Origin of the sequence: Holdemania sp. 1001302B_160321_E10 (assembly GCF_015552275.1) — a bacterium.
GTDB lineage: Bacteria > Bacillota_I > Bacilli_A > Erysipelotrichales > Erysipelotrichaceae > Holdemania.
The window spans coordinates 1-112,363 of the sequence record NZ_JADNEM010000010.1 but is presented as its reverse complement, the minus strand read 5'-3'; the positions used below and the strand labels follow the sequence as shown (position 1 = coordinate 112,363).

The following is a 112,363-nucleotide window of genomic DNA, read 5'->3' as shown; positions in this document are numbered from 1 at the left end:
TTATTATTGATTCAAAGTCATCGTTTTCTTTTCAGTTTCCTCTCCCCGTTCTGGTAACGAAGAAGGAAACGGCTTAAAATTCGAGCAGCACCTGTTTCATGAGAACCTCCTGTGAGATCGTTGGATCTTTGTATTGATCCTCATCTCTTTCTTTATCTATATAATACAAGATATCCAAGAAGGAAACAGTCTGTTTTTTCAAAAATTTTTAGAGTATAATTAAAATGTTGGGAGTGAAAAACGGCATCTATCACTCCGCCTTGTGATTTCAATGAAATACACACTTCGAAGATAATATAATAAGACTAATTTTAATCTTCCTGAAGCAATTTTGAAATTCTTTGCATAGAAAGTTCTTTGAGATGATCAATGGCTTCTTCAGGCAGCTGATTTCCATCAAGATCTCCACTGTAAGGATAAGCAAAATGCAAGGAATAATAGAGATTGCCAATTTGAAACTCATTTTTATAACGCAAATAATAATCTTTTGAGTCTGAACTACTAGAGTCATAGAGTTCAATCACAAACTTTATTCTAATGTCTTGAATTTCATATTCCTCTTGTTCTTGCCACAACAGGACGTGGCCAATGTCCCTTAAAACATAAGAAATAAACTTTGGCTTCTTTGATATTTCAATGATGAACATGTCGTCAAAAGACTCTATCGGATCACTCTTTTGATAGATATATTGAATTCCATGAATTATACTTAAATCATTCAGTTTTAAAAGAATATTTGACTCTTTAGAATAACCTTTAAAATCTAATTGTAATACCTGGAACTGATTTACAAAATGTGAATAATCAAAATAAATAACAATGCCTAAGAAGGTAGGAATAATTAAACACAAAGCAACACGGGTTAGAACTTTTTTTGTTAATTTATCAGCCACATTGCCCATCCCTTCAACTATTTGAGTTTATGTGAAAATTGATCGAAAAAACGGCGAGATGGTCTGCTGCATCTTGCCGTTTTAAGACTTATTTTAAATGAAAATCTTGGGATACATCCCTGAAATTGGGTTATCCTATTTTTTAGAAATGAAAACCGGCGGCGACAAGAATTAAATAAATGAGTATTCCTGTAATGAAGCCGTAAAGGAATATTTTCTTATTTACTTTCATCGGTAGATACAAAAGTAATATTCCTGAGAATATGGAGGATAATAATCGCAAGTTATTGTAGTTGAACCGGTATAAGGTTTATTTAAAACATTTTCGATTGCTTGTGCAACCCAGAATGCTCCCGATTCACCTGTTACCGCAATCACTATCCCATCAATGACGGTGCTTGTTAAATAACCCACTATGGCTCCTCCCAAAAATACTGCAATTGTCGAAACTGATCTCGGCTCAGCGGTTAACTGATTTCCATCCGGGATTTCCATTCGGACAATATTGTTATTTTTATCAACAATATAAGTCAGATATTGCCCTTTATAGGGTGAATCAATTCCAGTTTCATAAGCTAACATTTCCAAGCTGACTTCAGAAAACTCTCCTTTTTCAATCGGCTGTCTTACATTGACGGAATTAGCACTTATATTCGTAATAGAAATTGAGAATAGTAAAAGTAATGTTAGAATTTTCTTCATATTTACCTCTCTTTCTAAATCATCGATTATTCTTTGTGTTTACCCGTGCCCTGTATGAACTTCTGATTATGGATATCCTTGTCCATTGGTATGCCCTCTCCAGACTCACTTTCTATTATTGATTCAAAGTCATCGTTTTCTTTTCAGTTTCCTCTCCCCGTTCTGGTAACGAAGAAGGAAACGGCTTAAAATTCGAGCAGCACCTGTTTCATGAGAACCTCCTGTGAGATCGTTGGATCTTTGTATTGATCCTCATCTCTTTCTTTATCTATATAATACAAGATATCCAAGAAGGAAACAGTCTGTTTTTTCACACTTTTTTCCTGTATAATTAAATTGTTGAGGGCAGCGATGAACGCTGCCCTTTATTGTTGGTTTTTCCGCAGCATTCTTCCCGCCGCGGCTTAGTTTTGACGCTTGTGCTCGATCGCCGTAACTATGAATCTGTGGTGGGCTTATCGCGATATTGTCTATCATTTTTTCAAACACACAGAAGTGTCAATCTATCCCTTTCTCGTCTTTGAACTACTGTACTTTATCCACATTGATTCTAAGAATCAGTCGTTCAATCAGAGCCTGGCTTATTCTCTGCTGAAGTCCGTTTTGCACTACTCTTTTTCAAACTCATAATTAAGTATCCGGTGAACGGCCTTAATTGTTTCTTCATCTGGTTGTGTAAATATAGTCGATGGATCTGAAAATAATCTCACGAGTTTATTATTCTGTCTTATATATATAGTATCAAATAGATTATAAACTTCCTCACATTGCCATAAATCCATATTGTCTAAAGGAAAATAGGATCTAATTTCTGATTCAGTCATCTCATGAGGCAAATAAATACAATCAACACAATTTGATTTTCTTTTAAACTCTGCTGTCTTTTCTAATAAATCAAGCATATTTTGGACGGCCGCCTCTTTAGAATCATAACTATATAAAGTTATAGAAACTGTTTTTTGAATAGTCTCTGTCTTTTGTGAAATAACATAAACATATCGATTCTCTTTCAAGCTGCATTCTTCCACTTTATAATCTTCCAGACCAAATACATCGCCATTAACAATCATAGGACCATCGACATCATATTTATTCAAACTACATGACACTAAGAAAAACAGTGTTAATATAAAAAATATCTTTCTGATAGTCTGCATAAAATCAGCGATGATCGCTGCCCTTTATTGTTGGTTTTTCCGCAGCATTCTTCCCGCGGCGGATTGGGTATGACGCTTGTGATCGATCGTCACAACGCCGTTGACCAGAACATAATCAATCCCTTCCGGATACTGGGACATGTTGGCATCACGGTCATAGCTGTGCAGGGCCTCCCGGTCGAAGACGACGATATCCGCGTAATTTCCAATCTGCAGCGAACCGCGTTTCTCGATGCCGAAGCGAACAGCCGGCTTCATCGTGACGTTATGAATCAATTCCTCCATTGCGATCTGGTTCTGATAGCGCGTCAGATAGCGGATGATAAAACTGTAATTCATCGGATTCGGCGTCATCTGAATATCCTCATTCAAGCCGAAATTCATTGATTTATCGCCGGTGAATCCGTCAGAGCATGGCATGGCCATGCGGTGAGTGCAGAGGATATCATTGGATTCGACCGCGCTGGGCATCGCCATATCCGCGCCCATGTCGCAATCCTCAGCAAACAGATCCATGACCAGATCAAGCGGATCTTTTTTCAGCTCCGTCGCGTAAGCATACAGATTTTTCCCAAGATGCGCCGGATTTTGATGGCGTGAAATGGTCAGGATCGGATACATGCTCATCATCAGATTCTTTTCATCGAGCAGCGGATACAGTCCCGCGTCGATCACCGCATGCACCATCTTGCGGAAATCCGGTACCTTGAAGCTCTCGGCAAGATGCTGACGGCTGCCGCACATCAAGACAAAGGGCCGCAGGAAGGTCGCAAAATACGGCACTGTCATATCCATGCTGTAAGGCGAAGGAATCACGTCGTAGCTCAGGTCGCAGCCCTGTTTTTCCATTTCTTCAAAATACGCCAGCGTCTTGCGTGCCGCTTCGGCGTTGGATTGTTCATCGACGCCCATTCCCAGCGTATGAACATGCGATACATTGGCCCGCACGCCCGCGGCCATCGCCTGTTTCAGCATATCCTGATAACCGCCCATCCGGTCCGGTTTGCCTTCCGCGTCATAATTCCGCGTATGCGAAGCAAATATCCCATCGTACTCCTTCACGATTTTCAACATCCGCACCGTTTCGTCAAAACTGGCAAACGGTCCCGGCACATATTGCGGATCGGTGCCTGTCGATAAGCCGAACGCGCCGTCTTCCAAACACTGCCGCGTCAGCTCTTCCATCTTCACGATTTCTTCTTCCGTGGCCGCCCGGCAGCAATCCATGCCCATGACCGTCCCGCGGATCGCGCTGTAGCCCGCCAATGAGGCGATATTGCCGTCTAACGGCTGTTGATCGCACTTGTCCAGATACTCTTTAAATGAATGCCAGTCCATATCAATTCCATACTGTTCCTTCAACGCTTTGACAGCTTTCTCTTTTGGCAAAAGCAACGATGTCATCGTAAAATAGGACGGATCGGCCTGAAACGCAACCTTCGGATCAATGATCGCGCTGCGGTACAATTCGTCGCCGACCGGACCGTAAGAATGACCACAGTTACCGCCGACCACCGTCGTCACGCCCTGCATCAGATAATTGGTCATCGACGGCTCGAACAAAACAGACAAATCTGAATGCGAATGCGGGTCGATGAATCCCGGAGTTACCACTTTCCCCCTGGCGTCGATCTCCTGCTTCGCGGATTCTCCGCTTAAATCGCCGATCGCGGCAATCTGATCGCCGACAATGCCCAGATCGGCCACCTTTCCCGGCGCAGCGGTCCCATCCAGAATCAAGCCCTGACGAATGATCATGTCAAACATAAATAAATCCTCCCTTTTGCCTTCATTATAGCCTCCATCCGGGGAAACAAGAATACCTTTCAGTCAAAAAAAGAGAACAGCCTGACCGCCATTCTCTTTGTTCCTACCTTATGTTTCTATAAACTCTAAGCTCTTTCCTTGGACATCGGACATGATCTTAAAGTGAAATCACGTTTACTTTCAGAATCTACAATTCTTTTTCATAGAAACAGCTTTGAATTTTTTTCATCTCTTTATTTTTCAAAATTCAGCTCATCACTTCTTTCCGAAATTCAAGTTATGAAATATTACTTTTCTCTGCCCATTGGTCTGTCCTCTCCAGACTCACTTTCTATTTTTGATTCTTTGTTTTCTGATATTTCAGATTCAGTTCCCTCTCCCTGTTCTGGTAACAAAGAAGGGAACGGCTTAATATTCGAGAAGTACCTTCTTCATGAGAACCTCCTTTAGAGATCATGGGATCTTTCTGCTTGATCCTCATCTCTTTCTACACCTATATAATACAAGATATAAAAGCAGGAAACAGTCTGTTTTTTTAATTTTTTTCGGAGTATAATTAAATTGTTGAGGGTTGGCATTTTGAGCCGCCCTTTTTCTGTGTTTTCACCACATTTTCCGCATAACAGGCATGGACAAGCAAAGCCTGTTCGTAAAGTGCTGAGGGCAAAAAAGCATTCCCAACAAAAAAGAGAACTGCCTGTTGTTTGCAGACAGTTCCCATTTCATTAAGCAGCTTAATCCAGATCAGCACCGTTGCTTCGGTAGATCTTTGCGATCCAGTCAAAGCTTTGTTTTTTCCAGCGCTGTAAGGTCCCCGATCCATCCTGATTGCGGTCGACATAGACGAAGCCATACCGCTTCGTCATTTCTGCCGATGCCGCGCTGACACAATCGATCGGCCCCCATGAAGTGTATCCGAACACCTCGACCCCATCGTCAATCGCCCGGGCCATCGCCTGAATATGTCCGCGGTGAAAGTCGATCCGGGCCTGATCCTTAACCGTAAATCCGCCGTTTCCGTCAGGCGTCAGTTCTTCCTTCGACCCCAATCCATTCTCTGCGACAAACAACGGCTTGTGGAAATGATCGTATAAATAATTAAGAATGTAGCGCAGCCCTTCCGGATCGATCGGATAATCATAATCCGAGACCGGAACATAAGGATTTTTTAATCCCCGCATGATGTTACCGTTGGCCATCGCGTAGCGGCTTTCATCCGCCGCCACGACTTTGCTTGAATAATAGCTGAACGATATGAAATCCACGGTATGCTTCAACGCCTGCCGGTCTTCCTCCGTGATTTCCAGACACACGTTGTTTTCCCACCACAGCCGTTTTGCGTAATACGGATATTCGCCGGTGCAATGCACATGGATAAAATAATCCAGCTCCTGCTGACTGGTCATCATCGCGATCATATCCTGCGGATCGCAGGTCATCGGATACCGCGGTGCGGAAGCCGCCATGCAGCCGATCTGAATCGCAGGACAGAGCTGCTTCGCCAAGGCGGTCACTCTGGCGCTGGCGACCAGCTGGTGATGTGCCGTCTGGAAGCGGTCCTGCGCGCTCAGCTGGTCCTTGGGCGTCATCACCCCCGCGCCCAATAACGGTGAAATCAGTGTGACATTGATCTCGTTAAAGGTCAGCCAGTATTTTACCCGGTCATGATAACGGCGAAGCACGGTTTCCGCATAACGGAGGAAAAAGCCGATCATCTCCCGGCTGCGGAAGCCGTCGTAAGTCCGGCACAAATGCAGCGGTATCTCATAGTGCGACAGCGTGATCAGCGGCTCGATGCCATATTTCAGACATTCGTCAATCACCCGGTCATAGAACGCCAGTCCTGCTTCATTGGGTTCCACTTCATCCCCACGCGGATAAATCCGGCTCCATGCGATCGAGAAACGAAATACCTTGAAGCCCATTTCCGCCATCAGCGCGATATCTTCCCGATAGCGGTGATAAAAATCCGTGCCGATCAGTTTCAAATTATCAGGAGTTGGCTGGTTGGTGACCGGTCCGCGCACGCCCTGCGGCATAACGTCCTGCTGGGACAGACCCTTACCATCCTCAAGATAAGCACCCTCGCACTGGTTGGCCGCCAGCGCGCCGCCCCATAAAAATCCTTTCGGAAAGGCCATCAGCGAATCACCGTTAAAATTTCATCGCCGGCTTCGACGTGTTCCCGGCTGTTTTCCACGACGTCCAGCACCTCTGCGGAATTTGTGATCAGCACTGGCGTTACCAGATCATAACCGGCATCCCGCACAGCTTTTAAATCCACCTGCACTAACGGCGTGCCGACTTCGACCGCATCACCGGTTTTGACCAGCGCCGTAAAATGTTCGCCGTTGAGCTTGACGGTATCCAGACCGATATGAATCAGCACTTCCGTGCCATCCTCGGCGACCAGTCCGATCGCATGCTTGGTTTCAAACAACATCGCAACCTTGCCTTTGACCGGCGAACCAAACTCGCCGCTTTCCGGAATCAAGGCGCAGCCCTGACCCAATGCGCCGCTGGCGAACGTATCATCCTTAACCTGTTCCAGCGGAATCAGCTGACCCGCGGCCGGAGAATGAATTACCAGCTTTTTATTCAGCACCGCCGGCTTGACTGCCGCTTCCGCCTTGCTGGAAGCCGGCGCCGGATCCTTATGCGTCAGATAGCTGAACACGAACGCCAATACCATCGAAATCGCGACGGCGATGCAGATATTGAGAAACGAGTTGTCGCTGCCCAAATAAACCGGGAGCGCAAAGATCGTCGACGTTCCGTAAGCCCACTGCTTAACCCCCGTCAGACCGGCATACAGACCGCCGATTGCACCAGCTGCCATCGCACTGTATAACGGCCGTTTCAATTTCATGCCAATGCCGTACAAGGTCGGTTCCGTAATGCCGCACAGCGCTGTGACGCCAACGGTGGACGCCAGTGATTTCAATTCCTTATCTTTCGTTTTCAGCGCCACGCCGAAGGTTGCCGCCGACTGCGCCATGTTGCTGCAAACCATTCCCGGCGCCAGAATTGTCGCATAGCCGACCGTCGCCCGCTGGATCGACTGCGCGCTGCCCAGCGCATAGTGCATCCCCGTCATGACTAACAGCGGACATAAGCCGCCCACCAGCATCGGAACCAGCCAGCCGACCTGAGTGTCCAGGAAGGTGAAGAACGATGCCAGATAATTACCGAAGATCGCGCCTAACGGCCCCAAAACGATAAATCCGACCGGAACGGTGACCAGGATCACAATCATCGGAACAAAGAAGGTTTTAATCGCTTTCGGCGTCCATTTCGTCACCCACTTTTCCACAATCGACTGGAAGTAGACGATCAGGATGATCGGAACGACGCTGGAGGTGTAGGTTGCCAGCGTGACCGGCAGGCCCAGCAGCGTCACCGGATCACCCGCGGTTTTTAAGCCCAGATAGGTCGGATGCACCAGCATCGCCGCAAAGATCAGCGATAAATAAGGGTTGCATTTGAATTTCTTTCCCGCTGAGAAGGCCAGGAAGAACGGCATATAATAGAAGACGCAGTCGGCGACCATATAGAAAATCTGATAAGTCTGCGTCGTGTTGTCGATCAGGCTGAACTGCACAAGAATGGACAGGATCGCTTTGACCATTCCAGCGCCGGCCAGCGGACCGATCATCGGCATGACGATGCTGGCCATCGTGTCAAATAAGGCGGAGATCAGGTTTTTCTTTTCCTTCTTCTCCTCCCCATCCGTCTGAATATGCGCAATCTGAATTAATTCATTGTAGACGTCGGCGACCTGCGTGCCGATGACGATCTGGAACTGACCGCCTTTGTTGACGCAGCCGACAACACCGGTAATGTTTTTCACATTTTCAATATTCGCTTTGGACTCATCCTTCAACGTAAACCGCAGCCGCGTCATGCAGTGGGTTACGGACGCGATGTTGTGTTCGCCGCCGATCTCATTGAGAATCGCGCGGACTAAGCTTTCGTATTTCATCTTCTCCTCCTTGGCCACAGGAAGCGGCCCTGTTTCTTCACTTTCTGAATCTGGTGAATTGTCCGGCATCGGGGTACAAAAAAGCCTGTCGCCGCTTCCTCCTTTTCGCTCCACGTTTAAAAACGGGATAGAAAGGGGAAAACGAACGGCAGGCTTTGCCCTTGCGGTTACAATCCTACGCTTGGCTCTTTTCTCTTTCTGTCAGTCTCCGGATGTGAAGCATGAAGTAGAGCATTTCCTCATGGGTCAGCTCCACGCCCAGCTTCGCATCCAGATACGTTTTAATCCGGCTTGCGCAGGCATACGCATCCGGGTATTTTTCTTTTACCTTCTCAAACAGATAATCGTCCTCGCTGACGTTCAGCGAGCCGCGGATTCGCTGCAGGAAGAACCGGATATGCGTGATAAACCGGCTGTAATTGATCGAATTCTCATTCAAATCGATCTTGTAATGAAACTTGATAATATTCAGGATGTCTTGAATAATCTGCGTGGCTTCTACCGTTTCGCGGATCGCTTCGCCGCTTTGCTGGCCATTGACAAAATGCATGGCGAAGAAACTGGCCTCATCCTCCGTCAGCTGCAGTCCTTCGGAATACTCGATCAGCTCCAGCGCTTTCATCGAAGCGGCGAATTCGCGCGGATAGAATTTCTTGATTTCCCACAACAGCGCGTTTTTGAGCTGTTCATTTTGTTTTGCGCGCTTGATCACAAAATGAATGTGGTCGGTCAGGCCGATGTAAATTACGTCGTCAAATTGAACGTTCAACTCCTTCTGCGCCATTTCGACGATCTTTTTAGTCAGTTCCAGATGGTTGATCGGAATTTCCTTCATCAGCCTGACAAAATCCTCCTGCTGCTGATGCGCGGTAATTTTGAAAACCTTATCGATTTTGGATTCATCAGCCGGATCGCCCGGCTTCATGGCATAACCGATGCCGCGTCCCATCAGAATCACTTCCAGCAAGTTCTCGTCTTCGGCTAACAGAATATTGTTGTTGAACACTTTCTTTACTCGCAATTTCATCCCTCCTTTCCAAAATAAAAGCCTAAACTACACCCATAATATCAGATAAACTGATACAATGAAATCCAGTTTAGGCTTTGCCTTTTTCAAGTTACAACCCTAAATACATTTGTTATTCTAGCCAAATCCTCGAACTTTGTCAACGCTTTCTTTTTTTAAGAATGCCATTTTTTGACATTTTCCAAGTTCCAGTTCAATTCCAAAATCAGGATTTACCAGCCGAATTCCTTATAATGCGGATAAACTTCGGTATTGTTGTATTCCGGGCCGCCTGGGAAATTCGCGCTCTTTAACAACAGCGGCGTTTTTCCGCTCTTCATCATTTCTTCCAATGCAACCGCGGTCACTGACCAGAGAATGTAGGAGCTGGCGATGCCGCTGGCTGCCGCGAAGTTCGCTTCGATGCCGTCGATTTTCAGCATGGCTTCGGCTGCCGGAGCGCAGTTGTCGAGCGTCAGATCGACAAATTCATACAGTTTCTTGCCGGATGAATGCACGGCGTCCACGGTCTGCGCATAGCTCATCGAACTCATGGCAATGACCTTGATTCCCATTTTCTTGGCTTCCCAAGCCAGGTCGACGACACCTTTAGTCCGTCCGGAAACCGAACCGACAAACAGAATATCGCCCGGCCGGATCGTCGATGCCTTTAAGATATATTCGCCTAAGCCTTCCATATCCGTATCCAAATCGCTGCGGTCGCGCTCGCGGGCATCCGACTGCACGTCTAATTTATAATGAAATGTCCGGTAAAATGCCGGTCCGCCGCCGCGGTTGAACAGGTCCATTTCGATGGAATGGCAGATGCCGCTGAGATAAATATTCCCTCCCGCATCGATCGTTTCCGCAATCATTTTGCCTGCTGTGATGATGTTTTCCCGCTGTGTCGTTTTGATTTGTTCAAACAGTTGATCTACTCGTTTCTGATAATCGTCCAGTATCATTTTTCGTTCTCCTTTGTTCAGTCTTATCATAGCAAACACCCCGGTAAATTACCACAGGATTTGGTTAAAAAATTCAATTAAAACAAATTGTATTCGGGTTATAATTGCAGTTTTGATTTAACTTAATTATATTTCATACTTGATTATAAAAGTAATCTTCGATTTTCTATACTTAGTAAAGCATGACCAGCAGCAACAGAACAGACTGACCGGCTGTCAAAAAATCATAAGAAAAATTGTTCGCTAAGACGATTGCCTTGTAAAACAAGCTGCGATATTCAGTTCGAAACTGAATTTCGATAAGGAATAATAAAATCCTGATTTGCCTGCTGCTTAAATGACAATCCTCGACTTCGTAAATCGAATCAAAACAAACAGAATTGAAGCTTATTTCCGAAAAGTATCTTCAGCGCTCTTTTTTTACTTTGTGAACATGTTTTTCATCATTTTCTTAGGGGGTTATTTTTACTTTTCCGCAATATTAATAGTGTAGGGTTTTGTTGGACCGCGGATGCCCGTCCGGATAGAATCGCTTTTGGCCTTTTCAATTCGATTCAAGCAGACAGATTTTTGTCGTCTGTCATTAAAGGAGGGCAATTCTATGGAACATTTCCTGGAACTTTTTGTCAATGTAGTTTTGAAAGTTGGTTTGCCCCTGATCGAATGTTCGATCAAGGTGATTGAATGCCACTTAAAAATTATAGAAGCCAAAAAGAAAGGCGCTGTGTCAACTCCCAAGAAAACCCAGCGCTCATCTGTCCGCCGCCATTCTCGTAAGAGATAGCGCATGACGGGTGCCGCCTTTCAGCAACACCTTACACCTTTAGTATAGACATTCCGGATGGAATTTCAACCTTTTTCTTTCATTCCTGAGTTAATTTTACTCAATTCGTCCTCGCTCGTTCTGGAACCTGATGCTTCTATTTTAAAAGAATCTTAAATCCTGAAATCCGCAAAAACATCTCTTCGCAATCAACCGGGCTTGCCGTTCACCAGCTGTATCCTTCGACCATCCCGGGCGTCACCGGCCCAGAATCGTCCGGTCGGACAAAACCGCGTGTTCGCTTTCATACAACGCCATGACGTCTTTGACGCTCAGCCGGCGGCGTTCTTCCCCGCTATAAATATGCAGGATCCGCCCCTCGTTCATAACGATTGTTTTATTGCCATACGCCAGCGCGTTTTCGATATTGTGCGTGATCATCAGCGTCGTGATCTGATCCCGTTCGATAATCCGCTGCGTCAGGTCCATGATCGCCCGGGCTGTGCGCGGATCCAGCGCCGCCGTGTGTTCGTCCAAAAGCAGCAGTTTCGGCGTGACGACCGTCGCCATCAACAGCGTCAGCGCCTGCCGCTGGCCGCCCGATAAATGGCCGGCCGGGGTTTTCATCCGTTCCTCCAGCCCGAGATTCAGCGATTTCAACAAATCATAAAAGAACCGCTCGTCCTTCCGGCTGACGCCCAGCTGCAGCGACCGCCGCTTTCCCCGGCTGTACGCCAGTCCCAGGTTTTCTTCAATCGTCATTGACGGCGCTGTGCCTTTCAGGGGATCCTGAAACAGCCTGCCGATCGCATGGCTGCGGCGGTGTTCCTTCATCCGCGTCATGTCCTGCCCCTGCAGCGTGATCTGTCCCGAAGTTAAAGGCAGACTTCCGGCAATCGCGCTCAGCAGCGTGCTTTTCCCCGCGCCGTTGGAACCGATCACCGTGGCAAAGTCGCCCGCTTCCAGCGTCAGACTGACATGATCCAGCGCCGTTTTCTCATTGACCGTTCCACCGTTAAAGACGACGGTCGCCTCCCGTACCTCAAGCATGACGTTTCCGCCTCCTTTTCAGCCGCCCCTGCATCTGCGGCACAGCCAGCGCCAGGACGACCAGCGCCGAAGAAAACAATTTCAGATCGCTCGCCGCCAGTCCCAGCGACAGCGCGAAGGTCAGCACGAAGCGATAGACGATCGTACCTGCGCAGACAGAACTCAGATGATGCGCCAGTCCGCCTTTGCCAAATAAGGTTTCGCCGATGATGATCGACGCCAAACCCAGCACCAGCATCCCCAAGCCGCCGTTATTGTCTGCGAATTGCTGCTGCTGCGCCAACAGACCGCCGGATAAGGCGACGAAGCCGTTAGCCAGCGCCAGCCCCAGAATCTTCATCGAATCGGTGTTGATTGACGATGCCCGGACCATCTCCTCATTGTCGCCTGTCGCTCGTAACGACAAGCCCAGCTGTGTCTTTAAGAACAACGTCAGCAGTGCGGCCAACAAAACAACGATCAGAAACAAAAGCAGAGTAGGGGTCTGCACCGCTTTCCCTTGAAACAGGGAAAACAGCGTTTCCTTTTTATATAACGACAGGTTCGGCTTGCCGCCCATGATCCTCAGATTCACGGAATACAGCGCCGTCATCGTCAGAATACCCGCCAGAATCGGCTGGATTTTCAATCGGGTATGAAGCAGACCGGTGACGCTCCCCGCGCCCAAACCGCCCGCAAAGGCCGCCGCCAGTCCCAGAATCGGATGTCCTGCCAGCGTCAGCACCGCGCTGATCGCCATTCCGGTCACAAAGCTGCCGTCGACGGTTAAGTCCGGCGTGTTCAGAATCCTGAACGAAAGAAACAACCCCAGCCCCAGCACGGAATACACCAAGCCCAGCTGCAGGGTCGATAAAACGGTATCCAGCGACATTATCAGCGCCTCCTTTCTTTATTGCGGATCTTGAATCATAACCAGCTGCTCATCTTGCGCCAGACTTTCCGGCAGCGTCAGATGCAGCGCTTCCAACGCGTCGGTATTGACGTAGACGCTCAGATTTTCATTAAAGACCTTGACCGGAATCGCACTGACGTCGGTCCCCTGGAGCACCTGATCGACCATCCGGGCGGTTTCCTTGCCCAGATCAACATAATTGATGCCGATCGTCGCCGTGCCGCCGTCCATGACCATTGAATCCGCCCCGACGTAGACCGGAATCCCGGCAGACCGCGTGATCTGCGTAACGGTGCTCATTGCGGTTGCGACAGTATTGTCGTTGGGCGAGAACAGCGCGTCGCATTTTTCACTTAGAACCTGCGCCGCCTGGGCGACTTCCGAGGTATTGGCCACCGGCGCCTCGATTACCGTTAAGCCCAGCGCTTTGGCCGCTTCTCTGGCCTTGGCGATGTTGGTTTGGGAATTCACTTCCCCAACGTTGTAAATCATCCCCAGTGTTTTCAGTTCCGGCTGCAGCTGCAGCGCCAGATCCAGAATCTGCGCGACCGCGATTTCGTCGCTGGTGCCGGTGATGTTCTGATCCGGATGTTCCAGGCTGGACGTCAGCCCGGACGCGATCGGATCCGTGACGGCCGAGAAGATAACCGGCGTCGTTTCCGCCAGCTGCGCCGCGGACTGGGCGGTCGGCGTCGCAATCGCCACCACGACGTCCAGCTTCTCCGACTGGAACGAGGAAACGATGGAGCCAATGTTGCTTTGCTCCCCCTGCGCGTTTTTGAAGAGGATCGTACAGTTTACTCCATCCTGATAACCAAGCTCGGCCAGCTCTTCTTCAAAGCTGTCGTAAATCATGTTTAACGAAGTATGCTCCATCAGCTGAATCACGCCGATCCGCGGACCATCCGCCGCTTTTCCAGAACAACCGGAGAGCACGAAGCTCAGCCCCAGCACTATGATACTCAATAATCTTTTAAACTTTTTCATTTTTCTTTTCTCCTCATAATTTTCACCCTGACTTGTTGAAAATCGGCTGTCCCCATCGTTCTTTCCCACGCCGCGGACTTCCGATTTTTCTGTTCTTGAGCGCAGCGGCTTACGGCCGCCGCGCCTCAAACCACATGCGGATGTTTTTTCCCATCCTCATCGCCTCCTGTTCTTTCTGGCTTTATAGCGAGAGGACGCCGGAGAATGTAAAAAGCCCGCCCTCATGGAAAGTTTAAAACTCTCCTTCAAGGGCAGGCTGAATTTCCTGCGGTACCACCTTGTTTGAAAAAAGACTGCGTCTCTTATCTTTTCTCCACTCACCAAAAATGCCAACACATTTTCTGCCTTTTAACGTCGGCTCACGTCCTCAGCTACTCGGCTTCCCTTTCGCCTGGCCCTCCGGGGTCCATTTACACAGCGGCTTCTCTGTCTGGCTTCCACCTTGCCCAAACTCTCTTTAAGCGCCTGTCCGTGCTTGATCTCCCCATCACCGGTTTAATTTCATTCTACTCGCATGAAGGGAAATGTCAATGGGAATTTCACCCGGCAATTCCCGGAATTCTTCTGTTTTTCGTTTTTTTCCTTCGGAATTCTGCGCTTTTTGCCACTTTTTATCCTCTCTTTTTTGCCAATCGAATAGATTGTGGTAAAATAAAGAATGATTCATCAAAATGGATTTCCGCGGAAATCCCCCACAGAGTAAGGAGAATCAAAACGCATGTCAGAACAAAACAAATCCATGGATCCCCAAGAATCCCAAAATAAACCCGGGAAGAAAAAACGCAAGGTATCGCTGGGTAAGAAAATCGCGATCTTCTTCGTCTATTTTCTTCTGATCGTCGGATTGATCGTCGGATGCGGAGGTTTGTATATCGCTTCAGATATGATCAAGGACGCACCTGCGATCAGCCTGTCGGACTTTGAAGGTCTGGAATCTTCTCAGGTTTATGATCAAGACGGCAACCTGATCACCGAACTGGGCGCTTACCTGCGCGAAAACATCACCTACGACGAGATGCCGGCCTCGCTGGTCGACGCCTTTGTCGCCATTGAAGACTCGCGTTTCTTCGAACATCCCGGCTTCGACGTTCCCCGTTTCGCCAAAGCGGCGCTGGAGAATCTGAAGTCCAAGAGCTTCGGTCAGGGTGGTTCGACGTTTACGATGCAGTTAGTGAAAAACACCTACTTCCAGGTCGACGATCTGGAGAATTCGACGATTGCGGAAAAATCGGTCGACCGCAAGGTTCAGGAAATCTGGACGGCATTGAAGCTGGAAAAGCTGATTGATAAGAAACAGATCTTCCAGCTGTATTTAAACAAGCTGAACTTCGGCGGCAACATCCGCGGCGTGCAGAAAGCGGCGCAGTATTACTTTGGTAAGGACGCCAAAGACTTGAGCCTGAGCGAGAGCGCGCTGCTGGCGGGTATCATCAACCGGCCGAACGCCTACAATCCTTACGAAAATCTTGATTATGCCACCAACCGGCGCAACACTGTGCTGGATATGATGGTTTATCATGGCTATATCAGCGAACAGGAAGCCGATCTGGCCAAGTCGATCCGCGTGGAGGATCTGTTAGTCGGCGAGGATTACACGATCTCCGAAAGCGGCGGGCCATATCAGGCTTATGTCGACGCGGTGATCGAAGAAGTCAAGCAGATCACAGGCAAGGATCCGGCCCTGACGCCGATGAAGGTCTACACCAACATGGACCGGACGGTTCAGGAACAGATCGACGCCATTCAGAAAGGCGAAAATATCGAGTATCCGGACGAGCTGATGCAGATCGCGATCGTGTCGATGAACAACCAGACCGGCGAGATCCGCGGCTTAGGCGGCGGACGGAATTATTCCGGAGCGCGCTTGTTGAACCGGGCGACCAGCCAGTTTAAACAGCCAGGCTCGGCGGTCAAGCCGTTCTTGTCCTATGCCCTGGCGTTTGAACATCTGGGCTGGGCGACCGATCACGTCATCACCGACCGGCCGATCGTTTACCGCGGCACCAAGAAAGTCATCAACAACTTCGACGGCCAGTACCGCGGCGACGTCACGCTGCAGCAGGCTGTCGGACAGTCGCTGAATACCCCGGCGATTCAGACACTGCAGGAAGTCATCGACACGATCGGACGTTCCAAGGTCATCGACTATCTGCAAAGTCTGGGCTTCTCGCGTGTCGATAACGATCATTTCGACACCGGCTACGCAATCGGCGGTTCTTCCTTCGAAGCCAGCGCCACGGAAATGGCGAGCGCGCATGCCGCGATGGTCAACGGCGGCCGGTATGTGAAGCCGCATACCGTCGCACGGATTGAGTTTGGCGACGGCAGCGCGGATTATGTCGCGGATCACGAAGGCAGGCAGGTTATCAGCGAGGAAGCGGCCTACATGGCCAGCACCTTGATGCAGTATTGCGTTGAAGGTCCGTATTTCAACTACATGCAGGTCTTAAAGCGCAGCTATCCAGTCTATGCCAAGACCGGCACGACCGACTGGGGCAAGGATGGCCTGCGGTTTGGTATTCCGGAAGGCGCGGCCAAGGATAAATGGATGATCGCCTCCACGAGCCAGACGACCAACGTCGTGTGGGTCGGCTACGACAAGGGCGTTAAAGATGAAAAAACTTACTTTGACAACAGGAAAAGCCAGAAAAATATCCCGGGCCAGATCTGCGAGCTTCTGCTGGACGCCAACTATGATGAAAAGAATCCGCCGAAGGCGCTGGTTCAGCCGGACGGCGTGGAAAGCATCACCCACATTATCGGTACCTTCCCATATGCCGCAGTGGACGGCGTGGATCCGAATCTGTCCACAACCGGTTTGATCAAGAAGGAATACAACACGCTGGTTTCGCCATGGGGCAATTCCGAACAGAAGCTGGAAAGCACGGTCAGCGGTTATATCGACGAATGGGGCGGCCTGACGATCAACTGGGGCGGCTACCGCGGCGATCTGCCGGAAAACCAGAAAGAAATCAGCCTGTCTCAAGGCGATATCTACGTTTATGCCGTCGGTCAGAAGCTGTTCGACTGGAACTGGATCCTCGGCAATCCTTACTATTACGCCAAAGTTTATCTCAATGGCAATCTGTACCACGAAGTTACCTCAGATCAGCCGACCTATTACGATTGGGTGGAAGGCGGCGGCAGCGTCAAGGTCTGCGGTTATTACGTTTACAGTACAGGATTGCACAGCGAGGAACAGTGCGTTACCGTCCGATAAGCATGGCCAGCCGCATCCTCTTCAGGGATGCGGTTTTCTTTATCATGCGCTCAAGGAAGGCTTCAATGCGGTTTCATTTTACCTGTGATTCCCTTCGCCTGCACACTTTCACAGATTTTCTTTTCTTTACTTTGCGATCTCATTCATACAAAAAGAACGTCGGTCAATTCCGGCGTTCCTTTCCAATTTACCCCATTTCAAAGTTTGTGATCCGCAATCATTTTCTGCTTCAATTCAGTTCATCATCAGAAAATACGTTATTCCGGCGCAGACTGCCTCTGGCGGACAAGTTCTTTCCCTGCGCCTTTCAGCGCCCGGCCTGGCTGTCAGAGAGTTCAGGCATGCAGTGCGCGGCCGACGGCGGCGTTGACCGATTTTCCATCCGTTTTTCCTTTGTAGCGCGCCATCATTTCCTTGATCAACATCCCTTTGTTTTTCATTACCGGTTCCAGCTGAAGCTCCGTAATTACAGCCTGAACCGCTTCATCCAGCTCTGCTTCGCTCATCTGCGCGGGCAGATAGGCTTCGATAATTTCAATTTTACGCTGCGTTTCCGCGATCAGATCCGCGCGGCTGGCCGGCGTCTGCGCCAGCGCGTCCTTTGTCTGCTTCAGTTCTTTCTGAACATAGGCCAGCTCTTCTTCTTCGCTTAACGGCTGGCCGGCCTCCTTTTCCGCCAGCGCGATCGCCGAGATCAACAAGCTGCATACGCCGTTTTTCACGTGATCCTTCGCTTTTAAAGCTTCCATTTTATCTTTTCTTAACGTTGTTAATAATGCCATTCTTCATCCTTCTTTCTAATGTTTATTATACCTTTTTTCACCGCAGCATTTCAATCCGCGGTCTTTATTTATCATGCTGCAGAGCAGCCTGCGGATTATTCTGTTCAATTTTCTGAACATGGTAATAAACCCGAACCTGCGCCGCCGGATACTTGCGGTTTAAGCGCTGGCTGAGCCGGCTGACAACTTTATGCACGTCATTTTCGGCTTTCATCATCAACATCACAGCCAGCTGACAGTTTGCCGTGCGGGTGAATATGTCGCAGGAGCGCAGCTGCGTCTTGACAATCTGAATCAGCGCGTCGGTTGCCCGCGTTCCCAGTTCCATGGCCTCGCTTTGTACGTCCAGCACCAGTAAGTAGGAGTTGATATCCAGTCGTTTGCTTTCCCGCATTCGGGCCTGATACAATTTGCGGAAAACCGGCTGTTCACAATAAAAAGCGCTGCCGTCTTCCTTAGTGTTCATTTCCTCAATCAATTCCTGAATTGAATGCGAAGGCTCGCGGTCTGAACTTAAAAAGTAGATCAGCGATTTTGAACGGCCCTCAAACTCAACGCCGAACTCATGATAAAACTGTTCGGAAATTTGATCGAAATGTTTCAATGCCCGATTGTATTCCCTGGCTTTTACCAGCTCGGATAAATAACAATAATTCAGATCATCTGAATATGGATCCAGCGTCAGCGCCCAGTGCGTCAGCCGCAGCGCCGCTTCCGCCTGTCCTTTCTGATCCAGCATGGCGGCAGCTTCCTGTGTCAGTGTTTTGACTTTTTCCTTCCAGAATTCCCGAATCGGCAGGATCCACATCGAAGAATACCCTTCCATCAGTTCGCCGCGGACCAGCGCTTCAATCTGCCGCGGTTGTTCCGCAAGAAGCGCAGGCGTCAGTCCGGAAAGCTGATCCAGATCGGTATCCACAGGCGCCTGCGGCGAGAATAGATAGCCCCGTTTTCCAGTCACAATCCATTCCTGATCCTTGGTTTGAGCATACGGCTGCGTCAATTTCCGCAGCCGGTGAATCGCAAATTTTAAAGCATTTTGCGGATTGACAGATTCCGGCCAGAACAATTCGATCAACCGTTCATGACTGACCAGCTCGCCGCGGTGAATGAGAAAATAGCACAGCAATTCCGTCAGCTGCTTCCCCAGGCTTTCGTTCAGCGCCTGAGATCGCTCTTCTTCCTGCAGCGTTGGAGCGCCCCAAAGTCTTATAAAATATTTTTTCACTTTGAACTCCTCCCTTCTGGTTCAAAAATCTCATCCGGCCATTTTAGATTAATTCAATTTTATCAGATCGGCTGCCGAACCACAAGCCCGCCTTGCCTTGATCGCTTCAGCGTTGTATGCCTGTCAAACAGGATGGGAAATCAGACGAAAAGCGACGCGTCCCCGCTGCGCTTGCCCGGTTCAGCCGGACGGCGTTAAAGGCAGGTGGAAACCTGCCTGACGATTTTTCTGCAGCGCTTTTCGGCTCGCTTTCACCCATTCCTTTTCAGCGTGCCCCTCCATGGTTTTCTGAAGTGTTGAAGATTGCCTTTCGATCAGTGAAATTCATTCGGATGGCGTTGTAAAAAACGCTGTTCCAGCAGATCTTCCATCGAAAACAGGCCGGGCTTTAAACCGGGAATCGCCTCGACCGCTTCCAGAATTCCGCGTATGAAGATCTCCCGACTGTCGGCGGTGTGCGTGATTGTAATCTGTTCGTGATCTCCGCACAGAATCACGGTGTGCTCGCCGGCAATCTGACGGTGCCGCAGGGAAGTAACGGAAATCGGTTTCTGATAGCCATACCGGTCCTTCGCCGGCCCCTGCAATGTTTTTTTCAACATCAGCGCGCTGCCGCTGGGTTTGTCTTTTTTCTGTTCATGATGAATTTCCAGGATATCGCAGTCAAAATACTGCCCGATCTCCCGCTGACAACATTTCAGCATTTTGTTAACGATCGTCATCCCGATCGAAAAATTGCTTGTCATGACGATGGGGACGCGCCGGGCCCAACTCTCAATGATCTTTTTCTGATCATCGCTGTATCCTGTCGTCGCCAGCACCAGCGGAATGGGCTGGCGTTCCATCGCCCGCTGGATCCGGACGAAATTGTCCGGGTGACTGACGTCGACGATCACCTCGGGATGCTGCGGCAGCTCGGAAATCTCCTGATAATAGGAGGAAGCGATCAAACCGACGCACTGCAGGTCTTCCTTTTCTTCAATCCGGCTTAATAACAAATGTCCCATCGTTCCATATCCGACAATTACGATTTTCATGGCCATCCTCCCTTGACCAGTGTATGCCGCCCGGAAATTTTCATAACTCAGGGGCATTGGCCCGGGTTCTTTCGCCCGGGTCGAATAGGATGTCAGTGTAAGGAGGAATTAACTTATGGGAATGCCTGAAATCAGAAGCAGCAACGTCACCCGTTCACAAGCCATTACCGATATTCTGCAGTCGATCGCTTTGGAGGAAGCCGCGCTCGCGCATATCCTCAACGCTGAGGGAGAAAAGTTACAATGCGCCATTTCGATGGACTGCATTACAATCGACAAATTGATCGAGGTCAACGAAACGGTTCAGTGCACGATGGAAGCCGCAGCGAAATTTGAACAGGCGCTGCAGGCGAAGCTGGCCAGTTTGTTCCAGGATTGCTACAAATAACGGAATTCGACTAAGGATAGTGAAAAGCGGCTCCGGGCCTTGAACCGGAGTCGTTTTTCGACTGTCCGCCATCATGGCTTTCCCTGCCTTGCCCTGATGTCTTAGCCCTGCAGCGAAACCTGGAATATACCGCCTTGTCTGCCGTGCGGCTTAATATGAGCCGCAGCACAGGCACCATGGTCCTGCAAGTTATCCGTTTCTGACATCACCATCGAGGAATTCTACCAAAATGATCAGCGGGGACAGCCTTTTACGGAACTGCGAACCTCAGGAAGCAAAGCCAGTCCCTTTACGCCGCCGCTGATTCCAAAAAAGTATCGGAAAAGGTTGGAATGATTGAAGTTTCCATCAATTTGGGCTACACTTATGTCTAACTAAAAGGGGGAATTGTGTTGCTTAACGCCAGAGGTAAAAAGTTTCTTTCGTATTACCGGCCTTATTTAAAGCTGTTTATCGCAGATATGATCTGTGCTTTCATCGTCGCGGCGATCTCGCTGATCTTTCCGCTGTTAACGCGCTACATCACCAATACCGTGCTCGTCTCGTCGCAATCCGTCCAGCTGGACCTGATTTTCAAGATCGGCCTGGTCATGGTCGGCTTGATCATCATCGAGCTGCTCTGCAACTTCTTCATCACCTATAAGGGACATTATATGGGCGTCATGATGGAACATGATATGCGCAACGAGCTGTTCAGTCATTATCAGAAATTGTCGTTCAGCTTCTATGACGAACAGAAAACCGGGCAGCTGATGTCACGGCTGACTAACGATCTGTTTTCCTTAACCGAGCTGTACCACCACGGCCCGGAGGATGTCGTCATTTCGATCATCAAGTTTTTCGGCGCGTTCTTCATCTTACTTTCCATCAACGTGCCGCTGACATTGATCATCTTCTCAATCCTGCCGATCATGCTTGTCTTCGCCTTGTATTTTAATAAGAAAATGGGCAAAGCTTTTAAGCAGAATAAAGAACGGGTCGGCGATATCAATGCCCGGATCGAGGACAATCTCTCCGGTATCCGCGTCGTTAAATCGTTTACCAGCGAAGGCAGCGAACTGGAAAAATTCGGGGTGGAAAACAATCGCTATGTCAAGTCGCGTAAAAACAGCTATCGGATCATGGCTTATTATCATTCCGGTCTTAACGCATTCACCACGATGATCACCGTTGTCGTCATTCTTGCCGGTTCAACGTTTATCTCCCTGAAATGGATTCTGTTAGGCGATTTGTTAACCTATCTGCTTTATATCAACAACCTGACCGAGCCGGTCAAGAAGCTGATCAACTTTACCGAACAATTTCAGGAAGGCATTACCGGCTTCCAGCGGTTTATGGAAATCATGGAAGTCGAGCCGGACATCAAGGATCAGCCGCACGCGGCAGTGCTGGCGAACGTTAAAGGCGCGGTGGATTTCGAAAATGTCGGATTTCAATACGCCTCTTCCAAGGATTATGTCCTCAAGCACATTGATCTGCATGTCGAACCGGGCGAGTATCTGGCGCTGGTCGGCTCCTCCGGCGCGGGCAAAACAACGTTGTGTTCCCTGATTCCGCGATTTTACGAGGTCAGCGAAGGCCGGATTCTGGTCGATGGTCAGGATATCCGCAGCGTGACAATGAAATCGCTGCGTTCCTGCATCGGCATCGTCCAGCAGGATGTCTATCTGTTCGCCGGCAACGTCATGGACAACATCCGCTACGGCCGGCCGGAGGCAAGCGAGGAAGAAGTGATCGCCGCCGCCAAGGCCGCCAATGCCCATGATTTCATCATGGAGCTGCCAAATGGGTATAATACAGATATTGGACAGCGCGGCGTGAAATTGTCCGGCGGTCAGAAACAGCGCTTATCCATTGCGCGCGTCTTCCTGAAGAATCCGCCGATTCTGATTTTTGACGAAGCGACCAGCGCGCTGGACAACGAAAGTGAAAAGGTCGTTCAGGATTCGCTGGAACGGCTGGCCCGCAACCGCACGACATTTGTCATCGCACACCGCCTGTCCACCATCCGCAACGCCAGACGCATCGTCGTGCTGGGTGAGGAAGGTATTCTGGAACAAGGCAATCATGCCGAGCTGATGGCTGCGGACGGTGCTTACGCGCATCTGTACCGCATGCAATTTGAACATTGACCTGAAGGGGGTTTTACTATCTCGCAATTCTTCTGCTTCTGGGATGAGGTACTTCCCGGCACGGCTTATGGTTTTCTAAGTCCGCTGCACATTCTGGAAATTCTAATGATTCCGCTGAGCTGCTTCTGGCTGATTCGCTGGACGCGCACCCATTCCCGCCAGTCCGGCCGGCGGCTGCTTCATGGATTTGCGATTGCGATTCCTCTGCTGGAACTGACGCGCATTCTATGGCTGTACCGCTTGGGCGAGGGATATTGGGTAAAACTGCTGCCGCTGCATTTATGCGGCCTGCAGATCTTCTTTATCCCGCTGGCGGTCTTTACGCGCCATCCGGCGCTACGCAGTTATGTCTGGGCGACGTCCATTTTGGGCGGAATCACGGCGATTGTCTATCCGGCGGGGATTGTCGGCACTTATCCGTTTTTCCACTTTCAAACCCTCCAAAGCTTCGCCCTGCATCTGCTTCTGATCCTGACGCCCCTTCTGATATTTCTGACTGACGATGACTCGCCGCGCTTAAAACAACTGCCTTCCGTCGTCCTGATTCTGAGCGGCAGCGCACTGTGTGCCTTTGCCGTGGACTGGATCTGGGGGCAGAATTACATGTTCTTACGGGAAGTCCCCCAGATCGCCTTCCTGCAGGCGATCAAGAACTGGGGCGGCTATCCTGCTTACTGGCTGACGCTGGCAGCAGCGGTCATCGCCGGATGCGCTCTTCTGCTTGTTCTGGGCGAACAATGGCATAGAAAAAAACTGGAATCTTCTGCGGATTGAGAAAATTCCAGCTTTTTTCTGCTCTGTAACAACGATTTCCAATTCTCAGTTCTGGATTGAACTGTCAAATTTCCCGTGATTTTTCCCAGGCTTCGTCCAGCAGCGTTTTCTGATAGCGGCGGGATAATTCCATCTGTTTCACTAATAACTCCTCATAATACGGTTTTAACACGGGATCCTGAATCCGGGCGCACCCCTTTTCAATAACGGCCTGTTCCCGGGCGGCATCCAGAATCGGCAGGTTGTGTTCCTTCTTATACGCGAGCACCTGACGAACAGCTTCCATTCGTTTTTCAAACAATTCCGCCATCTGTGCATCGACTTCATTAATCGTTTTTCGTGCCCGTTGTAAACAATCTTGCATAACTTCCTCCTTATAAGATCTTGACAATTCGAAAAATGGTGGTAAACTTAATATCGTGTCTGGGGCCGTAGCTCAGCTGGGAGAGCGTTGCGTTCGCAATGCAAAGGTCGCGAGTTCGATCCTCGTCGGCTCCACCAGATTTCCAATTCGACAGGAACAATCGTTCCTGTCTTTTATTTTGTATTATACACGAGTTGGCGGATAAAAAAAAGATTTTCTGTCCTTCCCGTTCTATAAAACAAAGCTCGGCGCTGAAATCAGCCTGACGCGCATCATTCCCCCTCGCCATCATCCTGAAACTGCCTGTATCCAAACTGAATCCCACTTGATTTTCAAAGCTTCAATTAAAAGAAGCCCAGAGAATCAGCATGATCTCTGGACTTGATTTGAAACCTGTCTGGCCAGCAGCCGGAAATTAAGCAACCTCCACGCCGGCTTTTTCCGCCATGAAGTTCAGCCATTTATCCCGCTTCATCAAGGATATCCGGTCGGTAGTCATATTCCCGGTTTCCGGATCCTCATGCGTAATCGTAATTCCAATCGGCATCAAACTCTGAGAACATTTTCCCAGCTCTCGAATGGTTTTGTAGGGAATAACGATATTCTCTTCCAGCAACCCGGTAATGACGATCACCCGGTTTTCTGTGAAATACGCCCAGCCTTGCTTCCATTTGCCCATTTTCCCGATCAGCCGTTCAACATAACTGGCCTGCAGGAAATCAACGAGCGTATCCTCCGGTTCCATGACGCCCAATTCAATCAGTTTCTGTTTTTGCTTTTCCATTTTTGATAATCCCATATTAGCCTCCCTGCTTATTCAGATTTAATTATAAACCTTTCCTCCGCCTTTTTCTTGTAAGATATTCCACAAAAGCTGATGTTTTAATTTTTTCTGCAGCGAAAATTGCCAACTCCCGCCGTTCAGCGGATGTTCGCCATCCCGACATCACCTCGTTTATGAGCCCGTCGCAAAGGGACGTCTGCCTGATTCGGCAGGACGTCCCTTTCTGTTTGATTTTTGACTCAAGTCTAAGACTCGTCGTTTTTCTTTTTCACCGCATTCCGCAGAGCTTCCATCGCTTCCGGACTTGGATCTGGCGGAATCAGTTCGCCTTTCCGGAAATAGAATCCCTGCATGTAATCCGTGCCGCAATCGACCAGCGCTTCCATTTCCTCGCGGGTTTCCACGCCTTCTGCCAGAATTTTTATCTTCCGGCTGCGGAAATAAACGACCAGTCCTTCATAGAATTCACGGCGGTTAAGATCGCGGTCAAGACCCCGAATGATGCTCATATCGACTTTCACGTAGTTGGGCATCAGATCCAGCAGCGTCGCTTCGCCATTATAGCCGGTTCCGTAATCATCCAGCGCGATTTCCTGATGTTGATCAAGACAGCGCTGTCGCTTGTGGATCGTTGCCATTTCGCCCATTTTTTCGCTTTCCGTCAGCTCAATGACGACCTGCGAATTGTAGCGGCCGAACCGGCGATCCAGTTCTTCCAGATCCTGCGGCGTCAGGCGCAGGCTGGAAATCGAGTTGATGAACAATTTTTTCCCTTGCAGCCGCTGATGATACCGATCAATGGCCTCCATCGCTTTAAACCAGGTCAATCGTTCAATCTGATACAGCCGCGACTGGGCGCGGGCAATCCGCAGCACTTCGGACGGCGTCTTCAGCTTTTCCATCTTTGGCCGCATCAGCATTTCATAACCATAGACGGTCTGCGACTGGACGTCGATAATCGGCTGGAATACAAAATCGATCAGTTCGTTTTCAATCAGCCGGTTGAGATCTTCGCTGCTGTGCAGCATAAACGAATCCTTACGGTAGCTTTCAATCTCAAAATCCTTTATTCCGCCCTTGACGGAATTTTTAATCTCATACATCGCGAAATCAGCGTATTTGATCAACTCTTCCAGATTGCGGCTGTCCTTCGGATACCACGAAACTCCGAAGGAAGCGCGGATCCGGATACTCTTGCCATCCGGCAGCTCCATTTCATAAGCAGCCATGGCCTTCCGGATCTGTTCAATCTTCTGACGAATCTGGAAGTCTGTCTCATAGCCATAAAACAGAACATAGAACTCATCGCCCGACATCCGCGCCGCAATTTCATGCGGACCGGCGTTATTGCGCAGCACATCCGCAGCGCTTCGGATATAACCATCGCCGCAATCGTGACCATAGGTATCATTGATATATTTCAGATTATCCAGATCCATCATCATAAACGCCGTAATCTTCAGCCGTTCCGGATGCTCGAAGCGTTCCTGAGCAAAGCGCTGGAATGCCCGCCGGTTCAGCAGGTTGGTCAGCACGTCGTAATCGCGTTCATATTCTATGCGGTGCCGCTCGACCATTTCCGCCGTTATATCCTGCACCACGCCCAGAATCGTGTGCGCCCGCGCCGCGGTTTTCAACCGCATCCAGCGAGCTCCGCCGCCGTCCTGTTCCAATTTGACGGTCTTTTCCCGCAGCCGGCCCAGTTCATCCAGATCCAGATCCAATAAGCGCAGCTGTCTGGAAAATTCATCCAGCGTCAGCATCTGATCTTCATGGTCAGCCTGCGGGTCCAGCACATCGAAGAAACCGGAAGTACAGAAGACGGAATTCTTTTCAAGCTCAATCTCAAACGCACCGATCTGAATTGAAAGCATGCCGATGATCTGCGAAAGCCGCGAACTGTTCTCCGCCACGCTCTTGCTTAATTCCTCAATCGCCTGGCTTAACTGATCGATTTCCGTAATCCGGATCGGATCCAGATGGATCGGTTTGTTCGGATTGGAATTACGCACCTTGCGGGCCAGCGCGCCGATCTGCCGGGATGGGCGGTAGCTGGCATACATCGTCGCCGCCAGTCCCACCAGCATGGATAAAATCATAAAGGTCAGAATGCTGTTCTGCATTTTACCCGAGAACCCGTACAACGCTTCCTGCGATTCCAGACCGACCAGAACCCAGCGCTGATGGGAAAACGGCGCATTGGAATTGTAGAGATCCAGCGGCTGCAGACTGCCGTAAATTTTCTGCTTCAGTTTTAAAGCGGATGTATGGATTAAAGCGCCGTCGCCGGAGACGTCGGCATCCTTTTGAAAGATGAGCTCTTCCGCTTCTCCGAACATCGCGATGAACACGCCGCCGCTGTGCGTCACCTTCTGCAAGGTCAATCCATCCGTCTGCGGCTGCGTCTCGTCAAGAATCGCAAGCATGTAGGAACCGGATTGATCCGCCAGCAACTCCTTCGACGGCAAGATGGTTTTCAGATAATCCTCCGCCAGCGAAACGCCCAGCACGCCTAACACCGTTCCCTCGCTGTCTGCCAGCGGCTGCGTATAGGTAATCGTTTTGATCAGGTCTTCGTTCAACATCGAACCATAGCCCCAATACCCGGCGTCTTCACTGGACAGATCCGGATTGGAGCGAATCGCCTGCACCGGGTTGTTATAAAAATAACTCTCGCCGCCGATCTTAAAACGCGGACTCCAACTGACGTCCATCGCAATGTCCAGACTCTGCGCCACATCGGTCGGCGAACGTTCCATCAACAAGTCCGAATTGTCATAAGGGTTATTGATCGGATCCAGATCCCGCAGATAAATACCACTTTTCTCCTTTTCCTCAGCCCTGTCGTTCAGAGGACCTTCAAAAACGAGAAAAACGCCGGTTACCGTATTCCTGCGCATCAGCGCAATCAGATCCGGACCGATTTTTTTCAAAATTTCGCTGGTCACAGCCGCACCCGGCACCAGGTCGGCGACGGTCATGCCCGCTTCGCTCAGCTGCTGCTCAATTTCTTCTTCGATCTTCGTCTGATAGATGGAGAAATTACTCCAGCGCTGAATCATTTCATTCTCTAAATAATTCTTCCGATTGATGACCCGTTCGTTCAGGATTTCCTCAGCGTTGCGGTCAAGCTTGGTAATGACGCCGCCGCTGAAAACCAACATCCCAAACAGACTGATCTGAAAAATTTGAACGACGATCAAAGGGATCAGAATACGATTGAAAACACTTCTTTTTTTCAGCATATTCCGGTTACTCCTTTTCTTAAAAACGTTATTCCTGGACGATTTTTTGCATCTGTTGACTCAACGCCGCGAACCAGGCGTCGAAATAGGCTTCCGTTTCAAATTCAGCGGTTGCTTCATCAAGGCTCTGCCCCTGCGCCAGACGTTCAACGACCTGCTCGCGATCCGCCTTCGCCAGATCCTGCATCGAAGTATCCAGCAGAGACCGCGCGTCGCTGCCGCCTTCAAAAGCCTTCGTCGTATACAGCTGAACTTCACTCAGCTGTTTCTCGGCCACTTCAACAACGTCAATCATTTCTGCCGAGTCCAGCTCCGCATTGTTTTCAATAACTTTTTTGATCGTCTCAAAATCATTCGCGGCTTTCTTTACCGGCAGATATCCGGAAGCCAGTGAGAACTGAATATTCCGACGTTCCTCTGTGAACCATTTTAAGAAAAGAACTGATGCGTATTCATGCTGGGTATCCGAAGCGGTCACAACCATGCCCGCCCCCTGCTGAACGGCAATTTTCTCACCCTGTTCAAACATCGGAGCCGGCGCCACGATCGATTCAATCGGATAACTTTCAACGTCGCTGACCGCCACTTCCTTCGGAAAATAAGCCGCCCCGCTGCTGGATCCGACCAGCGCGATCAAATCGCCGGTCTTCGCGTCGTCGGAACGGAAACGGCCCTGCGCCGTGAAGTAACCCCGGATATATGGCACATAATAATTATCCCACAGTTTTTTAAAGACATCGCGGTCCAGATTCAGCGTCACCTGATTTCCTTCCACCGCAAAGATTTCCTGCCCCAGCTGACGGCTGCCGATGATCATGTAATTCGCCATCGCATCCCGGCCGAAGAACGCCTTGCCATCATTCGGCTGCGGCGTCAGGCTGTCGGTCCATTCATAGTACGTCCGCGCGGTCTTCGTCACGCCTTCAAGCGTCTTCAGATCGTCCAGCGTGACGCCGCAGGCTTCCGCGAACCGATCCCAGTCTGTTTTGTTCAACATCATCAATTCCGTCGACTTGGCGATCGGAAAAATTTTCAGGCTGCCGTCCTCTCCGATCTGACCTTCGTTTAAATATTCGTCGCGATAGGACGCCAGTTCCTCCTTGCTCATATACTTGTCAATCGAAGCGACCAGTCCCAATTTATCGACTTTGTACGCGGTATCGGCATAAGCCGCGAAAATATCGGGAATTTCACCGGCGCCGACTTTCTTCTCCGCCGCTTCCTCAACCTTGGTGATCAGATCGTTGACATTGCCCTGACTGTACGCTTCAACAACAATGCCTTTCTCCGCGCCCACCGTGTCGTTGAATTCTGTAACCAGTTCGTCAAACGCCGCTTTCTGCGTACCGTTGTAATAAGTCCAAATCTCCAGCGTAACCGGTTTATTCGGATCGAGCAGTTTGTCATAATTCTCCTTTTCAGCGGCGCAGCCCTGCATCATAAGCATGGCGGCAGCAGCTAAAACCCCAAGTTTTGTTATTTTTTTCATCTTCCTGCACCTTTTCTTTATTAGTTTTATTATAGTAGCTTTCCGTTTAAATTACCACGTTTTTACAGGTATGAAGATCGTTCTTACCTAACCCAAAATTGTTCTGAATATCACGTTTTCCCCTTCCTGCCCCGGTTCGCAAATCACATTCAGGTTCCGTGCGTTTCCCCGCGAAAAACTTTCCGGCTTATTTCGATTCGATGTAGCGGCGGGAAAATCCCGCCGGTTTCGCTTTTGATCAGCGGTCAAAAGCTGGATTGTAACGATAGAAGTTGCGGCAGTCCAGATCCTTGCGGACGAATTCCAGAGCTTCACCGAAACGCTGGAAGTGAACGATCTCGCGCTGGCGTAAAAATACCAGCGGTCCGTAGACTTCCGGATCCTTCGCTAAACGCATCAGGTTCTCATACGTTGTGCGGGCTTTCTGTTCCGCCGCCATATCCTCGGACAGATCGGTAATCGGATCGCCCTTGGACTGGATATACGCCGTCGTGTACGGCATGCCGCTGGCGCCTTGCGGATAAACGCCGGCAGTATGATCGACGTAATAGTCCGCTGCATTGGCAGCCTTGATCTGCTGTGCTGAACAGCCCTTGAGCAGCTGGTAAACCATCGTGGCGATCATTTCCTCATGCGCCATTTCTTCCGTTCCGATGTCCGTCAATAACGCGCGGATTTCCGGATACGGCATCGCGTAGCGTTGGTTCAGATACCGATCAGACGCACCCTTTTCGCCATCCGGGCCGCCCAGCTGCGTGATGATCAGCTTGGCCATCGCCGGGTCCGGCTTCCGGATATTCACAGGATACTGCAATTTTTTCTCATAGATCCACATGGTTTATCCCTCCCTTTCCCACGGCCATGGACTATTGATCCAATCCCAGCGGCGTCCGCGGCTGTCGCGGTTGGTCAGCGGACCGCAGACGCGGTTGTATTCCTCCGCCGCTTTGCGGCGCAGGCCGGTAACATAACGGTAATAGCTCAGCGCGACTTCGTTTTGTGGATGGGTGTCCAGAAATAAGACCGCTTCCTGAATCGCGAAATCCAGTTCCTGCAGCTCCCGCAGCATTTCATTTCTATTCATCCTGACAGCCTCCCTTTCCCGTAAACGGCAAGTCCAGCTCAACAAACAGCGTTCCTCTTAACAAGGCGCGCGGGCGGCTGTAGATTTCCCGTTTTCCAGTCCAGCGCTGGCGGGCGACATACGCCATTGCCAGGCTCATATCCGGGCAGCGGTGATGATTACCGCAGCCTGGACGGCCATCGTCATCCTGATCATCGGTATCGTTGCCGCAGCCACAGCCGCAGCCGTTGCCCGGACGGTTGCCATGGTCATGATCGCCGCAGCCGCAGCCCGGACGGCCATCGTCATCCTGATCGTCGGTATCGTTGCCGCAGCCACAGCCGCAGCCGTTGCCCGGACGGTTGCCATGGTCATGATCGCCGCAGCCGCAGCCCGGACGGCCATCGTCATCCTGATCGTCGGTATCGTTGCCGCAGCCGCAGCCGCAGCCGTTGCCCGGACGGTTGCCATGGTCATGATCGCCGCAGCCGCAGTCTGGCGGACATACCGGAGGCTTCGGACGGCAGCCGCAGCCCGCAGACAGGTTCACGGCCTCCTCCACAAACATTTCATCCTCCATAAAATCGGCTTCGTCAAAACGCGTGCGGAAATCATCGCTCCACCCTGCGCAATGTGGTCTGCGCGGCGGGGTCGGACGGTGCGGACGGCCGCATTCCATAGCGAAATCTTCGTCCGTTTCCATCCAGCTGCGAGGAATCCGCGGTTCTCTTCCTACGTTTTCCATCGACATTCTCCTTTCCGGTCAAAATCTCGTTGACCCACTGTATACTATTGTTCCTGTATGCCGGGATCTGGGAGATCGCCAAGAAAGAAACAATAAAAAAGCACAGAGTTTTCCTCCATGCTTGTTAAAAACCACGCTACAACGCAAACAGATGCGTCGCAATCGCAAAATAAATCATGATCGAGCAGGTGTCGACAATCGTCGTGATTAACGGAGCGGCCATGATCGCCGGATCCAGATGCACCTTTTTTGCCAATAACGGAAGCAGACAGCCGATCAATTCCGCCAGAAAAACCGTACACATTAACGAAACACCCAGCAGGATCGCCAGCCGCGGATCCTGATACATAACAACGATCCGCAGACCGTTGACCGCCGCCAGCGCCGCGCCGACAAGCAGCGCGATCCGGCTTTCCTTAAACGCAACTTTGAACAGATCGCCAAAGCGGATCTCGTCGGTGGCGATGCCGCGGATGACCAGCGTCGAGCTTTGGGTGCCGCAGTTGCCGCCGGTATCCATCAACATGGGAATAAACGAAACCAGCAGCGGAATCGCGGAAATTGTTTCTTCATAGCGGGAGATGATCGTACCGGTGATCGTTGCCGAAAGCATTAAAAACAACAGCCACAGAATCCGGTGTTTGGCGTGATTGAATACCGAAGTTCCAAAATAGGAATCATCGCCGGGCTGCACCGCCGCCATCAATGCGATATCCTCCGCCATTTCTTCCTGATAAACTTCCATCGCATCGTCAAAGGTAACGATCCCGACCATGCAGTTTTCCGTGTCCACGACCGGAATGGAAATCAGCCGGTACTTCTGGAACAGCTTGGAGACTTCTTCCTGATCGTCATGGGTGCGCACGGCAATGACGTGTGTTTCCATCAAATCGCCGATCAAGACGTTTTCGTCGTTGAGAAGCAGACTTTTCGCCGTGACGATGCCCAGCAGTTTTTTGTTTTCAATGACATAACACGTGTAAATCGTTTCCTGATCAATACCGACCCGTTTGATCTTTGCGATCGCCTCACGCACGCTCATGGTCTTTTTCAGGTCGACATATTCCGTCGTCATGATGCTGCCGGCGCTGTCTTGCGGATATTGAAGCAGTTCGTTGATGCGCGAGCGGGTTTCCTTATCGGTAACGTCGAGAATCCGTTCAACCACATTGGCCGGCATTTCTTCCAGAATATCGACGGTGTCGTCCAGAAACATATCCTCGAAGATATCTTTCAGTTCTTTCTCGGTAAATGTGCTGATCAAAGCCTGCTGCATCTCCGTATTCATGTTGGTGAAGACTTCCGCGGCCGTCTCTTTGGCGATCAGGCGGAAAAGGACGACCATGTTTTCCTGCGGGAATTGTTCCAGCAATTCCGCCAGGTCCACGCTGTTCATCTCGTTGAGTTCTTTTTTGATCTGAGCGTATTTTTTCGCATGCAAAAGCTCAGTGATGTTTTTAACCGTCATACTTTGCCCTCCTTCAAGTTTGTTCTTCAAGTTCGCAAAGCATGAATAAAACGTCCTGGAGCTTTAATTTCGGGCAGACTCGCCCTCCAGGAGAGGAAAGAATGAACTTCCCGTTTTATTGATGCCTTGCCTGCAACTACCGCCCGGGTTATCCATGCTTTCCACCTCCCTCTTTCGCCGGTTTATCATCCGGCTGCCGTTTTTAGTGTATTTCCAATTTGTTAGGTTGTCAATGTTTTTAACAAAGAATTTTATCCCGGGACGACTGTCGTTTTACCGCTTCCTCCTCCCGTTCAACGTTTATGCATGGGTCAGAGGCAGGTGAGCGCTCAGCGCGGTCCAACCTGATCGTTCTTCTGGAATAAGAAGCGGTAAAAAAACATCGCCGCCTCTGTCTTTTTTCATCTGTTGCTTTATAATAAAAGAAAGAGGATACAAAAGATGAAAAGACTTCATTGGAAAGCGCTGTTACGGGTCGAAGAAATTCCCGCCGTGTTTTTATTGATTCAGCTGGGTCTTGGAATTTGGGAAAAACGAGGCTGGCCGATCCCGGTCCCCCTGTGTTCCATTACAGCCGCAGGTACGTGCCCGGATATCGACCTGATCACGCCTTATTGTACTGACATCACGGTCTATGATTACGCTTTTCTATTCACCGTCTTCTTTCTCATCATGCTTATTCTGTTCTGAAAAACCCGGAAGAAGTCCCTGCTTCCGGATATTGTCTACTGGCTGGGAGTCAGTCTTTATGCTTGGAGCGCCTGGGTTAGTGAATTTTATCTTACAGCCCAAACTTCGCTGCTTTACCTGGCGTTTCTGCGTTGGATCACGCTGACGTTTTTTCTTGATCCGATCAATTTCAGCGGCTTTCTGCTGCTGGTTGGAGTCAGCTTAAAATCGTTGTTCACATCGCTTCGCACGGTGGCAGGAGGGTAAATTTATGCGTCAGGAAGTTGTTTGTTCCCATTGTCAGAAAAGTTTTCATATCCGTCCCGGATCGCTTTTGTCGATGCGGCTGGAATGTCCGCATTGTCATGCCCGTTACAAATTATCGCTTTCCTGGATTGGCTGTGTTCTAGTGGCAATTCTCGCTGTTCTGTTTTCTGACAAGTCGCTTTGGGAAGGAATGATTTGTTTTCTGATTGCGCTTTTCGCCGTCTTCTATCTGTTTTTGCCATTTTGGCTGCAAAACGATCTGATTCGGATCAAACCGGTGAAGAATAAAACCGATCCCACCATAAAACAAGAATCTTAAAAAAGCCGCTGGCATGTCAGCGGTTTTTTTTATTTATTCAATTCGCACCGGTCAATCAACTCCCGGCTGTCAACGGCATAGGTTTCCAGGACCAGCTGATTCCCGGAAATGGTAATCAGCGAAACTGTCGCTTCCTGTTTAAGAATGCGGTAAGCGAGATACGCGGCCAGATTATCCTTAAGCTCATAGAACTTGCTTCCAGATGGGGTGCCGCCGGAAACATAGAGCGTTTCGCCGCTGCGTTTGTCCCCATCCGCCCGGCCGGTGGCCATTTCGCCCTGCATCAGCAAAGAGCGGCAGTACACATGATCGTGTCCTGAAAGCACGACGTCGACGTTCAGGTCAGAAAAAGCCTGCGCATAGGCCTCGCGGGCAGCCATGACCTTTTCATCCGCAGAGCGATCCTTGCCGCCAAAGAGCGAATAGTGCATCGTGACGATGACCCAACGCGGTTTGTGCCGCGTGATCGTCTGGCTGAGTTTATCCAGATGTGCCTGCGTATCCGTGTTCATACAGTTCAAGGAGTAGAACAAGATATCGCCGTAATCATAATAGAAATCTGATCCGTTCTTCAGCCGGTCAAACTGGCTGTCGAGCAGGTCGGTATTGCTCTCGTGGTTGCCGATGTTGATCGTAACCGGAATTTGTCTCAACGCGGCCGGACTGCGGAAGGCGTTATATTCCTCCAGCGCTTTCTCGTTGTCGCTGCTGTTGACCTGATCGCCGGCAGTCAAAATAAAGCTGAGGTCCGGCTGCAGCTGCAAAAGTGTATTGACCGCTTTCTCCCATCCAGCCTGATTCTCCTTAAGATGCTCCGTCCGGATCTGAACGTCGCCGACAAACCCGAAAGTAAGCGGCGCGGCCGGCCGGACTTCAAACGAGAAGACTTCCGAGCTGAGATTGTGCTGCAAATCGACGATTTGATACACCAGCGGCTGGCCCGGAGGCAGGTTGCTCAGCTTGCCATGATAGCTGAACGCGCCGCCGACGCCGGTTTTCCGGCCACCCATCAGCTTCCGGCCATCCGGGGTGCGCAGCGCGCTTTTATCCGTGCCCTGCGCCCAGATCAGCTCGTAGGTTCCTTTTTTATCCGTCAGCCAGTTGACGATGACCTCGTCGTTCTTTGAACCCTGTTCCAGAATCAGTCCGGACAGATCGAGCGTCTGACTGAGCGAGGTTTCGCTGGAGGTTTCCAGACTTTTCAGATCGAAATAAATATCCGAACTGGTCTGGTCGCGCTGATGCAGCTCAACCGCCAGAACGTTGCGTCCCGGCTTCAGCGAATTCAGATTGCTGATAACAAAAATATCGTTTTCTACTTCACCGACGCGGGCGGAAGAACCATACGGATTTTCCGCGGTATACCCGCCGTCCGGAATATTCGAGGCATAGATCAGCTCGCCGTTAAGATACATCATCACGGCGTCGTCATAACGAAGCTTACCGGTCAGGCACCGGACATTCCCCAGATCTCCGACTTCAAATTCCGTGCGGAAATAATAAACCGGAATCGCCCGCTGATCCGCTAAAGCATAGTTCAGCAGATTGCGCGGCGCTTTTCGGTCAACCATTTTTTTCAACTGACCATAATAGGAACCGAATGTACCGGTCCCGCTCTTCCAGGCGGAATCGTCGTAATCCGGCTCAGTCCACCGCAGACTTGCCGAAGGATCGGGATTTTCTCCCTCATCCCAATAGCGCCAGGATGTTCGGCCGCTTTCCACCAGCGTGACCGTGCGTTCCTGCGCGATCGTTTTCAGCGTGCCGTTGCGTTCCTTGTCCGTATAGCTCTGCCGCGTCAAAACGCCATAGACCAGAACAAAACCGATCAGAAACAAAGCGAGCAGCGTACCGAAAATCAGCTTGCGCTCTTCCCGGCGCGAATTGTTGTTCATCCTTCACTCCCTCCTTCCTGCGTTTCCCGGCGGTTATGTGTATACCGCTTCAGATCGCCCCAGACGTTCTTCTTGCGGCGATAGCCGATCAGCGCGTTCATCCGCACCAGCATCAGAATAAACCGGAGGCCGACCAGCTCAAAGCCGCTTAAGAGAATTGTGCGGACAACGTCGAGAAAGGTCAGCCGGATATGCCGGGTATGGATCTGCGTAAAGAACGCGATGACCGTCAGTAGACAGCCGAAACCGGCATACACCGCGAAGAATAAAAGCATAAACGGAACGTTGATGAGATTGACGAAATACGATAAAACAATCGTAAACAAACCGAAGACTTCAATATACGGCGACATCAGCTCATACAGCCAGAAATACAGAAACGAAATCGTTCCCATCAGACCGTATTCCTTCTTGCCGATCGCATACCGGTAACGCGTCAGACTTTCAAACAAGCCGATATGCCAGCGCCGCCGCTGCTTCATCAGATCGAGCAGATTCCCCGGTCCCTGCGTCCAGCAGATCGCATCCGGGGCATAGCGGATGCTGTAATCAAGATGATTCGCACGGCAGAAAACATGCAGCTTGACGACCAGCTCCATATCCTCGCCCATCGTCGAAGGATCGTAGCCGCCAGCCAGAATCACCATCTTTTTCTGAAACAGACCGAATGCGCCGGAAATGATCAGATTACCGTTGAAGTGATCCATAAAAATCCGCGAAGCCAGAAACGAACGATCGTATTCCAGCACCTGCATCGCGACGATGATCCGCTTCGGCAGGGTATATTTTGTGACCTCGCCGTCGACCATTTCAATGCCGTTGGAGATTCGCACCTGGCCGCCGCAGGCTACGACCTTATCGTTTTCCAGCACCGGCTTGGCGATCTCAAACAACGAATCCTTTTGAAGCATCGAATCGGCGTCCATGCAGATAAAGTACGGAAAGCGGGATACGTTGATGCCCATGTTCAGCGTATCCCCCTTGCCGCCGTTTTCTTTCAGGATCAGCGTCAGCTGAATCTTGTTGGATTTCGCTTCGTAAATCGCGGTTTCCGGCTTGCAGCGAAGCTGACGGCGGATCGGCCGCTCGATCTTGCGCATCTGGAAATAGTCGATCATCCGCTGCGCGGTTTCATCGGTGGATCCGTCGTCGATCACCACGATTTCAAACAGCGGATAATCCTGTCTCAGCAGCGTGCAGACGGTGTCCACAATCGTGGTTTCCTCGTTGTGGGCGGGAACCAGAATGCTGATCGGGATAAAAAACTTCCGCTTGAGGTTATTTTTCAGCTCGTCGTCGCGGCGTTTCTGATACAAATCCACCGAGCCGACAATCACTGACAAAAATAAAAACGTACTGTATCCGAATAAATAGAGAACGAAGAAAACATCGACGCAGAACAGAAAGGTTTTTACAAATTCAATCATTCTGCATTCCCCCATTTCTGCAAGGCTGGAAGCGCTTCTTCCGATGAATCCGCTTCAATGACTGCGCTTAGAATTTCATTCGATGACCCCCTCGGACTTTTCGCCATTCGATTTTCTGCGACCCTCAGTTCGCCCTTTTCATCCAGCTGAAGCAGTCCGGCGCTCAGCGCCTTGTAGCGCAGCATGTCCCGGCCGTAAGAATCCTTCAGCTGCCGGATCATTTCCAGAATGGCCAGCGGCTTCGTCAGCTGCAGCAGCGAATCGGAAGCATTGTCGCGGACATACCAGTTATCGCTCTGCACGCCGACCAGCAGCGCCTTGACGGTTTCCATCTCGGGATAACTCTCCAGGGAAGCCGCCGCGATCGCCGCATATTCCCAATCCTGTTTTTCCCAGTCGATGACAGTCTGACGCAGCACCGTTCCGGCCGGACGGTAAGGATATTTGCGGAAATAGCGCATGACGGCAAAGGTCACTTCCCGATCCAGCTCCGTTTGACTCAGCAGCGGAAATAAGGTTTCCCGAAAATTCCCGGAAACCATCCGGATAAAATCAATGAACGCAACCTGATAATGCGGTGTGAATTCATCCCAGTTTTGCCACAAAGCCTGCGCCAGCTGCTCCCGGTCGCCATGAAATTCCAGCAATCCGTCGGTCACCAGCTTGCGGCTGTGTTCGATTTCATGGCGTCCCATGACGCGATACGCTTTGACAATGTGATCAATACTTCCGCACTGATACAAGGCGCCCAACGCATTCTCCCGGCAATAAATCGAAGCTTGCGCCGTCAGCTGGATCATCGCCGTCGCGATCGGATCATTGCGGCTTTGTCCGCACAGTCTAAAACGTGTAACAAGATAGGCAAAGTAGGAACGTTCCATTACGCTTTTTTTCATCGTCCCGTCAATCAGCTCCGCAAACACCGGCTTCAGCGTCGGCAGCCAGGCCTGCAGCAGTTTTACCGTCAGTGGATTCTGTTCCAGCACGTCGACGGTTCCTTCCAGCACAACCAGATGATGTGTGTTCTTCAGATCTTTCTTTATTTTCTCATCCACGTTGGCGGCCGTCTTCTCGGGAAATAACAACAAGCGTTGTAAGCGGCGGGCCTGGTTTTGGATTTGTTTCTCCGTCCGCCGCTGCATCCACTTGTTTTTTCCCAGATAAAACAGATTGTACGCCAGCATGCACAAACACAGCGTCATGTAAACGTAAATCAGATAGTCAATCCGGATTACCATGCATGCCGCCTCACTTTCCCGCCCAGATATCCTGCATCGCGTAATAGCCTTGTTTCAGACGTTCATGCGAAGTCGGATGCCGGCCCCAGCCTTGAAGCGGAAGATCGGTCATCGGAATCGGCGTTGCTTCATCAGCGGCCAGTCCGACTCCGGCATAAATCTCATGGATCTTCAGCCCTTCGATCCCGTAATGCTCATAGTAATCGTCGTGAATCATCATTTCCGACGGATTGAGGAAATTCAGCAGCGACCAGGGCAGACGGATTTCAATCGCATCGCCCCGGATCATAAAATCGGCCAGCGAATCAAAGTCCGGATTCTCCGGATTCGCGTTGCCATGGCGAAGCTGACCGGTATTGTAGGTTTCCGCCTTATCCGCTTTCGTATTGGCCAGCTCGTCATGCGGATCGTCAGGAATCTGCAGCACCAGATTGATGTCGACAAATTCCGAGGTATCCTTTGCCGGGGCGTTGAGATAAGCGTCTTCGAAATATACGCGATGGGAATAGATCGCCCGCAGCGCTTCGTAGCGCTTCTGCACGATCAGCTTACTGTTTTCCTTCCCGTCCAGGATCAGCACAAAGTCGGCCGGCCGCTCAAACGACCGCGGGATTCCATCGCAGTGGGTACTGCCGGTCTTCGGCGTCGTATCAAATGGAATCCAGAGCTTCTCTGTCTGCGGATCATAATTTTCTTTGTTGACGTACAGATACAGATATTTTTCATCGTATTTATAAGCCAGCGAAAGTTGTCCGGTGGGCGTGTCCGTCAGCTGGACTTGATCGTCCGCGGTCCATTCGCTCACGTCGCCGTCGACATAACAGACACTTTTCTCCTCGCCCGGATCGAAGGCGAGCACGCCGAAGAATTGTTCGTTGGTCTGAACGTCGCTCCAATACGGTGTTTTCGTCAAATCGGTATAGGCCATCGTGTTCCACGTCCGCTTAAACCATTCATCCTGCCACGTGAAGACGATCGATCCCGCACAGCCGGCGCTCATGATATCCTGATAACAGGTTTTCAGCGCTTCTGCCTGATCCGCTTCGGACATGCCGCCCTGGGCGCGGTGGGTGTTGCGGTCGCTCTGCGCCCGCCCGCGTGAGCTCGGCACCCCGAATTCCGCGATGACAACCGGCATCGTGTGATACGCGTTGAGCGTCGTCAGATAAGCCTGATAGGAATTGAAGACGCCGTCAGCGTCGACAAACTGCCGCTTGTTTTCAACATCAATGTCCATGACGTCCATAAAGCCATAGTAATCGGGATAGTAGGGATAGACGTGGTAGGAAGCAAACTGCCCCGACAGAAACCGGTCGGTTGTCTGGATATGCTCGACGTCGACCTGTTCAAATTTACGGAAGTAGTATTCGACCAGCGAATCCCATTCAAGCGGGTCCGTCGTCGGCCAGTTGGCAAACGCGATCAGCCGCTGGGCTTTGTAGGTCTGCGTCTCATATTCGATGATTTTATCGCCGACCTGCGCCAGCATCGCCTCAAACGGCGACGCATCGTCAGTGGTCGTCATGTACTTCCCATGATATTGATTCTTTTTGTCCTGCATGTGATCCGTGAAGGCGACCGTCGTGTCTTCCCATTCCACACCCAGAATATACCCCAGAACCCATTGCGAAATATCATGGTTGTAAGAGCCGCTGCCCAGACCCTCGCCTAAGGAAAACCGTTTGTTTCCATGGATGATATCGACTAACGTCCGGCTGTCCTGGATCATCGTGTTCATGAAGTCCGGATCGTAGGCGTCGCGGTGGGAGAACAGCGTGTAATCATTCACCCACAAGCCGTGGATCAAATAGAGCGGTTGTTCGCGGTCCTTGTTGTATTCCCAAAACGCATTGTAGAAATCATCCTGAAGCAGCGTGTAGACACGGATGCAATTCGCGCCCATCGCCTGAATTTCGGCGAACCACCGCAGATAGGTTTCCTTATCAATCGCGTAATCCGTCGCAAAATGGCCCGGAATCCCGCTGCCCAGATTGGCGCCGCGGATCTCGAAAGGTTCCATGCCCTGCCCCTGATCGACAAGAATCGTCTTGCCCTCAACTTTTGTAAACGTCTCCACCGACGTTTTCCGCAGGCTTTCCCATTGAAAGGTCAGTCCGATGCGGGAAGACAGAAACAACCCGCCGGCGGCGAGCATCACGATCACGGCGCAGGCGATAATAAATTTTTTCATGCAGGCTCTCCTCCTTCCGGCTTAATGGTTATACTTCTTGACCGCGGATTCATGACAATACTGCCTGAGCACTTCGATATGCTCATCCAGCCAGGCCAGCCGCTGCAGATACGCGTCATGAAACTGTTTCACCGCCGCTTCATAGGACCGCAGATTCTTTTCATCCGGCAACAATTTATTGCGTTTGTCCAGATTTTCCGGATCAAAGCTGTAGCCCCAGACCGCAAAATTCCGGTCGACGGCCGGTCCCAGATAATCGACGACTTCCTGGATATAGGCGGATACCTGTTCATCGCTCAGAATCCCTGCGCGCAGCTGGCGATACCGGTAGATGACCTGATTGATAAAGTCCTCGTCCTTGATCAGCATCGTGAACCACGGCGCCTGTACGGAGACGAATTGGCGGATCAGAAAGTCATCGTCGGAGCTGTCGGAAACATTGCCCAGACTGTTGTTGAAATCCCAGACGACCGGTTTGAATTTCCCGTTGACGTCTTTGTAGAAGAAGGTCGAAAGGTTGCCGGTGTCATGTTGCACAAAGACTTCCATAAGAATGAAGTAATCAACGAATTCGTCGATGTCGATGAAATTTTTATAACCGTAGCGCGAGCTGTCGTAATCGAAAGAATACAGCGCTTTTTCAAACCGGCTGAGATCGCGTTCAATAAAGTCCTTCAACGGAGGCGTCAGCGCTTCGCTGCCCGGATAGCGGATATCGAAGAACGCACTTTTACGCAGAATCTGCACGTATTTTGTAAAATTATCCGCTTTGCTGCGCGGGTCCGGCTGGGCCGCATTGTCCAGCTCCACGATATAACCGGTAACGTTGCGGGTATTATTCGGCTTTTCGATTTCGATCCGGCCCTTGCCGGTGCTGACGGTTTCCATCATCACGTACACGCCGCGGTATTCACCGTTGATCACCACTTCGCAAAACCGCACGTCCGGCGCATAGTCCATCAGCTCGCCCGCCAGGTTCATCGCGACATAGTTGCGCATTAACGTCTTGTCCAGAAACGGCCCATGCAGCGCCCAGTCATGATCCGCTTCCATGCCCATGATTGATACATTTTTATTTTCTCCGTCGTGGTGGATTGTCTTGATCGCAAAAGACTGTTTATCAAACCAGCGCGAAGTGTTGCCGCGCACGCGGATCCGAATCTGTGTCTTCAGCGACGACGGATCCTGAAGCGTGTTCAGCTTATCATCCTGATTGATAATTTTCATATTTGCGACCAGAAACTCCTCGCCGGTTGACGTCATCGTCATCTTGCGGTGGGAGCGATCGTCGCCATAATAAGGCACGCCGGGAATTGCTTCGTCCGTTTCGATCACCACCAACGGCAGATGCGTGCTCAGCTGGTCCACGTCGACGGCCGCTTCATCATATTGATATTTCGAGATTTCCGTCTCCCGAATGCAGTCCAGCGCCGCGGATGGATCGTAGGCGGGCGCCGCTTCCCGGTGCTGATGAATCCGTGTCTGCATTTTTCCAAAGGTCAGCTGGGCTGTACCGCTGACCACGACCACAGCCGCCAGCGTCAGCCAGGCCATTGTCCGTTTACGCATGGATCAGACCTCTAGCTGCTGATATCATCGTCCTGGGCGACGATATTCACATACTGGACATGTTCGATCTGATATAATTCCTCGTCAATGCTCGAGGTCTTCCTGAGGTTCTTTTCATAGGTTTTCCGCGGAATTTCATAGATCAGTTCGATCGTTTCGCGGGTTGTGTTCTTGACGCGCAGATCCAGGCGGCCGTCAAAATAATGCGTGATAACCGACATGATCCGCTCCTCCGTACTGCGTGCGCCGCGCACGATCAATAGCATCCTGTTTTCATTCTTGATCCGCCCCAGCACCAACAGCACCAGAAAAACCCCGGCGGAACCCAGCCCCGCCGTCATATAATCGCCGACGCCGCAGGACAGACCGGCGACGATCGCCCAGAAGATATAAACGGTGTCGCGGGAATCCTTGATCGCCGTTCTGAAACGCACGATCGACAGCGCGCCGACCATGCCCAGCGACAGCGCGACGTTGTTGCCGATCGCCGTCATGACGACTGTCGTCAGCACGGTCAAAACGACCAGACTGACGTTGAATTTGCGGCTGTAAACGGTTCCGGCATGCGCCAGATAATAAGAAAGATAAATGACGAAGCCCAGCACGATCGCGATCAGAATCTGCGCCAGAATCTGCCCGGCGTTCAGCGCCTCGATCTGCTGCATTAAATTCGATAAATAAGAACTCACTCGATGTTACCCCCTTTTTAATAAAATTCAGTGTATCGCAGCCCGATCCGCCGCGCCATGCAATACTTGCTCGCGGACAGTTCGCTCTGATTGCAGCTGCGGAGAATGTCGCGCACATACGTCAGCAGGAAATGATTGTATTTCACTTCCAGAATGGTTTTCCACGGGTCCAGCATCGGCGCCATCGCCAGCTCCCCGTCAAAAATATCATAATGAAACTCGTTGGCCCGGATCTCACTGTCCAGCGTGATGCGGATGCTGTTCTCCGGCAGCACATACGCCTTGCGGCGATATTCGACCACCGTTTTCGGCCGGTAATGCTCACGGTTTAAAATGGCGTAACATTCCGCCGCGAACGCTTCCTTGTATTTTAACAGCGGACTGAAATCCCCTGCGATCAGCCGCACGGCGTCTTCGCACCTGATGGGCAGCGAACGCTTGAGCTGATTGGAACCCTGTTTCTGCTTCATTTCCAGAAAGGCAGTTTTATCCTGAGGATGATACACACGCAGACGCATTTTCCGCCGTTCCTCCACGCCGTCCATCTTTGCGTTGAAATCCCGGTCGCTCAGCGTATCGAAATATAACGATCGCACCCGATATCCCCCCTGCACAAGATCGCCGTTATGGGTATCCTGATGCAGCAGCGCGTCCAGCTGGCCCTCGAAACGAGCCCGCTGCGTCGCTGAAATCAGAAATTTCCGTTCCTGCCGCAGTACCTCGTTCATTGACTCTCCTCCATCATTTCAATCAGCGGCTTCGACCAGTGATAATCATGAACGATGCTGATCAATGGAAATGCCTGATCGACTTGTTTCCAGGCCGCCTCTGCCGCGGCCAGCCCCTTGTTGCGGTAAGTCTTGTCTTCCGTCAGACCGTGCTTGCCCACCTGCTGAAATTCCAGGATGCAGTGCAGAACCTTCCCATATTTCTTTGTAAGCTGGGCTTCCGTTTCCAGTTTCTCGACTTCCGCCCCGCAGTCATAATCCATGACCGCCACCTCATCGCAGCCGTCCCGGATCAGGATTTCCAGAAGCTCCGTCAGGCCCTGGTCATCATAATGGCGGGGAATGCAGGCGATGAAGATCAGATCGTGCTTCTGCGCGTAGCGGTAAGCTGCGATCATCCCGGAAACATAGGTTTCCATGTGTCCGGCAGGATCTTCCTTCCAGCGCGAACGAGTGTACGGCTCCACGTCGACCATCACGCCGACAAGCTGTTCCGCCGGTGTGACCTGATCGTTATACCGGACGAGTTCTTCCAGATATGCAATCAGGGATGCACCGTCGGCCTCATAGCCCCAATCGGTTTCGCCAACCAGCGCGTAAGTTTTCACCTTTGCCTGATGCAGATGACGGACAAAAGCGGCTGTCGTTTTGCGGTCAACCGGAACGCTCAGTTCCTGAACCCAGTCGGTAATCTGAAATCTGCCGATCAGCTCGTCAACGTCTTTTCGATCAACCACCCGCTCCTCCTGCCATTCAAACATTCCCCGGCGCAGCGGCGGGCTTTTGCTTTCCATCGGGCGAACAACGAGGAATGAGGCCGCAGCGCCGATCCCCAGAATCACGAATGCCGCGATTTTCCATGTCTGTTTTTTCATCAAATTCCCCCTCCCTCACTTATCAAAGATGCTATCTGCGTTTCTTCTTTCATCATTTCAGTCAAATTAACGGAAATTTGCCAGTCTTTTTATGATGATCCGGACCACGGTCGCTGTCACAAAATGGCAGCCCTATGCCAAAGATGGCCGCGTTAGTTTCTATTTACAGTATGATCTGGCTGATTCCCTCATACCTGCAATATGCCCTCTCCTTTTGAACCTTGTCTTTTTTCCTGCGTCCGCCATCCACCGCTTTCGCATCTTTCCTTTTACGCAGAATGCGAATCACCGCAGTCTCACCGAACGAAGGACTTATAACCGTCAGGTTTTTAAATAGATCAAATACCCCCTATATCTGATTATGGATACAAAAGATTGACCGCTGCTTTGAGGCCGCTGACGCAAAACAGTTTTTTCAGCTTTGCTTCTAAGGATTTAAGATGCCGCGCCGACTTTTACGCCGGGATGCTTTAGCGGCGTGAAGCCGCATTTTCTTCATTTCTCCGGTGCACTTCGACGCGAGTCGGCTGCAGCGGATAGCTGTAACGCAACAGGATGTGCGGACAACCGTTTGTATGTTTCTGATAAAAAGTCCGGGTGATCCGATCCGCGAGCTTATCTGCGTTATCAAGGGTTATATCAGAAACCATAACCAGATACTGACAACTGCTGTACTGCGTAAAAACATCGCTCATCCGCAGATGATCATGAATAATCACCCCCAGAATATCCATTTCCTCATCGCGGCGCACCAATGCCGGAAAGTCGCCCTTGTTGTCCGTCAGAGTGAATAAAAGAAGAAAGGCCGATTCCTGAGAACGGCACATTTTCCGTTCGGCAAAGCGGTAAATTGCTTTAAACGTTTCATAATCCTGACAGAAGGAACCCGGGCGGGCGTGACTTTCGTGCATTTGTGAAGCGATTAACTTCATATCGAGCGTCACTCCGCCGTTTTCTTCCTGCCGCTTTAACTCCATCTTGCGGATATTGCGGACATGTTTTTTCTGTATGATCTGCTGATCCGCCCGATCGTACATTCTCTGATACGTATCGCCAGGCATGGAAGCCGTTTGAAAAATCGTGACGTCCAATCGCAGATTCAGGCATTCGCGAAGACGTATATGCCGCAGTCGCTGGCGAAGCTGCGTGCACAGCTGCTCAGCTTTCTTTTCATCCTGTCCTCTGAGCAATACTGTGAATTCATCGCCGCCCACACGGCTGATCAGACTGTCGGGCGGCAGCATTTTTATCAACACATAACCAACGTTCTGCAGGACCTGATCGCCGGTGATATGACCATACCGGTCGTTCACCTGCTTGAAATAATCCAGATCCATCATGATTAAAATTCCTGTATTTTTATCAAGCAGCCATTCATTGCACAGCCGTTCCATGGCTTTGCGATTATACAGACCCGTCAGCCAGTCATGTTCCGCGTCGTATTGCAGCGCCTGATTTTCCTCTTCAAGCTGTTCCCGGGACTTGACGTTGCGTTTCACAGTCCGGATTTTTTGATCAGATTCCTGTACTGTTGGATTCATATTTATTTTTCTCCTTCTTTTCTTTCTGCGGTTGGAAAACGATGACCTCTTTAAGCTCAACGTCAAAACTAAATGCTCAACTCAAAACCACCGGTCGGGCCTGAGCCTCGCTGTAAACTCCAATCGGCAATTTTATCCTGCCTGCACCTTCAGGAACTCGGCGTATTGCGGCTTTAAATAACCATGCCGGTCTTCAAGCTCGCCTTACGCCGGCCCACGACTAAAATCCCCATCGTGATCACCTCAATTTTAATAATGTTACCACACGTCCCGTTACAAATCCGTTACAAACCGGCTATGCATTTCACGCAAAAAAAAGACTCCCATGAGGAAGCCGGATATGCTGATGATGAAAGTTCTGCGTTTATTCCAGGCGGAATTCCGCCCATTCATAGCAGCAGAGATAATCGTGACGATAACTGTTGACAGCTTGCGGATCGCCGTCCAGGAAGTGATAACTGTCGCAATCCAGCCGTTCCGGAAGGATCGCGAGGCTGTTCCATGAGCGCAGCAGAATTTCTTCGATGCCCGCCGCCTGCAGCGCTTCCCGCAATCCCTTGACAACAATCCGGAAGTACCCTTTTTTACTGGCCTTAATCGAAGCATCGCCCCACAATGCGGCACAGGCGTCCGCCGCCGTCACGCTGACGCCGCGCCGGTCGATCAGATAAGCCAGCAGTTCTTTGGATTTTGCGCGTTTAAACGTGACAGGACGGCCATCCACAAAAATATCAAAGCCGCCGAAGGTCTGCACCCGCACCCGCTTTTGCCGCAGCGCTTCGCCATAGGCAAAGGTCAGTTCCCGGCGCAGAGCCTCCGCTGTGACCGGCTTTAACAAATAACCTGTCGCATGCATCTGAATCGCGCCCAGCGCGTATTGTTTATAGCTCGTGACAAAAATGATATGCGCCTGCGGACAAAGATCTTTCAATTTTTTTGCCAGCACCAATCCGTTCATACTTCCCAATTCGATGTCCAGAAACGCGGCGTCGAAAGGATGATCACGAACATAAGCCAGCGCCTCGCTGGGAACGCCGAACGTTCGTAAGACACTGTCCGGCGCCGCTTCCGCCAGCGCTTCCTCCAGATCTTTCAGCGCGAAAGGTTCGTCGTCGACTGCGATATAATTCATAACGTTGCTCCTTCCTTGGGAATCATGATGGTCGCCACAGTCCCTTTGCCCGGCGTACTTTGCAAGGTCAGCGTTCCGCCGCATAACATCCCCAGCCGCTCCCTTACATTTTTAATTCCGATATGAGATTGATTGTCTTCTTCAAATTTATCAGAGAAACCCAAACCATCGTCAGCGACGATGACAAGGTAAGCGTCTGGCGTTTCCTCAGTCCGGATCGTAACGGTGCCTCCTTCTTCCCTTCTCAATACGCCATGGCGCACGGCGTTTTCCACAATCGGCTGCAGCGTGAGCGAGGGAATCGAAAAATCCCGCGCTGTAATTTCATAAACCACTTTAAGCCGGTTCTGAAAGCGCTGACGTTCCAGTGACAGATAATTTTCCGCATGGAGAAGCTCCTGTTCAAAAGGAATCGGCGCCTTGCTTTCCAGCGAATCCATATTTCCGCGCAAAAACAATGAAAAATCCCGGATTGCCGCTTTCGCTTGATGGGGATCCACATCGCAAAGCTGGCAGATTGTTGTCAACGTGTTGTATAGAAAGTGCGGCTGGATTTGCGAAAGCATGATTTCAACCCGGGATTCCGCCAATTCTTTTTCCTGCTGCCGGATCAGCAGATCACGCTCGGACTGAATATTGACAAAGATAAACAACAGCGCCAGCGTTACGCCGACATTCACCACCGCGATCCCGCGAAGAAACATCTGCGACGCCCCGGCGCCAAGCGGAATAAAGATATACAACAAAAAGAAGATCACTTCACGGCGGATGAGCTTTTTTCGATTCAGTACGACCAGCCAGGTAAACGACAAATAACAGAACAGCGGAACCAGCTGGGATATCAAAAACAGCGAACCCCGCTGATAGCCGGCGGCGGTAATGGTAAAAATCGCTCCGGTCAGCGGACTGATCAGCGCGAAGAAAATCTGTACGCCGCACAACAGCGTGATACTCCGCAAAAAGATCGTTCTTACAGGATGCGTCAGTTTCAAATATTCATCGATGTAACGGGCAAAAAAATACAGGACAAAGGCGGAGCTGACATAATACAGGACAACCAGCAAGATTGCCGCTGTCATCATCAACGGAGTTGTGATATCCCGGAAGCACCAGTCGCCCAGATCACCGATAATCATCAATCCGTTGGAAACGCTGACCCCCAGAAAATAGCGGTTTAATTTCTGATGCCAACGATGATCGTTTCCAAGATAGATGATCGGGATGAGCGATAAGATCAGGCAGAAAATGTCCAGCGCAATATTGGCAATCAAGAAGTTATCCACAGCCACTCCCCCTGTCTCTTCTATTGAATTGAGACCATTATAACAGAGTGCGCCAAAAAAGAAAATGCAGATATTCTGACCTGAGAAAGCGGTTTCACGCTGCGTCGTCTCCGTGAAAGGCCGCGGCTGTCCGGCTGCTTGATCGCCGCCAAAAAAGCGAGACGATTTTCATCCTCTCGCTGTAAGCTCTCACTGCAGGTTCTGCCGCTGATTCCGCTTGTCCTGCGCGCCGGGTTCACCCGGTTTGCGCCTCGTCAAGGAGCGTGTGACCGATGTCTTTCCCCGTGGTTTTGATCAGCCCTGAGACTGATCAATCTGCCGCTTCAAGAACACGGCGCCGCCGATCAGTACGACCGCCGCAAAGACCAGAATCCCAATCGCAAACGGAACGATGCTTCCGGTTTTCTTTACTTCCGGTTCAGGTTCCGCCGCTTTCTCTGCGACTTGAACTTTCAGACTGAACCGCTCGCCGCCCGCTGAATAGGTAATCGTCGTTTCACCGGTCTTCAGCGCTTTTACAGTATAGCTGTCCTGTCCTGTGATTTCCAGAACTGAGGGATCGTATTCCCAACTGCCGCCCTCCGGCTGCGGTTTCAGCGTCGTTTGTTCGCCGACCGTTAAATTCAGGGAACCTGGAAGTCCGCTGATCACAACCGGTACTTCAGAGAATCCAATATAATCAGGCCAGCTGTCCATAGTGAGGGTTATCGTTTTGGACGTCACTTTTTTCGTATCTTTCACCCATGTTTTATTCTGACAAATCCATACGTTTAATTCCGTTCCGTCTTTTTGATCCACCGGAATTTCAATCGTCAGCGAGCCGCGGTATTTTCCCGCCTTCAGCTGCAGCCGATAGCCAGACAGCCAGCCGTCCTTCTTCTGCTGCTCACGAATTGCGTCGCATGCATCGCAAGACCCTTCCTTATGCGGCAGTTCCGCGGAGGCCGCCAGCGCCGAGTTAAAGCTGAACTCGCCGTGAATCTGAATCCCGTTCTCTTTGGACTTCAATGTTTTCTGCGCATATTCCGGACCGGTGGCCGGGATTTCCTGCCACTCCAGTTGTCTTCCGCAAACGGTGCAGACTTTCTTTTTGCTTCCCGGTTTTGTCGCGGTGGCCTTTTCAATGATGATCCAGTCGCCCGGCGTGTGCTCCGCGATTTCCGCCTTGGCGCCGTCGCCGTCAAGGCATTCGCGGTAATGCCAGGTCGGATCGGACTGCATCGGCCCATAATTGTGTTCGTGCACCGGCTGCGGTTTCGGGGTCGGCGTTGGCGTCGGGGTTGGCGTTGGTATGATTTCCGTCACTTTTACCGTCTTTTCCGCCCGCTGAACAAAAGGTCCCCAGGTCAGGTCGCACTGATAGACGCCGCTGTGGCTGGCCTGCGCCTGATCAATTTTCAAAGTCGGATTTGTCTGCGCACTCAGCGGAGTTCCGTTAAAGCTCCATTGATATGTGACGTTCCCGTTGATCTGCGGTTTTATCGTCAATTCCAGCGTTTCCCCGGCCTGGATATCCTTTCCTTCGATGACCGGAACAGAAGAACCGGAAGGAAATACAGATAAATCCGCATACGTCTGACTGTTTTCAAACAGCAGTAAGACGGCCGGCACATTCTCAAACGGAGTAGTTTGCCAGTTCGGCTTGTTCGCCGGCATTCCCAGCACGCTCAAGCCTGTGCAGTTTTTAAAGGCTCCGGCGCCCAGCGTCGTCGTTTTGATCAGATTGGCTTCGCTGATCGAAGCGCAATGAGCGAAAGCTTCCTCACCGATCGTTTCGACATGTGACAAATCAATCTGCGTCAGGGCTGCACATTGGCTGAACGCCCGGTTGCCGATGACGCTTAATCCCGGATTCAAATTCGTCGAAGCCTTGAGCTTTAATTGATGACAGTCTTCAAACGCAGAGTCCTGCAGCAGGGTAACCTGCGATAAATCCACTTCGCCCAGACGACCGCAGTTCTTAAACGCACTGTCGCCGATCATGACGACATGCGATAAATCGACGGCCGTCAGATAAGTGCAGCTGGTGAAGGTGAACGGATGAATTATCGTTACTTTCTCATTCAGATTGGTTCCAGCTTTCAGCGTCAGCTTTTCGCAGTTTTTGAAAGCGGCGGCCCCGATCGCCTCAACTTGGGACAGATCCACACCCGTCAGTTTTCCGCAATTCTCAAAAGCAGATTCGCCGATCGTTTTCAGCGCCTGGCTTAAATTGGTATCCGCCGCCAGCGTCAGATTGGAACAGCCGGTAAAGGCTTTTTCTCCCAAGGTCTGAACCTGGGAGAGATTAACGGCTCCCAGACTGGCGCAGCCTTCAAACGCACTGTCGCCAACGACATTGACCCCCGCCAGATTCACCGCGGTCAAATGCGTGCAGTCCTTCAACGCCTGTTCACCGATCGTCTTCACTGACGCGGGCAAAACGAGGTTTTCCAGGGAAGTCATGCTTGAGAAAGCCGCGTTGGGAATGGTAATCAGCGCTGTTTTTTCCAAATCCAATGTTTTTAAATTCGTCAAGGTTCCGCGAATGTACTTCATATCCTGTTCATTCAGCGTACCTTCGATAAACAAGGCCGCGATCTTCTGCGGCAAGACCTGTCCCTTTTCCACCTTGGTCTTCAGCTCGCCCGCCTTCACCGTGACGCGCACATAGTTTTCAGGCAGCGTCGTCGGCTCGAAGCCGGTCACCGTGACCACAATTTCCGGCAGCGCCGCAGCCGGCGCCAGAACATAGCCTGAGCCAGGTTCAGCGATAAATATATAATCCTGTGGTTTTGACGGATCGTAAGTTGCGTCCTTCGCTTTCCACCTAACCGGAATGTCTGGCAGCGGATTCTTTTCCAAATCCGTCCCGGATAACGATTCCGGAAGGTTCAATTTTGACAGAGCCGTGCCCACCGCTACGGTTTGTTCGGCAACGTTCGGTTCCAACGGGTCAAAGGAGGCGATCGTCACTTCGCCAGCCTGTCTGGCCGTCCGTTTCCCGGTCCGGTTCATGCCGGTATTCAGGACAAGCCGTCCCGGGGCGGCCGCAGGCAAAACCTCGCCTGTTCGCTCTTCCGCAAGCGTCTGAGTTGCAGCCGGCTGCAGCGAGAAGAACAATCCCAGCGACAATCCGCCGATCATGATCAGATGTCTTAATCTTTTCTTCATGATATCCCTCCTTTTTGTCCAGGCAATTCATTACAATCTTTCAGCGCAAAGCTTAAAAACCTGAATTCTGTCATCCTGAGACTGCGCAAAAACACCCGGGCTGAATCCGTTTTCGCAGAGATCTTCAAGCTGTCGAATTCTGTTTTTCTGAAATCTGCTTCTTCGGTGCGCTTCAACCGTCACTTTCGCCTGCAGGATAACATCGTTTCTTTTCTGATTTTATTATACACGGAATTTTTCCGGTTTCTCCTGCCGCCCGTTCAAAGTCATGGAAATGTAAGACTCTCATTCGAATTTCGCAATGATTGAAAGCAAAATCCCGTCTTTTCCCCCTGCTTTCACGCAGTCAGGGGAACCGCCGGCGGCAGTCTTGATCAAAGATCAAAGCATGGCTTTGCTGATTTGTGAGCGGTCTTCCTGCCCTGCGGCCTTTTCCAAAGAAGCCGCAATTTCACACGCTGCAATCCCTGCTGTCTGATCGGTGATCATGACTGTTTTTTATCATTTTGAATGATCACAAGCGATAGTGGCGTATTGTAGGCGTTCAGATTGCATTGGCAGCGCATCCGCGATGCCGCTCCCCTGCAATTCCTCCATTGAATCCGGCTTCACCCTGCACTTTAAAAATCCGCTGCTTTATTGCTTCCACTCTGGCAGCACTTTTATCCATCGCCGCACTAAAAAAGGAAAAGGAAGAAATTTATCCAGACGAGCTGCAGCCCAACACTGGCCCGCAATCCGCTGACGATAAATATCAAAATTCCTTTTCCATAAACCATCCTGCTTAACGAAAACAATCATCGCTGCAGCGATCCAAACCGCAGTTGCCTGTTCTCAGACTGAATATAGATTCTTTTATTCACAATCCTCAAACTGTGAGTTATACAGGGAAGCGTAGAAGCCGTTATCCGCCATCAGCGAATCATGCGTGCCCGCTTCGACGATGTCGCCGTCCTTCATGACCAGAATCAGATCGGCGTCGCGGATCGTGGACAGACGGTGCGCGATGATGAAGCTTGTGCGGCCTTTCATCAACGTTTCCATGCCCTTCTGAATCAGGACCTCCGTCCGCGTATCGACCGAGGACGTCGCTTCGTCCAGAATCAGAATCTTCGGATCCGCCAGGAACGCCCGCGCAATCGTTAACAACTGCTTCTGCCCTTGCGAAATATTGCCGGAATCCTCGTCGATCATCGTTTGATAGCCATGATCAAGCGTGCGGATAAAGTGGTCCACATGCGCCGCCCTGGCCGCCGCGATGACTTCCTGATCCGTCGCGTCCAGCCGTCCGTAACGCAGGTTCTCCATGACCGTGCCGTCAAACAGCCACGCGTCCTGAAGCACCATGCCAAACAGCGAGCGCAGATCTGACCGCTTGTAATTTCTGATATCCTGTCCATCGACATAAATCGTTCCGCCGTTGAGCTCATAGAACCGCATAAGCAGCTTGACGATCGTCGTTTTACCCGCGCCGGTTGGCCCGACGATGGCAACCCGCTTGCCGGCGTTGATGAACATCGAGAAATCATTGATGATGATCTTGTCCGGATTGTAGCCGAAATGAACGTTTTCAAACGTCACCTGTCCCTGAATCAGGGATTTGCCGTGCCGGTCGCGAACTGGCGCCGGCGTTGTGGTTTCAGCGACTTCTTCTTCCTCGTTTAAGAATTCGAAGACCCGCTCTGCCGCCGCCGCTGTCGACTGCAGGACGTTCATCGACTGAGACAGCTGGTTGATCGGCTGATTAAAGTTGCGGACATAGGCGATAAAAGCCTGAATGTCGCCGATTTCAATCGCGCCCCTGATCGCCAGCCAGCCGCCCAGGATACAGACGCCGACATAGCCGAGGTTGCCGATCAGCGTTGTTAACGGCTGCATCATGCCGCTTAAGAACTGCGATTTCCACGCGGAATCGTACAGCCGCTGGTTATTCTCACTGAATTCCGCGATCGAACGTTCCTCGCCGTTGAACGCTTTCATGACGATATGCCCGGAATACATTTCTTCAATATGGCCGTTGACTGCGCCCAAAGCTTCCTGCTGACGGGCGAAGAACCGCTGCGAACGCTTGACGATCTGCATGACCAGGATCGCTGAAAGCGGCAGAACACAGAAGGCCATCAGCGTCATTTCCCAGCTGATGGACAACATCACAATCGTGAAGCCGAACAGCTGGACAAGCGCCGTGATGATATTCGCCAGCGACTGATTCAGCGTCTGCGAGACCGTGTCGACGTCGTTGGTCGCCCGCGACAGAAGATCTCCATGCGAATGCGTGTCAAAATATTTAAACGGCAGCCGGTCGATCTTCTCGGCCAGCGCTTTGCGCAGGTTGTAGGAAACCTTCTGCGCGACACTGGCCATCAGCCAGTTCTGGAAATAATGAAACAGGGCTGATAAACCGAACAAACATAATAAGAAAATCAGAATTTCAGCGATCCTGCCGAAATTAATGCCTCCGGTTCCCATCGCTTTCGCACTCAGTCCAACAGCCAGTTCCGTCGTCGCTTTGCCTAAAATTTTCGGACCGACAACCGTCATGACGGTCGCGACGGCCGCAAACAGAATTCCAAACACCATGGATAAAGAATATGGCTTGATGTAGCGCAGCAGCTGCTTCATCGTGCCCTTGAAATCTTTGGCCTTTTCGCCGGCGCCGCGCATTCCATGTCCCCGTCCCATCGGACCGCGCATCATCGGTTTCGGATTATGCTTCGTGTTCGTCATGATCCAATTCCTCCTTTGACAGCTGCGAATACGCAATTTCCTGATACACCTCGCAGGTCTTCATCAGCTCATCATGCGTTCCGATTCCGGCGATACGGCCTTTATCCAGCACAACAATCTGATCGGCATGCATGATCGACGAAATTCGCTGCGCGACCAACAGCACCGTGCTGCCGGTCCGCTGGCACAGCTCGTTGAGGGCTTTGCGCAGCGCCGCATCGGTCTTGAAGTCCAGCGCGGAGAACGAATCGTCGAAAATATAGATTTCCGGATTGCGGACCAGAGCGCGGGCAATCGACAGCCGCTGCTTCTGTCCGCCGGAAACGTTGGTGCCGCCCTGTGCGATCGGCGCGTCGTAGCCTTCCGGTTTGGCGTTGATGAACTCGCTCGCCTGAGCAATTTCCGCTGCCTGCTTAAGCTGATGCCAGTCGGCATCGGCGTCGGCATAGCGCAGGTTGGATTCGATGGTGCCGGAGAACAACACGCCCTTCTGCGGTACATAACCGATCTTATGGCGCAGTTCCTGCTGACTGACCTCGCGGATATCCACGCCGTCAACCTCGATCGAGCCCGCCGTGACATCAAAGAAGCGCGGTACCAGATTGACGATCGTGGATTTGCCGGAACCGGTCGAACCGATAAAGGCCGTCGTCTGTCCCGGACGGGCCAGGAACGAAATGTTTTCCAGAACGTTTTCCTCAGCGCCCGGATAGCGAAACGCCACGTCTTTAAACTCAACGTAGCCATGCTGCTGAGGATCAAACGACTTCGGCTGCTGCGGATCGGCGATCGACAGCGGGCAATTCAGCACTTCCAGCACACGCTTGATCGAAACCACCGCCCGCGGCAGCATGATCGAAACCATCGTAATCATTAAGAACGCCATGATGATCTGCATGCTGTACTGAATAAACGCCATCATGTCGCCGACCTGCAGCGTGCCCAGATTGATCTGATGGCCGCCGACCCAGACGATCAGGATGCCGACGCAGTTCATCACCAGCATCATCATCGGCATTAACAGCGCCAGTGTGCGGTTGACAAACAGGTTGGTTTTCGTCACATCGGTATTGACCTGATCAAATTTCTTTTCTTCATACCCCTGGGTATTGAACGCCCGGATAACCGGCAGGCCGTCCAGAAATTCGCGCAGGACGGAGTTCATCTTATCCAGCAGTTTCTGGATGATTGAGAACTTCGGCATGACGACCGCAAACGCCACGCCCATGATCGCCATGATGACCACGACGACCAGGGCGATGATCCAGGTCATCGACGCGTTGGTGTTCAGCACCTTGATGATCGCGCCGACGCCGATGATCGGCGCATACACGACAATCCGCATAAACATGACCAGCACCTGCTGAATCTGCTGAACGTCGTTGGTCGTCCGGGTGATCAGCGTGCCGGTGGAAAACTGATTGAATTCCGCAGATGAGAAATTTTCAACCTTGCTGAAAACCGCCAGCCGCAGATTGCGGGAAACGCCGGCCGCAATCCGCGAAGCCAGAAACGTTACGATGATCGCGCAGATCGTTCCAAACAACGCGATTCCCAACATCCGCAAGCCGCTGCTGAAAATGTAATTGAGCTGAATTGAATCGGTATTGATGCCGATTGCCCGATACTCCATTTTAATAAACTGGGCTGACGCTACCGGTGACGCATTTTCACCAGCCACTTCCAGACTGGCGTCGATCCTGGCAACGATGTCGTCAATGACTTCCTGCGGCAGCTGCCTCAGCAGGGAAAACAGATCGACGTCCTCCGGCAGATTTAATTCTTTGAATTCCTCGCTATTCTTTAAGCCGGGGAGACTGACGACGATCATTTCCGCCCGCGCCAACATCGAATTGAGCGAGGCACGTGCCTCGTCAGTCAGCGAATTCAGGAAATATACCGGTTCCTGTTCGACTAACGGAGCTTGTTTGATCTGTTTTGCGCTGGCCTGTCCGGCGTCCACCAGCGTATAGCTTGAAAGAAACAGCTGCTGCTGTTCGTCATTAAGAAACATTGCCAGTTTTTCCGCTTCGCTTTTCCGGATCACTTCCGGAACCGCGCTGCGAATGCCGCCGGATTGAATCCCGACGTCGACGATGTCGGCCATGTAATCCGGCAGCGCCAGCTCGCATTGAGCCTGGGCAAACAACAGCACGATAACCGCCGCGATGGAGAGCGCGAACGGTTTCAAATACTGGGTGATTCTCACCTTTTTGATCCTGACCATAAAAAACTCCTTTCTTACTTTTCCTGCGAATCCCGGCTTGCCAGACTCTGACAATATTCAATCGTCCGTTCCAGCGTGCGGATTAAAGCCAGGCTGTCGGATTCGCCCAGATAGCGGAAATAGGCGGTCAGCTGATCACAGAATTCCTGTTCTCTTTTCTGCATCAGCTCGCGGCCTTTCTCCGTCACCCGAATGTAGACGCTGCGCCGGTCGTTGTCCAGGAGTACCCGCTCGACCCATCCCTGCTGCTCAAAGGAACGGATTCCCTGCGATACCGCTGCCGGACTGACGTGGAAATAGTCCTTGATCTGGCTCATTTTGATCATTCCTTCGGGGTTGAGATGAAGAATTCCGTGCAGAATCATCATATCCCGGGAATTCATCGTTTTCTTCTTGCGTCCGCGAGATTCGCTGCGCTGGCGCATGTCGTAAATCAGCCGCATCAGTTTTTGAGCAATTTCCTGTTCATCCATACCGGTCACCTCTTTTGTCTGGATAGTTAAGTTACTTAATATTTAACTATGTTAACCAATTATACTCTACTCTTTATAAAATGCAATATGGTTTGCAGAGTTTCCTACAAACTGCCTAAATTGTCTTTTTTGCTTGCGTGCCGGGATATCGTTATGAATGCTTCTTTATCCTGATTTTCGCTCTCAAACACCGGCGGTGAAGTCGAAAAGAGAAAAAATTCAGTTTAACCGGTTAGAAAAAATAAAAAAACTCTTGCACTGCGCAGCGTTTTAGTGTAATATATAAAAGCAGTCGGAAAAATGACTGTTTAACGATCATGCGGTAGTGGCGAAATCGGCAGACGCGCACGTTTCAGGGGCGTGTGGGTAAAACCATGTGGGTTCAAGTCCCACCTACCGCACCAGATAAAAACAAACAGCTGAACGCGAAAGCGGGCAGCTTTTTTTATGTCTGCCGCGGAATTAACCGCAGATTGTGCATTTGAAATCCCGTTGTCCACCACTCTTCTTCCCTCAGCCTTTCCTGTGGAATCCCGGACACTCTGGAAATTCCGCAATCGGGCAAGGATGTAAAATGATTTATTTTGACATACAAACTAAATTCTGCTATACTGTTTCCTCGTTCAGGTTCTCAACGAACCGACCTGAAAAGAGGATGAATCCGCATGAAGAAAAAAACGAAAATTTTCATATCGGTGCTCGTCGTCATGATTGCCGCCTTGACTGCAGGCAGCTTCTGGGCCGGCAATTATCTGGTCGATTACGCGCTCTACCGCGCCGATCAGGCACCGCAATCCGCCAATGACGGCAAAGCGCCGGTCAATGAAACCTATGGCAACGAGGAAGCGAACAAAGCCGAGGAACAGCGGCTGACCGACCTCTGGCTGAAAACCGTCTCCATGGAAAAGAAAGAAATCGTCAGTCAGGATGGGCTGACACTGCGCGCGCTGCAATACACCGCGGATCCTGCGTCGCATCGCTACGCTCTGGTCATCCACGGTTATACCTCGAATAAAGAAGCGATGCAGACGGAAGCCCGGCATTTTTCCCAGCTGGGCTACACGGTCATCACACCGGATAACCGCGCGCATGGCGAAAGCAACGGATCCTATATCGGGATGGGCTGGCTGGACCGCAAGGACCTTTTACTCTGGATCGATCAGGTTGTAAGCCAGGATCCGGATGCGGAAATCGTATTGTACGGCGTTTCGATGGGCGGGGCGGCCGTGATGATGACCGCAGGGGAAGCCTTGCCTTCCCAAGTCAAAGCGATCATTGAAGACTGCGGCTACACTTCGGTATATGATATGTTTAAAAATCAGCTGGATTACCGCTTCGGCTTGCCGGAATTTCCGTTTCTGGCAACCGCGGATATCATGACCGGGATTCGCGCCGGCTATCACTTCAAAGAAGCGTCAGCTGTAGAACAGCTGAAAAAGGCAGCAGTGCCGATGATGTTCATTCACGGAAGCAACGATACCTATGTGCCGACAGAGATGGTTTATCAGGTCTATGAAGCCTGCCCGACGGAGAAAGAGCTGCTGATCATTGAAGGCGCGGCCCACGCGGCCAGCGCGGATGTAGACCCGACATTGTATTGGGATTCAGTCACCACGTTTCTGAACCGGTTTTTAAGTTAATGATGATTCCATCTGTCTGAGCCGCAATGCAAACTGACTCAATAAAAACATGTCTGCTTCAGAATTCTGTTTGCTTTTCTGAAAAGACATGTTTTTTTGTTTGTTTTTTGTACTCTAATTGATCAGTTCAATCCAGATCTTCCCCATTAGACGCAATGACTTTTTTATACCAGTCTGATTGTTCTGCGCATTCCAAGATATAAATATTGAAAAAGGAACGCCGCAGTTTTTTTTGCGAATTGGATTGTATGGGAATGAAGAAATTTCCTTCTTCTCGCTGATGCTTGAGTCATCTAGTAAAATTGACGAAACTGGCTGGCCTGATCCGCCGCCTGCCGCAGTCCTTTGATCATCTCCTGCAGCGAGCGGTCGTCGACATGGAAATCAAAGCGCAGACGCACCCGCTCGCGCAGCGTTTCAAAGTCAGGCACTTCCCCCGATTGAAGCTGCACGCCCAGATATTCGATCACTTCGTTCATCTGCTTTTCACTTGGCATCCACTGCGCCTGCTTCAGGCAGAACTCTTTTTCATTCTCCGCGATCTCAAAGCCCGCCTTGCAGCGCGAGCACGCGATGCCCCAATGCTTGCCCCAGCGCACGACCGGCACGAAAAATACCGATACCTGCTGCGCCTGCTCAACTAAATAAAAATGGCTCAGTTTTCCGCAATGCGGACAAACCCGAACTCCCAGATAAGCTTTTTTGCGATGCCCCGAACCGGCGCCGATCATGATGAACATGGCGTCCCTCCTTATCAGTCCCCAAATCTTTTCATTTTATTGATGGCGATGCTGCTTCTGCCAGGCTTCGATCTGTTCCATCCGCTCCTGAATCCGACCTTCCCGGCCCTGCCGCGTCGGCACATAATACTTCCGGTTCAGCAAAGCGTCCGGCAGGCATTGCAGCGTCGTTAGTTTTTCCTCGGTATCGTGGGCGTATTGATACCCTTCGCCATAATGCAGCTCCTTCATCAAGGCGGTCGGCGCGTTGCGGATCGCTAACGGCACCGGCTCCGCGAGATGTTCCAGCGCATCCTTCTTCGCCGCTTCATATGCCATATACAAAGCGTTGGACTTCGGCGAGAGCGCCATATAAACGACGGCCTGCGTCAGATTGACGCTGCACTCCGGCATTCCGTTGAAATGACATGCCTGATAGGCCGCCACCGCGACCTCCATTGCCCGGCTGTCCGCCATGCCGATATCCTCGCTCGCAAACCGCACGACCCGCCGCGCGATATACAGCGGATCCTCGCCCGCTTCCAGCATCCGTGCCAGCCAGTACACCGATGCCTGGACGTCGCTGTTGCGCATCGACTTGTGCAGAGCGGAGATTAAATTGTAATGTTCCTCCCCTTTTTTATCATACAACAACGATTTGCGGTTGATGCACTGTTCCAGATGCTCTTTGGTCACGACGATATCCTCGCCGTTCTTATCGCCGTTGAGCACGACCATTTCCAAAGTGTTCAGTGCGGTGCGTGCGTCGCCGTTGGCAAAATTGGCGATCATCCACAACAGATCGTCGTTCAGATCCACATGATAATTGCCAAAGCCCCGCGGATCCTTCAGCGCCCGCGCCAACAGCTCCAATAAATCCTCCGTTGCCAGCGCCTGCAGCACAAACACCTTACACCGGGAAAGCAGAGCGGCGTTGATCTCAAACGACGGATTTTCCGTTGTCGCGCCGATCAGAATGATACTGCCCTTCTCTACAAAGGGAAGGAAAGCATCCTGCTGAGCCTTATTAAAGCGATGGATTTCATCGACGAACAGAATTGTCTTCTCGCCCATCTGGCGGTTCAGCTCCGCTTTATTCATGACTTCTTTGATTTCCTTAATCCCGCTGGTCACCGCACTGAAATCCACGAAATGCGACTGCGTGCGCTCAGCGATGATCCGGGCCAGCGTCGTTTTGCCCACGCCCGGCGGCCCCCAGAAAATCATCGAGGACACCTGATCCTGTTCGATCAGCTGCCGCAGGATCTTTCCCTCGCCTAAAAGATGTTTCTGACCTGCGACTTCCTCCAGCGTTTTCGGCCGCAGCCGGCTGGCCAGCGGACTGTTCAGATCGCGATCATCAAACAACGATTTCTGTTCCATGAACATCGCCTCCTGCGCTTATTATACAACATTTTCAATCGTTTCCACGCTTGAGTTTGAATTTTATTCAACTTTGCAAGTTAGAAGACAATCCGATCCTTTCCCTGACGTTTTCCCTGATACATCCGTTGATCTGCCAGCTCGACTACGGCTTCAAAGTCCGCGCCGATCCTTCCGTAAGTCAGACCAAAGGTCATGGTGACCCGGATCAGATGCCCGTCGTAAGAAAATGGATAACTGCGGATTTTCTCTGCCAGTGTTGCCAGTTTTCTCTCTGCCTCCGCCTGCGGCAGATCCGCCATCAGAATCAGAAACTCCTCGCCGCCCCAGCGGCAGACAAGCGCCGATTCCGTTTCCCGCATCAGCCGGGCAGTCGTTGCCAGCACATAATCGCCGCAGATATGGCCATAGGTATCGTTAACCTGTTTGAAATCATCCAGATCTCCCAATGCCACAGCCATCCATTTCCCCTGACTGGTTCTGAGCTGTTCCTGTAAGCCATACCGGGTCAGCGTCCCGGTCAGACGATCCATGAAGGCCGCTTCCTGCAGCTCTTTGTTCTTGCGCCGCAGCCGGCCCTGCGCCAGCGCCGATGATACGTTGAAGATCGAGGAAGACACAAGAATAATCGTAAAACACATGGCAGCGTTAAACAGGTAAATGCCGTTTACCAGACTGCCGGGAAGCGCTTGCGGCAGCCATATTTCCTGATCCGAGGTCAGCTTCAAAAACGCGAACACGCCGATTTCCAGCAGCGAAAAGAGAAACGGAACCGTGCTGTGGCGGTAAGGACAGATATAAATCAGCGAAGCCATCGCGATCAACAACAGCGGCAGGCCGGTTTCCCACCCCAGCGCGTGCGTTCCCACAACAACGAAAACGCAGACTTCCAGGTGAATCAGGGCTACCGCCAGACGATAGCGGCCATAGAATACCAGTACAAGCATCGTCAGATAAAACACTGTGCTGCCAACGTTGTAAAACACCATTTCCGTCATGGTCAGCCAACCGCCCAGCGCGATGTAGAGCACGTGCACAAGCATCCCCAAAAGGATAATCCGCTGATAAACGCGGCGAATCATGCCTTGATTTTCAACTTTATTTTTTGCCATCCCGCCTCCGCTCCTTTCCCCTTTGCCTCCAACCGCAGGCGTTTCCGCTCATTCAGCCCGGAAACAATCCGCTTCATGTCCGTCGATAAATCCGGCAGCCTCCAGAAAAGCCTGCACGGTCACCGACCCGAGAAACCGCATCCCCTGTTGTTTCATCTGCTTCGCCAACGCATCCGACCAGACGGTTGTCGCCGGATGCGGACAAGTCCGCAGCTGGATCGGTTCCGGCGGCAGAATCGTCTGGATGAAAGTGAGGAACGTTCCATATTCCTGCTGGATCGCCAGAAAGCAGCGGGCGTTGGTGATCGCTGCCTGAAACTTGCCGCGATGCCGGATCAGCCGCGCATTTTGCATCAGGGCATCCAGTCTGGCTGAATCATACGCCGCGATTAAAACCGGATCGAACTGATCCATCGCTGCGCGGAAAGCTTCGCGTTTATGCAGCACAATCTGCCAGGATAAACCGGAATGGAATGATTCCAGAATTAACAATTCAAACAATTCCCGCTCGCCGCGGACCGGCTTTCCCCATTCCTCATCATGATAGGTTTTCAACTGAGCGGAGCCGTTTTCCGCCCAGCCGCATCGTTTGTGTTCCATGGGCTTTCCTCACCCGGCAGCTGACGCCTGCCGTTTCTTCATCTTCTTTTATTATATCAGAAATGTTAATTCTGCCTTCTGACAATCGCTGATCTTACTTTCCTGATTCTTTTTTTTCTGAAATTTTGTTCGCCGCGCAAAAAAGGACAGCCGGTTGCGGACTGTCCAGAACTCTTACTTATCGCAGCGGGTCAGCACTGAGGTTACCTGATAGCCATGGTCGTTCAACAGCTTTTTCATCACCTCCGGCGCTACGCCGCGGGCACGGATGACGACGTCAGTCTGCGCGTCTTTGCGATAGACGGCCAGGTTGGTGATCTGCGCCATTTCATCAAAAAACAATCCGGTCAGATCGGCCAGCACGCCCGGCTTGTCTTCGACCGCGATCACATAGCGGCTGCCTTCCTCATAATACCCCAACAGGTCGATAAACGCCTCGAAAATATCGTTCTGTGTGATGATGCCGACGACTTTGCGGCCTTCGGTCACAACCAGACAGCCGATGTCGTGCTGCCGCATCAACACCGCGGCTTCTTCCAGCAGCGCGTCGGGATGAATCGTCACGACGTCTTTGATCATGACGGACTCAACGGTACTTTTTGCCAGAAGATAATTCAGCTCATAGACCGACAGGCTGGTCGCCTTGCTCGGGGTGTTCTCCGCGATGGTACCCTCGGTGACCAGACCGACTAACTCCTGGCCGGCGGCGACCGGAATGCGGTGAAAATCCCGCTCCGCCATCAGATCCAGCGCCGCGCTGATCGAGGTATCCTTACTGATGCAGTAGGGATTGGCTGTCATACGATCTTTCACCAACATAATGTTATCCTCCTAAATAGGCTTTCTTAATGTCTTCGCTGGCGGCTAATTCCGCGCCGGTGCCGCTCAGCACGACGCTGCCGGTTTCCAGTACATACGCCCGGTTGGCAATGCCCAGCGCCATCCTGGCGTTTTGTTCGACGAGCAGGACGGTCGTTCCCTGGGCGTTGATATCCTGAATGATTGAGAAAATTTCCTTGACCAGCAGCGGGGAGAGGCCCATGCTCGGCTCATCCAGAAGCAAAAGCTTCGGTCGGGCCATCAGCGCCCGGCCCATCGCCAGCATCTGCTGCTCGCCGCCCGACAGCGTGCCGGCCAGCTGCTTCATGCGCTCTGCCAGCCGCGGGAAGCGCTGGCATACACTTTCCAGATCACTTTGGATTCCGGCTTTATCCTTGCGCAGATACGCGCCCATCCAGAGGTTTTCCGCAACGCTCATATCGGGGAAAATCCTCCGCCCTTCCGGCACCTGCGTTATGCCTGCCTTGACGATATCGCGGGCATTCTTCTTTGTTATGGACTGGCCGAGAAATTCAATCTCGCCGCCGCTTTTTTTCAACAATCCGCTGATCGCGTGCAGCAGCGTCGTTTTGCCCGCGCCGTTCGCGCCGATTAAAGCCACGATTTCCTTTTCCTTCACTTCCAGGGAAACACCCTTCAAAGCTTGAATTACGCCGTAATGAACGCTTAAATCCGTAATTTTCAGCATCTTAATCCTCCCCCAGATACGCCTCGATGACGCGGCGGTTGTTTTTGATCGCATCCGGTGTCCCATCGGCGATGCACTTGCCGTAGTCCAGCACGTAGATCCGTTCGCAGATCTTCATGACCAGCGACATATCATGTTCGATCAGCACGACCGTTAAATTGAATTGTTCCTTGATCTGATGGATCAGCTCCGTCAGCTCGGTGGTTTCCTGCGGATTCATCCCGGCGGCGGGTTCGTCGAGGAACAGAATCTTCGGCTTCGCCGCCAGTGCCCGGGCAATCTCCAGCTTGCGCTGCTGCCCATACGGCAGATTCTTCGCCAGCGTCGTCTGTTTTTCCGCCAAGCCGACAACTTCCAGCAGTTTCACCGCTTCCTCCAGCACGCGCTGTTCCTCGCGGTAATAGGAAGGCAAACGCAGAATTGCCGCCAAGGTGGAATACTTCACCGACTTGTTCATCGCCAGCTTTACGTTGTCCAGCACGGTCATGTTTTTAAACAGCCGGATATTCTGAAACGTCCGCGCCAGCCCCAGGCCGGTGATCACATACGGCTTTAAGCCGCCGATGCTTTTCATCGTCCCCTCAACATTCAGTTCGATTTTGCCCTCGCTGGGATCATAGACCCCGGTCAGCAGGTTGAACAGCGTCGTTTTGCCCGCGCCGTTAGGTCCGATCAGTCCGATCAGCTCGCGTTCCTCAATTTCCAGATTAACGTTGGACACCGCGGCCAGACCGCCGAAGTTTTTCGTCAGGCCGCTGACTTTTAAGACCGTCATCCGCGTGCCTCCTTTCGTTTCCCAAACCGCTCAAACAGACTGGAGAACGTGAATTCCTTCGTGCCTAACAGACCGCTTGGACGGAAGATCATGATGCCGACCAGCATTAAGCCATACAGGATCATCCGGATATCGGAGAACTGCTGCAGGACCGTATTGAGTACGCCGATCACACCGGCCGCGATAAACGAGCCGGTAAAGCTGCCCATGCCGCCGAAGACGACGAGCACAAGAATATCAATCGACTTGTTAAAGGTGAACATCTCCGGTTTGATGACGTAGAACGCCCCGGCATACAGCGCACCGGCCACACTGGCGATCATCGCGCCCAAGACAAACGCCATGATTTTATACTTCGTCGTATTGATGCCCATCGCTTCCGCCGCAATTTCATCCTCGCGCACGGAGATGCACGCGCGGCCCTGGGCAGACCGGCAGAAGTTCAGGATGATGATCGTGCAGATCACCACTGCCGCAAAGATCACCTGCCAGCCGATCAGTTTCGGCAGGATCAACCCTGCCGCGCCGTTGGTAATCTTCATATTCAAGATAAGGATGCGGATGATTTCGCCAAAGCCCAGTGTGGCAATCGCCAGATAATCCCCGCGCAGGCGCAGCGTCGGAATCGCAACGACTAACGCCACCGCGCCGCTGATCACAATGCCGATTCCCATGCCGAGCAGAATCCCGCCCAGACTGGCGGAGAACTGCTTGACCGCAACCCCGGCACAATACGCGCCGATGATCATAAACCCGGCATGACCAAGCGAGAACTGACCAGTCACGCCGATGATCAGGTTCAGGCTGATCGCCAGAATGATATTGATGCCGATCGTCATCAGTACGGTCAGGTAAACGTTGTTGATCACCCCGGCGCTGATTAACAATGAGATTAAGCCGTAGCTGCCCGCAATCAAAACGAGCCAGCAGGCATTCTTTTTATTCAACAGGTTCTTCATGCGCTTACACCTTTTCCTTTATATTTTTACCGAGCAGTCCGGCCGGTTTGACGACCAGAATGATGATCAGGATGATGTAAACGACGGCATCCTTATATAAAGAACTGCCGTAGCCGCTGACCAGCGTCTCGACAATGCCGATGAAGAAGCCGCCGAACATCGCCCCGGGAATAATGCCGATCCCGCCGAAAACCGCGGCGATAAACGCCTTGACGCCCGGAAGCATACCCATCAGCGGATTGATGGAATTATAATACAGACCAACCAGCACGCCGGCCGCCCCGGCTAATGCCGAACCGATCGCAAACGTATAGGAAATCGTCATGTCGACGTTGACGCCCATCAGCCGCGCCGCGTCCGCGTCCACCGACACCGCCCGCATCGCCCGGCCGACCTTCGTCTTGCGCACGATGAATTGAAGCAGAAGCATCAAACCGATCGTCGTCGCGAAGATCGCGATCTGCTGGGTTGTGATCATCACATCGCCGATCATGATCTTCTGATTGGCCAGCACCTGCGGGAAGGTTTTAACGCCGGTGCCCATGACCTTCTGCGTGCTCGCCTCGAGAAAATAGCTGACGCCGATCGCCGTGATCAGCGCTGTAATCCGCGTCGCGTTGCGCAGCGGCTTATACGCGATCCGTTCGATGACGACGCCGATTAAAGCGCAGACCGCCATCGCGGCCACCAGCGCCGGAAAAAAGCTCATGCCTAACTGCGCCGTGCAGATAAATCCGATATACGCCCCCAGCATATAAATATCCCCATGGGCAAAGTTGATCAATTTAATGATGCCGTACACCATCGTATACCCCAACGCGATCAGGGCGTAGATGCTGCCCAGCGACAGCCCGTTGATCAGCTGCTGCAAAAACTGGGTCATAGTCCTCTCCTCCTTTTCTCAATGGGAAAAAATAGGAGAACTGCTTCCCCTATTTCTATCCGTTGTTTGCTTTGCCCGTTAATCCAACTTTGGCGTGACCGCGACCGCGTCCGTCTGAACGCCGTCGACCAGATTGACGACCAGCACCGGTTTGATCGGCGTGTGCGTCGGATCAAAGGTAAACGAACCCGTAACGCCGTCAAAGCTGATCTTTGCCAGCGCCGCCTGCACCGCCGCGCCGTCCGTGGATCCGGCTTCTTCCATGGCCTGAATCAGAACGTTCGTCGCATCATAGGCCAACGCTGCGAACATATTCGGCTCTTCATTATATTCCGCTTTGTACGCGTCGATAAATGCCTGCAGCTTGTCCGAAGCGCCAACCGTCGTGTAAGCGGTCGTGAAATAAACATCGTTCAGGTTCGTTGCGCCGCCCAGTTCCACCAGCGTCGTGGAATCGAAACCGTCAGAGCCGACCACCGTCTGGTTCAGCCCCATTTCCCGCGCCTGCTTGATGATCAGGCCCGCTTCGTTGTAATAGCCCGGGATATACAGGACGTCGAAGTCCATTCCCTTGATCTTGGTCAGGACGGAGGAGAAATCCGTATCCTTGCTGACATAGTTTTCCTTGCCGACGATCGTTCCGCCCAGCTTGGTAAACTGCTTTTCAAAGGCTTCCGTCAATCCCTTGGCATAATCGGTTGTGGAATCACCGTAAATGACGGCTTTGGTCTTGCCCAGCGTATCATAAGCATACTGCGCCATCGCCGCGCCCTGATAGGAATCTTCAAAGCAGACACGGTAAACATAATCGTACGGCGCGCTGGACGCATCGTCCGGGTTGGTCAACGTGACGTTATTCTGCGTCGCAGAGGGGGAAAGCACCGGAATCTTCGCATCGTTTAAGATCTGGTAGGAAGCCGCGCTGGCACCTGAGGTTGCCGGACCAACAACACCCGCCACGCCGTCGTTAACCAGCTGCGCCGCTAAGGTTACCGCTTCTGTTGGATCCGATTTATCATCATATTTGACATAGCCATATTTTTCACTCCCGGCTGCCGCGTTGGCCTGCTTAATCGCCAACAATGAGCCGTTGAGCTCCGCTTTGCCATAATCCGCCACTTCGCCGGTCAGTTCATAGTGCAGACCAATCTTCACAGCCCCCGCTGTATCTGTACTACCCGCTTCCGGTGTTGTTGTACCGCTGTTTCCGGATCCGGAATTTCCGCATCCGCTCATGGAAGCCGCCATCATCAAGGCAACGGCGCCCATGAATACTTTCTTCATCGTATTCATCATTTCATCTCCCGTTTCTTTCTAAAACCGCCTGGTAAAAGGTTATAGTGGTTTTATTATAGCGCCGGCCCGGTCTGATTACAACCTCTTTTTTCATTTTTACAATTTGTTTTCATGAAAGTATTTTCAGTTTTGTTAAGAATTTGAATCTTTTTTCTTTTTCTACTTCCGACTTCCTCCTTATCGCTTATAATGAAGGAAAGGGAAGGAGTGAGTTTCGATGATTCCGGATGTACAATTAATAAGGAAAGAATTAATCCTGCGGAAAGAATCCGAGGCGTTACAAAAAGAAGTTGAAACTTTACGGACCGAACTGTTGGCCGCTGAATATGAGGCAGATCATGCTTCCAGCTGGTTTACGGCGAAAAAGAAACAAGCTTTGATCCAGAAACGGGATATCGTACAAAATCAGTTAACACTTAAAGAAGAAAAGCTATTGCACTTTTCCACCGCTTCGCTGCGCTGCCTTGCCGACCAATGTCAACTATTGAACGATAAACATCATTCCACGACTTCTAAGAGATTGGTGGAAATTCTCAATTTCGCTGTCAGAACTGAGCTTTATCTCACAGCGTTAACTGAACTGGACAATGCTTTGAACGAATGTTTTGTGGAACAGATCAATGTCCGCGATCAGGCTGCCATCACGAATAAAACGATTAATCTGTCGCCAGTGCTGCCGCTTCTGCCGGGTTTTCTCGATCATGACGCGCGCTACCGGAATCAACTGCACGAGTTCAATCAGAAATCATTACTGTCTCAGCCTCTGCGTCTGCGCCGCCTGGATTTTACGCGGCTGTCAGCAATGGATAAACAGAGCGAGCTGCGTTTTTTCGGCAAACAGTGCCAGCCTTTAAAAGCAGACCTGCAAACCATTCTGCGAAAGCTGGAAGACCAGGCGATTTGTTTCACTTCCGAACTAGCAAAAAACTTGGAGTCCTGTTCAAAATGCGCTGGATCCCAGAATTAAATTTCAGCATACGCCGCCGGGATTAAGGTTATCCGGGCCTGTCCTTCGCCGCTTTTCTCATTTTTTCAATACGATTTGAGCTATCCAGATTCTTGTCAAAAATCAGAAGTCTTGGTATAATATCCGGGTATGCGCGTGTGGCGAAATTGGTAGACGCACCAGACTTAGGATCTGGCGGTTCATCCATGGGGGTTCGAGTCCCTTCACGCGCACCAGATATGAAAAAAGGGCTGTAACGTCAAGAAAAATTCTGAAAGTTACAGCCTTTTGATTTGCAAAGAGGCTTTTTCCGCATCAACTAAAGATAATAATCAAGTTGCCATTCATAAATCCATTTGTTTCTATTTTATTTTTTAACTAAAGAATCAATAACCAGTTTATTTAAAAAGAATTATTTTTTGACTTATTTGTTAAAGAGGAACAATAAAAATTTTGCTCACCTTAAACTTGAAGTTCCATTCTATCAATGTCCTATATTCAAGACCTTTTCTAAAACTCATTTCCAGTTTCAAATATCATTAAAGATGCAAGAGTCCGCCTGATTTTCCTGATTTCTCCCTATCCTTATTTAAGTACTTTTGACTTTTATCACCTATTGCTCTGCTGAAGAAACTTTACAACATAATATCAAGATAATACAATTACAAAAAGGGAGTTGGAAGAATTTCTATGGCCAGGCGAAAAAATATCACCAAAAAACAAAATTATTTTTTCTTTTTGTTTTATTTAGTTTTCTAATTTATTATCTTACTTCATCACCTGTAGATGTAGCAAAGCATATTGAAATTCGAGTATATGACGAAGGAATCACTGCAATATTTGATTATAGACTGCCTATTACTTATAAAAATTTTAGTTATAACGATACAAATTTTAATTATGACGGCAGTACCATCTATGTAATTAGATTAGAAAATGCAAAACAAAACTTTGATATCAACAAATTTAATATCTCCTATTCTGAAAATTTTTATTCATTGAAGCGCCATCAACGTTTCTACAATTCTAAATCATATAAAATTAATTATCAAGATCAATCATTTAAGGACTATCTCCATTACACAGGAATTAGAGTGCCTTATGATAATATGAATAGAGCTAATCCCTAATTAATAACTTATGCGAAACACAAAATTCAATTTTAGATCAGCAGCGGAAGCAGCGGATTTTTCATAATTTGAATACCGGTTTTCTCATCTGACAATCAGGACAAAAGAAACTGACTGCGCAGCGTTTTGCACCCGCCTTTTTATTGCTGAAGATCAGCGAAGAATTCGAAAATTTATTTCTTTCCGAACTTCTTTGCAGGATCTCCTGTACATTGACGATCTCCCTGTCCCATCCTGTTTGTCGGAATTTCCCAGGAAATAAATTTGATCGTTTCCAGCTTGAAATTCCTACCCGGGAGCGTATAATACTTAAATGACTTAAGGGGGAACTTTTTACTGTGAAAAAATCTTACGCCGTGGATATGGTCAACGGTCCGCTGTTGAGCCGCATCCTCATCTACGCCTTTCCTTTGATTTTGTCCGGCGTCCTGCAGCTGTTATTTAATGCCGCGGATATCGTTGTCGTCGGAAAATTCACCGGCAGCCACGCTCTGGCCGCCGTCGGCTCCACCAGCGCTTTGATCAATCTGTTAGTCAATTTATTCATCGGGATATCCATCGGCACCAACGTCATGGTCGCCCGCTATTGCGGAGCACGGGACTGGCAAAACTGCGAGGACACCGTGCATACCTCAATCGCCATTTCCATCATCGGCGGCATTCTGATGATCTTTGTCGGCGTTTTGTTCGCTCGGCCGTTATTGGAATTAATGGGTACGCCAGCCGACGTCATCACGCACTCCGTGCTGTATATGCGGATCTATTTTCTCGGCATGCCGGCATTTATGATCTATAACTTCGGCGCGGCGATTCTGCGTGCAATCGGCGATACCAAACGGCCGCTGTACTTCCTGACGATTGCCGGCGTTGTCAACGTCATCTTTAATTTGTTTTTTGTCGTTGTCTTCAACATGGGCGTCGCCGGGGTCGCGATTGCGACGGTAATCTCGCAGGCGATCTCTGCGGTTTTAATCCTGATGTGTCTGTTGAAAATGGACGGCATGTGTCAGCTGCATAAAGAAAAGATCAAGCTGCACGGCGCGAAAGTGAAGGAAATGCTGCGGATCGGCATTCCGGCCGGTTTGCAGGGAATTGTATTCAGCATTTCCAACGTGCTGATCCAGTCGTCGGTCAACTCCTTCGGCTCCATCGTCATGGCCGGCAACACCGCCGCCAGCAATATCGAGGGCTTCGTCTATACCGCAATGAACGCGATCTATCAGACCTCGTTAAGCTTCACCAGTCAGAATCTGGGCGCCGGCAATACCGCGCGGATTAAGAAAATTCTGTGGTGCTGCCTGGGCATTGTCACGGTGATCGGGCTTGTGCTGGGCCAGGGGGCATACCTGCTTGGCCGGCCGCTGCTTTCGATTTACTCCTCCGATCCGGCCGTCGTCGATTTCGGTCTGGTCCGGCTTTCGATCGTCAGCGCTTCCTATTTCCTGTGCGGTTTGATGGACGTCTGCTGCGGAAGCATTCGCGGTTTAGGCTATTCGATCATGCCGATGCTTGTGTCGCTGACCGGAGCGTGCGCCTTCCGCGTGCTGTGGATTTTTACGATTTTCCAGGTTGAACATACGCTGTTCAGTCTGTATATCTCCTATCCGATTTCGTGGATTCTGACGTTTGCGGTGCATATTCTCTGCTTCGTTTACGCTTACCGCAAATTGATGAAATCGAAGCTGGATCTTCAATCCGCCGAAGCCTGAGGCATGCCCCTGAGCTGATGATTGAACCCGCTTTCGATCCGGCGCTTCCAAAAATTTTCATGATTTGATCACGATCTTAGACTACACAATTTTCAAAATGTGTGGTCTTTTCTTTTCCGGCGAATCATCTTTTTATTTTTTTCCAAAAGAAGACTTTACTTGACACGAGGTTCACGGTAAAGTAGTAGCGTCTGGTTTTTCTTAATGAGATGTACTGACATCATAAACTAGAAGAATCAGAGTTAAAAATAAGTGGGGGACTTGGTTATGAAAACAATCATTACAACTGAAAGCTGTTCCGACATCCCGGCTTCCATGCTGGAAAAATTAAATGTTCCCATGGTGCCTTTCAGCGTCAACTTCCCGGACCGGACAGTCCTTGACGGCGAACTTCCAATTCAGGAAATTTACGACTTTTACGAATCCACACGGCAGATCCCGAAAACATGCGCGGTCAGTCCGTATCAATACAGTGAGTTCTTCAATCGACTGCTGGAAGATCCGGAAGTGGAAATCGTCCACATCGGGTATTCCTCGGCATGCTCGTGTTCTTTCCAGAACGCCCTGATCAGCCTGCAGGACTGCGACGAATCGCGCATTCATTTAGTCGACTGCCTGAACGTTTCCGGCGGGTTCGGCTTGTTGACGCTCAAAGCAGTGGAGCTGCATACGCGCAATCCGCAATGGAGCGCCGCGGAGCTGGCGGAGGAAGTTCGCAAATGGGTGCCGCGGATCAAGACATTGTTCATTCCGGAAAAGCTCGATTTCCTGGCGGCCGGCGGCCGCGTCAGCAACGCTGCAGCGCTGGGTGCTTCCCTGCTGCGGATTAAGCCGCGCATCGACATCCTCAAGGGCGAGCTGATCAACACGAAGAAGTATTACGGTACGATGAAAAAAGCGGCGTCCCAGATGGTGGAGGATTTCCTCAGCGAAGAACCGCTGGACCGCACGATGGCGCTGATCATCTATGCCAAAGGCGCCGACCCGGATTTGTTGGAACGGCTGCGTCAGCGCGTGCTGAACGACGGTTTCCAGGAAGTGCTGGTGTTTGAGCTGGGCGCGGTGATGACCGTGCACGGCGGCAAGGGTGCGATGGGCATTACCGGATTCCGCAGCGAAGCGGCAAACTAAAGATCGCCCTGCATTCGCAGAGAATGGCAGACGAAGGGGCAGATGTACCGATGGTTCCAATCCTTGCGGACAGTTTATTTTCCGATATGCCTGGATCTGCCTCTTACAATATAAACAACACGATTCTTATCCGGCGGACAAAGCTTCCAAAGCAATCGCCTTTACGACCGAACGTCAACGTTCGGTTTTTTTGACAACGTCCGCTGAACCCTTCCTTTCGTCTTCCGGTTGTTTCCTTTTTGACCTGTATTTTACTTTATACCCTGAAATTATCGAATTTAATTAAAATTATTGATCATTTTCCGATCAATTTTCATTCTACGGATTTCCACGATCCGTTTACCGGAATTAAGCTTTTATTCCTTATAAATTGCAGTATAATAAAAGTAACATCCTTTGTGTCCGGTAAGACTGAATCGGGCAAACGCCGCGCAGGCACCCGATTGATGGAAGAAAGCGGTATTGTTATGAAAAACAATAAGATTTCGTATTCCACCCGTTTTTTGCTCATTCCTTTAATCCTCTCTTTAATCCTGACCGGGATTCTTTCGTTGTTCACGATCCGCAATCTTCAAGGCAACGCCCGTGTCATTAACTATACCGGCATTGTGCGCGGCGCAACGCAGCGGCTGGTCAAACAGGAACTGAATCACCAGGCGGACGACGCGATGATTGAGAAAATCGACGGGCTGCTGAACGAACTGGAAACCGGCGAAGGTCCCGACGCTTTAATCCGTCTGGATGACAAAGCGTTCCAGGCTCAGATCAAACAGATGCGCAACGCCTGGGCGCAGATGAAAACCGCCATTTATGATTTCCGCAAAGGAGGTTCCGCCAGCGAACTTTATGCTCTGAGCGAAACCTATTTCGATCTGGCCAACGACGCTGTCAGCTATGCTGAAGCTTATACCGAGGCCAGCGTTTACAACGCCCAGATTTCTCTGCTTTTAGTCAATGTTTTTTTCCTGCTGATCACGCTTGTCTTGTTATATTTCAGTCATCTTCAGCACAAGCGGCAGAAACGTCTGGAACTGGAGGAACTGGAAACTCGCCGCAAACAGGAGGAACTGGATCAGCTCAACCGGGAGCTGCAGGCTCCGATGAATGAAATCAGCGAGCTTATTTACATTTCCGATCCTGAAACCTATGAATTGTTATTTATCAATGAAAGCGGCCGCAAAGCCTTCAACATTGATTCGATCGAAGGAAAAAAATGTTACAAGGTCTTGCAGGGATTAGATCAGCCCTGCTCCTTCTGCACCAACGCCGTCCTGAAAGAGAACGAAACATACAGCTGGGAAATCAATAATGCCCTGACCCATTGTCACTATCTGCTTAAAGACCGGCTCATCACCTGGAACGGCCGGCGGGCACGGCTGGAAATCGCGTTTGACACGACCAAAAGCGAAGAAGAAAAACAACGCTTAAAAACGATGCTTGATAATGAAAAACTGATCGTGGACTGCGTTCGCGAGCTTTACGAGGATGAAATGCTCGAATCGGCGATTCCGGAAATGCTGCGCCGGCTGGGTGAATTCATGGAAGCGGAACGAATTACACTGTTCTCCCTCAGTCCGGTCCGGCTGACGATTACCTCGCGCTGGTCCGCTGAGGGCGCTTCTGAAATTGAAATGCTTTCCGACCTGAAAGTCCGGCCGTTTTACAACCGCTGGCTGAAACGGCTGCGCGAGGATGAATCGTATGTCGTCGAAGATGTGGAGCAATTAAAAACACCGTTCCCAGAAGAATACAAGCTGCTTCACGCTTACGGCGTCCAGCAGCTGATCATTCTCTCCCTTGAGGTGCGCGGCGAAGTCGTCGACTGCATCTGCATCGACAATCCGGCTTCGGGCAAGCTGCAGAACTCGATCATCGTCTTGCAGACGCTGCGTTACTTCCTGCTTCTGGCCCGTCATCGCGCCATTGATAAAGCCAAGCTGGCGCAGCTCAGCTACACGGACAGCCTGACCGGCCTGTTCAACCGCAACCGTTATATTCAGGACCTGGATAAAAAGATTTCAGCTCCGCAGCCGGTCGGCGTTCTGTTTGTCGATCTGAACGGATTAAAAGAAATCAACGATCAGTTCGGGCATGACCGCGGCGATGAAGCGCTGCGGACCTGTTCCGATCACCTGCGGGCCTGCTTCGCTCCGGATTCCTGCTACCGCATCGGCGGTGATGAATTCGTCGTTCTGACGCACGATTTATCCGAAGAAGAATTCTTCGATCAGGTGCATCATCTGCGGCTGCGGCTGCAGGACAATACCAGGCTGCACTTGGCCGTCGGTACCCATTGGGCGCTCAGCGGTTCTCAGCTTCCTTCCGCCATCAAAGCCGCGGATGAAAAGATGTATAAAGATAAAAAGGCTTATTATTACCATGCCTCGCAAACAGGACGCTACCGTCACCATACGGATGAAGTTCTGCCGTTAGCCAATTTGAATATCTTGCGTCAAAAGATCAATGAAAGTCGCTTTCTCGTATACTTCCAGCCAAAAATTGCGATTGACTCCGGGCTTTTGGTCGGCGCTGAAGCGTTGGTCAGATATCAGCTGGACGATAATTTAATCCTGGCTCCCAACGCCTTCATTCCGCTGCTGGAAGAAACGCAGACAATCAGTCAGATCGACTTCTTCGTCTTTGAGTTTGTGTGTCTGCGGCTGCAAAAATGGATTCATGAAGGTCGGGCAATATCGCCGGTTTCCGTTAACTTCTCACGCTACACCGTTCTGGAAGAGACGTTTTGCCAACGTCTGGCCGAGCTCAGCGATCACTATCAAATTGAACGGAATCTGTTGGAAATTGAAATCACTGAAAACGCGCTGGATGTTCGCGAAGAAGATCTGCGCAGGATCATTGATACTGTGCGGCGCTTTGGATTCAGTGTGTCGATCGACGATTTCGGCGTTGAATTCTCCAATCTCTCGCTGTTTTCCGGGGCAGACTTCGACATTCTCAAGCTGGATCGCAGCTTGATTCAGGACATCGCCGTCAACGAAAAAGCGCGGGCACTCATCCAGGCGATGAGCGACGTCTGCCTGAAAATGAATATCAAGCTGGTAGCGGAAGGCGTAGAAACGGAAGAACAACTGAACATCTTGAATCAGTGTCATGTCAATATTGCGCAGGGCTTCCTGTTCTCCAAACCGATTCCCGTCGCCGATTATGAAACGAAATATTTGCCGCTTCCCGATGCAGATCTCAACGGCGGACAGGACAAATGTTAATTTTTTTAAACACGCTCCCTCGGAATGAACAGCCAGGCTATGGGCTTCGCCCACGCTGTTTTCAAGGGAGCTTTTTCATCCGTCAACGATACGCAAAAACGCAGCGTTTCCGCTGCGTCGGACTTGCTTTTTCAGCTGTTCTGCGGGATCTGACGTCTTTGCTTTCCGGTGGTTTCCGCAGCGCGATTTCAGCGCCGGAGTTCGTTCATAATTTGAACTTATCGGAAATAAATTCGCCGTTCATCCCCGGATGCAGGTACTCGTAGTGAATCAGTCGATCTTCTTTTCGATCATTTCCAATTCCCGTTCGTGCTGTTCCTGTTTCATTTCCCAATGGATCAGGATGGACAACGCGACGCGCATCACAATGACGCCGCCGACCATCATCAGCTCGCTGACTTCTTCCAGAGCGATGGTCTTGAGAATCTCCGCGCCTAACAGAAAGGAAAGACCGGTTGAAAATCCCTTCAACAGATCCAACGCAACGTTGTCGTCTTTTTTGAACAGAGAAATTGCACCCTTGCATCCAGCGTAGATGATCATGACTAACGCCAGCAGTTCAAAAAATAAGACCGCGACTTCGCCGCCTTTTAAAATAAATTCTTTTAATTGCAACATCTTCCTCAACTCCATCTTTTAGTTTACCATGACCAGCTTCGGATTCCAAGCGAAAGCGCTTAGATTCGAACATTATTTTACGCAGGTAAAGTGAAGAAATGGATGATTCAGTCCTTATTGGTCGAAAACCCAACAAGGAAAAGGCTGTGCGCCAAGGGAATAGATTGAGGTAAACTCGCTTTAAAGCTTAGTTCTGCACACAATTCCAGATTAAAAAGAATGCACGGCTCATGCAAAGCTTCCATTCAAAAAAACTGAGGCTTTTTTCTTTGCAAATAAAATAACTTTTGATCATTTTCTTAAGAAATAATTTCCCCTTTTGCGCCATGGTAACGCGGGTCAGGCTTTGAGAACTGCGGATGTCCCTGCGAAGAGAAGCAAACCTTCATTGCAGCTCCAGTTCAAATAGATATCCGGTCAACAGGGACAAGATTGTACGTTATTTACAGAATTTATGTTGTATTTTTTCAATGAGTTGAATATAATTTTCATAGTTAAGCCGGAGAACTTCTTTTCCCCTCACAAATCCAATCTATTTCAATCATAAGAACGGATGTGAACAATATGCAGAGAAAAAGCTGGAAGAACAGCTCGCTGCTGCTTCTTGGAACCGCAGTATTCGCAGGTCTTGTTTTCATACTATTCAGCACTTATCAAAGCTGGCTGAACGTCAAGTTTGAGCAGCAGATCATGGAAAACTACACCGCCTACATTGAGAGCGAAGGCGCGCAGTTTTCAGGAGCGCTCAGCGATATCGAGGGAACGCTTCAAACGCTGGCCGCATTGCTTTCCCAACAGCCGCAAACTCCGGATCAGGCGGAACTTGAGCCGGCGCTGAGGTTGTTGTCCGCGCAAAATGCTCATTTTAATGTTCAGATGCGAACACCTTCAGAAATGTCGTTAACTCCAATCCAAAGGAAACTGCTGGAACACAACGAGACAGTTGTCACTTCAATGGAAACGTCCAATTCCGGAGGTTCCTTTCTGCGCGTTCTGATCCCCATACTTCATCATTCGCAAATCGACGGCATCCTTGAGGCCTCGGTCGATGTGACTCAGCTGCTTCAGAAAAGTCAGTCGCAGCGGATTCAGACGCCGTTAAACAGCTGGATCGTGGAATCCGACGGTTCCAGCGTCTATACCAGAAACGCAAACGAGAGCGCTTATGTCAATCTCTACGCGCTGATCGAAGGCAATCCCAATTCGGAAACCACGCGGCAGCAGGTCCGCGCCTGCCTGCAGGCAGGCAATTCCGGTACGTTCCGGGTTCAAACACGGCAGGAAGGGACGCTGTACGTATCGCTGACCCCGCTGAAGACCGGCGGCTGGACGCTGGTAAATTTCACCCAGGCTAATGAAGCCTCTGAGAACTCGCAGATGATTCTGCTTTTCACAATGCGGATCGGGTTATTCCTGATTCTGACAACCGCCGCCATGGCTTATCTGGTTTACGTGCTCCTCGCACGCCAGCGCCGTCAGATCAATCTCGAACAACGCCGCTACACCTTCCTCTCACGGTTTTCCGACACGTTGATTTTTGAGTATGACGTCTTGGAGGATATGCTGGAACTGACCGGCAACGCTCAGAAAATTCTGCCGGTCAAAGAACTCTCGGCCAGACATGTGAAAAAGAACCATGCGTTGACGCCGTTTATTCATGCCGAAGATTTTTACAAGATTGAGGAAGCCTTCAAGACTGTCCACCGCTTTCAGGAATTCGGTTCCGTTGAGCTGCGGATCAAAACCCGCGACGGCAGCTATCATTGGTTCAACTGTCAATTTCAGGCCGTTTATGAACGTTATCACCGCGATCCGGTGATGATCATCGGCAAGCTGACTGATATTCAGGAACAGAAGCATATTGAGCGTCAGCTGATCGAGGAATCAAGCTGCGATGGCCTGACCTCCGTTTTAAACAAGAAAGCCGTTGAACGCCGGATTCGTGAAGAACTGAGCGAGAAGACGGAAGGTTGTCTGCTCATGATCGATCTCGACGATTTTAAAATCATCAACGACGAACTGGGACATGTTGCCGGGGATCAGGTATTGGCAGCCATCGGCGTTTTATTAAAAACCTGCTTCCGCCAGAATGATTTGATCGGCAGGATCGGCGGCGATGAATTCGTCGTCTTCCTTCATTCCATTAATCCGACGGTGATCCATCAAAAAGTAAAACAAATCAACAAGACCTTGCCCAAGCTGCTGCATCGGGAACAGATTCCGGCCGTGGTTACGCTGAGTATCGGCGCGGCCATCAGCCGTCCGGGCGATACCTATCGGCAACTGTTCAGCCGGGCTGATCAGGCGATGTACTGCGCCAAGCAGCGGGGGAAGAATCAATTTCATCTGGAAGTTTCGTCCGCCGAAAGTGCTCGGGAAAAAGAGCCGGCGGAAATAAAAACTACCCGATAAAAACAGCCGCGGCTGCTTTTATCGGGTCTTTTATAAAGCTTCAATTTTGCATGGCTGAAAATACATACTCCGCAATGATCCGCTTTATCGGATGGCGGCTGTTATACAGTCATGCCCAGACGTTCGATTTCCCGGCGCAATTCCTGAATCCAGCGCTGGCGCTGCTGGGAAGAAATTTGTGCCTGCGGGCCATGCAGAACCGCTTTTGGCGTCAGCCAGATCGGTCCGGGCTGCGGCGTATCGCCGGTGCGGCGAGGGAACAGATGCCAGTGCATGTGGACGCTTTTGCCGATACCCAACAACTCGTAATTCATTTTCTCCGCATGAAAAACCGTCGCCACCGCCTGCGCTGTCAACGCCATTTCATTAAGAAACTGAGTCCTAAAACCCGGCTCGAGATCAAACAGTTCCACAGCGTGGATTTTGCACAAAAATAAGGTATAGCCCCGAATGTATTGATCGTCGCCCAACACGACATAGCCGGTCGGCAGCTCCGCGACCAGATTGGGATTCTCTCCCCGGGCGCTCAAACGCAGACGGGCGCAGACATCGCACTCCTCGTCGTTCAGCCAGGTTGTGGAAAATGCTTGTTTTAATTCCATCTTCTAAGTTTCGCTCCTTTGCCATAAACTGTCCTGGAAAGCAGATATTAAAAAATCCGCAGCGGCGACCTGCACGCCTGTTCCGGCAGTCTGTTCCTTTCCGCAGGCTGATGCGCCGCTGTTCACGCTTTCCACACTTGTTTTCAGGATAGCGGATTCCCGCAGGGAAGACAAGCTCAGCCCGAAAATCGTCAGATATTTGTCAGAAATTAAAAAGTCAGGCTTCACAACGGCAAACCTGACTTTTAATCTCATCCTTATTTCGCAATATAAACCGTAACGCCTTCCTTGATCGTTTCCAGCACCGCAATCGCGCCGATTTCCTCAACCGGACAGCTCAGCGGGTTCTCCTTTAGAATCACCAGATCGGCCAGCTTGCCTTCCTCCAGCGTTCCCTTACGCGCTTCCTCATGGTATTGCCAGGCTGCGTTGATCGTGACGGCCTTTAACGCTTCCAGCGGCGTGATTCGTAATTGAGGATTGAGCTGCTTTCCGCCTCTGGTCACCCGACGGCAGGCACATTCGACGCTTTCCAGCATATTGGGCATGATGACCGGCGTATCCTGATGCATCGTCACATTCAGCCCCTCGTCGATCGCCCAGCGCATCGGACTGATGTTGCCACCGCGTTGGAGCCCGAAGTTGCGCAGATGGATATCACCCCAGTACCAGCAATGCGCGGTGAAGAACGACGCCGTCATGTTCAGCGCCTTCATTCGCGCCAGCTGATCAGCCCGGACCAGCTGCGCATGGATCATCACCGGCCGCAAAGCTTCCGCTCCCGGATGCCGGGCCTGTTGGCGCTGCGTGCAGCGGATCAGCTGTTCCGCGGCCGCATCCCCGTTGCAATGGGTCAGCAGCTGCCAGCGATGGCTCATGGCCTCGTCGATCATCGCATCGACCTGTTCGTCGGTATACACCGGGTAACCGCAATATTGCGAATCTGTGTCAAGGTAAGGTTCGCTCATCCAGGCCGTCCGCCCTTGCGGGGAACCATCCAGGAATATCTTGACGCCGCCGATCCGCAGCCGGTTCTGATATCCTTGGGCATAATCCGGATGCTCGCTGATCAGCGCTTCATTCTCCTTAAGATCCACATAGCTGACGACATCGACCTTCAGCCGTTTCCGTTCGGCCATCGCCTGCAGCATCGCCCAGTCCGGACGCTTTGTGATCCCATCCTGCACCGTAGTGACGCCGCAGGATAAATACTTTTTTTGCGCCTGATCCAGCTGATCCAGCAGCTGATCAATATCCGGAGCCGCCATTCCCCGCGACAGCTGCGTAAATGCCGTTTCTTCCAGATATCCATCAGGCTTCCGGCTGCCCGCTTCCCGGCCGATCCGTCCGCCTTCCGGATCCGGCGTGGACGCGTCAATCCCCAGCTGTTTCAGCGCCGCGGAGTTCACGACGCCCATGTGGCCGGAAGCATGCGCGATTAAGATCGGATGCGACTCGCTCACCGCGTCAAGTTCTGCCCGGGTCGGATGCCGTTTCTCCCTCAGAAAATTATGATCATAACCAAATCCCTGAATCCACGCGCCCTCCGGCAGCTGCCGCTCGATGAGAAAATCCCGGATTTTCTTCTGCAGCTCGCCGATGGACGCCACATCGTCAAAATGCACGAGATTGACGGTCTGGGCCAGCGCCGTGATGTGGCTGTGGGGATCAATGAAGCCCGGCAGCATCGTATGCCCCGCCAGATCTCTTTCTTCCAGCTTCTCCTGCGGATGCGCCGCCTGCCAGTTCCGCGCCTGATCCAGCGAACCGACCAGCACGATCCGCCCCTCCTTCTCAATTAACGCCTCTGCCATCAGATCTTTCGCCATCGTCACAATCACACCGTTCTTATACAACACTGCCATACCGCAACCTTCTTTCTTTTGTCTTTATTATACCCGTCCCCCGCTCATCCTCGATAGTCATTTTCAGGCTTTTGTCAATCGTTTGGTGATTTGCTTTCTTTCATTCCTTATTTGTTCTATAATAGGTAAGAATTCAAGCGCAGGGAAGGGAGCGGGTCAAATGCTTACCAATAAATTCAGCAGTGCTTCTTCCTTATTAACGGGGATCTTTTTTATTATATTGGGCGCGTTGTTTTTTACGGAGTATTCCAAAATCTGGGCGTTGATCTATATTCTGTTTATGATCGGCTTTCTGTGGATCGGCCTCAACCAGATCCTGCGGGCGCTCAATAACAAGCAAAACGCCAGCCTGAACCTGCCGAAAGTTTTGACCAGTCTGTTATGCGTCGGTCTGGCGATCTACACCTTTTTCAATCCCGGCCTGTTCTTCAAGTTTATCCATTACGTCATCGGCTGGTGGGCTTTACTGAACGCCGCGATTCAGTTTATTAACTTCTACGTCTACCGCCGCGATTGCCTGAAAGGCACTTACGTTCTGTTCTTAAAAGGACTGGCGGACGCGATCTTCGCAGCGATGTTGATGCTCAAGCCGATCAACAAGCTGTGGATCGTCGCCTACATCGCCGGAGCTTATCTGATCTTCTACGGCGGCGTCACGGTTTTGGAAGCGTTGAAGGATTTATTAAGCGCCGGGATGAGCGTGAAAATCCGCGAGCATCTGCGCATCTCCATTCCAGTTTTAATCTCGGCGATCATTCCGCAGCGCTTCTTCCTGTCGATCAACGCGCTGATCAAAACCAACAAGCTGAATCCGGACGCGCACGTTGCGCCGCAGGCCAGCACGGATCTGGAAGTGTTCATCTACCTGAAAGAATCCGGTCCGGAATCGCTGGGACATGTTGATATCAGCTTTCAGGGTAACATCTATTCCTACGGCTGTCACGATCCGCATCACCGGGGGCTGTTCGGGACTCTGGGCGACGGCGTGCTGATCGTCTCCAAGCGTGAAGCCTTTCTGAAGCATGCGCTGAAATCTGAGGATAAGACGATCATCAGCTATGGTCTGGCGTTAAGCGAAGGCCAGAAAGCGATGCTTCAAAAACGGATTGACGCGATGCTGGAGCGTGCCTATCTCTGGCGGCCGGATGCTCAGTTAATCGCCGAGGGCGAAACGGCTGAAGGCGAAGCCCGGGATTACGCCTCGCGCGTCTGGAACGCGACGCACGCGCACATGTACAAGTTTGCCAACGGCAAATTCAAGACCTATTTTGTTTTCAGCACCAACTGCGTCCTGTTGGCGGATGAACTGCTTCATTGCAAGGAACTGGATCTGATCCCGATCGGCGGCATCGTTACGCCGGGCACGTATCTGGAGTTTCTCAACACGGAATATCTGCGGCCGGGCGGGATGGTCGTCGAGCGGACGATTTACAAGCGCACCCATGGCAAGGGCGGCGAACATGGCGGCTCGTTTGGTTCCTCGCTTTCTTCCTCTTCCTGATTTCAGCAAGATCTGCGTTACGGAAATTCGATTTGGATTTCCGTTTTTTTATTTTTTTACTTCCTTGACTTCCGGTTTGGGAAAACCGTGACGGATTCTGTTTTCGTCTGCCCGTTCCCTTTCCTTTTTCCGCTTTGACAAACGCCGTCCGCCAGGCGTCCTTATATGTTATAAGATATGTCATTTTCTGAACCAAATATGTTTGTTTAATACCAACATAAGTATTTATTCCGCGACTTTAATGTTATACTTTATTCTTGTATAGAACTAATTATTGATTCATCCCTCCTGCGGTTATTTTCATCAAAGCGCGCAGGTCAATGAATTGCGGGCTTCGCCTCACCGTCAGATCTGTCCGTTATTGTTTTACCGCCTTGCCCGCTCCTTTTCACCGTCTTAACACCCGCTATTGAAAATGAAGGTAAATCATATGAAAGTTAAAAAACAATCCGTCGCTTTCATCCTGGGGATGATCGTGCTGCTGGCAGGGACCGGCACGCTGATGATCACGGCGATGCGCGAAATCAAGGTTAAAATGAACGTCAGCGCCAACACGACGCTGCTCAACACCACGCGGATGATCTCCGACAGCCTGCTCAATAATTTTTCAAGCGATCAGCAGCAGCTGGAAACCTGCGCAAATCTGTTCAGCCGGATCGATCTTGAACAGCCGGAAGACGTCGTTCGGGCATTGGCGGAATATACCGAAGCAACGTCCTTTTTCCGTTTTTATTTCGTCAATGACGAAGGTGTGGGCTGGGATTCGACCGGCGCAAAGCTGACGCTTGAGGAAATGAGCTTTGACGATACCGCGCTGAGCGAGGGGAAAGCGGGTTATTCCGACGCTTATCTCGGCGCCAGCGGCCGTTTGCAGATCACATTCCAGACGCCGCTGCGGATCAACGGCCAACTTGCGGGCGCCTTGTATGCGGATAAAACAATGTCGAATTATCACAGTCCGTCGTTGTTCACATTCAACGGCGGGGCCGGCAGCGCCTACGTCGTTCAGGGTGAGGACGGAGCGTGGATCATCGACAGCTCCGCAAGCAATACAGACAACCTGTACGTTTTTCTTGGCAAGCAAAACAACGAACCGGCCGTCCTGGACAAGCTGAGAACGCTGATAGCGGACAACCGGTCGGGAACGATCCGGATTCAATACCATCAACAGAACAGCTTTCTCTGCTTCATCCCGCTGAACGCCAGTCATCACTGGTACTTAATTTCGATTCTGCCGCAGAATATCCTGCAGCAGGAGTCGGCGGAAGTTCTGCAGGTGATCTCCTTTGCCCTGGCCGGGTTGTTAGTCGCGCTGGTTTTAATCACGCTGCTCTTACTGAGCCGCCAGGCCTCCAGCAGCCGCGAACAGGAGCGCAAACGCCGCGAACAACTGTTCCAGATCATTTCTGAAAATGTCGACTTTGCCTTTCTCTTATATACGCCGTCCAGGCGGAAAGTGGAAATGCTTTCGGAGAATGTCCGCTTTTTATTCAACATTGAAACAAAAGAAGCCGTTGACCATCCGGAACGTTTGTTTCTGAGCTGCGGGATGCCGCCGCAGGATCCGGCCGGTCATGCGTTTCTCAACGGCGAGCTGACCCAGCGGCTGCGTTATGAATATCAGACCGGTACTGAAAACAAGCTTCAGCGCTGGATTGAGATTTATTTCATTCCCGTTCACAGCGATCAATATCTCGCCGTCCTGCACGAAACGACGGCTGAGCATCACATGCGTCAGGATCTGGCCGACGCCCTGCAGCAGTCGCAGGAAAGCAATCAGGCCCGAACTGTCTTTTTCTCCTCGATGTCGCACGATATCCGTACGCCGATGAACGGAATTATCGGCATGACGACCATCGCTCAGTCGCACCTGGACGAACCGGAAAAAGTCGCGCATTGTCTGGATAAAATCAGTCTCGCTTCGCAGCATCTGCTCGATCTGATCAACGAAGTCCTCGACATGTCGCGGATTGAAAGCGGCAAGATCAGTTTAAAAAAAGAACCCGTCAATCTGTCCCGGCTGATCTCCGACGTGCTGGTTCTGGTCAAGCCGGACCTGACGAAGAAACGCCAGACGCTGCATATCCGCTCAAGCGCGCTGGATTATGACACGGTGATCGGCGATACGCTGCACCTGCAGAAAATCTTATTGAACCTGTTGTCCAACGCCGTCAAATACACTCCGCCGCAGCAAGATATCACCATCGGGATCCATGAAGAAGCCGGCGTTGACGATAAAATCAACGTGATTTTCACCGTAGAAGACACCGGGATCGGCATGACGCCGGAATTCCTCAATCGGATCTTCACCCCGTTTGAGCGGGCGCAGGACAGCCGCATCAGTCAGATCACCGGCACCGGTTTAGGCATGGCGATCACCAAGAACATCGTCGACATGATGGCGGGAACCATTCAGGTGGAAAGCCAGGTTGGCGTAGGTTCCAAATTCACGGTAACGCTGCCGTTTACGACCACACAGACAACGCAGACAAAAAAAGTTCCGCTGGCCGGCTGTTCCGTGCTGGTAGTGGACGATGATCCCGACACCTGCGAAGGTCTGCGGATGATGCTGGAACGTGAAAATGTCCAGGTCCGCTGCGCCTACACCGGCCAGCAGGGAATTGACGCCGCGCTGCTGGCACATCAGGAAGGCCATGATTATCTGGGAATCATCATGGATTGGAGAATGGAAGGTCTTAACGGGATTGAGGCTGCGCGTCAAATCCGCGCCCGGATTCCTTCAGAGATTCCGATCATTCTGCTTTCCGCTTACAACTGGGAAGACGTCGAACAGGAAGCGCTGGATGCCGGCATTAACGGATTTTTAACGAAGCCGATTTTCCGGAGCGAATTGATTGAAAAACTCTCCGACGCTCTCATTCAGGTCAAAGAGGGAACGCCGGCGCTCAGCGATACCGCCCTCAGCTGGCCGGCTGAGGATTTCAGCGGGATGCGTGTTCTCTTAGCGGAAGATAACGAGCTGAACCGCGAAATTGTCATCGAACTGTTAAACGGCTGCGGAATTCAGGTGATCTGCGCGCATAATGGACAACAGGCGCTCGATCTTGTCCGCCAACAGCCGGAAGACGCTTTCGATCTCATCCTGATGGATATCCACATGCCGGAAATGAATGGCTATCAGGCTACCGCGGCCATCCGTTCGCTGCCGGATGCGGCGAAGGCCGGACTGCCGATCATCGCGATGACGGCCGACGCTTTTGACGAAGACGTCCAGAAATGCATGGCTGCCGGCATGAATGGACACATTGCCAAGCCGATTCAGTATCCATTACTTTTTGAAACGCTCCGCCGCTACCAGCCCTTTGAACAAAGACCTGCGACATCAAGAAACGAGGAGAACAACCATGACCATCAAAACTAAATTACGCAAAGCGGCGGCCGCGCTGACGGCCCTCTGCCTGATCGCCGGCTGTACCACCAAACCGAAAGACCCGGAAGTTTACATCGACGATAAAAATGAAGAAATCGTGCTCACCCTGTTCGCTCAGGGAGAGGTCGTTGCCAACCTGATTCAGCAATGCTTCAATGAAGTGATCAACCGCAAGCAGGAAAAAACATTTATTCTTTACAGCGACAGCGCCTCCTTTTACGCAGACGAAGGACTCTCTTACCGCGAGCTACTGTTAAAAAGACTGGAAAGCGGCGAAGCGGACGATCTGTTTATCATTCCCGCCGAAGACGTGCTGGAATTTGACCGTAAAGGTTATCTCTATGATCTTTCCGATATGGATTTCATCCACAATCTGTCCGCCGATGCGCTGCAGCAAAGCACCTATGACAACAAGGTATTCTCACTGCCGCTGTCTTATACGGCGTTCGGCTTGTTATGGAATGTCGATCTGCTTCATCAGTACGATCTGGAAGTTCCGCAGACACTATCTGAATTTCTGACTGTCTGCGAAACACTGAAACAAAACGGCATCGTCCCTTATGGCGCAAACATGGATTACGGCCTCAGCATTCTGGCGATGTGCACCGGGCTGGCGCCGTTGTACAGAGACGCGGACAAAACACAGAAACTGGCGCAGCTGGCTGAAGGAACATTGCCGATCAGCCATTATCTGCGCGACGGATTCACATTCTTAAAAATGATGATTGATCAAGGTTATCTGGACATTGAGCAGGCACTGAACACACAGCCCAACAGCGAGGAAGAAGCCGGCCGGTTCCGCGATGGTCAATGCGCGTTCATCAGCGCCTTTTGCCGGGCCGCCACTTTCTCCAGCGATTACCATTTCGAAGTCGTCATGACCGCATTGCCGGTTCTGGAAGAAGGCTCAATCTGCGTTGTCGGCGCGGATCAGCGGCTGGCTGTCAATCCCAATTCAAAACATTTAAAAGAAGCGCTGATCACAGTTGAAACGCTGGGTACTGTTGAAACGCTCAATGAATTCGCGAAGATGCTGGGCAAAACCTCACCAGCCCGCGGCAACGAAGCTTCGACTTTGCCGCAGGCCGCGCCGCTGGTTGCCAGTCTGGCAGAAGCCGAACAAATTCCCAATCAGGATTTCTCGCTGCATTTCAACACCTGGAATACAATTAAGGAATTGTGCGTTAAGCTGGGACAAGGGGAAAGTATTGAAGCCCTGTGCGATGAATATGACAAGATTCAGCTTGAGGAAATTGAAACCTATCAAGGACAGTAACCGAAACGGCATTCCGGATGAGCTGGAAACAGCACGATTAAAAAAGACCTGGATATCCCGACGCTTCATTCAACGTCGCTGGATCCAGGTCTTTTCTAGTTCTCTTCCGCTTGCGTGTATCTTCAGTTTTTAGCTTTCGCCTTCAGGTTCAGTTCAGCCTGTTCCTGTTCATAACGCGTCAGCATCGCTTCCACCGCATCCCGCTGCGCCGTTGAAAAGTAAACGAAGCGGCTGACCTTCTTCACCGTAAACTCCACCTTGATCTCCCTGGTTTCCTCTGCCTCCGTGACGTCGGCCTGCGTAATCCGATCCCAGGTATAAAGATTTCCCAGCAGTACGATTCCCTGATCGCTGAAACCGCTGCGCATCTGGCTGTAAAGAACCCCCAGCAAGACGATCAGCACCGTCTGAACGATCGAGAATAACGAATGGTTTTGAAACAGCCGGATTATGCCGATAACGACGAAAAATGCCGTAATGATCCAGGTCGGCCCCAGCTTGCCCGGCACTTGAACCTGTCGGGAATGCATCGCCATCCGGGTAAAATAAAAGAGTAAAATCAGATTGACTATGACAATCGCGATTTCCATGAATTCTCACCTCATGGTGAACATTATACCATGATCTTAGCGCTTTAGAAAGAGCGAGGGCGCCGGTTGACAAGTGTCTTAAATCAAGCTACGATAAAACCAGCCAAGGAGGAATTTTCATGGAACTACATTTTTTCACCGGAAAACAATCTGGTTTCGAACAGGCCGCCGCGATTCGTCAGGCGGTGTTTGTCGAAGAACAAGGGTTTCATAATGAATTTGACGAAACTGACGAAACCTGTCTGCATTGCGTGATCTGCGATGGAGAACAGCCGGTCGCCACCTGCCGGGCGTTTGCCAAGGGCGACGAAAGCGGCCGCTGGATCATCGGCCGGGTTGCCGTCAGCCTGAACTACCGCGGCCAACATCAGGGAAACGCGGTGATGAACGCCATGTTGAAGCATCTGTCAGAACAGGGGGTGCGGGAAGTGGAAATTTCCGCTCAATGCCGCGCCGCCGGCTTCTATGAAAAGCTGGGGTTTCGTTCTACCGGAGAAACCCACATGGACGAATATTGCCCGCATGTGACAATGCTCAAGACGCTTTGACCGCTGATGACCGTCACCATCGTCCCACAGCGCTGAATCTTAATACGGCTGCAATCATAAAAGGAATTCCCTTATAAGTCCCGGGAATTCCTTTTTTGTTTTCTTGATAGCTATCGTTCGGCTACCAGCGCCAGATTTTCCTCGAGCATTTGCCTGATCATCACTTCCCAGGCTGTGCCCTTCAATTTTTCCATAGCTTCCTTCAGCATCTTGCGGCAGTTTTCTTCATCATTCTTATAATAGTAGAGCTTCGCCGCACGGTACAGGAAAATTCCCTGATAAAACGGATTGGTCATTTTCGACGCCAGATCCAGCAGCTCGTCCAGAATCTCCGTGTTGTGATGAATATAAATTTCAACTAAAAAGGTACATTCCTTGAGGATACTTTCCACCTGCGAATTGTTGAATTTCGCGGCGATGGCCTTCAAGGTGTCATACGCCTTCAGGGCTTTATCGAACTGCCGGGTATCAATATAAAAGGACACTTCCTTCTGCGCTAACCCCAGCTTGTTGGCCGGATTCATTTTAACGGCGTCCAGCTGTTCGAAAATCTCCTCGATCTTCGCCGTTTCATTCTGCATCAACAGTGCGTCGATCGCCATCAGCGAACGGTTTTTTTTCGAAAAGAACATCTTCCCTTTCCAACTGTTGAGGACCTCGAGATATTTCTCCGGATTGACCTCCTTATACAAAATTTCCGACAGCTCGACCATCAGCTTCTGCATCATCCGGTTCAACAGGAAGTACAGGATCAGACCGACGGCGAGAATCAGGACAAACTGAATGATTTTATTCATGACTTTCCCTCGACTTTACTTTGTTAACTATATCATAAAATTTGAACAGCTTACAGACAGGCACGATAGATTTCCAGAATATCCTCGCGGGTTAACGGCACAAAGGCGCGGCTGAAATCATTTTTCGCCGCCTGATCCGCCATTTCTTCCAGCCGGCTTTCGTCAATGCCGACCTCGCGCAGCGTCATCGGCAGCCCCATGGAAGCAAAGAACGCCGACAATCTATCTATCCCCTGCTGAGCCGCTGTCCAGCAGTCCAGCTGCGGATCGACGCCCCAAACATTCAGCGCAAACCGGGCGAAGACGTCGACGGTCTGTTCGTTAAGCACATGCTTCATCCAGCGCGGCGTTATGATTGCCAGACCAACGCCGTGGGTGATGTCATAATAGGCGCTCAATACATGCTCAAGCGGATGACATGTCCAGGCTCTGTTTTTCCCCAGCGAATTCAGACCGTTGATCGCCAGCGAGGCCGCCCACATCAGATTGGCGCGGGCGGCGTAATCGTCCGGCCGGGCCAGCGCCGCCGGCCCCGACTGAATACAGGTTTTTAACAAGGCTTCCGACAAGCCGTCCTGCACGGAAGCATCGCGGACCTGATCAAAATAAGATTCCATAATGTGCGACATGATGTCCGCCGTCCCCGCCGCGGTCTGACCCTGGGGAACGGTATAGGTATAGGTCGGATCGAGAATACTGAAGCGCGGATACATGCCATAGCTGCTGAAACCGCGCTTGTCGTGGGTTTCCGGATTGGAAATCACCGCAATGTTGTCCATTTCCGAACCGGTCGCCGCCATCGTCAGCACGGTGATCAACGGCAGGCATTCCTTCACCTTCGTGCGGTCGAGCACCAGCTCCCAGGGATCTCCCTCGTATGCTGCGCCGGCACAGATGGCTTTCGAACAATCCAATGTGCTGCCCCCGCCGACCGCCAGCACGCAATCCAGCTGATGTTCGCGGACCAACCGGACGCCTTCGCGCACCGATCCGATTTTCGGATTGGCCTGCACGCCGGACAGTTCCTGCCACGCGATCCCATTTTCTTTCAACAAGTTTGTAATCGTATCGTACAATCCCGTTTTTTTCACGCTGCCCCCGCCATAAACCAACAGCACCCGCGTACCGCAGGTCTGAATCAGTTCTGGCAGATGAACGATCTGACCTTGTCCGAAATAGACTTTTGTCGGAATATCATAAATAAAATTATTCATCCTTTTTCCCTGACCTTTCTTAATGAGCCCTTGCCGGACTTTTGCCTAACGAACGTGGCGCGCTGATTCCCGCCTCCGGCCGCTTTGCCAAAATGCAGCGATGTCTGCGGCTCAGGAAATTATGGAAAAACCACTGTCAGCAGCATTTTAAACGCCATCTCGGCATAGACGGCATGCGGCTTGCCCGCCGGCATGATGATCGTTTCTCCAGCCTTGCAGAAATGGACATGACCTGCGATCGTAAAGCGGCCGATGCCTTCCAGCACCAGGACCAGCGCGTCGCCTTCGGATTCATGCGTACTGATTTCCTCGCCCTGATCAAACGCAAACAGCGTCAGGCTGACCGCGTCGTTCTGGGCCAGCGTCTTACTGACGATCTGCCCCGGCAGCACAGCGACCTGATCGGCTAATTTTAAACTGGTTTCCGGATTCATGTTTTTAATATAACTCATAAGTTTTCCTTTCCAGAGGTCTGGCCTCAGCCAGCCGGCACCTTGCGAAATCCGGCTGTCATTATGATTATTTTACCATGGTTTCCTGCGTTCTGCGCACTATTCCTGTCGATGTGGAAGAAAGCTGGAATTTCTGATGGAACGGGATTCCATCTTTGCTTCAATGTGAAAAACTGCCGGCGTGTTTTCACACCGGCAGTCTGAGAAGATTCTCTGTTTTTCCCCATGGGAAATTGAAACCAGACGACGCTAATCGGAGATCGTGATCGTAAAGGTTGTCTGCGGATCGCCGGCCAGTCCCAAATAACCTCCCTCCGGCAGCGTCAGCGTCTGATCGCCGTCAGTGACGCGGTTATACTGGCAGATCATCGAAGAATTGTACATGAAGACTCCGTCGGATTCGGAGGTCACCGTCAGCGTCTTGCCTTCCTGCAATGCGGGAATAAACAGCCATAGGGTATTGCTGGCTTCGCCGATCGTGACGGTCATACCATCTTCAAGAAGATCCGCCGCTTCTTCGCTGACGTACAGATCGCCGCCTGCCTGCAGATATTCGACGCCGTCTTTCGTGAAGAACTGGTAATCAAACTGATCGCGGCTGCCGCTGCCTGGAATCTGAACGAAAGCTTCGGCTCGGTTTTCATCCATGATTTTATGAGCGTTGACATAGCCTTGTGCAAATGTGCTTAGCGGCGCCGGAGCGACCGGCAGAATCATTTCATAAATCTGTGATTGGGCACTCTCGCTCAACAGGAAGTAGAGCTTTCCGCTGCGCTGCTGCCAGGCGGATTTTACGGCATCGGATAACGGATTTTCTTCCACCTTCATGGCGTAGTACACCGTTGCCGCCGTGTAGCCCAAACCCGGAATTTCCGTCACGGCTTCGACTTTCAGATAGGTGTGTCCGCTGTTTTCCTCGAAGCTGAACAGCTGGTTGGTCGTTGGCGAAGGCAGCAGGAACTTGCCATCCCCGACATGCGTCAGCGGCGTCGGGGTATCCGGCACCTGTTCCATCGTGAAGTTGAGCATACCCTCGTCGGTGAAGTCGATCCGATACAGCGAGGTGGAATCTGCGTACAATCCGGCATAGTCCTTGACTCCATCCGGAATCGCCGGAATTGTTTCCGGCACCGACGGCAGCTGATAACGCGGCAGCGCTTCGCTGATCGCGCCTTTTTCCAGCAGCGCCTGTTCCAATAGCGTTGCGGCCATCATCTGATTATACGAGCTCAGTCCGCCCGAGCTCAGAACGACGCAGGTCAGGCCATATTCCGGAATGACTGTGAAATTGGCGTGCGAATACATCGTATCGCCGCCCTTGGTCAGCGCCTGGATGCCGCCCTGGGCAAACGGGGCCAACGCGACGCTGTCCCAGCCTAAGCCATAATCCAGACTGTTGGCTTCCTCGCTTGGCCAGATCCCTTTTGCGGCTTCGTTTTCACTCATCGCGCTTAAAGAATCCGCGTTGAGCACCGGGGAACCCGGCATGAACGCCTGACCCCAGCGACATAAATCCTCCGCGGTGGAGAAGAGGCCGCCGGTACCGATCACCGACACGATATCCGCCGGAATCTCCCGTTCCGGCTGACTTGCGGAATAGACTTTCGGCATCGCGCTGAAATCGACGTTTTCCACCGGCGTCTGCGTCCGGCCCATGTCCAACGGTTCTAAAAACTGCGAGCGGAGATAGCTGGTAAAATCCTGACCGCTGACCTTTTCCACAACCAGCTCCGCCAGCACATAACAATCGTTGGAATACACAGAATATGCGCCCGGATCCGCCTGCAGCCGCATCGTTTTCAAGGTTTCCAGGAATGTATCGTGAGCGGTCGTGCTCGGTGCGAACACAAAACCCTCGTCAAAGGTTGAACCCGGCAGGCCCGCGCTGTGGTTCAGCAGCATCCGCACGGTGATCTCAGAATAACGCTCGTCCGCCATCGTGAATTCCGGAAGCAGCTCCGCGACCGGCTGATCAAGTTTCAGCTTGCCCTCTTCCTGCAGCTTCATGACGGCTGCGGCCGTAAACATCTTCGACACGGAACCGATCGCATATTGATCGTCCGCGCTTAACGCCTGATCGGAGCCCTTGGCAAACACGCCCCGCTGACCCGAGACGAGGATCGTATCCCCATCCATCAGCGCATATTGAACGCTTGTGGCGCCCAGCTGACTGACTAACATCTCCGCCAGCTGATCGGCGGTTTGCGTCAAGCCTGCGGTTTCCATCGTCGGCTCACTGCTCGGCGTCGGCGTCGGCTGCGCCGTGCAGCCGGACGTCGCAAGCAACAGCGCCAACAAACATGTCCATCGTTTCATTAAGTATCCCCCTTCAAATTTCTGATCGTTTTGTTTGATCTGACTGTAATTAAAACACAGCTGACCGGCAAAAACAAGCCGTCGGCGATCAGCGGAGAAAATCAGACCCTGACCGGAAGCCTGATTCGGGCAGCGGCCGGAGTTCCGTTTAGAATTGAGCAAATTGAAAGAAACAGATTGAAAGACACAGATTTTCTATTCTTTCCGGACCGGATTGACATGAATAGCGCAGTGCTTCACTCGCGGGAATGTTTCCTCTACCGCCTGATGCACATTTTCAGCGATCGCGTGAGCTTTGACTAACGGCAGGTGGGCGTCGACGCCGATCTCCAGTTCGACATAAATCCGATTTCCAAAAATCCGGGTGCGAAGCGTATCAATCGTCATCACGCCGGGCTGCCTGACGATCACCTCGGCGATTGCGTGCAGCGCTTGCGTATCACAGGACTGGTCAATCATCTTATTCAGCGACTGCCAGAACAGTTTTACAGCCACTGCCAGAATCAGGGCGCAAATGATCAGCCCCACGGCGGGATCCATCCACAGCCAGCCCTTCCGCGCACCGCCGATGCCGAGCAGCGCCCCCAGCGACGACAAGGCATCGGAGCGATGATGCCACGCGTCTGCCATCAGAGCATCGGAATCCACCGTGAGCGCAGCCCAGCGTGTCCACCAGTATTGGCCTTCCTTGACCAGAATCGAGACCACCGCCATCATCAGTGCTGCCCGGCCCGGAACTTGTAAATCAGCCGGATGGCAAAGTGTCCTGATTGCGCTGATCCCAACGCCGACCCCCGTAATTCCCAACATGACGGCCAGGATCAGGGACGCAGCGCTTTCCAGGCGTTCATGGCCAAACGGATGATTGGCATCTGCCTGGCGATGTCCGCAATGCACGCCGATCATCACGACGACAGTGCTTGCGCAATCGGATGCAGAATGAACGGCATCGGAAATCATCGCCTGCGAATGTCCGGCAATTCCGGCAGACAACTTGAATATGGAAAGCAGTAAATTCAGAATCAGGCTGGTCAGGCTGACGTTCAGCGCCAGCTTTTCAGCGGAATCGGAAAAAGAAGATTTCTCAGTCATGCTTTAATCCCTCGCATTCCTCTTAATCTTATGAATTGATTACCCATGTTGTGACTTCATCATGATTTTCTTTTTCCTCCACCACGTTAGCAAAATCAAAAGATACGCTGATCAACACCTTGACATCCTCGTCTTCCATGGCATGATTAAAGACACAAATCACCTGATTAAGGTCATCAGGCGTCTGGCTTTCGATTATCACTCATTTATTCAATGCAAGACTCGCATTTTGCTTATTTCCAACATCTTATCCCTGTCGTTTTCTCCTGAAAAAGAAAGCGTCTTGGCAACACTCGAACGAGTTTTCTACTAAGACGCTCTTTTTATTTCCGTTAATCAGTAACCATTCTCCCCACGCTTTCAGCGGCCGCTGCGGAGATAACTGATGATTTCCTCAGATCAAACGTTTCATTCCTGATCGTGATCATGACGTCCGCTCTTGAAGAGTCACCTGATGAATCCACTGACAATGATGAATCCGCCAGTCCCCGGCAAACGCCTTGATCACATCGTCGCACCGCAGGATAAAGAAGGTCATGAACACCGGAATTCCCGCCTGCTGCGAACACCACCAGCCGACTGGAATACAAAACACCCATAAATAAAATACATCGTTGAAAAAGACGAACCGGGCATCCCCGCCGCCGCGCAGAATCCCGACATTATTGACAAACCCCATACAGCGGAAGATTTCGATCAACGCGCCCACGGTCATAATTTGAACGAGCACGCCGAACGTTTCCGGCGTAATGTTGTAAAATTTCGGCATCAGCGGAATGATCGCCAGAATAAACAGACAGGCCAGCGTCCCACTCGCCGCTCCGACCCGCTGCAAAAGCCGAATCGGCTGATCCAGCTCGGCCTGTTTCCCTTCGCCGATCAAGTTGCCGACGACGACCGAGGCGGCTGCGGAAATCCCCTGCGAGAGCGCGCAGGAAATCTGCGCAACGACGTTGAAGATCGCATACGCCGTCGCAAACGCGAAAGCCATGTGGCCGGAGATCATCGTCAGCACCGAGCTGCCCAGCACCCACGTCAATTCATTCGCGACCACCGGCGTGCAGTTTTTGACAAACGAAGGCCACAGAATCTTCTGTGGATGGAGAATACAGCTGAACCGGAAACGAATCTTTTTCTCAAACCCAAGCGAATAAACGATTAGAATGGCGCATTCCAGCATCCGCGCCAGAATGTTCGCCAACGCACTCCCCACAACCCCGCAGGCCGGAACGCCCAGATTGCCGAATACGAAAAGCCAGTTGAAGATCACACTGGCCCCGATCGACGCCAGCGACGCACCCATCGCCACATTCACGTCGCCGACAGCCCGCAGCGTATTGCCCAGAACTGTCGTGATCCCGAAAAACAGATAGGACACGCTGACGATCCGCAAATACTGTGTACCGACTGCGATCACTTCGGGATTGTTCGACAACAGCGTCATGACCTCGCGTGGAAACAACGCCGCGATCGCAACCAGCACCGCCGCCGTGCTCAGCATTACGCGGAACGTATAGCCGATCACCGACCGGATCGCTTCGCCATCCTGTTTTCCCCAATACTGCGCGATCAGCACGTTAGCGCCGCCGGTCGTTCCGAACAACGTCAGCTGGAAGATGAAGAACAGCTGGCTGGCCTGCGACACCGCGGTCAGCTGCGTTTCGCCCAGCGCGCCGACCATCAGCGTGTCGACCATGTTGATGCCGACGGAAATGATCGTCTGCAGCGCTACCGGCACCGCGATCAACAAGATCGCTTTCAGTAAAGCAAAGCGTTGAGGGTTGAGAAAAAGCACGTTCCCGTGCTTCTTCCTCTGCTTATTCATCGTGCGTATTGAAGTATTTCATCTCCGGGAGCGGATCCTGCGTTTTAATGTCCTTCAATTCAATGCCGTAATCCACCGCCAGCCGGTAAGCGAGGATTTCCACGACCGGCGCATATTCCAGGCACGCGAAGTCCTTCGAGGCCGGCGTGAAGCCCAAATCGTCCGCGTCGATCGGATTAGCGCCGATCACATACGCATGGCCGACATCGTTTTTCATGTATTTCGCAATGCCCATCGCGAGATGGTTATCCTTGCCGCCGTCATTGAGCACAATGACCGCATGCCGTTTCGTGAAGCCCATCGTCGGTCCGTGCAAACCGTCGTCCATTTCATAACCGACGCACATGAAGCGCTTGGCGATCTCGAGAATTTTCAGCGCGCCTTCCATCGCAACGCCGTACAGACTGCCCGGGCCATACAGAACAAAGGCATCGACGTCCATCAACGCTTCCTTGTTGTGATCAAACCAGGCCAGTGTCCGGTCGCAGATTTCCTTGTGGTCTTTCGTCACTGCCAGCGCGTCTTCCATATAGGCCGCCGCTTCCGTCTCGCTGACAACGCCGCGCGCCTGTCCCAGAGCCACGCCCATCAGCATTTCCGTCAGGATACTCGCGCAGTAACCAATCGTGCGCATACCGTATTCTTCGTAGCCGCAGCCCATGTCGATATGCACGTCCGCTTCTTTTGCCAGCGGGGTCGTCGGCGCTTCCGTAATCGCTGCCGTCAGACAGCCCAGCGCTTTGACTTTTTTCAATGCCTGCTGCGTCAGCGTCGAGGTGCCGGACTGGGAAACGAAGACATACAACGCCTTCGGGTTATAAACCGTTTTTGCCAGGAATTCGTTGGGAATCATCGTGCACGTTGACAGCTTGCTTGCTTTTTCAACAAAACGGTACGATGTCAGCGAACAGGTGTTGCTTGTGCCGGAACCGATAAACATGATTTCGTTCAGCTCGCCCAGCCGATCCTTTACTGCGTCCAACAGCGGCGCAAATGTTTCTTCCCGGCGTGCGACGATCCCTTCAATCACCGACGGTACACGATAGATGCAATCCAGTAATGTCACCATTTCTTTTCCTCCTTCAAATGGAATAGAATCCGATCAGGCAGAGGACTCCCTGCCTGATCGTTATTCTTCTTTCTTTCATTGTAGCTTGAAATCCGGTTGTTTTACAGACTTCGCTTAGAAAATACCAATCCAGGTACCCAGAATTGCGAAGATCATCAAACCGAAGATCAGCAGCGTTGCGTTGACTTTCTTATTCAGCAGTTTGAAGCAGAACAGCGTCAGCAACAGCGGAAGCAGATTCGGGAAAATCGTGTCCAGCATTGCCTGGATCGACTGTTCCGCGCCGCCCATCGTGAATACGAAACCGATTTTGCAGGAAACCATCGTCGCCGTCATCGCGCCGACGGTCATCAGGCCGACCGTGCTGGCCGCCTTGGTGATAAAGCTCATGATGCCGTTTTCCGCGGCGCTGCTCATAAACTTCGCGCCTAAGCTGTAACCGACATACGGACCTAAGAAACGGACGAATGCGGATGGGATGTTATACATTAATAAGAAGACAATCGGTCCAAGAATGTTGCCGCCGGCCGCCAAGCTCAAGCCGACGCCCATCGAGATGACACGCCAGGTACTCTGGAAAATCGAATCGCCGATGCCCGCGAACGGACCCATCAGGGAAGACTTCACCGCGGAGATCGAGGATTTATCAAAGTTTGGATCTTCCGCGCCCTGCTTTTCCATCGAAGCGACCAGACCGGTGATAAAACCGGAAACGCTTGGGGTCGTGTTGAACAGTTCCCAATGCCGCTTATAGCCTTCAATCCGGTCTTCTTTTTCCGGATAATATTTGTTGATAACCGGGATCATCGTGTATAAGAACGCCAGCGCCTGCATTTTTTCCCAGCAATACGGAGCGCTCATGGTATGGGATCGCATCGCGATCTGGAAACACATCTTATTTTCTTCTTCAGTTAAATTGAATTTTTCCTTAATCATTGAACAGTTCCTCCTCTTCTTCAGCGGATGATTGCGTTGGTTTGTGACTGCTTTCGACATACAGCACGATGACGTACAGGATGCCCAGAATCGCGATCGCCATCAGCGGCAGACCCAGATACGACGAGAGAATGAATCCGACGAAGAAGTAAACCGCCAGCTTTTTGGTCCACATCATCTTTAACAACAACGCGAATCCGACCGCTGCCAGCATACCTGCCGCAACGCCCATACCATCTAAGAAGACAGCTGGCAGAACGTCGATAAACTGCTGGACCGCAACGGAACCGAGCGCCACCGCACCGCCGCAGATCAAGGCTTTAAAAACATACATCGTTGCGGAAACGACCGGCATCATACGCTGTAAACCTTTATAATCGCCCTTGGCTACCATTTTGTCGATCATCGGCGACCACAGGGAACGCAGTGCGACTAACGGTACGAACAAAGTCTGACACAAAATTGAAGCTGGAATCGCCAGAGTAAAGGCGGTTTCCACGCCCTGACCTAAAATAATCGCGTAGGCTGTGCCAACGGCGGTGCCTGAACAGGCATCCGGCGGAACTGTGCCGCCGATCGCCATGACGCCCATGAAGACCAGTTCCAAACTGGCTCCGACGGTTACGCCGGTCGCGACATCCCCTAAAACAATTCCGATCGCTGTGCCCACGATCAATGGGCGTGTTGTCATTGGGTAGGAGCACCAGGTTTCAATGAACTCCAGCGCGAAGACAGTCAATCCTACCAAAACTGCTTGCATCATAAGTTTTTCCTCCTCAAATAATCTTTTTTACGTCGGTCTTTGATTCGCTTGGAACCATCTGAATTTCAACTTTGTCCACCAGAGAATTCAATTCCCGTAAGGCGTCGATGTCCGCATCGTCCATGTGAACGTTCGCTGCTACCTGTCTGCTTCCCTCCTTTTTCTTGACTCCTCCGATGTTGACGGTGGTAATCTGATTGCCTGTCGCTTTCGCCAGTTCCAAGGCGTCCTGAACCGTTCTGACAATCAGGAAAATCCGGGTTTTCTTTGTGCGCGGATCATTCAGCAGCACCGCTGCGTCCTTCACCGTTTTGATCGCGAGCTTCACGCCGGCCGGTTTGGCCATCTTGAACGCCAGCTTGCTCATCTCGTTGGTCGCCGCCTCGTCGTTGGCGATAAGAATCGCGTCCGGCGCGACCTGATTCACCCAGGTCACCGCGACCTGTCCATGAAGCATCCGGTCATCCACTCTGCACAGCTCTACCATAAAACATCATCCTCCATTCCCTTTTCAATTTGTTCCACCGCCTGCTTGTGCGACAACACGGTGATCGTGTCCTTTGCCGACTGCACGGCGTTTTCCAACAGTTCCATCGTCGGAATGTCCTGAACGTTCAGATGGCATTCCAGAATCATCGACAACGTCACGCCGCCGACCAGATACACATTCGGATACCGGCACAGTTCCGTCAGCTGATTATGCACGCTGCCGCCATGAATATCGCAGAAGATCATGAAGTCGCAATCCGGCTCGGCTGCGACCTGCCGTTCGATCCGGCGGGCGATCTCGGCCGGGGATTCGTAACGATCCAATCCCAGAGCCTGAATTTCTTCGCAATCGCCCATGATCATTTTGGCGGCGCTGAGCACCCCTTCGGCCATGGATCCATGAGAAGCCAGAATTATCTTTCTCACGGGCTGTCCTCCCTTCTCTACTTACGCTCAAATATAAGCAATTAGTATGCCAATTCGAGTTTTTTTGCGTAATTTCTATTTTTTGGAAGAAAAAAAGCTGAAATTCCGGAATTCTTTCTGAAATTTCAGCTTTTGTACAGTGTGATTCATGCTTTTATTCAAAGTAACCCGTTTCATCTTCGACACTATTTTCCTCTTTCTCGACACTGCCCAGCGCAATGTATTCATACAAATAGCCAATTTCCGACAGCGGAATCGACACATTGTAAATCCGTTCCACCTCGGCGAAGCTCTTGCGGATGACGTCGATGAAGTCCTGATGCTCCCGCTGCAGCTCGTCCAATTTGTCGTATGGGGCGACGGTCTTGTTGATGATCAGCCGTTCGATCAGACAGCTGATATGCAGGTACAGACCGACCTTGACGTTGCTCGTAATCCGCAGACCCAGCTGCGCCTCAATCGACCGGATAATCGTCTCGACGTTGCCGAGAATGATTTCCGGGTTGAGAATGGTCAGATAGTTCAACAGATTTTCCATCGGGAAGTTGCGCAGCAGGTTGTCGTTAAACTGCTGGATCTCGTCCGGGCTCATGAATTCGTTAAGCAGCTCGGAGATCTTCTCGATGTTCTTCTGTTCGATCAGCTCCTCCAGCGAGATGAATTCCACACCCTTGATCTTCGGATCCATCGTACCGACGACGAACAGAATGTTGTATTTGTCAAACACCGGAGCCTGGGAACCCATCGTCTCGATACTGTCGTATTCGTAGGAAAGCACCGGGATGTTCTGCCCTGCCGGCAGACTCTTTTCCAGCAGCTTCTTAATCTTCTCTGCCGTGCCGAAGCCGCTCTGGCAGATCGACAGGATCGCGTTGACCTTCTGGCGGTTGCGGACGATCAGGTAACGGTGCTGGTTGCGGTTGGCCGCTTCCTCCAGAATCGTTTCAATCCCTTCCCCCTCCATGATCATACATCCGATATCCAGCGCCAGCTTGGTCGTGACGTTGTTAATGATGCCGATATCGACATTCTTTAAATTTTCCGTGTACTTGTAAATTTCCTCCAGCGATCCCATATCCACCATCAACAGCACTTCCTTGCACCCTAGGTGTTTCAGATAGTCGGACACCTTGCGGATGATCACGTCCACGCCGCATTCGATCGGCATGTCGATGGCGTCGAAGATCTTGCGGCGAAGCAGCTGGTTGGCGACCTCGGCGATACTGCTGGCAATGTTGAAACCGTGCGCGATGATCAGCACCGGAATCTGCGAGGTTTCCATCTCGCGGTTAAAATACATCATGTAGATCAACAGATCAAGATATCCGATCCCCTCCAGCTTGATGTTCAGACTGTCCTGAATCAGCCGGGCGACGTTGTGGATCGCCGTGGCATTGATCGGAAACAGGCGCTGAATCGCCTCGATGCAATCCTGTATTTCCCTGTGGTATTTCTTGTCCAGCGGCAGGCAGGAAACATTGTGGCTGGCAAAATCGAGAATGAAGCGCGACATCGTCACGACCTCGGAATTGCTCAGCTTTTCCAGATTGTATTTCTGCGCCGTGATCTGATAGATATTCTCAACCAGACTGGCCGTCAGATCGTCCTTGGGCGTTTTGCCTGCAGGATTGTTGAAGAATAAATAATCCGTGTAGCCTTCCAGCAGGATATAGGCTTTTTCAATAAACTCCGGCATCGGCAGATTGTTCCGGTATTGTTCGATCAGCCCCTTATTGAAGGTATAAAGCATTGTTTCAAAATACTTCTGCTTCATCATCTGGCGGGTGTCGATCATCTTGCCATCGTCATATTCCATCAGCTCGCCGTTGGCGGTTCCGCTTTGAAGCAGGAAGCTGGGCAGATCGTACAGATGCAGTTCGACCGGATCGGCAGCCGGATCGCGCAGATAAGCTTTGGCGACGCTGGCGCGGATCGTATTGACCAATTCTCCGACGTTGCCGGGATAGGCATGATTGACCAGTGTCTGGTAGGCCAGTTCACTGAACACGACCTGCCGGGCGATCTTCCCGCTTTCCTGAGTCACGATCTCATGCACCAGCTCGCGCTTTTCCTGCAGGGAGCGGTCGACGAGCGAAGGCACCTGAACGAGAATCGGAATCCGCCGCAGCAGTGTTTTCAGCAGCACCTTCTGCGGGTCCTCCGTCGTCGCGAAGATCAGCCGCACCTTTGCGGAATACCACGTTTCGTTATCGCCGACCATGTGATAGATGCCTTTGTCCATAAACAGAAAGATCTTCTCCTGACATTCCGGTTTCAAGGCATGAATCTCATCGAGAAACAGCACGCCCCCGTCGGCCAGTGCCAGTAACCCTGCCTTATCCTTTTCCGCTCCGGTGTAAGAGCCTTTCTTATAGCCGAACAAATTCGTCAGAAACAACTCCGGATTGTTGGCGTATTCGGCGCAGTTGACGGTGACGAAGCTGCCCTTCTTGTCCAGAATTCCTTTTTCCACGCTGTATTCGTAGGTCAGCTGCGCGATATAGCTTTTGCCCGTGCCGGTCTGTCCCTGCAGGAGAATCGGCAGGCCGATGCCGGGATAGGTGATCGCCGCCTTGCATTGCTCGACGCATTGCTTCAGACTTTCCTGATGCCCGACCAGCTTGCGGAAAGACACGATCTTTTCCTTCCGCGTCGTTACATCCCGCATAAGCTCCTCCACCGAATCGTAGGCCGGTTCCAGATCTTCCGCCTTCGTCCGCTCGCACAGCGCGGCTTTGCTTAAAAAGTAGACCGGACGCGTGTTGATTTTAATAACCGTCCCCTCGCCATGGGCTTCGTTAAGATATTGCGAAACAAGATTGCGGCTCACGCTGAAACGCTCCGCCAGCCCCTGAGCGCTTAAGCCGGACAGATCGTTCCAGGCGAAACAGCGGATTGCTTCCGCCAGCGCGTCCAGAATTTTTTTCTTCGCCGGACTTTCCATGATTACCCCTCCTTCTGTTCTCCCCTTGGAATAATTCGTTGAAAAAAGATTACAATTTAAGAATAGGTTCGGAATTCGACTTTGTCAATCAAACGCGAATTAATTTTGAGAGCGCTGTCACCAAGTCCCGGTTGTGCTACAATAAGAAAAAAGGAGGGAGACCGCGTGAAAAGTACGTTTGCCTTAACGCCGAAGATCCAGCCTCAGCACCGGCTGAAACCGGCGATGCTGGAATCTTTGAACATCCTGCACATGAGCTCCGACGCGCTGGCGGCCTACCTGGACGAGCAGATGCTGAGCAATCCGCTGCTGGAATGGAGTGATCAACGGCCAGTCAAGAGCGGCGATCTTTATGAGAAAGCCGGGCAGTTTGTCGCGGCCGAGGTTTCCCTGAAACAACAGCTGCGGCAGCAGGCGGCAGTTTTGTTGGAACCGGCGGATCAGGTTATCGCCGAAACGTTGATCGGCTTGCTGGACGAGGACGGTTATCTGCGCGAAAAGACAGATGAGCTGTGCGGTTTGTTGAAGATCGGCGAACCACGGCTGAACCGGATTTTGTCTTTATTGAAAACCTTGAAGCCCGCCGGGGTGTTCGCTCAGGATCTGCGCGAATGCCTGCTGCTTCAGCTTATGGAATTGCATCCGGAAAATGAACTGGCCCGGCGGCTGACCGGGCAGTTGGAAGCACTGGCACGGGGCAGTACGGCGGCCTTATGCAAGACGCTGCATTGCACGGCGGATCAGCTAAACGAAGCGATTGCCGCAATCCGCAGCTGTGATCCCAAACCCGGCCGCAGTCAGGGCGCCGCGGCCGCTCCGCTGGCTTGCGAGGTGGCGGTGGAAATCGAAGACGGACAGTTTAAAATCACTTTGACTCACAGCTTCAGCGAGCTGATTTTCAATCCGCTGCCGATCGACGATCCATCGGTTCAGGAATATTTGAAACAAAAAACGACAGCTGCCAAAAACCTGCTTCTGGCAATCCAAAAACGCAACCAGACATTGGCGGCGATCACTGAAGCAATCTGTCTGAACCAGAAAGGATTCTTTATGGAGGGACGGCCTTTAATGCCCCTGACCCGCCATCAGATCGCCAGTCAGCTGGGGCTGCATCCTTCAACGGTTTCCCGCTCGCTGGCTGGCAAAGGTCTGGAATTTAACGGTCAGCTTTACCCGTTCTCCATCTTTTTCTCCGCCAAGATTCAGGACGAATTAAGCCAGGATCAGGTGCTGCGGCAGCTGAAACACTTAATCGACGAAGAAACGCCTGACACGCCGCTGAGCGATCAACAGCTGAGCGACCGGCTGAAAACGCTGGGCTGCCCGATCAGCCGGCGAACAGTCGTCAAATACCGGGAAAAACTGCACATTCCCGATTCCCGAGTCCGCCGCCAATGGGCGCAGACCGCGTTAAACCGCAAACATTCAGGAAAAATCTGAAAACCAGCCGAAGTTTCCCCTTCTTTTCTCATCTTGTTAAAATTATTAACAACCTGTCTTCAGTTCTCTGTTATAATAAACTTACATATTGAAGGTGAGTTTATGCAGCGATGGAAAAGACGCGTCGATCTTCAGGTTTCCCTGCTTACGGCAGCTGTTGTTTTTTTGTCTTCTTCCGTCGTTTTTATTTTATGTTACACGTATACGTATGCCGGAATGATTTCAGAATTAAAAGAGCGGGTTCATGCCATCGTCAGCTTTGCCAACACGTCGCTGGATCCGCTCACCTTCACGGAAATTCATGACCGGGGCGATATGACCTCTCCGCTTTACCAACAGACCGCCCAGCTGCTGCGCGATATCCGCAGCGCGACGGGAGTGCGTTATTTATATACGGCGACCGTTACGGAAAACGATACCCTGATCTATTTATTAGATGGTCTGGAGCCGGAAAGCGAGGATTTCCGCTATCCCGGCGATCTGATTGAACCGGAGATTCAACAGGATCTGCGGACAGCGCTGGCCGGCACGGAGATCCTGCCGAATACCATCAAGGCGACGGACTGGGGAAAAATATTCATCGCCTATTCACCCGTCTATCAGGATGATGCGGTCATCGGTGTGGTCGGCGTCGAATTTGACGCCGGGAGACAGGCTGAAATTTATCATCAGCTGCGAAACTCTATTCCCCTCACCTTAATCTTTGCCTGCGGCCTGACCACGGTGATCGCCTTCTTTGTTTTCCGCCGCATTTCCAATCCGCATTATAAAGATCTGGCGATAACGGATCAGCTGACGCAAATGCGCAACCGCAATGCTTTTGAAGTGGATATCGGCAATCTCAACGCTTCTCATCAGTTTAAAAAAATGGGTATTCTTGTGGCGGATCTGGATCATTTAAAACAGGTCAACGATGAGCTGGGGCATATTCAGGGGGATTTGTATATCCAGAAAGCCGCTGCAATCCTGCAGGAGTGTCTCAAACCCCAGGCGGTGCTGTATCGGACTGGAGGAGATGAGTTCGCGGCTTTGATTTTGGACACCTCCGGGCGAAAAGACTTGAGCGATCTCTGCACGCAGCTGCGGGCGCTATATAAAAAACACCGGCCCGACTGGCCCGTAGAGACCGGCTTATCGGTCGGCTGGGCTGTTTATGAGATCGGCGATCAATCTGTCGAGGACATCTATCGGCGGGCAGACAACGCGATGTATCAAGATAAAGCGGCGGCCCATCAACAATAAGACAAGGCTTCAGCGAACTGGGGCCTTGTCTTTTCTTTCATTTCTTCACCGTGCATGTTCTTTCGTTTCTTCAGCGTGCATTTTTTTCAGTATGGGCTTTAAGATTGGCTGATTCTCGGTTTTTTCCCCTTCGCCTTTCTTATCCTTCCGCCAGCCTGAAATGAATTTTGCTTTCCCAATCAAAGCTGAATTACCAGAATCAAGGCCGGAAATCGTTCCGACCTTTTCCTCTCTTTGCCCTGTGTTTATCTGTTTCTTTACCAAATTGCGGCTTATGCCTGACTGTTCCATTCGTCAAAGAATTCCTGGAGGTACTGTTCCATAAACACCGTGCGTTTTCGAGCCAGACGCCGGCCTGTTTCCGTGTTCATCATTGATTCCAGAAGCAGCAGTTTTTCATAGAAATGGTTGATCACCGTGCTCCGCTCGCTGCGGTAAGCGGCAGCGTCCATCTGAGTGCGCGGCGGCAGTTTAGGGTCGTACATCGGATTGCCGACATGGCCGCCATAATAGAAGGTCCGGGCAATTCCAATCGCGCCGATCGCATCCAGCCGGTCCGCATCCTGGACGATTTGCCCTTCTTTGGATAAGATCTGCTTTTCGCTCAGATTCTTGGAAAAAGACAAATGATCAAGTATCGTGAATACCGGTCTTTGAATCGACGGATCAATTTCCGCCAGACGGTCTTCCAAAAGCTGATGTTCCTTTTGAGGATCCGCCGTCAGCTTATCGTCGATGACGTCGTGAAGCAGCGCTGCGGCGACGATCAGATAGAGATCGCAGGGCGCTTCGCTGCGGGTGATCAAGACCGCGTTGTTGACCACGCGCAGAATATGATCGAGACTGTGTCCGCTGGTGTCGCCGGCCAATTTGGATTGCGCGATGGCATAGAATTTCCGGCAGTTTTCAATTTGTGTGCTATTCATGTTTCTCCTTTTCGGGCTCAAGCCGCCCGGTTTGTCTGTCAGGTTCCATTGTACTCCGTTTGTTCATCAATCAGGCTTGGGATGATTACAAGATGGAAAACTCAAACGATGCCGTCGTCGGCTTCGTCACAATCTGAATTTGAAGTAGAAAAATCGGATTCTCTTTTCTTGGAAGACGCCGAAAACACGCTTCTGCGGCAAACGCCTGCTTCGCGGGGGGGGGGGGGATTCTTTTTTCGCTATTTCTGTTCCTGAGTAGCTGGATCAAAGATCTGATTATCCGCTGACAGTCTGAATTTCCCCGCCGCTGACTTTAACAAAGCGTTATCGCATAATGCCAGAATCGACCGCGGCACGGCTGGCCTGTCGGATTTCTTCTCGCTGTTTGTCACTTGTTCGATTGAAATGGGGCTCCAGATAGATTGAAACCAACCCCAATCCGCAGATTTGTACCCATGCCGGGCCACTGTCAAGCTCAGCGCAGAGAAACGGAAGTGACCACCCGGCGGATCAGTGTTTCGTTCTGATCGTAAAAGTCCCGGTCAAACGATCCTGTTACGGTATAATACCGGGCTTGACCTTCAAAGAACAACAACTGCAGTCTGACGCTTTTGCCTTCCTTCAGCACCGCCAGCCGGCCGCGGTCACCCTGCCTTGAGACAACGAGCTGATCTTCAGAATCCACGAGGGGGAAAGTCCATGCGGGTACGCCATATTGATAAATCATCCTGAGCGCGTTCTGACCGGAAGGATCGCTGAGTGTCAGGCCATAATTCGGTGGAATTTCACTGATCAGCGGGGTGTGGATATCCGCATCGCACACACAGCTCCAGCCCGCCGGCAGTTCGATCGAAAATTCCGGATCTCCAGGTACTTCCGATTTAAACACGCAGCGTTTTTCTGCAAGATGCAGGAGAATACTGACGCTCAAAATTACTGCGATTCAGGATGGGACAGACTTTCATCAAGCGGGAAATCATTGTCATCAACCTCTTTTACGAATCACGGCGTGAATTTGAGCGCGGATTTCCGGCATCCGCCGCTGCTCAAAGTCAGGATGATCCTTCAGCCATTTGCGGTTTAATGGAGAAGGGTGGGGCAGCGTAAAAACAGGAATCCCCCGGAAGCTCTGTGTTTGGAAGATTAATTCTTCCAGCGCGAGTTCAGGATAGAACCACTGTGCGGCATAGCTGCCGATCAAAATGATGCGCTGCGGCTGCACCAGTTCCAGTTCCCGCCGCAGATACAGCTCGGCACATTGCTTCGGCGGTCGAAGATCGCCGCTGCCTTTGGCTTTACCGGGATAACACCGGGCGATCGAAGCAATATAAAACAGCGCGGGATCATAAAATTCCGCATCCGTAATCTGATACCACTCCTGTTTCAGCTTTTTGCCGCTGGCGTCATTAAACGGCAGTCCGGTTTCCATTACGCGCCGGGACGGGGCCTGACTGATCTGAAATATTTTGGAATCGAGATTTCCCTGAAATACCGGGCGCGGTTCATCCTTGATCTGTTGCCGGCATTCCCGGCAGTTCTGAAGCTGAACTTTCAACCGTTCAAATTGTTCCCTTCGCTCTTCATTGTTCATTTCTTGTTCCTCAATCCTCGTGCTTTGTTTCATTATACCACGCTTTTAGGGAATTCATCCGGTGTTCCTTCAGGCTGTTGACCATTGGAATCTCATTGCAAAAGCGTAAGGAAAATGCTTTAATTCAGTCAGAAGCAAAACGACGCAACGATTCAATGATCCGATTCATCTAAAGGGCGAAAAAACCGAGTTCATATAGTTTCGATCCAAGAGATCAGCCATTTTGCTGAAGCGTTATAAAAGGAGGATAAAAGGATGAAACCAAGTACGAGAATAATTTGTCTTGCCGGACTTCTGCTCAGTCTGCTGAGCAGCTGCCAACAGACCGCCGGTTCAAAATCAGAACTCAGCCTGAAAGCCGCTGCTTTCAATCAGGAAGACGCCGCGATTGCCAAACAATTTGGCTATTCGTCAGATCCCCTGATTTTCCAGTTTACAACGGACAGCTCCGTTCAATCGCTGCATTATACGGTTTATACGCTGAATCAGGGACAATGGGAAGCCCAATGGACCGGCGATCAAAGCTTATCCGGCCTCCGCGGCCGCATCGCCGTATATACCGACGAACTGCCGAAAGGCTATACATTGATTATGCAATGCGATAATGTCTGTGTGAAAGACGAACTGCGCGTGGAAAATCCCGATTTTTCAATGCCGGAACCAGCGGTCTTATCAACGGCGGTTCTGAGTGAAGAAACGTTATGGACGAAAGGCCGGGAATTCCCCATACTGATTCAACAGATTTCCACCCATGAAAATAAGGGCGCAGTAAATCTGGAACAATTTTTCAAACCGGATCACTTTTCCGATCAGGACGAGGTCTGGGCCTTGACTCTGATTTTTCAGGAATCAGAGAATTCACGGCAGTTGCCTTCAAAGTGATCCTTGAAAATCGCAAATAGAAAACCCTATATGTAGGTGCTATAATAGAAACATACAAAACGACAAAGCAAAATTTGTGGAGGCAATTTATGAGCGATTTCAGCATTAAGGATATGCTCTTCATGCAGCAGACATTGCAGGAAAAATATAAAGATAAGTGGGAAACGATTGGCCCTGAAGCGGGAAAACACAAATTGTTGTGGATGATCGGTGAAATAGGCGAGGTCGTAGATATTATTAAAAAAAATGGAGACGTCAAGGCACTTGAAGATCATGCGTTACGAAGACATCTGATTGAGGAAATGGCGGATGTTCTTATGTATTACAACGATGTCCTTCTTTGTTATGGAATCAGTGATGAAGAACTCAAAGAGGCATATACGACCAAATTTGAAAAAAATATGAAACGCTGGTGAATTCCAGTTTGGGATATTTCCAACAAGCAAAAATCTCTCTTTCTTTCATAGACGGAAACAAATGATTTTTAGAAATGTGACGAAGGTTAATGGGCCTTTGAGGTATAACCTCCACACTCTATCCATTGTAAAAGCTGTATTGGCAAGACCTGATGAACCTCTAATGCATAGATAGCGGCATGAACAAGGGTATCCTGAATCGCCTTCGCGGGTGTGATAATACCGTCCTGTGTTTTTATTTCTTGCCTTATTTGTGGTGCTAAAATGGTGCTCAACTTTACAAAACTGACTTAATCGGAGATATAAAGTAATAAATGGAACTATGCGGAAAACCATAATTTTAAGCCATCTTCTCATGGTATCATAAACTTTTATGCAGACTTACAAGAAGATTTCCGTCTATTAAAGCAATAAAAAATAAACGGGATTTGAATCCCGTTGTTTTTGTGTTTAGCTGTTTTTTTCTGCCAACAGATGTTGGGCGATAAACTTCCCGACGCCGTCGTGATCGTGATCCGCCGTGATAAAATCCGCGGCACTTTTTGTTTTCTCGCTGCCGTTGGCCATGACCACGCCCATTCCGGCATGGATCGTCATGTCGTAATCGTTATCCGCATCGCCGAAGGTGCAAAGCTCCTCCATGGTGAAACCATGCAGCGCCATGACTTCTTTCAAGCCCTGCGTTTTCGATACCCGCGGATCCATGTATTCAAACAAAACGCTGGCCGTGATCAGGCCGGCCGATTTGGTTTTCGGAACGGTAAACGTATGACTGCGGGCAACGACCGTTTCCATCATTTCCGGATCACAGACAATCATGACCTTCGGCCGGGGTTGATTCAGAAATTCATCATAATCGACCACATGGTAGGGAATATGATCTACCCGGGAAAGCCGCTGGATGAACCGGTCATCCTTGGGCGCAAACAATTCCCCCTGCCAGGGAATCGCAAAGTTCACATCCAGATCCTGATAATGTTGGATGACCTGCCAGATAACGTCACCGTCCAAAGGAAAACTGCTTTTTTCCACATTCAACAGAAAGTCAGCGATTTCCGCGCCGCCCGTACCGACAATCGCATCGACGAGTCCGTCAATGCCCCAACGCTCCAGTTGATTTTTAACACTATGCACATCCCGGCCCGTCGCCAGACCAAACAGAACGCCCTGCGCTTTTATTTTTTTAATTTGTTCGATGGTATAGGGAGAAACGACTCCCTGGCTGTTCAGCAACGTTCCATCCACGTCGCACATGATTGCTTTGATCGCCATTTTCTAGTCCTCTCTGATTTCACAGTCCTATTCATTATAAATCAAAAAGCAGGGAATGCGGACATTGATTCGTAAATTCGTTAATTCACACAAAAATTTCCATGTCAGCCTCTTCTGGATCCCAAACCAGAAACCCTAAATCTTAACCTGAAATTAACAAAAGTCCGGCCTGACTCCACTTCGCGCATGGTATAATTGAAAAAAGAAAGAAGAGGAATCCCATGTATCAGATAAAGAATTTTCAGGATAACGACGACGTCCGGACGCTTGATCAGCTCGGCCCATTTACCGTCATCGAATATCTGCGCGATCTCAGCGTTACGCCCGGCTCTGCCATGACCGCTTATTATTGCAATGAGATGAATGTTCGCAAACGGCAGGTACTTTGCGATCTGGCGCAGGCCGATATCACCGTCCAGGCCGGCGCGATGCAGTGGATGGTCGGCGATGTGAAGGCAACGACCGGCGTCAAAGGAGTCGGCGATCTGTTAGGCAAAGCGATCCGCGGCAAGGCAACCGGCGAATCGGCGATCAAGCCGGAATACACCGGCAGCGGCACCTTGGTGCTGGAGCCGACTTACAAACATTTAATCTTGATGGATGCCGCAGAATGGAACGGCTCCGTCGTTCTTGACGATGGTTTATTCTTAGCCTGCGACTCCCGGCTGCAGCACAAAGCAGTCATGCGCTCGAATTTCTCCTCTGCGGTAGCGGGCGGCGAAGGTTTGTTTAATTTGAGCTTGAACGGGTCCGGCGTCTTCTGCATTGAATCCGATTGCCCGAAAGAAGAACTGGTGGAAATCACATTGAAAGACGACGTGCTGAAGGTTGACAGCAACTTTGCGATCGCCTGGAGCAATTCGCTGCAATTTACCGTAGAGCGTTCCAGCAAGTCCCTGATCGGTTCTGCCGCTTCCGGCGAAGGACTGGTCAACGTGTATCGCGGCACAGGGAAGGTTTTGTTAGCGCCGGTCGCAACGCTGCCGCGATAAGATCCTTTACGCAAAAAAAGACGGAATATCGGCGCTTCCGTCCTCTATGATCCGAAATCTTTCGGATCTTTTTTTGGCTCTTTCAAAAATAGTGTTGGTGAGAGAAAAACCGAAACAAGAAAGACGCAGATGAGTTCCAGAAATGGGACTCA

90 protein-coding genes and 3 tRNA genes are annotated in these 112,363 nt (G+C 51.1%); 25 read left to right on the top strand and 68 right to left on the bottom strand.

Features of this window, described 5'->3' with window-relative positions; genetic code table 11:
• Positions 1-311 precede the first annotated feature (311 nt).
• The 8 genes from I2D94_RS08040 to I2D94_RS08005 form a co-directional block, all read right to left on the bottom strand.
• The gene (locus tag I2D94_RS08040) at positions 312-893 is read right to left on the bottom strand and encodes a hypothetical protein (protein ID WP_195396222.1); all 582 of its coding nucleotides are present in this window, start codon (positions 891-893) and stop codon (positions 312-314) included.
• 228 nt (positions 894-1,121) lie between these two features.
• A complete protein-coding gene (locus I2D94_RS08035; RefSeq protein ID WP_195396221.1) occupies positions 1,122-1,595 on the bottom strand; it encodes a hypothetical protein in 474 nt (157 codons plus the stop codon).
• A 608-nt stretch (positions 1,596-2,203) separates the two neighbouring features.
• Positions 2,204-2,692, bottom strand: coding sequence for a hypothetical protein (locus I2D94_RS08030; protein ID WP_139248571.1), 489 nt, complete (start codon positions 2,690-2,692; stop codon positions 2,204-2,206).
• Between the two features lie 84 nt (positions 2,693-2,776).
• The gene (locus I2D94_RS08025) at positions 2,777-4,519 is read right to left on the bottom strand and encodes an amidohydrolase family protein (protein WP_072683806.1); all 1,743 of its coding nucleotides are present in this window, start codon (positions 4,517-4,519) and stop codon (positions 2,777-2,779) included.
• Positions 4,520-5,253: 734 nt separating this feature from the next.
• Positions 5,254-6,660 (bottom strand): glycoside hydrolase family 1 protein, encoded by a 1,407-nt coding sequence (locus I2D94_RS08020; protein WP_195396220.1) that lies wholly within the window; start codon positions 6,658-6,660, stop codon positions 5,254-5,256.
• Positions 6,660-8,501: a beta-glucoside-specific PTS transporter subunit IIABC gene (locus I2D94_RS08015; RefSeq protein ID WP_195396219.1), complete on the bottom strand. Its 1,842-nt coding sequence runs from the start codon at positions 8,499-8,501 to the stop codon at positions 6,660-6,662. Before I2D94_RS08015 ends, I2D94_RS08020 begins: the two co-directional genes overlap by 1 nt.
• 175 nt (positions 8,502-8,676) lie before the next feature.
• Positions 8,677-9,528, bottom strand: a complete 852-nt coding sequence (gene licT, locus I2D94_RS08010; protein WP_195396218.1) for a BglG family transcription antiterminator LicT — start codon at positions 9,526-9,528, stop codon at positions 8,677-8,679.
• Between the two features lie 212 nt (positions 9,529-9,740).
• On the bottom strand, positions 9,741-10,472 hold the full coding sequence (locus tag I2D94_RS08005) for a sugar isomerase domain-containing protein (RefSeq protein WP_039864589.1): 732 nt from the start codon (positions 10,470-10,472) through the stop codon (positions 9,741-9,743).
• A 601-nt stretch (positions 10,473-11,073) separates the two neighbouring features.
• Here I2D94_RS08005 and I2D94_RS08000 point away from each other — a divergent pair.
• Positions 11,074-11,256, top strand: coding sequence for a hypothetical protein (locus tag I2D94_RS08000; protein ID WP_072683808.1), 183 nt, complete (start codon positions 11,074-11,076; stop codon positions 11,254-11,256).
• Positions 11,257-11,493: 237 nt separating this feature from the next.
• Here I2D94_RS08000 and I2D94_RS07995 read toward each other — a convergent pair whose 3' ends face one another.
• From I2D94_RS07995 to I2D94_RS07985, 3 genes are read right to left on the bottom strand one after another with little or no spacing between them, the layout of a single operon-like run.
• Entirely contained in the window at positions 11,494-12,285 is a 792-nt protein-coding gene (locus I2D94_RS07995) for an ABC transporter ATP-binding protein (protein WP_072683809.1), read from the bottom strand.
• Positions 12,278-13,156, bottom strand: coding sequence for an ABC transporter permease (locus I2D94_RS07990; RefSeq protein ID WP_072683810.1), 879 nt, complete (start codon positions 13,154-13,156; stop codon positions 12,278-12,280). Before I2D94_RS07990 ends, I2D94_RS07995 begins: the two co-directional genes overlap by 8 nt.
• 18 nt (positions 13,157-13,174) lie before the next feature.
• A complete protein-coding gene (locus I2D94_RS07985; protein ID WP_072683970.1) occupies positions 13,175-14,164 on the bottom strand; it encodes an ABC transporter substrate-binding protein in 990 nt (329 codons plus the stop codon).
• A gap of 718 nt (positions 14,165-14,882) precedes the next feature.
• Here I2D94_RS07985 and I2D94_RS07980 point away from each other — a divergent pair.
• Positions 14,883-17,384 (top strand): transglycosylase domain-containing protein, encoded by a 2,502-nt coding sequence (locus I2D94_RS07980; protein ID WP_083538454.1) that lies wholly within the window; start codon positions 14,883-14,885, stop codon positions 17,382-17,384.
• Between the two features lie 335 nt (positions 17,385-17,719).
• On the opposite strand, the gene I2D94_RS07975 is transcribed toward I2D94_RS07980, so the two are convergent.
• The 3 genes from I2D94_RS07975 to dapB form a co-directional block, all read right to left on the bottom strand.
• The gene (locus I2D94_RS07975; protein ID WP_072683811.1) at positions 17,720-18,166 is read right to left on the bottom strand and encodes a GatB/YqeY domain-containing protein; all 447 of its coding nucleotides are present in this window, start codon (positions 18,164-18,166) and stop codon (positions 17,720-17,722) included.
• Positions 18,167-18,230: 64 nt separating this feature from the next.
• Complete coding sequence (locus tag I2D94_RS07970) at positions 18,231-19,394, bottom strand: winged helix-turn-helix domain-containing protein (RefSeq protein ID WP_072683812.1); 1,164 nt, start codon at positions 19,392-19,394, stop codon at positions 18,231-18,233.
• 314 nt (positions 19,395-19,708) lie between these two features.
• Entirely contained in the window at positions 19,709-20,431 is a 723-nt protein-coding gene (dapB, locus tag I2D94_RS07965) for a 4-hydroxy-tetrahydrodipicolinate reductase (protein ID WP_072683813.1), read from the bottom strand.
• A gap of 115 nt (positions 20,432-20,546) precedes the next feature.
• On the opposite strand from dapB, the gene I2D94_RS07960 reads away from it, so the two are divergent.
• The 3 genes from I2D94_RS07960 to I2D94_RS07950 all read left to right on the top strand — a co-directional run bounded on the left by I2D94_RS07960 (position 20,547) and on the right by I2D94_RS07950 (position 23,725).
• Positions 20,547-20,819 (top strand): hypothetical protein, encoded by a 273-nt coding sequence (locus tag I2D94_RS07960; RefSeq protein ID WP_072683814.1) that lies wholly within the window; start codon positions 20,547-20,549, stop codon positions 20,817-20,819.
• A gap of 389 nt (positions 20,820-21,208) precedes the next feature.
• Positions 21,209-22,951 carry an ABC transporter ATP-binding protein gene (locus I2D94_RS07955; protein WP_072683815.1) on the top strand — a complete coding sequence of 581 codons (1,743 nt, stop codon included), beginning with the start codon at positions 21,209-21,211 and terminating at the stop codon, positions 22,949-22,951.
• A gap of 18 nt (positions 22,952-22,969) precedes the next feature.
• A complete protein-coding gene (locus I2D94_RS07950) occupies positions 22,970-23,725 on the top strand; it encodes a TIGR02206 family membrane protein (RefSeq protein WP_365918847.1) in 756 nt (251 codons plus the stop codon).
• A gap of 64 nt (positions 23,726-23,789) precedes the next feature.
• Here I2D94_RS07950 and I2D94_RS07945 read toward each other — a convergent pair whose 3' ends face one another.
• Entirely contained in the window at positions 23,790-24,089 is a 300-nt protein-coding gene (locus I2D94_RS07945) for a chorismate mutase (protein WP_072683817.1), read from the bottom strand.
• A 61-nt stretch (positions 24,090-24,150) separates the two neighbouring features.
• Here I2D94_RS07945 and I2D94_RS07940 point away from each other — a divergent pair.
• Positions 24,151-24,226, top strand: a tRNA-Ala gene (locus I2D94_RS07940).
• Positions 24,227-24,504: 278 nt separating this feature from the next.
• On the opposite strand, the gene I2D94_RS07935 is transcribed toward I2D94_RS07940, so the two are convergent.
• The 7 genes from I2D94_RS07935 to mgtE all read right to left on the bottom strand — a co-directional run bounded on the left by I2D94_RS07935 (position 24,505) and on the right by mgtE (position 32,883).
• Positions 24,505-24,888 carry a hypothetical protein gene (locus I2D94_RS07935; protein WP_072683818.1) on the bottom strand — a complete coding sequence of 128 codons (384 nt, stop codon included), beginning with the start codon at positions 24,886-24,888 and terminating at the stop codon, positions 24,505-24,507.
• A 230-nt stretch (positions 24,889-25,118) separates the two neighbouring features.
• Positions 25,119-28,118 (bottom strand): GGDEF and EAL domain-containing protein, encoded by a 3,000-nt coding sequence (locus I2D94_RS07930; protein ID WP_195396216.1) that lies wholly within the window; start codon positions 28,116-28,118, stop codon positions 25,119-25,121.
• A gap of 28 nt (positions 28,119-28,146) precedes the next feature.
• Positions 28,147-29,607 carry an extracellular solute-binding protein gene (locus I2D94_RS07925; RefSeq protein ID WP_072683820.1) on the bottom strand — a complete coding sequence of 487 codons (1,461 nt, stop codon included), beginning with the start codon at positions 29,605-29,607 and terminating at the stop codon, positions 28,147-28,149.
• Positions 29,608-29,845: 238 nt separating this feature from the next.
• Positions 29,846-30,442 carry a manganese catalase family protein gene (locus I2D94_RS07920; protein WP_072683821.1) on the bottom strand — a complete coding sequence of 199 codons (597 nt, stop codon included), beginning with the start codon at positions 30,440-30,442 and terminating at the stop codon, positions 29,846-29,848.
• Between the two features lie 3 nt (positions 30,443-30,445).
• Positions 30,446-30,691 carry a spore coat protein CotJB gene (locus tag I2D94_RS07915; RefSeq protein WP_072683822.1) on the bottom strand — a complete coding sequence of 82 codons (246 nt, stop codon included), beginning with the start codon at positions 30,689-30,691 and terminating at the stop codon, positions 30,446-30,448.
• Complete coding sequence (locus I2D94_RS07910; RefSeq protein WP_195396215.1) at positions 30,684-31,415, bottom strand: spore coat associated protein CotJA; 732 nt, start codon at positions 31,413-31,415, stop codon at positions 30,684-30,686. Before I2D94_RS07910 ends, I2D94_RS07915 begins: the two co-directional genes overlap by 8 nt.
• A 136-nt stretch (positions 31,416-31,551) precedes the next feature.
• Entirely contained in the window at positions 31,552-32,883 is a 1,332-nt protein-coding gene (gene mgtE, locus I2D94_RS07905; RefSeq protein ID WP_072683824.1) for a magnesium transporter, read from the bottom strand.
• 441 nt (positions 32,884-33,324) lie between these two features.
• Between mgtE and I2D94_RS07900 the strand changes: the two genes are divergently transcribed.
• Together I2D94_RS07900 and I2D94_RS07895 are read left to right on the top strand one after the other, a co-directional pair.
• Positions 33,325-33,573: a hypothetical protein gene (locus I2D94_RS07900; protein ID WP_195396214.1), complete on the top strand. Its 249-nt coding sequence runs from the start codon at positions 33,325-33,327 to the stop codon at positions 33,571-33,573.
• Between the two features lie 250 nt (positions 33,574-33,823).
• Entirely contained in the window at positions 33,824-34,138 is a 315-nt protein-coding gene (locus tag I2D94_RS07895; RefSeq protein WP_072683826.1) for an MJ0042-type zinc finger domain-containing protein, read from the top strand.
• Between the two features lie 29 nt (positions 34,139-34,167).
• Here the strand turns inward: I2D94_RS07895 and I2D94_RS07890 are convergent, their stop codons facing one another.
• The 15 genes from I2D94_RS07890 to I2D94_RS07820 form a co-directional block, all read right to left on the bottom strand.
• A complete protein-coding gene (locus I2D94_RS07890; protein WP_195396213.1) occupies positions 34,168-36,033 on the bottom strand; it encodes a metallophosphoesterase in 1,866 nt (621 codons plus the stop codon).
• Positions 36,030-37,460, bottom strand: a complete 1,431-nt coding sequence (locus I2D94_RS07885; protein WP_072683828.1) for a glycosyltransferase — start codon at positions 37,458-37,460, stop codon at positions 36,030-36,032. Before I2D94_RS07885 ends, I2D94_RS07890 begins: the two co-directional genes overlap by 4 nt.
• A complete protein-coding gene (locus I2D94_RS07880; protein ID WP_072683829.1) occupies positions 37,457-38,698 on the bottom strand; it encodes a hypothetical protein in 1,242 nt (413 codons plus the stop codon). Before I2D94_RS07880 ends, I2D94_RS07885 begins: the two co-directional genes overlap by 4 nt.
• A 10-nt stretch (positions 38,699-38,708) precedes the next feature.
• Entirely contained in the window at positions 38,709-40,889 is a 2,181-nt protein-coding gene (locus tag I2D94_RS07875; RefSeq protein ID WP_072683830.1) for a hypothetical protein, read from the bottom strand.
• 21 nt (positions 40,890-40,910) lie between these two features.
• Complete coding sequence (locus I2D94_RS07870; protein ID WP_072683831.1) at positions 40,911-42,458, bottom strand: CotH kinase family protein; 1,548 nt, start codon at positions 42,456-42,458, stop codon at positions 40,911-40,913.
• An 11-nt stretch (positions 42,459-42,469) separates the two neighbouring features.
• Positions 42,470-43,147 carry a DUF4956 domain-containing protein gene (locus I2D94_RS07865; RefSeq protein WP_200798767.1) on the bottom strand — a complete coding sequence of 226 codons (678 nt, stop codon included), beginning with the start codon at positions 43,145-43,147 and terminating at the stop codon, positions 42,470-42,472.
• Positions 43,148-43,164: 17 nt separating this feature from the next.
• A complete protein-coding gene (locus tag I2D94_RS07860; RefSeq protein ID WP_072683833.1) occupies positions 43,165-43,875 on the bottom strand; it encodes a polyphosphate polymerase domain-containing protein in 711 nt (236 codons plus the stop codon).
• Positions 43,872-44,750 (bottom strand): hypothetical protein, encoded by an 879-nt coding sequence (locus I2D94_RS07855; RefSeq protein WP_072683834.1) that lies wholly within the window; start codon positions 44,748-44,750, stop codon positions 43,872-43,874. Before I2D94_RS07855 ends, I2D94_RS07860 begins: the two co-directional genes overlap by 4 nt.
• Before the next feature lie 470 nt (positions 44,751-45,220).
• Positions 45,221-46,291 (bottom strand): GGDEF domain-containing protein, encoded by a 1,071-nt coding sequence (locus I2D94_RS07850; protein ID WP_195396212.1) that lies wholly within the window; start codon positions 46,289-46,291, stop codon positions 45,221-45,223.
• A gap of 364 nt (positions 46,292-46,655) precedes the next feature.
• Entirely contained in the window at positions 46,656-47,423 is a 768-nt protein-coding gene (locus I2D94_RS07845; protein WP_072683836.1) for a response regulator, read from the bottom strand.
• Entirely contained in the window at positions 47,420-48,706 is a 1,287-nt protein-coding gene (locus I2D94_RS18670; protein ID WP_083538456.1) for a sensor histidine kinase, read from the bottom strand. Before I2D94_RS18670 ends, I2D94_RS07845 begins: the two co-directional genes overlap by 4 nt.
• 294 nt (positions 48,707-49,000) lie before the next feature.
• Complete coding sequence (locus I2D94_RS07835; protein WP_195396211.1) at positions 49,001-51,859, bottom strand: leucine-rich repeat protein; 2,859 nt, start codon at positions 51,857-51,859, stop codon at positions 49,001-49,003.
• Positions 51,860-52,714: 855 nt separating this feature from the next.
• Entirely contained in the window at positions 52,715-54,586 is a 1,872-nt protein-coding gene (locus I2D94_RS07830) for an ABC transporter ATP-binding protein (RefSeq protein WP_072683839.1), read from the bottom strand.
• The gene (locus tag I2D94_RS07825; RefSeq protein WP_072683840.1) at positions 54,567-56,813 is read right to left on the bottom strand and encodes an ABC transporter ATP-binding protein; all 2,247 of its coding nucleotides are present in this window, start codon (positions 56,811-56,813) and stop codon (positions 54,567-54,569) included. The genes I2D94_RS07830 and I2D94_RS07825 overlap by 20 nt, the downstream gene beginning before the upstream one ends.
• 14 nt (positions 56,814-56,827) lie before the next feature.
• A complete protein-coding gene (locus I2D94_RS07820; protein ID WP_072683841.1) occupies positions 56,828-57,286 on the bottom strand; it encodes a MarR family winged helix-turn-helix transcriptional regulator in 459 nt (152 codons plus the stop codon).
• Positions 57,287-57,605: 319 nt separating this feature from the next.
• Between I2D94_RS07820 and I2D94_RS07815 the strand changes: the two genes are divergently transcribed.
• Positions 57,606-57,690, top strand: a tRNA-Leu gene (locus I2D94_RS07815).
• A gap of 261 nt (positions 57,691-57,951) precedes the next feature.
• Positions 57,952-58,926, top strand: coding sequence for an alpha/beta hydrolase (locus I2D94_RS07810; protein ID WP_195396210.1), 975 nt, complete (start codon positions 57,952-57,954; stop codon positions 58,924-58,926).
• 293 nt (positions 58,927-59,219) lie between these two features.
• On the opposite strand, the gene I2D94_RS07805 is transcribed toward I2D94_RS07810, so the two are convergent.
• The 10 genes from I2D94_RS07805 to I2D94_RS07760 form a co-directional block, all read right to left on the bottom strand.
• Positions 59,220-59,666, bottom strand: coding sequence for a zinc ribbon domain-containing protein (locus I2D94_RS07805; protein ID WP_072683843.1), 447 nt, complete (start codon positions 59,664-59,666; stop codon positions 59,220-59,222).
• 36 nt (positions 59,667-59,702) lie between these two features.
• On the bottom strand, positions 59,703-61,028 hold the full coding sequence (locus I2D94_RS07800; protein ID WP_072683844.1) for a replication-associated recombination protein A: 1,326 nt from the start codon (positions 61,026-61,028) through the stop codon (positions 59,703-59,705).
• A gap of 80 nt (positions 61,029-61,108) precedes the next feature.
• On the bottom strand, positions 61,109-62,140 hold the full coding sequence (locus tag I2D94_RS07795) for a GGDEF domain-containing protein (protein WP_072683845.1): 1,032 nt from the start codon (positions 62,138-62,140) through the stop codon (positions 61,109-61,111).
• Between the two features lie 48 nt (positions 62,141-62,188).
• Entirely contained in the window at positions 62,189-62,740 is a 552-nt protein-coding gene (locus tag I2D94_RS07790) for a DNA-3-methyladenine glycosylase I (RefSeq protein WP_072683846.1), read from the bottom strand.
• A 174-nt stretch (positions 62,741-62,914) separates the two neighbouring features.
• Positions 62,915-63,559 (bottom strand): CBS and ACT domain-containing protein, encoded by a 645-nt coding sequence (locus tag I2D94_RS07785; protein WP_072683847.1) that lies wholly within the window; start codon positions 63,557-63,559, stop codon positions 62,915-62,917.
• A 4-nt stretch (positions 63,560-63,563) separates the two neighbouring features.
• The gene (locus I2D94_RS07780; protein ID WP_072683848.1) at positions 63,564-64,268 is read right to left on the bottom strand and encodes an ABC transporter ATP-binding protein; all 705 of its coding nucleotides are present in this window, start codon (positions 64,266-64,268) and stop codon (positions 63,564-63,566) included.
• 1 nt (position 64,269) lies between these two features.
• The gene (locus I2D94_RS07775; RefSeq protein WP_072683849.1) at positions 64,270-65,043 is read right to left on the bottom strand and encodes an ABC transporter ATP-binding protein; all 774 of its coding nucleotides are present in this window, start codon (positions 65,041-65,043) and stop codon (positions 64,270-64,272) included.
• Positions 65,040-66,002, bottom strand: coding sequence for a branched-chain amino acid ABC transporter permease (locus tag I2D94_RS07770; protein ID WP_072683850.1), 963 nt, complete (start codon positions 66,000-66,002; stop codon positions 65,040-65,042). The genes I2D94_RS07775 and I2D94_RS07770 overlap by 4 nt, the downstream gene beginning before the upstream one ends.
• Positions 66,003-66,006: 4 nt before the next feature.
• Entirely contained in the window at positions 66,007-66,885 is an 879-nt protein-coding gene (locus tag I2D94_RS07765) for a branched-chain amino acid ABC transporter permease (protein ID WP_072683851.1), read from the bottom strand.
• Between the two features lie 78 nt (positions 66,886-66,963).
• Entirely contained in the window at positions 66,964-68,181 is a 1,218-nt protein-coding gene (locus tag I2D94_RS07760; RefSeq protein ID WP_072683852.1) for an ABC transporter substrate-binding protein, read from the bottom strand.
• Positions 68,182-68,398: 217 nt separating this feature from the next.
• On the opposite strand from I2D94_RS07760, the gene I2D94_RS07755 reads away from it, so the two are divergent.
• From I2D94_RS07755 to I2D94_RS07735, 5 genes are all read left to right on the top strand, one after another.
• Positions 68,399-69,148: a hypothetical protein gene (locus tag I2D94_RS07755; RefSeq protein ID WP_072683853.1), complete on the top strand. Its 750-nt coding sequence runs from the start codon at positions 68,399-68,401 to the stop codon at positions 69,146-69,148.
• Positions 69,149-69,279: 131 nt separating this feature from the next.
• Positions 69,280-69,363: transfer RNA gene (locus I2D94_RS07750), tRNA-Leu, on the top strand.
• A 1,232-nt stretch (positions 69,364-70,595) separates the two neighbouring features.
• The gene (locus I2D94_RS07745) at positions 70,596-71,966 is read left to right on the top strand and encodes an MATE family efflux transporter (protein ID WP_072683854.1); all 1,371 of its coding nucleotides are present in this window, start codon (positions 70,596-70,598) and stop codon (positions 71,964-71,966) included.
• Between the two features lie 267 nt (positions 71,967-72,233).
• Positions 72,234-73,097: a DegV family protein gene (locus I2D94_RS07740; RefSeq protein ID WP_072683855.1), complete on the top strand. Its 864-nt coding sequence runs from the start codon at positions 72,234-72,236 to the stop codon at positions 73,095-73,097.
• A 467-nt stretch (positions 73,098-73,564) separates the two neighbouring features.
• On the top strand, positions 73,565-76,324 hold the full coding sequence (locus I2D94_RS07735; RefSeq protein WP_195396209.1) for a bifunctional diguanylate cyclase/phosphodiesterase: 2,760 nt from the start codon (positions 73,565-73,567) through the stop codon (positions 76,322-76,324).
• Positions 76,325-76,594: 270 nt separating this feature from the next.
• Here I2D94_RS07735 and I2D94_RS07730 read toward each other — a convergent pair whose 3' ends face one another.
• Positions 76,595-76,942 carry a DUF1622 domain-containing protein gene (locus tag I2D94_RS07730; RefSeq protein WP_072683856.1) on the bottom strand — a complete coding sequence of 116 codons (348 nt, stop codon included), beginning with the start codon at positions 76,940-76,942 and terminating at the stop codon, positions 76,595-76,597.
• 564 nt (positions 76,943-77,506) lie between these two features.
• Between I2D94_RS07730 and I2D94_RS07725 the strand changes: the two genes are divergently transcribed.
• Entirely contained in the window at positions 77,507-79,354 is a 1,848-nt protein-coding gene (locus tag I2D94_RS07725; RefSeq protein ID WP_195396208.1) for a sensor domain-containing diguanylate cyclase, read from the top strand.
• Positions 79,355-79,455: 101 nt separating this feature from the next.
• Here I2D94_RS07725 and I2D94_RS07720 read toward each other — a convergent pair whose 3' ends face one another.
• The gene (locus I2D94_RS07720) at positions 79,456-79,956 is read right to left on the bottom strand and encodes an HIT family protein (RefSeq protein WP_072683858.1); all 501 of its coding nucleotides are present in this window, start codon (positions 79,954-79,956) and stop codon (positions 79,456-79,458) included.
• A 257-nt stretch (positions 79,957-80,213) separates the two neighbouring features.
• Positions 80,214-81,821 carry an amidohydrolase gene (locus I2D94_RS07715; protein ID WP_072683860.1) on the bottom strand — a complete coding sequence of 536 codons (1,608 nt, stop codon included), beginning with the start codon at positions 81,819-81,821 and terminating at the stop codon, positions 80,214-80,216.
• 160 nt (positions 81,822-81,981) lie between these two features.
• Here I2D94_RS07715 and I2D94_RS07710 point away from each other — a divergent pair, with 160 nt between their 5' ends.
• The 3 genes from I2D94_RS07710 to I2D94_RS07700 all read left to right on the top strand — a co-directional run bounded on the left by I2D94_RS07710 (position 81,982) and on the right by I2D94_RS07700 (position 87,989).
• The gene (locus I2D94_RS07710) at positions 81,982-83,322 is read left to right on the top strand and encodes an HdeD family acid-resistance protein (RefSeq protein ID WP_072683861.1); all 1,341 of its coding nucleotides are present in this window, start codon (positions 81,982-81,984) and stop codon (positions 83,320-83,322) included.
• Positions 83,323-83,752: 430 nt separating this feature from the next.
• Complete coding sequence (locus I2D94_RS07705) at positions 83,753-86,704, top strand: response regulator (RefSeq protein ID WP_195396207.1); 2,952 nt, start codon at positions 83,753-83,755, stop codon at positions 86,702-86,704.
• The gene (locus I2D94_RS07700; RefSeq protein ID WP_195396206.1) at positions 86,688-87,989 is read left to right on the top strand and encodes an ABC transporter substrate-binding protein; all 1,302 of its coding nucleotides are present in this window, start codon (positions 86,688-86,690) and stop codon (positions 87,987-87,989) included. Before I2D94_RS07705 ends, I2D94_RS07700 begins: the two co-directional genes overlap by 17 nt.
• A gap of 122 nt (positions 87,990-88,111) precedes the next feature.
• On the opposite strand, the gene I2D94_RS07695 is transcribed toward I2D94_RS07700, so the two are convergent.
• Positions 88,112-88,579, bottom strand: a complete 468-nt coding sequence (locus tag I2D94_RS07695; RefSeq protein ID WP_072683864.1) for a hypothetical protein — start codon at positions 88,577-88,579, stop codon at positions 88,112-88,114.
• 119 nt (positions 88,580-88,698) lie between these two features.
• On the opposite strand from I2D94_RS07695, the gene I2D94_RS07690 reads away from it, so the two are divergent.
• Entirely contained in the window at positions 88,699-89,127 is a 429-nt protein-coding gene (locus tag I2D94_RS07690; RefSeq protein ID WP_195396205.1) for a GNAT family N-acetyltransferase, read from the top strand.
• A 110-nt stretch (positions 89,128-89,237) separates the two neighbouring features.
• Here I2D94_RS07690 and I2D94_RS07685 read toward each other — a convergent pair whose 3' ends face one another.
• The 12 genes from I2D94_RS07685 to I2D94_RS07630 form a co-directional block, all read right to left on the bottom strand.
• Positions 89,238-89,924: a hypothetical protein gene (locus I2D94_RS07685; RefSeq protein ID WP_072683866.1), complete on the bottom strand. Its 687-nt coding sequence runs from the start codon at positions 89,922-89,924 to the stop codon at positions 89,238-89,240.
• A gap of 50 nt (positions 89,925-89,974) precedes the next feature.
• Positions 89,975-91,138 carry an iron-containing alcohol dehydrogenase gene (locus tag I2D94_RS07680; protein WP_195396204.1) on the bottom strand — a complete coding sequence of 388 codons (1,164 nt, stop codon included), beginning with the start codon at positions 91,136-91,138 and terminating at the stop codon, positions 89,975-89,977.
• A 119-nt stretch (positions 91,139-91,257) separates the two neighbouring features.
• A complete protein-coding gene (locus tag I2D94_RS07675; protein ID WP_195396203.1) occupies positions 91,258-91,590 on the bottom strand; it encodes a cupin domain-containing protein in 333 nt (110 codons plus the stop codon).
• 249 nt (positions 91,591-91,839) lie between these two features.
• Positions 91,840-93,906, bottom strand: coding sequence for a serine hydrolase (locus I2D94_RS07670; protein WP_195396202.1), 2,067 nt, complete (start codon positions 93,904-93,906; stop codon positions 91,840-91,842).
• A gap of 195 nt (positions 93,907-94,101) precedes the next feature.
• Positions 94,102-94,998 (bottom strand): cation diffusion facilitator family transporter, encoded by an 897-nt coding sequence (locus I2D94_RS07665; RefSeq protein WP_195396201.1) that lies wholly within the window; start codon positions 94,996-94,998, stop codon positions 94,102-94,104.
• Between the two features lie 424 nt (positions 94,999-95,422).
• Positions 95,423-96,793 carry an MATE family efflux transporter gene (locus tag I2D94_RS07660; RefSeq protein WP_195396200.1) on the bottom strand — a complete coding sequence of 457 codons (1,371 nt, stop codon included), beginning with the start codon at positions 96,791-96,793 and terminating at the stop codon, positions 95,423-95,425.
• A gap of 22 nt (positions 96,794-96,815) precedes the next feature.
• Positions 96,816-97,892 (bottom strand): SIS domain-containing protein, encoded by a 1,077-nt coding sequence (locus I2D94_RS07655; protein ID WP_195396199.1) that lies wholly within the window; start codon positions 97,890-97,892, stop codon positions 96,816-96,818.
• A 114-nt stretch (positions 97,893-98,006) separates the two neighbouring features.
• The gene (locus I2D94_RS07650; RefSeq protein ID WP_195396198.1) at positions 98,007-98,828 is read right to left on the bottom strand and encodes a PTS system mannose/fructose/sorbose family transporter subunit IID; all 822 of its coding nucleotides are present in this window, start codon (positions 98,826-98,828) and stop codon (positions 98,007-98,009) included.
• Positions 98,821-99,591 carry a PTS sugar transporter subunit IIC gene (locus I2D94_RS07645; protein ID WP_006059472.1) on the bottom strand — a complete coding sequence of 257 codons (771 nt, stop codon included), beginning with the start codon at positions 99,589-99,591 and terminating at the stop codon, positions 98,821-98,823. Before I2D94_RS07645 ends, I2D94_RS07650 begins: the two co-directional genes overlap by 8 nt.
• Positions 99,592-99,604: 13 nt before the next feature.
• Positions 99,605-100,078: a PTS sugar transporter subunit IIB gene (locus I2D94_RS07640; protein WP_117895431.1), complete on the bottom strand. Its 474-nt coding sequence runs from the start codon at positions 100,076-100,078 to the stop codon at positions 99,605-99,607.
• A complete protein-coding gene (locus I2D94_RS07635; RefSeq protein WP_195396197.1) occupies positions 100,072-100,506 on the bottom strand; it encodes a PTS sugar transporter subunit IIA in 435 nt (144 codons plus the stop codon). Before I2D94_RS07635 ends, I2D94_RS07640 begins: the two co-directional genes overlap by 7 nt.
• Before the next feature lie 154 nt (positions 100,507-100,660).
• A complete protein-coding gene (locus tag I2D94_RS07630; RefSeq protein WP_195396196.1) occupies positions 100,661-103,450 on the bottom strand; it encodes a sigma 54-interacting transcriptional regulator in 2,790 nt (929 codons plus the stop codon).
• 165 nt (positions 103,451-103,615) lie between these two features.
• Here I2D94_RS07630 and rpoN point away from each other — a divergent pair, with 165 nt between their 5' ends.
• Both rpoN and I2D94_RS07620 read left to right on the top strand, forming a co-directional pair.
• Positions 103,616-104,890 carry an RNA polymerase factor sigma-54 gene (gene rpoN, locus I2D94_RS07625; RefSeq protein WP_195396195.1) on the top strand — a complete coding sequence of 425 codons (1,275 nt, stop codon included), beginning with the start codon at positions 103,616-103,618 and terminating at the stop codon, positions 104,888-104,890.
• A 102-nt stretch (positions 104,891-104,992) separates the two neighbouring features.
• Positions 104,993-106,132 (top strand): GGDEF domain-containing protein, encoded by a 1,140-nt coding sequence (locus I2D94_RS07620; RefSeq protein ID WP_195396194.1) that lies wholly within the window; start codon positions 104,993-104,995, stop codon positions 106,130-106,132.
• A gap of 45 nt (positions 106,133-106,177) precedes the next feature.
• Here I2D94_RS07620 and I2D94_RS07615 read toward each other — a convergent pair whose 3' ends face one another.
• From I2D94_RS07615 to I2D94_RS07600, 4 genes are all read right to left on the bottom strand, one after another.
• Positions 106,178-106,423, bottom strand: coding sequence for a hypothetical protein (locus tag I2D94_RS07615; protein ID WP_195396193.1), 246 nt, complete (start codon positions 106,421-106,423; stop codon positions 106,178-106,180).
• Positions 106,405-107,058 carry an HD domain-containing protein gene (locus I2D94_RS07610; protein WP_195396192.1) on the bottom strand — a complete coding sequence of 218 codons (654 nt, stop codon included), beginning with the start codon at positions 107,056-107,058 and terminating at the stop codon, positions 106,405-106,407. Before I2D94_RS07610 ends, I2D94_RS07615 begins: the two co-directional genes overlap by 19 nt.
• Positions 107,059-107,533: 475 nt before the next feature.
• A complete protein-coding gene (locus I2D94_RS07605; protein WP_195396191.1) occupies positions 107,534-107,947 on the bottom strand; it encodes a hypothetical protein in 414 nt (137 codons plus the stop codon).
• Between the two features lie 96 nt (positions 107,948-108,043).
• Entirely contained in the window at positions 108,044-108,649 is a 606-nt protein-coding gene (locus I2D94_RS07600) for a uracil-DNA glycosylase family protein (protein ID WP_195396190.1), read from the bottom strand.
• A 255-nt stretch (positions 108,650-108,904) separates the two neighbouring features.
• Between I2D94_RS07600 and I2D94_RS07595 the strand changes: the two genes are divergently transcribed.
• A complete protein-coding gene (locus I2D94_RS07595; protein ID WP_195396189.1) occupies positions 108,905-109,531 on the top strand; it encodes a hypothetical protein in 627 nt (208 codons plus the stop codon).
• A gap of 89 nt (positions 109,532-109,620) precedes the next feature.
• Positions 109,621-109,947 (top strand): MazG nucleotide pyrophosphohydrolase domain-containing protein, encoded by a 327-nt coding sequence (locus I2D94_RS07590; RefSeq protein ID WP_072683886.1) that lies wholly within the window; start codon positions 109,621-109,623, stop codon positions 109,945-109,947.
• A gap of 450 nt (positions 109,948-110,397) precedes the next feature.
• Here the strand turns inward: I2D94_RS07590 and I2D94_RS07585 are convergent, their stop codons facing one another.
• Entirely contained in the window at positions 110,398-111,219 is an 822-nt protein-coding gene (locus I2D94_RS07585) for an HAD family hydrolase (RefSeq protein ID WP_195396188.1), read from the bottom strand.
• 221 nt (positions 111,220-111,440) lie between these two features.
• On the opposite strand from I2D94_RS07585, the gene I2D94_RS07580 reads away from it, so the two are divergent.
• A complete protein-coding gene (locus I2D94_RS07580; RefSeq protein WP_195396187.1) occupies positions 111,441-112,211 on the top strand; it encodes an AIM24 family protein in 771 nt (256 codons plus the stop codon).
• The last annotated feature ends 152 nt before the right edge of the window (positions 112,212-112,363 follow it).

Excerpts from the sequence above, each read along its gene's own strand:
- I2D94_RS08035 (WP_195396221.1), bottom strand. The coding sequence starts at position 1,595 with ATGAAGAAAATTCTAACATTACTTTTACTATTCTCAATTTCTATTACG.
- I2D94_RS08025 (WP_072683806.1), bottom strand. The coding sequence starts at position 4,519 with ATGTTTGACATGATCATTCGTCAGGGCTTGATTCTGGATGGGACCGCT.
- I2D94_RS08020 (WP_195396220.1), bottom strand. The coding sequence starts at position 6,660 with ATGGCCTTTCCGAAAGGATTTTTATGGGGCGGCGCGCTGGCGGCCAAC.
- I2D94_RS08015 (WP_195396219.1), bottom strand. The coding sequence starts at position 8,501 with ATGAAATACGAAAGCTTAGTCCGCGCGATTCTCAATGAGATCGGCGGC.
- licT (WP_195396218.1), bottom strand. The coding sequence starts at position 9,528 with ATGAAATTGCGAGTAAAGAAAGTGTTCAACAACAATATTCTGTTAGCC.
- I2D94_RS08005 (WP_039864589.1), bottom strand. The coding sequence starts at position 10,472 with ATGATACTGGACGATTATCAGAAACGAGTAGATCAACTGTTTGAACAA.
- I2D94_RS08000 (WP_072683808.1), top strand. The coding sequence starts at position 11,074 with ATGGAACATTTCCTGGAACTTTTTGTCAATGTAGTTTTGAAAGTTGGT.
- I2D94_RS07995 (WP_072683809.1), bottom strand. The coding sequence starts at position 12,285 with ATGCTTGAGGTACGGGAGGCGACCGTCGTCTTTAACGGTGGAACGGTC.
- I2D94_RS07990 (WP_072683810.1), bottom strand. The coding sequence starts at position 13,156 with ATGTCGCTGGATACCGTTTTATCGACCCTGCAGCTGGGCTTGGTGTAT.
- I2D94_RS07985 (WP_072683970.1), bottom strand. The coding sequence starts at position 14,164 with ATGAAAAAGTTTAAAAGATTATTGAGTATCATAGTGCTGGGGCTGAGC.
- I2D94_RS07980 (WP_083538454.1), top strand. The coding sequence starts at position 14,883 with ATGTCAGAACAAAACAAATCCATGGATCCCCAAGAATCCCAAAATAAA.
- I2D94_RS07975 (WP_072683811.1), bottom strand. The coding sequence starts at position 18,166 with ATGGCATTATTAACAACGTTAAGAAAAGATAAAATGGAAGCTTTAAAA.
- dapB (WP_072683813.1), bottom strand. The coding sequence starts at position 20,431 with ATGAAAATCGTAATTGTCGGATATGGAACGATGGGACATTTGTTATTA.
- I2D94_RS07960 (WP_072683814.1), top strand. The coding sequence starts at position 20,547 with ATGGGAATGCCTGAAATCAGAAGCAGCAACGTCACCCGTTCACAAGCC.
- I2D94_RS07945 (WP_072683817.1), bottom strand. The coding sequence starts at position 24,089 with ATGCAAGATTGTTTACAACGGGCACGAAAAACGATTAATGAAGTCGAT.
- I2D94_RS07935 (WP_072683818.1), bottom strand. The coding sequence starts at position 24,888 with ATGGGATTATCAAAAATGGAAAAGCAAAAACAGAAACTGATTGAATTG.
- I2D94_RS07930 (WP_195396216.1), bottom strand. The coding sequence starts at position 28,118 with ATGCTGAAAAAAAGAAGTGTTTTCAATCGTATTCTGATCCCTTTGATC.
- I2D94_RS07925 (WP_072683820.1), bottom strand. The coding sequence starts at position 29,607 with ATGAAAAAAATAACAAAACTTGGGGTTTTAGCTGCTGCCGCCATGCTT.
- I2D94_RS07920 (WP_072683821.1), bottom strand. The coding sequence starts at position 30,442 with ATGTGGATCTATGAGAAAAAATTGCAGTATCCTGTGAATATCCGGAAG.
- I2D94_RS07915 (WP_072683822.1), bottom strand. The coding sequence starts at position 30,691 with ATGAATAGAAATGAAATGCTGCGGGAGCTGCAGGAACTGGATTTCGCG.
- I2D94_RS07910 (WP_195396215.1), bottom strand. The coding sequence starts at position 31,415 with ATGGAAAACGTAGGAAGAGAACCGCGGATTCCTCGCAGCTGGATGGAA.
- mgtE (WP_072683824.1), bottom strand. The coding sequence starts at position 32,883 with ATGACGGTTAAAAACATCACTGAGCTTTTGCATGCGAAAAAATACGCT.
- I2D94_RS07900 (WP_195396214.1), top strand. The coding sequence starts at position 33,325 with ATGAAAAGACTTCATTGGAAAGCGCTGTTACGGGTCGAAGAAATTCCC.
- I2D94_RS07895 (WP_072683826.1), top strand. The coding sequence starts at position 33,824 with ATGCGTCAGGAAGTTGTTTGTTCCCATTGTCAGAAAAGTTTTCATATC.
- I2D94_RS07890 (WP_195396213.1), bottom strand. The coding sequence starts at position 36,033 with ATGAACAACAATTCGCGCCGGGAAGAGCGCAAGCTGATTTTCGGTACG.
- I2D94_RS07885 (WP_072683828.1), bottom strand. The coding sequence starts at position 37,460 with ATGATTGAATTTGTAAAAACCTTTCTGTTCTGCGTCGATGTTTTCTTC.
- I2D94_RS07880 (WP_072683829.1), bottom strand. The coding sequence starts at position 38,698 with ATGGTAATCCGGATTGACTATCTGATTTACGTTTACATGACGCTGTGT.
- I2D94_RS07875 (WP_072683830.1), bottom strand. The coding sequence starts at position 40,889 with ATGAAAAAATTTATTATCGCCTGCGCCGTGATCGTGATGCTCGCCGCC.
- I2D94_RS07870 (WP_072683831.1), bottom strand. The coding sequence starts at position 42,458 with ATGCGTAAACGGACAATGGCCTGGCTGACGCTGGCGGCTGTGGTCGTG.
- I2D94_RS07860 (WP_072683833.1), bottom strand. The coding sequence starts at position 43,875 with ATGAACGAGGTACTGCGGCAGGAACGGAAATTTCTGATTTCAGCGACG.
- I2D94_RS07855 (WP_072683834.1), bottom strand. The coding sequence starts at position 44,750 with ATGAAAAAACAGACATGGAAAATCGCGGCATTCGTGATTCTGGGGATC.
- I2D94_RS07850 (WP_195396212.1), bottom strand. The coding sequence starts at position 46,291 with ATGAATCCAACAGTACAGGAATCTGATCAAAAAATCCGGACTGTGAAA.
- I2D94_RS07845 (WP_072683836.1), bottom strand. The coding sequence starts at position 47,423 with ATGAATTATATCGCAGTCGACGACGAACCTTTCGCGCTGAAAGATCTG.
- I2D94_RS07835 (WP_195396211.1), bottom strand. The coding sequence starts at position 51,859 with ATGAAGAAAAGATTAAGACATCTGATCATGATCGGCGGATTGTCGCTG.
- I2D94_RS07830 (WP_072683839.1), bottom strand. The coding sequence starts at position 54,586 with ATGACGAACACGAAGCATAATCCGAAACCGATGATGCGCGGTCCGATG.
- I2D94_RS07825 (WP_072683840.1), bottom strand. The coding sequence starts at position 56,813 with ATGGTCAGGATCAAAAAGGTGAGAATCACCCAGTATTTGAAACCGTTC.
- I2D94_RS07820 (WP_072683841.1), bottom strand. The coding sequence starts at position 57,286 with ATGGATGAACAGGAAATTGCTCAAAAACTGATGCGGCTGATTTACGAC.
- I2D94_RS07810 (WP_195396210.1), top strand. The coding sequence starts at position 57,952 with ATGAAGAAAAAAACGAAAATTTTCATATCGGTGCTCGTCGTCATGATT.
- I2D94_RS07805 (WP_072683843.1), bottom strand. The coding sequence starts at position 59,666 with ATGTTCATCATGATCGGCGCCGGTTCGGGGCATCGCAAAAAAGCTTAT.
- I2D94_RS07800 (WP_072683844.1), bottom strand. The coding sequence starts at position 61,028 with ATGGAACAGAAATCGTTGTTTGATGATCGCGATCTGAACAGTCCGCTG.
- I2D94_RS07795 (WP_072683845.1), bottom strand. The coding sequence starts at position 62,140 with ATGGCAAAAAATAAAGTTGAAAATCAAGGCATGATTCGCCGCGTTTAT.
- I2D94_RS07790 (WP_072683846.1), bottom strand. The coding sequence starts at position 62,740 with ATGGAACACAAACGATGCGGCTGGGCGGAAAACGGCTCCGCTCAGTTG.
- I2D94_RS07785 (WP_072683847.1), bottom strand. The coding sequence starts at position 63,559 with ATGTTGGTGAAAGATCGTATGACAGCCAATCCCTACTGCATCAGTAAG.
- I2D94_RS07780 (WP_072683848.1), bottom strand. The coding sequence starts at position 64,268 with ATGCTGAAAATTACGGATTTAAGCGTTCATTACGGCGTAATTCAAGCT.
- I2D94_RS07775 (WP_072683849.1), bottom strand. The coding sequence starts at position 65,043 with ATGACGGTCTTAAAAGTCAGCGGCCTGACGAAAAACTTCGGCGGTCTG.
- I2D94_RS07770 (WP_072683850.1), bottom strand. The coding sequence starts at position 66,002 with ATGAAGAACCTGTTGAATAAAAAGAATGCCTGCTGGCTCGTTTTGATT.
- I2D94_RS07765 (WP_072683851.1), bottom strand. The coding sequence starts at position 66,885 with ATGACCCAGTTTTTGCAGCAGCTGATCAACGGGCTGTCGCTGGGCAGC.
- I2D94_RS07760 (WP_072683852.1), bottom strand. The coding sequence starts at position 68,181 with ATGATGAATACGATGAAGAAAGTATTCATGGGCGCCGTTGCCTTGATG.
- I2D94_RS07755 (WP_072683853.1), top strand. The coding sequence starts at position 68,399 with ATGATTCCGGATGTACAATTAATAAGGAAAGAATTAATCCTGCGGAAA.
- I2D94_RS07740 (WP_072683855.1), top strand. The coding sequence starts at position 72,234 with ATGAAAACAATCATTACAACTGAAAGCTGTTCCGACATCCCGGCTTCC.
- I2D94_RS07735 (WP_195396209.1), top strand. The coding sequence starts at position 73,565 with ATGAAAAACAATAAGATTTCGTATTCCACCCGTTTTTTGCTCATTCCT.
- I2D94_RS07730 (WP_072683856.1), bottom strand. The coding sequence starts at position 76,942 with ATGTTGCAATTAAAAGAATTTATTTTAAAAGGCGGCGAAGTCGCGGTC.
- I2D94_RS07725 (WP_195396208.1), top strand. The coding sequence starts at position 77,507 with ATGCAGAGAAAAAGCTGGAAGAACAGCTCGCTGCTGCTTCTTGGAACC.
- I2D94_RS07720 (WP_072683858.1), bottom strand. The coding sequence starts at position 79,956 with ATGGAATTAAAACAAGCATTTTCCACAACCTGGCTGAACGACGAGGAG.
- I2D94_RS07715 (WP_072683860.1), bottom strand. The coding sequence starts at position 81,821 with ATGGCAGTGTTGTATAAGAACGGTGTGATTGTGACGATGGCGAAAGAT.
- I2D94_RS07710 (WP_072683861.1), top strand. The coding sequence starts at position 81,982 with ATGCTTACCAATAAATTCAGCAGTGCTTCTTCCTTATTAACGGGGATC.
- I2D94_RS07705 (WP_195396207.1), top strand. The coding sequence starts at position 83,753 with ATGAAAGTTAAAAAACAATCCGTCGCTTTCATCCTGGGGATGATCGTG.
- I2D94_RS07700 (WP_195396206.1), top strand. The coding sequence starts at position 86,688 with ATGACCATCAAAACTAAATTACGCAAAGCGGCGGCCGCGCTGACGGCC.
- I2D94_RS07695 (WP_072683864.1), bottom strand. The coding sequence starts at position 88,579 with ATGGAAATCGCGATTGTCATAGTCAATCTGATTTTACTCTTTTATTTT.
- I2D94_RS07690 (WP_195396205.1), top strand. The coding sequence starts at position 88,699 with ATGGAACTACATTTTTTCACCGGAAAACAATCTGGTTTCGAACAGGCC.
- I2D94_RS07685 (WP_072683866.1), bottom strand. The coding sequence starts at position 89,924 with ATGAATAAAATCATTCAGTTTGTCCTGATTCTCGCCGTCGGTCTGATC.
- I2D94_RS07680 (WP_195396204.1), bottom strand. The coding sequence starts at position 91,138 with ATGAATAATTTTATTTATGATATTCCGACAAAAGTCTATTTCGGACAA.
- I2D94_RS07675 (WP_195396203.1), bottom strand. The coding sequence starts at position 91,590 with ATGAGTTATATTAAAAACATGAATCCGGAAACCAGTTTAAAATTAGCC.
- I2D94_RS07670 (WP_195396202.1), bottom strand. The coding sequence starts at position 93,906 with ATGAAACGATGGACATGTTTGTTGGCGCTGTTGCTTGCGACGTCCGGC.
- I2D94_RS07665 (WP_195396201.1), bottom strand. The coding sequence starts at position 94,998 with ATGACTGAGAAATCTTCTTTTTCCGATTCCGCTGAAAAGCTGGCGCTG.
- I2D94_RS07655 (WP_195396199.1), bottom strand. The coding sequence starts at position 97,892 with ATGGTGACATTACTGGATTGCATCTATCGTGTACCGTCGGTGATTGAA.
- I2D94_RS07650 (WP_195396198.1), bottom strand. The coding sequence starts at position 98,828 with ATGATTAAGGAAAAATTCAATTTAACTGAAGAAGAAAATAAGATGTGT.
- I2D94_RS07645 (WP_006059472.1), bottom strand. The coding sequence starts at position 99,591 with ATGATGCAAGCAGTTTTGGTAGGATTGACTGTCTTCGCGCTGGAGTTC.
- I2D94_RS07640 (WP_117895431.1), bottom strand. The coding sequence starts at position 100,078 with ATGGTAGAGCTGTGCAGAGTGGATGACCGGATGCTTCATGGACAGGTC.
- I2D94_RS07630 (WP_195396196.1), bottom strand. The coding sequence starts at position 103,450 with ATGGAAAGTCCGGCGAAGAAAAAAATTCTGGACGCGCTGGCGGAAGCA.
- I2D94_RS07620 (WP_195396194.1), top strand. The coding sequence starts at position 104,993 with ATGCAGCGATGGAAAAGACGCGTCGATCTTCAGGTTTCCCTGCTTACG.
- I2D94_RS07615 (WP_195396193.1), bottom strand. The coding sequence starts at position 106,423 with ATGGAACAGTCAGGCATAAGCCGCAATTTGGTAAAGAAACAGATAAAC.
- I2D94_RS07610 (WP_195396192.1), bottom strand. The coding sequence starts at position 107,058 with ATGAATAGCACACAAATTGAAAACTGCCGGAAATTCTATGCCATCGCG.
- I2D94_RS07600 (WP_195396190.1), bottom strand. The coding sequence starts at position 108,649 with ATGAACAATGAAGAGCGAAGGGAACAATTTGAACGGTTGAAAGTTCAG.
- I2D94_RS07595 (WP_195396189.1), top strand. The coding sequence starts at position 108,905 with ATGAAACCAAGTACGAGAATAATTTGTCTTGCCGGACTTCTGCTCAGT.
- I2D94_RS07590 (WP_072683886.1), top strand. The coding sequence starts at position 109,621 with ATGAGCGATTTCAGCATTAAGGATATGCTCTTCATGCAGCAGACATTG.
- I2D94_RS07585 (WP_195396188.1), bottom strand. The coding sequence starts at position 111,219 with ATGGCGATCAAAGCAATCATGTGCGACGTGGATGGAACGTTGCTGAAC.
- I2D94_RS07580 (WP_195396187.1), top strand. The coding sequence starts at position 111,441 with ATGTATCAGATAAAGAATTTTCAGGATAACGACGACGTCCGGACGCTT.